The sequence below is a fragment of the Hymenobacter endophyticus genome, from assembly GCF_032464715.1.
Taxonomy (GTDB): Bacteria; Bacteroidota; Bacteroidia; order Cytophagales; family Hymenobacteraceae; genus Hymenobacter; species Hymenobacter endophyticus.
Window position 1 is genome coordinate 1 of sequence record NZ_JAWDJT010000001.1, and the last position, 115,343, is coordinate 115,343.

The 115,343-nt window shown below is 59.6% G+C and carries 96 protein-coding genes, 1 tRNA gene and 1 pseudogene (1 of these 98 running past the window's edge); 52 read left to right on the forward strand and 46 right to left on the reverse strand.

Features of this window, described 5'->3' with window-relative positions; all coding sequences use genetic code 11:
- The 7 genes and pseudogenes from ROI90_RS00005 to ROI90_RS00035 form a co-directional block, all read left to right on the forward strand.
- A pseudogene (locus tag ROI90_RS00005) lies at positions 1 to 103 on the forward strand (IS5/IS1182 family transposase); the annotation flags it as partial.
- Positions 104 to 405: 302 nt separating this feature from the next.
- Positions 406 to 1,266 (forward strand): SDR family oxidoreductase, encoded by an 861-nt coding sequence (locus tag ROI90_RS00010; RefSeq protein WP_315996284.1) that lies wholly within the window; start codon positions 406 to 408, stop codon positions 1,264 to 1,266.
- A 145-nt stretch (positions 1,267 to 1,411) separates the two neighbouring features.
- Positions 1,412 to 1,786 (forward strand): VOC family protein, encoded by a 375-nt coding sequence (locus ROI90_RS00015; protein ID WP_315996285.1) that lies wholly within the window; start codon positions 1,412 to 1,414, stop codon positions 1,784 to 1,786.
- A gap of 54 nt (positions 1,787 to 1,840) precedes the next feature.
- On the forward strand, positions 1,841 to 2,320 hold the full coding sequence (locus ROI90_RS00020; RefSeq protein WP_315996286.1) for a cupin domain-containing protein: 480 nt from the start codon (positions 1,841 to 1,843) through the stop codon (positions 2,318 to 2,320).
- 229 nt (positions 2,321 to 2,549) lie between these two features.
- Complete coding sequence (locus tag ROI90_RS00025; RefSeq protein WP_315996287.1) at positions 2,550 to 4,217, forward strand: sensor histidine kinase; 1,668 nt, start codon at positions 2,550 to 2,552, stop codon at positions 4,215 to 4,217.
- 57 nt (positions 4,218 to 4,274) lie between these two features.
- Positions 4,275 to 4,868 (forward strand): DUF433 domain-containing protein, encoded by a 594-nt coding sequence (locus ROI90_RS00030; RefSeq protein ID WP_315996288.1) that lies wholly within the window; start codon positions 4,275 to 4,277, stop codon positions 4,866 to 4,868.
- Positions 4,869 to 4,940: 72 nt separating this feature from the next.
- The gene (locus tag ROI90_RS00035; RefSeq protein WP_315996289.1) at positions 4,941 to 6,923 is read left to right on the forward strand and encodes an AAA domain-containing protein; all 1,983 of its coding nucleotides are present in this window, start codon (positions 4,941 to 4,943) and stop codon (positions 6,921 to 6,923) included.
- Between the two features lie 128 nt (positions 6,924 to 7,051).
- Here ROI90_RS00035 and ROI90_RS00040 read toward each other — a convergent pair whose 3' ends face one another.
- Complete coding sequence (locus ROI90_RS00040) at positions 7,052 to 7,690, reverse strand: hypothetical protein (protein ID WP_315996290.1); 639 nt, start codon at positions 7,688 to 7,690, stop codon at positions 7,052 to 7,054.
- 165 nt (positions 7,691 to 7,855) lie between these two features.
- Positions 7,856 to 9,316: an ArnT family glycosyltransferase gene (locus ROI90_RS00045; protein WP_315996291.1), complete on the reverse strand. Its 1,461-nt coding sequence runs from the start codon at positions 9,314 to 9,316 to the stop codon at positions 7,856 to 7,858.
- Between the two features lie 370 nt (positions 9,317 to 9,686).
- On the opposite strand from ROI90_RS00045, the gene ROI90_RS00050 reads away from it, so the two are divergent.
- A complete protein-coding gene (locus tag ROI90_RS00050; protein ID WP_315996292.1) occupies positions 9,687 to 10,202 on the forward strand; it encodes an FKBP-type peptidyl-prolyl cis-trans isomerase in 516 nt (171 codons plus the stop codon).
- A gap of 166 nt (positions 10,203 to 10,368) precedes the next feature.
- Here ROI90_RS00050 and ROI90_RS00055 read toward each other — a convergent pair whose 3' ends face one another.
- The 3 genes from ROI90_RS00055 to ROI90_RS00065 form a co-directional block, all read right to left on the reverse strand.
- The gene (locus ROI90_RS00055; RefSeq protein WP_315996293.1) at positions 10,369 to 11,430 is read right to left on the reverse strand and encodes an aldo/keto reductase; all 1,062 of its coding nucleotides are present in this window, start codon (positions 11,428 to 11,430) and stop codon (positions 10,369 to 10,371) included.
- Positions 11,431 to 11,555: 125 nt separating this feature from the next.
- Positions 11,556 to 12,467 carry a helix-turn-helix domain-containing protein gene (locus ROI90_RS00060; RefSeq protein WP_315996294.1) on the reverse strand — a complete coding sequence of 304 codons (912 nt, stop codon included), beginning with the start codon at positions 12,465 to 12,467 and terminating at the stop codon, positions 11,556 to 11,558.
- Positions 12,468 to 12,661: 194 nt separating this feature from the next.
- Entirely contained in the window at positions 12,662 to 13,657 is a 996-nt protein-coding gene (locus tag ROI90_RS00065) for an aldo/keto reductase (protein WP_315996295.1), read from the reverse strand.
- Positions 13,658 to 13,844: 187 nt separating this feature from the next.
- Between ROI90_RS00065 and ROI90_RS00070 the strand changes: the two genes are divergently transcribed.
- From ROI90_RS00070 to ROI90_RS00080, 3 genes are all read left to right on the forward strand, one after another.
- Entirely contained in the window at positions 13,845 to 14,279 is a 435-nt protein-coding gene (locus ROI90_RS00070; RefSeq protein ID WP_315996296.1) for a lipocalin-like domain-containing protein, read from the forward strand.
- Between the two features lie 66 nt (positions 14,280 to 14,345).
- Positions 14,346 to 14,909 carry a hypothetical protein gene (locus tag ROI90_RS00075; protein ID WP_315996297.1) on the forward strand — a complete coding sequence of 188 codons (564 nt, stop codon included), beginning with the start codon at positions 14,346 to 14,348 and terminating at the stop codon, positions 14,907 to 14,909.
- Between the two features lie 124 nt (positions 14,910 to 15,033).
- Positions 15,034 to 15,390, forward strand: coding sequence for a hypothetical protein (locus tag ROI90_RS00080; RefSeq protein WP_315996298.1), 357 nt, complete (start codon positions 15,034 to 15,036; stop codon positions 15,388 to 15,390).
- A 5-nt stretch (positions 15,391 to 15,395) separates the two neighbouring features.
- On the opposite strand, the gene ROI90_RS00085 is transcribed toward ROI90_RS00080, so the two are convergent.
- The gene (locus tag ROI90_RS00085) at positions 15,396 to 15,995 is read right to left on the reverse strand and encodes an acyl carrier protein phosphodiesterase (protein WP_315996299.1); all 600 of its coding nucleotides are present in this window, start codon (positions 15,993 to 15,995) and stop codon (positions 15,396 to 15,398) included.
- Between the two features lie 151 nt (positions 15,996 to 16,146).
- Between ROI90_RS00085 and ROI90_RS00090 the strand changes: the two genes are divergently transcribed.
- The 3 genes from ROI90_RS00090 (at position 16,147) to leuS (ending at position 20,549) form a co-directional block, all read left to right on the forward strand.
- Positions 16,147 to 16,659 (forward strand): pyridoxamine 5'-phosphate oxidase family protein, encoded by a 513-nt coding sequence (locus tag ROI90_RS00090; RefSeq protein WP_315996300.1) that lies wholly within the window; start codon positions 16,147 to 16,149, stop codon positions 16,657 to 16,659.
- Between the two features lie 236 nt (positions 16,660 to 16,895).
- On the forward strand, positions 16,896 to 17,576 hold the full coding sequence (locus ROI90_RS00095; protein ID WP_315996301.1) for a spheroidene monooxygenase: 681 nt from the start codon (positions 16,896 to 16,898) through the stop codon (positions 17,574 to 17,576).
- A gap of 195 nt (positions 17,577 to 17,771) precedes the next feature.
- Positions 17,772 to 20,549 carry a leucine--tRNA ligase gene (gene leuS, locus ROI90_RS00100; RefSeq protein ID WP_315996302.1) on the forward strand — a complete coding sequence of 926 codons (2,778 nt, stop codon included), beginning with the start codon at positions 17,772 to 17,774 and terminating at the stop codon, positions 20,547 to 20,549.
- Positions 20,550 to 20,670: 121 nt separating this feature from the next.
- Here leuS and ROI90_RS00105 read toward each other — a convergent pair whose 3' ends face one another.
- The 3 genes from ROI90_RS00105 to ROI90_RS00115 all read right to left on the reverse strand — a co-directional run bounded on the left by ROI90_RS00105 (position 20,671) and on the right by ROI90_RS00115 (position 22,883).
- Positions 20,671 to 21,408, reverse strand: coding sequence for an SDR family oxidoreductase (locus ROI90_RS00105; protein WP_315996303.1), 738 nt, complete (start codon positions 21,406 to 21,408; stop codon positions 20,671 to 20,673).
- A gap of 77 nt (positions 21,409 to 21,485) precedes the next feature.
- Positions 21,486 to 22,376, reverse strand: a complete 891-nt coding sequence (locus tag ROI90_RS00110) for an AraC family transcriptional regulator (protein ID WP_315996304.1) — start codon at positions 22,374 to 22,376, stop codon at positions 21,486 to 21,488.
- A 147-nt stretch (positions 22,377 to 22,523) separates the two neighbouring features.
- The gene (locus tag ROI90_RS00115; protein WP_315996305.1) at positions 22,524 to 22,883 is read right to left on the reverse strand and encodes an MmcQ/YjbR family DNA-binding protein; all 360 of its coding nucleotides are present in this window, start codon (positions 22,881 to 22,883) and stop codon (positions 22,524 to 22,526) included.
- Positions 22,884 to 22,986: 103 nt separating this feature from the next.
- Between ROI90_RS00115 and ROI90_RS00120 the strand changes: the two genes are divergently transcribed.
- Positions 22,987 to 23,658 (forward strand): LEA type 2 family protein, encoded by a 672-nt coding sequence (locus tag ROI90_RS00120; protein WP_315996306.1) that lies wholly within the window; start codon positions 22,987 to 22,989, stop codon positions 23,656 to 23,658.
- 75 nt (positions 23,659 to 23,733) lie between these two features.
- Here ROI90_RS00120 and ROI90_RS00125 read toward each other — a convergent pair whose 3' ends face one another.
- A complete protein-coding gene (locus ROI90_RS00125) occupies positions 23,734 to 23,907 on the reverse strand; it encodes a DUF6728 family protein (RefSeq protein WP_315996307.1) in 174 nt (57 codons plus the stop codon).
- Positions 23,908 to 24,050: 143 nt separating this feature from the next.
- Here ROI90_RS00125 and ROI90_RS00130 point away from each other — a divergent pair, with 143 nt between their 5' ends.
- Positions 24,051 to 24,515: a nuclear transport factor 2 family protein gene (locus tag ROI90_RS00130; RefSeq protein ID WP_315996308.1), complete on the forward strand. Its 465-nt coding sequence runs from the start codon at positions 24,051 to 24,053 to the stop codon at positions 24,513 to 24,515.
- Positions 24,516 to 24,675: 160 nt separating this feature from the next.
- Here the strand turns inward: ROI90_RS00130 and ROI90_RS00135 are convergent, their stop codons facing one another.
- The 5 genes from ROI90_RS00135 to ispG form a co-directional block, all read right to left on the reverse strand.
- The gene (locus tag ROI90_RS00135) at positions 24,676 to 25,341 is read right to left on the reverse strand and encodes a Rossmann-fold NAD(P)-binding domain-containing protein (RefSeq protein WP_315996309.1); all 666 of its coding nucleotides are present in this window, start codon (positions 25,339 to 25,341) and stop codon (positions 24,676 to 24,678) included.
- A 32-nt stretch (positions 25,342 to 25,373) separates the two neighbouring features.
- Positions 25,374 to 25,889, reverse strand: a complete 516-nt coding sequence (locus ROI90_RS00140; RefSeq protein WP_315996310.1) for a hypothetical protein — start codon at positions 25,887 to 25,889, stop codon at positions 25,374 to 25,376.
- A gap of 45 nt (positions 25,890 to 25,934) precedes the next feature.
- Positions 25,935 to 26,267, reverse strand: a complete 333-nt coding sequence (locus ROI90_RS00145; RefSeq protein ID WP_315996311.1) for a hypothetical protein — start codon at positions 26,265 to 26,267, stop codon at positions 25,935 to 25,937.
- Positions 26,268 to 26,679: 412 nt separating this feature from the next.
- Positions 26,680 to 26,979 carry a hypothetical protein gene (locus ROI90_RS00150; protein ID WP_315996312.1) on the reverse strand — a complete coding sequence of 100 codons (300 nt, stop codon included), beginning with the start codon at positions 26,977 to 26,979 and terminating at the stop codon, positions 26,680 to 26,682.
- Positions 26,980 to 27,054: 75 nt separating this feature from the next.
- Complete coding sequence (gene ispG / locus ROI90_RS00155) at positions 27,055 to 29,187, reverse strand: (E)-4-hydroxy-3-methylbut-2-enyl-diphosphate synthase (protein ID WP_315996313.1); 2,133 nt, start codon at positions 29,185 to 29,187, stop codon at positions 27,055 to 27,057.
- Between the two features lie 145 nt (positions 29,188 to 29,332).
- On the opposite strand from ispG, the gene ROI90_RS00160 reads away from it, so the two are divergent.
- The gene (locus ROI90_RS00160; protein ID WP_315996314.1) at positions 29,333 to 29,821 is read left to right on the forward strand and encodes a TlpA disulfide reductase family protein; all 489 of its coding nucleotides are present in this window, start codon (positions 29,333 to 29,335) and stop codon (positions 29,819 to 29,821) included.
- A 140-nt stretch (positions 29,822 to 29,961) separates the two neighbouring features.
- Positions 29,962 to 30,588 (forward strand): thioredoxin family protein, encoded by a 627-nt coding sequence (locus ROI90_RS00165; protein ID WP_315996315.1) that lies wholly within the window; start codon positions 29,962 to 29,964, stop codon positions 30,586 to 30,588.
- Between the two features lie 79 nt (positions 30,589 to 30,667).
- On the opposite strand, the gene ROI90_RS00170 is transcribed toward ROI90_RS00165, so the two are convergent.
- Together ROI90_RS00170 and ROI90_RS00175 are read right to left on the reverse strand one after the other, a co-directional pair.
- The gene (locus ROI90_RS00170; protein ID WP_315996316.1) at positions 30,668 to 31,321 is read right to left on the reverse strand and encodes a Rossmann-fold NAD(P)-binding domain-containing protein; all 654 of its coding nucleotides are present in this window, start codon (positions 31,319 to 31,321) and stop codon (positions 30,668 to 30,670) included.
- Positions 31,322 to 31,497: 176 nt separating this feature from the next.
- A complete protein-coding gene (locus ROI90_RS00175) occupies positions 31,498 to 32,472 on the reverse strand; it encodes an NAD(P)H-quinone oxidoreductase (RefSeq protein WP_315996317.1) in 975 nt (324 codons plus the stop codon).
- A gap of 115 nt (positions 32,473 to 32,587) precedes the next feature.
- On the opposite strand from ROI90_RS00175, the gene ROI90_RS00180 reads away from it, so the two are divergent.
- The 6 genes from ROI90_RS00180 (at position 32,588) to ROI90_RS00205 (ending at position 38,049) form a co-directional block, all read left to right on the forward strand.
- Positions 32,588 to 33,088 (forward strand): hypothetical protein, encoded by a 501-nt coding sequence (locus tag ROI90_RS00180; protein ID WP_315996318.1) that lies wholly within the window; start codon positions 32,588 to 32,590, stop codon positions 33,086 to 33,088.
- A 118-nt stretch (positions 33,089 to 33,206) separates the two neighbouring features.
- Positions 33,207 to 33,569 carry a hypothetical protein gene (locus ROI90_RS00185; protein WP_315996319.1) on the forward strand — a complete coding sequence of 121 codons (363 nt, stop codon included), beginning with the start codon at positions 33,207 to 33,209 and terminating at the stop codon, positions 33,567 to 33,569.
- 129 nt (positions 33,570 to 33,698) lie between these two features.
- Positions 33,699 to 34,262 carry a hypothetical protein gene (locus ROI90_RS00190; RefSeq protein WP_315996320.1) on the forward strand — a complete coding sequence of 188 codons (564 nt, stop codon included), beginning with the start codon at positions 33,699 to 33,701 and terminating at the stop codon, positions 34,260 to 34,262.
- 148 nt (positions 34,263 to 34,410) lie between these two features.
- A complete protein-coding gene (locus tag ROI90_RS00195) occupies positions 34,411 to 36,450 on the forward strand; it encodes a sensor histidine kinase (protein WP_315996321.1) in 2,040 nt (679 codons plus the stop codon).
- A 144-nt stretch (positions 36,451 to 36,594) separates the two neighbouring features.
- Positions 36,595 to 37,557 (forward strand): helix-turn-helix transcriptional regulator, encoded by a 963-nt coding sequence (locus ROI90_RS00200; protein WP_315996322.1) that lies wholly within the window; start codon positions 36,595 to 36,597, stop codon positions 37,555 to 37,557.
- Positions 37,558 to 37,656: 99 nt separating this feature from the next.
- Entirely contained in the window at positions 37,657 to 38,049 is a 393-nt protein-coding gene (locus ROI90_RS00205; protein ID WP_315996323.1) for a RidA family protein, read from the forward strand.
- A gap of 126 nt (positions 38,050 to 38,175) precedes the next feature.
- Here ROI90_RS00205 and ROI90_RS00210 read toward each other — a convergent pair whose 3' ends face one another.
- Positions 38,176 to 39,213 (reverse strand): LacI family DNA-binding transcriptional regulator, encoded by a 1,038-nt coding sequence (locus tag ROI90_RS00210; RefSeq protein WP_315996324.1) that lies wholly within the window; start codon positions 39,211 to 39,213, stop codon positions 38,176 to 38,178.
- A 443-nt stretch (positions 39,214 to 39,656) separates the two neighbouring features.
- Here ROI90_RS00210 and ROI90_RS00215 point away from each other — a divergent pair, with 443 nt between their 5' ends.
- Together ROI90_RS00215 and ROI90_RS00220 are read left to right on the forward strand one after the other, a co-directional pair.
- Positions 39,657 to 41,756, forward strand: coding sequence for an alpha-L-arabinofuranosidase C-terminal domain-containing protein (locus ROI90_RS00215; protein ID WP_315996325.1), 2,100 nt, complete (start codon positions 39,657 to 39,659; stop codon positions 41,754 to 41,756).
- A gap of 15 nt (positions 41,757 to 41,771) precedes the next feature.
- Entirely contained in the window at positions 41,772 to 42,746 is a 975-nt protein-coding gene (locus ROI90_RS00220) for a glycoside hydrolase family 43 protein (protein WP_315996326.1), read from the forward strand.
- Between the two features lie 111 nt (positions 42,747 to 42,857).
- Here the strand turns inward: ROI90_RS00220 and ROI90_RS00225 are convergent, their stop codons facing one another.
- A complete protein-coding gene (locus ROI90_RS00225) occupies positions 42,858 to 43,727 on the reverse strand; it encodes an RICIN domain-containing protein (protein ID WP_315996327.1) in 870 nt (289 codons plus the stop codon).
- A gap of 285 nt (positions 43,728 to 44,012) precedes the next feature.
- On the opposite strand from ROI90_RS00225, the gene ROI90_RS00230 reads away from it, so the two are divergent.
- From ROI90_RS00230 to ROI90_RS00245, 4 genes are all read left to right on the forward strand, one after another.
- A complete protein-coding gene (locus ROI90_RS00230; RefSeq protein ID WP_315996328.1) occupies positions 44,013 to 44,996 on the forward strand; it encodes an arabinan endo-1,5-alpha-L-arabinosidase in 984 nt (327 codons plus the stop codon).
- A gap of 204 nt (positions 44,997 to 45,200) precedes the next feature.
- Entirely contained in the window at positions 45,201 to 47,261 is a 2,061-nt protein-coding gene (gene tkt, locus ROI90_RS00235) for a transketolase (RefSeq protein ID WP_315996329.1), read from the forward strand.
- Between the two features lie 189 nt (positions 47,262 to 47,450).
- Positions 47,451 to 48,590, forward strand: coding sequence for a transaldolase (tal, locus tag ROI90_RS00240; RefSeq protein ID WP_315996330.1), 1,140 nt, complete (start codon positions 47,451 to 47,453; stop codon positions 48,588 to 48,590).
- A gap of 349 nt (positions 48,591 to 48,939) precedes the next feature.
- Entirely contained in the window at positions 48,940 to 49,590 is a 651-nt protein-coding gene (locus tag ROI90_RS00245; protein ID WP_315996331.1) for an HAD family hydrolase, read from the forward strand.
- A gap of 161 nt (positions 49,591 to 49,751) precedes the next feature.
- On the opposite strand, the gene ROI90_RS00250 is transcribed toward ROI90_RS00245, so the two are convergent.
- The 12 genes from ROI90_RS00250 to ROI90_RS00305 all read right to left on the reverse strand — a co-directional run bounded on the left by ROI90_RS00250 (position 49,752) and on the right by ROI90_RS00305 (position 72,078).
- The gene (locus ROI90_RS00250; protein WP_315996332.1) at positions 49,752 to 51,803 is read right to left on the reverse strand and encodes a glycoside hydrolase family 127 protein; all 2,052 of its coding nucleotides are present in this window, start codon (positions 51,801 to 51,803) and stop codon (positions 49,752 to 49,754) included.
- A gap of 33 nt (positions 51,804 to 51,836) precedes the next feature.
- Positions 51,837 to 52,820, reverse strand: a complete 984-nt coding sequence (locus tag ROI90_RS00255; protein ID WP_315996333.1) for a glycoside hydrolase family 43 protein — start codon at positions 52,818 to 52,820, stop codon at positions 51,837 to 51,839.
- Between the two features lie 92 nt (positions 52,821 to 52,912).
- On the reverse strand, positions 52,913 to 54,664 hold the full coding sequence (locus ROI90_RS00260) for an RICIN domain-containing protein (RefSeq protein WP_315996334.1): 1,752 nt from the start codon (positions 54,662 to 54,664) through the stop codon (positions 52,913 to 52,915).
- Between the two features lie 180 nt (positions 54,665 to 54,844).
- Positions 54,845 to 56,545, reverse strand: a complete 1,701-nt coding sequence (locus tag ROI90_RS00265) for a sodium:solute symporter family transporter (protein ID WP_315996335.1) — start codon at positions 56,543 to 56,545, stop codon at positions 54,845 to 54,847.
- Between the two features lie 310 nt (positions 56,546 to 56,855).
- Positions 56,856 to 58,346, reverse strand: coding sequence for an L-arabinose isomerase (gene araA / locus ROI90_RS00270; RefSeq protein WP_315996336.1), 1,491 nt, complete (start codon positions 58,344 to 58,346; stop codon positions 56,856 to 56,858).
- A 141-nt stretch (positions 58,347 to 58,487) separates the two neighbouring features.
- Positions 58,488 to 59,189 (reverse strand): L-ribulose-5-phosphate 4-epimerase, encoded by a 702-nt coding sequence (locus ROI90_RS00275; protein WP_315996337.1) that lies wholly within the window; start codon positions 59,187 to 59,189, stop codon positions 58,488 to 58,490.
- Positions 59,186 to 60,886 carry a ribulokinase gene (locus tag ROI90_RS00280; protein ID WP_315996338.1) on the reverse strand — a complete coding sequence of 567 codons (1,701 nt, stop codon included), beginning with the start codon at positions 60,884 to 60,886 and terminating at the stop codon, positions 59,186 to 59,188. The genes ROI90_RS00275 and ROI90_RS00280 overlap by 4 nt, the downstream gene beginning before the upstream one ends.
- 94 nt (positions 60,887 to 60,980) lie before the next feature.
- Complete coding sequence (locus ROI90_RS00285) at positions 60,981 to 62,177, reverse strand: aldose epimerase family protein (protein ID WP_315996339.1); 1,197 nt, start codon at positions 62,175 to 62,177, stop codon at positions 60,981 to 60,983.
- A 475-nt stretch (positions 62,178 to 62,652) separates the two neighbouring features.
- Positions 62,653 to 64,143 (reverse strand): arabinan endo-1,5-alpha-L-arabinosidase, encoded by a 1,491-nt coding sequence (locus ROI90_RS00290; protein WP_315996340.1) that lies wholly within the window; start codon positions 64,141 to 64,143, stop codon positions 62,653 to 62,655.
- A 97-nt stretch (positions 64,144 to 64,240) separates the two neighbouring features.
- Positions 64,241 to 65,731, reverse strand: coding sequence for a RagB/SusD family nutrient uptake outer membrane protein (locus ROI90_RS00295; protein WP_315996341.1), 1,491 nt, complete (start codon positions 65,729 to 65,731; stop codon positions 64,241 to 64,243).
- 33 nt (positions 65,732 to 65,764) lie between these two features.
- Complete coding sequence (locus tag ROI90_RS00300; RefSeq protein ID WP_315996342.1) at positions 65,765 to 68,875, reverse strand: SusC/RagA family TonB-linked outer membrane protein; 3,111 nt, start codon at positions 68,873 to 68,875, stop codon at positions 65,765 to 65,767.
- Between the two features lie 1,013 nt (positions 68,876 to 69,888).
- A complete protein-coding gene (locus tag ROI90_RS00305; RefSeq protein ID WP_315996343.1) occupies positions 69,889 to 72,078 on the reverse strand; it encodes a glutamine synthetase III family protein in 2,190 nt (729 codons plus the stop codon).
- A gap of 421 nt (positions 72,079 to 72,499) precedes the next feature.
- Between ROI90_RS00305 and ROI90_RS00310 the strand changes: the two genes are divergently transcribed.
- On the forward strand, positions 72,500 to 74,356 hold the full coding sequence (locus ROI90_RS00310; protein WP_315996344.1) for an LTA synthase family protein: 1,857 nt from the start codon (positions 72,500 to 72,502) through the stop codon (positions 74,354 to 74,356).
- A 216-nt stretch (positions 74,357 to 74,572) separates the two neighbouring features.
- The gene (mtaB, locus tag ROI90_RS00315) at positions 74,573 to 75,919 is read left to right on the forward strand and encodes a tRNA (N(6)-L-threonylcarbamoyladenosine(37)-C(2))-methylthiotransferase MtaB (protein ID WP_315996345.1); all 1,347 of its coding nucleotides are present in this window, start codon (positions 74,573 to 74,575) and stop codon (positions 75,917 to 75,919) included.
- A gap of 106 nt (positions 75,920 to 76,025) precedes the next feature.
- Here mtaB and ROI90_RS00320 read toward each other — a convergent pair whose 3' ends face one another.
- The 3 genes from ROI90_RS00320 to ROI90_RS00330 form a co-directional block, all read right to left on the reverse strand.
- A complete protein-coding gene (locus ROI90_RS00320; protein ID WP_315996346.1) occupies positions 76,026 to 76,730 on the reverse strand; it encodes a hypothetical protein in 705 nt (234 codons plus the stop codon).
- Positions 76,731 to 77,297: 567 nt separating this feature from the next.
- Positions 77,298 to 77,741, reverse strand: coding sequence for a hypothetical protein (locus ROI90_RS00325; protein ID WP_315996347.1), 444 nt, complete (start codon positions 77,739 to 77,741; stop codon positions 77,298 to 77,300).
- 90 nt (positions 77,742 to 77,831) lie between these two features.
- Positions 77,832 to 79,070, reverse strand: a complete 1,239-nt coding sequence (locus tag ROI90_RS00330; RefSeq protein ID WP_315996348.1) for an ABC transporter permease — start codon at positions 79,068 to 79,070, stop codon at positions 77,832 to 77,834.
- Positions 79,071 to 79,313: 243 nt separating this feature from the next.
- Here ROI90_RS00330 and ROI90_RS00335 point away from each other — a divergent pair, with 243 nt between their 5' ends.
- Entirely contained in the window at positions 79,314 to 80,591 is a 1,278-nt protein-coding gene (locus ROI90_RS00335) for an asparagine synthetase B (protein ID WP_315996349.1), read from the forward strand.
- Positions 80,592 to 80,729: 138 nt separating this feature from the next.
- Positions 80,730 to 82,580: a glycoside hydrolase family 2 protein gene (locus ROI90_RS00340; RefSeq protein WP_315996350.1), complete on the forward strand. Its 1,851-nt coding sequence runs from the start codon at positions 80,730 to 80,732 to the stop codon at positions 82,578 to 82,580.
- Between the two features lie 5 nt (positions 82,581 to 82,585).
- On the opposite strand, the gene ROI90_RS00345 is transcribed toward ROI90_RS00340, so the two are convergent.
- The 4 genes from ROI90_RS00345 to lpxK all read right to left on the reverse strand — a co-directional run bounded on the left by ROI90_RS00345 (position 82,586) and on the right by lpxK (position 86,984).
- Complete coding sequence (locus ROI90_RS00345) at positions 82,586 to 83,068, reverse strand: hypothetical protein (RefSeq protein ID WP_315996351.1); 483 nt, start codon at positions 83,066 to 83,068, stop codon at positions 82,586 to 82,588.
- Positions 83,069 to 83,164: 96 nt separating this feature from the next.
- Positions 83,165 to 83,761, reverse strand: coding sequence for a tRNA-(ms[2]io[6]A)-hydroxylase (gene miaE, locus ROI90_RS00350; protein ID WP_315996352.1), 597 nt, complete (start codon positions 83,759 to 83,761; stop codon positions 83,165 to 83,167).
- Positions 83,762 to 83,866: 105 nt separating this feature from the next.
- The gene (locus ROI90_RS00355) at positions 83,867 to 85,927 is read right to left on the reverse strand and encodes a putative porin (RefSeq protein WP_315996353.1); all 2,061 of its coding nucleotides are present in this window, start codon (positions 85,925 to 85,927) and stop codon (positions 83,867 to 83,869) included.
- Positions 85,920 to 86,984 carry a tetraacyldisaccharide 4'-kinase gene (gene lpxK / locus ROI90_RS00360; RefSeq protein WP_315996354.1) on the reverse strand — a complete coding sequence of 355 codons (1,065 nt, stop codon included), beginning with the start codon at positions 86,982 to 86,984 and terminating at the stop codon, positions 85,920 to 85,922. Before lpxK ends, ROI90_RS00355 begins: the two co-directional genes overlap by 8 nt.
- A 165-nt stretch (positions 86,985 to 87,149) precedes the next feature.
- On the opposite strand from lpxK, the gene ROI90_RS00365 reads away from it, so the two are divergent.
- From ROI90_RS00365 to groL, 12 genes are all read left to right on the forward strand, one after another.
- The gene (locus ROI90_RS00365) at positions 87,150 to 87,827 is read left to right on the forward strand and encodes a uracil-DNA glycosylase family protein (RefSeq protein ID WP_315996355.1); all 678 of its coding nucleotides are present in this window, start codon (positions 87,150 to 87,152) and stop codon (positions 87,825 to 87,827) included.
- A gap of 168 nt (positions 87,828 to 87,995) precedes the next feature.
- On the forward strand, positions 87,996 to 89,096 hold the full coding sequence (locus tag ROI90_RS00370) for a Nif3-like dinuclear metal center hexameric protein (RefSeq protein WP_315996356.1): 1,101 nt from the start codon (positions 87,996 to 87,998) through the stop codon (positions 89,094 to 89,096).
- On the forward strand, positions 89,086 to 89,838 hold the full coding sequence (locus ROI90_RS00375; protein WP_315996357.1) for a zinc ribbon domain-containing protein: 753 nt from the start codon (positions 89,086 to 89,088) through the stop codon (positions 89,836 to 89,838). The genes ROI90_RS00370 and ROI90_RS00375 overlap by 11 nt, the downstream gene beginning before the upstream one ends.
- Before the next feature lie 60 nt (positions 89,839 to 89,898).
- On the forward strand, positions 89,899 to 91,386 hold the full coding sequence (locus tag ROI90_RS00380) for a tetratricopeptide repeat protein (protein ID WP_315996358.1): 1,488 nt from the start codon (positions 89,899 to 89,901) through the stop codon (positions 91,384 to 91,386).
- A 58-nt stretch (positions 91,387 to 91,444) separates the two neighbouring features.
- Positions 91,445 to 92,719 (forward strand): aminodeoxychorismate synthase component I, encoded by a 1,275-nt coding sequence (pabB, locus tag ROI90_RS00385; RefSeq protein ID WP_315996359.1) that lies wholly within the window; start codon positions 91,445 to 91,447, stop codon positions 92,717 to 92,719.
- Between the two features lie 319 nt (positions 92,720 to 93,038).
- Positions 93,039 to 94,499: a tRNA (N6-isopentenyl adenosine(37)-C2)-methylthiotransferase MiaB gene (miaB, locus tag ROI90_RS00390; protein WP_315996360.1), complete on the forward strand. Its 1,461-nt coding sequence runs from the start codon at positions 93,039 to 93,041 to the stop codon at positions 94,497 to 94,499.
- A 452-nt stretch (positions 94,500 to 94,951) separates the two neighbouring features.
- Positions 94,952 to 96,274: a sigma-54 interaction domain-containing protein gene (locus ROI90_RS00395; protein ID WP_315996361.1), complete on the forward strand. Its 1,323-nt coding sequence runs from the start codon at positions 94,952 to 94,954 to the stop codon at positions 96,272 to 96,274.
- Complete coding sequence (locus ROI90_RS00400) at positions 96,255 to 96,788, forward strand: LptE family protein (protein ID WP_315996362.1); 534 nt, start codon at positions 96,255 to 96,257, stop codon at positions 96,786 to 96,788. Before ROI90_RS00395 ends, ROI90_RS00400 begins: the two co-directional genes overlap by 20 nt.
- 146 nt (positions 96,789 to 96,934) lie before the next feature.
- On the forward strand, positions 96,935 to 98,278 hold the full coding sequence (locus ROI90_RS00405) for a hypothetical protein (RefSeq protein WP_315996363.1): 1,344 nt from the start codon (positions 96,935 to 96,937) through the stop codon (positions 98,276 to 98,278).
- Complete coding sequence (gene secG, locus ROI90_RS00410) at positions 98,279 to 98,686, forward strand: preprotein translocase subunit SecG (RefSeq protein ID WP_315996364.1); 408 nt, start codon at positions 98,279 to 98,281, stop codon at positions 98,684 to 98,686.
- A 292-nt stretch (positions 98,687 to 98,978) separates the two neighbouring features.
- Positions 98,979 to 99,269, forward strand: a complete 291-nt coding sequence (gene groES / locus ROI90_RS00415; RefSeq protein ID WP_315996365.1) for a co-chaperone GroES — start codon at positions 98,979 to 98,981, stop codon at positions 99,267 to 99,269.
- Between the two features lie 48 nt (positions 99,270 to 99,317).
- Positions 99,318 to 100,958, forward strand: coding sequence for a chaperonin GroEL (groL, locus tag ROI90_RS00420; protein ID WP_315996366.1), 1,641 nt, complete (start codon positions 99,318 to 99,320; stop codon positions 100,956 to 100,958).
- Positions 100,959 to 101,474: 516 nt separating this feature from the next.
- Here the strand turns inward: groL and ROI90_RS00425 are convergent.
- Positions 101,475 to 102,899: a peptide MFS transporter gene (locus ROI90_RS00425; RefSeq protein ID WP_315996367.1), complete on the reverse strand. Its 1,425-nt coding sequence runs from the start codon at positions 102,897 to 102,899 to the stop codon at positions 101,475 to 101,477.
- A gap of 265 nt (positions 102,900 to 103,164) precedes the next feature.
- Here ROI90_RS00425 and pckA point away from each other — a divergent pair, with 265 nt between their 5' ends.
- Positions 103,165 to 104,778 (forward strand): phosphoenolpyruvate carboxykinase (ATP), encoded by a 1,614-nt coding sequence (gene pckA, locus ROI90_RS00430; RefSeq protein WP_315996368.1) that lies wholly within the window; start codon positions 103,165 to 103,167, stop codon positions 104,776 to 104,778.
- Between the two features lie 76 nt (positions 104,779 to 104,854).
- Here pckA and ROI90_RS00435 read toward each other — a convergent pair whose 3' ends face one another.
- Complete coding sequence (locus tag ROI90_RS00435; protein WP_315996369.1) at positions 104,855 to 105,232, reverse strand: hypothetical protein; 378 nt, start codon at positions 105,230 to 105,232, stop codon at positions 104,855 to 104,857.
- Positions 105,233 to 105,314: 82 nt separating this feature from the next.
- Between ROI90_RS00435 and ROI90_RS00440 the strand changes: the two genes are divergently transcribed.
- Entirely contained in the window at positions 105,315 to 106,097 is a 783-nt protein-coding gene (locus ROI90_RS00440; RefSeq protein WP_315996370.1) for a S1/P1 nuclease, read from the forward strand.
- A 91-nt stretch (positions 106,098 to 106,188) separates the two neighbouring features.
- Here the strand turns inward: ROI90_RS00440 and ROI90_RS00445 are convergent, their stop codons facing one another.
- Positions 106,189 to 107,259: an SDR family oxidoreductase gene (locus tag ROI90_RS00445; protein WP_315996371.1), complete on the reverse strand. Its 1,071-nt coding sequence runs from the start codon at positions 107,257 to 107,259 to the stop codon at positions 106,189 to 106,191.
- 113 nt (positions 107,260 to 107,372) lie between these two features.
- Here ROI90_RS00445 and ROI90_RS00450 point away from each other — a divergent pair, with 113 nt between their 5' ends.
- Together ROI90_RS00450 and ROI90_RS00455 are read left to right on the forward strand one after the other, a co-directional pair.
- Entirely contained in the window at positions 107,373 to 108,083 is a 711-nt protein-coding gene (locus tag ROI90_RS00450; protein ID WP_315996372.1) for a 16S rRNA (uracil(1498)-N(3))-methyltransferase, read from the forward strand.
- 55 nt (positions 108,084 to 108,138) lie between these two features.
- Complete coding sequence (locus tag ROI90_RS00455) at positions 108,139 to 108,804, forward strand: DUF4159 domain-containing protein (RefSeq protein WP_315996722.1); 666 nt, start codon at positions 108,139 to 108,141, stop codon at positions 108,802 to 108,804.
- 271 nt (positions 108,805 to 109,075) lie between these two features.
- Here ROI90_RS00455 and ROI90_RS00460 read toward each other — a convergent pair whose 3' ends face one another.
- From ROI90_RS00460 to ROI90_RS00480, 5 genes are all read right to left on the reverse strand, one after another.
- Positions 109,076 to 109,606: a hypothetical protein gene (locus ROI90_RS00460; protein WP_315996373.1), complete on the reverse strand. Its 531-nt coding sequence runs from the start codon at positions 109,604 to 109,606 to the stop codon at positions 109,076 to 109,078.
- Between the two features lie 121 nt (positions 109,607 to 109,727).
- Complete coding sequence (locus ROI90_RS00465) at positions 109,728 to 110,297, reverse strand: 1-acyl-sn-glycerol-3-phosphate acyltransferase (RefSeq protein ID WP_315996374.1); 570 nt, start codon at positions 110,295 to 110,297, stop codon at positions 109,728 to 109,730.
- A gap of 79 nt (positions 110,298 to 110,376) precedes the next feature.
- Positions 110,377 to 111,219: a patatin-like phospholipase family protein gene (locus ROI90_RS00470; RefSeq protein WP_315996375.1), complete on the reverse strand. Its 843-nt coding sequence runs from the start codon at positions 111,217 to 111,219 to the stop codon at positions 110,377 to 110,379.
- Between the two features lie 80 nt (positions 111,220 to 111,299).
- Complete coding sequence (locus ROI90_RS00475) at positions 111,300 to 112,142, reverse strand: MBL fold metallo-hydrolase (RefSeq protein WP_315996376.1); 843 nt, start codon at positions 112,140 to 112,142, stop codon at positions 111,300 to 111,302.
- A 150-nt stretch (positions 112,143 to 112,292) separates the two neighbouring features.
- Positions 112,293 to 113,240, reverse strand: a complete 948-nt coding sequence (locus ROI90_RS00480) for an acetyl-CoA carboxylase carboxyltransferase subunit alpha (protein WP_315996723.1) — start codon at positions 113,238 to 113,240, stop codon at positions 112,293 to 112,295.
- Positions 113,241 to 113,496: 256 nt separating this feature from the next.
- Between ROI90_RS00480 and ROI90_RS00485 the strand changes: the two genes are divergently transcribed.
- Both ROI90_RS00485 and ROI90_RS00490 read left to right on the forward strand, forming a co-directional pair.
- Positions 113,497 to 113,570, forward strand: a tRNA-Asp gene (locus tag ROI90_RS00485).
- A 197-nt stretch (positions 113,571 to 113,767) separates the two neighbouring features.
- Positions 113,768 to 115,343: the 5' portion of a DUF6377 domain-containing protein gene (locus ROI90_RS00490; RefSeq protein ID WP_315996377.1), read on the forward strand. Its footprint extends 50 nt past the window's final position; 1,576 of the gene's 1,626 nt are visible here — the first part of the coding sequence; it begins with the start codon at positions 113,768 to 113,770; its stop codon lies beyond the right edge, outside the window.

Genomic DNA, 115,343 nt, shown 5'->3' on the forward strand with positions numbered 1-115,343 from the left:
CAAGCAGTTTCGCCGCGTGGCCACGCGCTATGACAAGTTGGATGCCCATTTTCTGGCCTTTGTTCATCTTGCCGCAACCGTACTCTGGCTGCGTGACTGTTAACACTTCCTAGTTCCCCTCCTCAGATGAGGAGGGGTTAGGGGTGGTTGACAATCGTTGAATAGTAACTAACTCTCGTTTCTAGTCTTTCAACCACCCCTAACCCCTCCTCATTTGAGGAAGGGAACTAGTATTTAGCCCCCTTTCCGCCTTTTTGCCCAACCTTCCCGCCTTTTGGCTCTGGATACGGAGAAGACAGCTGGCCACCTTTGTACTATCAGCTGTCCACTGCAACCGGCAGTAGCTGATGCTGACAAGTTCATGGCGGCGCAACCCGCTTTTCTTCTCCCCCTTTTCCTTCTGGTATGATTCTGATAACCGGCGCTACCGGCCACATTGGCGCGGCCGTACTCGACCAACTACTGAAAATAACCGACCCCGGCGAGGTGGCCGGTTTGGTGCGCGACGAAGCCAAAGCCGCCCACCTGAAAGCGCAGGGCGTGCAGCTCCGGGTGGGCGACTACCGTGACCCGGCCTCCCTGGAACGGGCCATGCAGGGCGTGCGCAAGGTGCTGCTGGTTTCCGGCGGGGCCGATGAAGATGGCCTGCAGCAGCACTATAACGTGGTGGACGCCGCCAAAAAGGCCGGTGTAGCGTGCCTGGCCTACACCGGCCGGGCCCTGCAAAACCCCGCCACGCTAGCCAATGAGTTGATGGTGCGCCACTTCCAGACGGAGGAATACATCCGGGCCAGCGGCGTGCCCTACATCCTGTTCCGCAACATTCTGTACATGGATACGCTGCCGCAGTTTGTGGGCCCGCAGGTGTTTGAGCGGGGCATTCAGCTGCCGGCCGGGCAGGGACGCGTGGCGTTTGCGCTCCGCCAGGAAATGGGCGAGGCCATTGCCAACGTGCTGGCCGACAGCCGCTGCGACAACCGCATCTTCACCTTCACCGGAGCCGCTACCTATTCCTTCGCCGACGTGGCCACTGCCCTGAGCGAACTGTCGGCCCGGCCCGTGGTCTACACGCCCATCGAGCAGCCAGCCTTTGCCGCACGGCTACACGCCCAGAGCCTGCCTGAAGCAGTAATCCAGCGTATCAGCGGCTTCCTTACCGACATCAAAAACGGGCAGGAAGCAACCGTCAGCACTGATTTGGCAGATGCTTTGGGCCGCACACCTGCTTCGCTGCAGGAAGGACTACCGACCATTTTCAAGCTGTAAAGAGTCAGCACCCAGGTAAGAAAGCCCGGCCAGCCTGTCGGGCTTTTTTGCGTTTGATGGGCAGCTCAAATGGCCGAGAAGCACCATATTGCCTCCCGATAGTCCAGGCGCTGTTCTGCGGCTGCCCTAACCTCTACCAGAAACTATGCCCTCACCTATCCGCTCCCTCCGGCCGTTTATTGGAGCCAAAGACTTTGCGGTTTCGCGCCGCTTCTACAGCGCCTTTGGCTTCACCGAGACGGTTTTGTCGCCGGCCATGTCGTTGTTTACGCTGGAAGGCGTGAGCTTTTACCTGCAGGACTACTACGCGGCAGAATGGGTAGATAATACCATGCTGTTTCTGGAAGTGGCAGATGTGGAGCTGTTCTGGCAGCACCTGACGGCCCTGGACTTGCCCGCCCATTTCCCCGGGGTACGAGTACTGCCCATCCGGCACGAGGGCTGGGGCAAGGAAGGCTTCGTGCATGACCCCGCCGGCGTGCTCTGGCACATCGGCGAGTTCAACAAAAGCGAAGAATAACTCCACGCCAGCAGCGCAAGCAATTTCCCTCCTTCCAGCCTGCTCCACCCATCCATGACTGCCCAAGACATCATCCGTGACCTGCAGCTACTGCCCCACCCCGAGGGCGGCTACTACCGGGAAACCTACCGCTCCGCCCACACCCTAACCACCGCCGAGGGCCAGTCCCGCAGCGTCAGCACGGCCATCTACTACCTGCTCGAAAACGAGGACAAGTCCCACTTCCACCGCATCCAATCTGATGAGCTGTGGTTTTTCCACCAGGGGCAGGCGCTGGAAATCATCCTGCTCACGCCCGACCAGCCCACCCGCCTCACCCTCGGCCCCGACTTCGCCGCTGGCGAGTTACCCCAGGCTGTTATTCCGGCGGGCGTGTGGTTTGCGGCCCAGGTCAAGCACCGCCCCGGCTACGGCCTCGTCAGCTGCACTGTGGCCCCCGGCTTCGATTTCGCCGATTTTGAGCTGGCCGAACGGGCCGCGCTGCTACGGGAGTTTCCGCAGGCAGCGGAGGTAGTGGAGCGGTTTACGCGGTAACTTTAGGAAATTGTTCCCCCTCGCTAACCGGTGCAACGATAAGTCGCTGATACAAGCATCTATCTTTACCCGAGGGCCGAACAAACCACGTAAGCAAGGCCTCGGTAGCGGAGGCAGGCCATGACAGCCGTTTTACTTCTACTTTTAACGTTTTCTATCCTTTGCTTCCCCCGCTTCGGGCGTGCTATTCACCATAGCGGCCGACTCCTTCCACCCGCTGCCCTTCCTCATGCTTCCGCTCGCCGCCGCCGCTATTGCTCCCCCCGATACCATCCTGCGGGACCTACTTGCCGTGTCGCTGACTGGCATCATTTTCTACACTCCTCTGTACGACCCGGCTGGCTCAGGCGACATCGTTGATTTTACCTTCGAGTATCTTAATCCGGTGGCCCAGCGCATGATGTCGATGCCGGAGGTGCCCACCGTAACGCATAACCAGCAGTGGCCCCATAGCATTGCCCACGGCACTTTCCAGTTTCACGTGGATGCCTTTGTCTCGGGTGAGCCCCGCGAATACAACATCAATTATCAGGCCGACGGTTACGATAACTACTACCGGTTGGCGGCCCGCCGCTCGGGCGCGGGCTTGCTGGTCAGCTTCACCGATACGGCCGACCAGCCTCGCTCACCCGTTGAAATTGCCCTTCGTCAGGCCCAGACGGCCGAAAAAACGGCCCGCGCCGATGCCGAAGCCCAGCGGCAACGCCTGCATGAGGTACTGATGCAGCTGCCGGCCCACGTAGCCGTACACGAAGGCCCCGCCCAACGCTTTACCCTGGTAAACCCGGCCTATCAGGCCCTGGCTCCCGGCCGCACCTTACTGGGCCTGCCTATCCGCGAGGCCTGGCCCGAGCTCATTACCCAAGGTATTCTGGATGTGCTTGATCAGGTCTACCAAACCGGGGAGCCTTATATCGGAACTGAAGTCCCGGTGCGAGTAGATTTCACCCGCACCGGCCACCTGGAACAAGTCTACTACAACTTTGTATTTGTGGCCCTGCGCGACGCGGAAGGCCAGATAAACGGAATGCTCAACTTTTCCTATGATGTAAGTGAGCAGGTGCTGGCCCGTCAGCAGGTTGAGCGCCTCAACCAGGAGCTGGAAGCCCGCGTGCAGGAACGCACCGAGCAGCTCCAGGCCAGCAATGCGGAACTGAATACCAGCAATACCCAGCTCACCCGCACCAACATTGACCTGGACAACTTCATCTATACGGCCTCGCACGACCTAAAATCGCCCATCAGTAACCTGGAAGGATTGCTCCAACTACTGCAAAATGAGTTGCCCGTTCCCGTGGTTCAGAGCGAGTACGTTGGGTCAACCCTTACCCGCATGACTGATGCCGTGGAGCGCTTTAAACGCACTATTGAGCACCTCACGGAAGTATCCAAGCTCCAGAAAGAGCACGCTCCGGCCGCCGCCGCCGTGAATCTGGGTACCCTTATCCAGGAAGTATGCCTGGATATGGCCCCACTCATACGCGAATCCGACGCGGATATTGTTGTTGCAATAGCCGATGTTCCGTTCGTCGTGTTTGCCGAGAAAAACATGCGTTCCGTGCTGTTCAACCTGCTCAGCAATGCCCTCAAGTATCGTCATCCGGCCCGGCGGCCCCGTGCAGAAATAAAAGCGTACACGCGCGCTGAGCAGATTGTTCTGGAAGTGCAGGACAACGGCCTGGGGCTGGAGAAGGACCAACTGCCCAAGCTTTTCGGTATGTTTCAGCGCCTGCACGACCATGTTGAGGGTACTGGCATTGGCCTGTACATGGTAAAGCGCATGGTCGAGAATGGGGGTGGCCGCATCGAAGTGCGCAGCCAGCCTGGCATGGGCACCACTTTCTCCGTTTACCTACCCCATCCAGCCGGTATTTTATTGCCAGTTGTGCATCCCTAACTTTCTGGGAGAGTTTCCGCAGGCGGCGGAAGTGGTGGAGCAGTTTACGCAGGTCTAATGAAATACTACAAACGACATTGGCAGGAAACTACTGGAGATGCACTCACTGGTAGTTGGGGATTCTCCTGGTTCTACTTCGAAACCGATGACCAATCATGGGTCACTAGGCAACTCCAACTCTTTGAAAATGGCCAAGTATTGAAATATGATACGGAATACGTGGAGGATAAATTGGGAGGACTCTCCGAAGCACCTCTTGACGATAGTTTTGCTCCCTATGAAATCACAAGAGAAGAATTTGAACGGGCATGGAGTTCTTCGGATTACAAGCAATTTCCTGAAATAGTTATTACCGAAAACGTACTGTGGGGCCAGCCAAGATTAGAAGGCAGGAGATTAGCAGTTGGCGACATTGTGAGTCAAGTAGATATAAATTCGACCATCTACGAAGCTTTACAGGACTATGAAATCACGCTGCAACAGGCCAGACAAGCCTTATATTACTGTCGAACCCTGCAATGCATTAAGGACAAGCCTATAAAATTCTGCCATAACTGCACACTACGGGTTCAGCAAGAAGGTGAGGCTGACGGCGAAGAACAGGACAACTGGAAAAGAGCAGACAGACTATTCAAGGAGTATTTTTCATAGTTTCCTCCCGACCTTTGGCCACCTTTTCCCTGTTTTCGTTGTTACCAACGATTCGCACAAGAACCCCCAACGTTGGCTGAACAACCTACCTATACCGACCCGTACGCACTGGAAAAAGAGCTGCGCAAGGTGCAGGCCCTCATGAAGCTTGAGCAGCAGGAGGACCTCGAACAATTCAAAATCAAGAGCGCCCAGGCCACCATTGCCGAGCGCCAAAAGCGGGGCCTCACCTGGTACCCGGTCAAGATTACCTCGGAGGATATTGGCTTCGGCGGCAAGCTGGTGCTGGAGTTGGAACGGCCCGTGGGCGCGGGCGGGCTGCACCTGTTTCAGGTGGGCAAAAACGCCGCGCTGTTCGGCAATATTCCCGGCCGCTCGGGCTCCGACCGTCCTACCCTTTCGGGCGTGATTACCAGCGTAAAGCGCAATAAAATCCTGCTGGCCACCACCAAGGAGGATCTGCCCGACTGGGTGGAGGAAGGCAAGCTGGGCGTGGACCTGACCTTCGACGAGGTGAGCTACCGCGAAATGGAGTACGCCCTGGGCAAGGTGATGGGCGCTTTCGGCACCCGTCTGGCCGAGTTGCGCGACGTGCTGCTGGGGGCCAAACCGGCCCGCTACAAGCCCGAGTCGGAAGCCACGCTCTACTACCCCTCGCCCCTGAACGAAAGCCAGTTGGCGGCCGTGCGCCACGTGCTGGCGGCCCAGGATGTGGCCATCATCCACGGCCCGCCCGGCACCGGCAAAACCACCACGCTGGTGCAGGCTATTCTGGAAACCATTCGGCGGGAGCGGCGGGTGCTGGTGTGCGCCCCCAGCAACACGGCCGTGGATCTGCTCACCGAAAAGCTGGCCGAGCGGGGCGTAAACGTCATTCGGATGGGCAACCCTTCCCGGGTTTCCGACCTGCTGTTGCAGCACACGCTGGACGCGCAGATTATGGCCCACAAAAGCTACGCCGAGCTGCGCAGCATGCGCCAGACGGCCGAGCAGTACCGGGAGCAGGCCGGCAAATTCAAGAAGCACTTCGGCTGGGAAGAGCGGGAACAGCGCCGCCAGCTCAAGCAGCAGGCCCACGACTTGCTCCAGGAGTCGGACCAGCTGGAGCGCTATATTACGGAGGACCTGCTGGAGCAGGTGCAGGTGATTACCTGCACGCTGGTGGGCGCCAGCAACCGCGCCATCCGTCACCTCACCTACGAAACCGTGTTCATTGATGAGGCAGCCCAGGCCCTGGAGCCGGGCTGCTGGATTCCCATCAGCAAGGCCAACCGCGTGGTGCTGGCCGGCGACCATCAGCAGCTGCCGCCCACCGTGAAAAGCGAGAAGGCCGCTGCCCAGGGTCTGCGCGAAACGCTGTTTGAGAAGTGCATTAAGCGTCAGCCCGACACGGCCCGCATGCTGGAGGTGCAGTACCGCATGCACGAGCAGATTATGGAGTTCAGCTCGGAGCAGTTCTACGAGGGCCGCCTGCAAGCCGCGCCCACCGTGGCCCACGCCGACCTGCCCGCCTACGACCTGCGCTTCGCCCCGGATATGGCCGTAGAGTTTCTGGATACGGCCGGCTTCGGCTTCCAGGAAATCACCATTGAGGAAAGCCGCTCCACCGCCAACCCCGAGGAGGCCGACCTGCTGCTGAAACGCCTGGCCCAGCTGCTGGAGCCCTACGACCAGGCCGACCACACCGACGACCTGCTTACCATCGGCGTTATTGCCCCCTACCGCGCCCAAATCAACTACCTCAAGGATGCGGTGGAGGACAACGACGAACTGGTGGGCCTGCTGGAGCACCGTATGCTCAGCATCGGCACCGTCGATTCGTTTCAGGGCCAGGAGCGGGATATTATTGCTATCAGCCTTACCCGCAGTAACCCCCAGGGCGAAATCGGCTTCCTCTCGGATGTGCGCCGCATGAACGTAGGCATGACCCGGGCCCGCCGCAAGCTCCTGCTCGTGGGCGACTCCAGCACCCTGGGCGGGCACCCGTTCTACAAAGCCTTCCTGGATTACGTGGAAAGCATCGGGGCCTACCGCACGGCCTGGGAGCTGCAGTAAGCCTTCTTTAGCTCTGGAAAGCGCACGAAAATTTAAGTCCGGTGCCCGCCCCTTCAAAAGGAGGCACAGGCACCGGACTTTTTACGGTGTAGCTAGCTGCTTCTGAGGGTTGTCTGACACCGCTAAAGCTACCGGAACATGGCGTAGCGCAGCGCTTTTAGCACGTTCTGGGCGTGCTCGGCCAACCGTTGGGCTTCGGTCTGAGTTGGTGGCTTAACGGGAGTGGGCGCAACAGCAGGCGCAGCCGGGGTGGGTTTGGAACCGGGTAGCCAGGCCGCGTAGAGCGTTTCCACGGGCGTACTCGCCGGCAGCTGGGCCAACGCAGGATCAGACTTTGACAGGGTACCCACCATAGCCAGCTGGCGGGTCATTTCCTGTTTCATGGTGGTGGTACGCTGGTAAAAGTCCGTGAGGGTAAGGTACGCCACCCCCGGCTCGAAACGCGCCCGGAGCGTGAAGTGCACCAGGTTAAACGGCGGCTGCTGCTCCAGGGCTTCGGGCGGTGTAATGCCGGCCACAAACACCGCCTGCTCGCCAGGCTTGAACATGGTAATAGTACCCAGCGTCACGGTTTCGCCGGGCGCGGCGGGCTCCCGGGGCTGTATGGATGCAACCGGGCCAGAAGCGGTGTAGGTGTAGTCAGTAAAGGCAAAGTTGCGAAAGAAGGTGTTGTACAGCGCGTTTCGCAGCTGCTCAACGGAGGCACCCGGCACTTGCACCGTGTCGTGGTATGCCACGCGCTGGGTGGCCGGCGAAACGGGCAGCATAAAGGGCTTGCCTGGGGATGCACTGGCTTTGGGCCTGGCACGCTGTGCCAGTACCCCAGCGGGCCACATGCTTAACCCGAGCAGCACCGTTCCTATCACCTGCATTTTCCTGATCCGGCACATATAGCGTATACTATTCATACATAGCTGGCGGCGGCTTTCGGCCTACTTACGCTGCTGTAGCTCCACGGTAATACAGGCGTTGTCCTGCACCAGCACCGACGTGACGAACCGCTCGGCTATGGCCGCTTTGTCCCGGTCGCCGCAGAGCATTACCACATCCCCCGCTTGTAGCTCATTCAGCTGGTTGCCCAGCTTGGTGGTTACCGTGTGCTTGTACTCCCGGTGTGCGGCCAGCGCGTAATAAAACATGGAGGGGTTGTACGTCTCGCCCGAAAACATGGTGTAGGTAGTAGCCATGGGCAGCTGCGTGGCGGTGGCCTGGGTCTGGAAACCGAAGGACAGCGTCGGGTCGCCGTGCCGCCAGCCATAGATGCCCATGTTCTTGCGCAGGGTGTGCAGGAAGGGCTGGGTTACAGTAGCCAGCAGAAGCACCAGGCCCAGCAAAGCGGCAGGCCAGACCCCGCGCTGCCCATCCGGCGAGTGTGGGCTCTGCTGAGTTAGCCGGCCCAAGCTGGTACCCACCAGCAAAGACGCCAGCGGATAAACGGGCATATCGTACCAGGCCAGCTTGGTGCTGGCGGTGCTGATGATCAGCAAGTGCACCACCACCACCAAGCCCACCAGCACTGCAAAGCGGCTCTGCACGCGCCCGGCCGGATAGCGCCACAGTAGCACCAAGCTGAAGGGAAACACCAATAGCCAGGGCATGAATTTCTCCTCGTACATGGCCTCCAGAAACCAGTTCCAGGGGTGCTGATGCTCATTTAGTACCCCCAGCATTCTGCCGCCCAGCTCGTTGTCGTACACGGCCTGCAGATAGCCCGGATTGTACTGCTCCCGGGCCAGATAATAGCCTCCTACTACCAGCACCGTGGCCAGCGCGCCCACATATACCTCCGGGCGGCGCAGCAGCCACAGCAGCTTTTTCTGGCTGAGGGCGTAGAGCACAAAAGCCGGCCCCCAAAATAGCCCCGCTACCCCTTTAGTCAGCGCTGCCACAATCAGGGCCCCGGTTACCCACACGAAATACACCCGTTTCTGCTCCTCCAGATACCGAAAAAAGGCTAGCGCGGCCACCGTCAGGCACAAAGTCAGCAGCGTATCATAGTCGCCAGTACGGGCCCGATGGTGCTCGTTGTAGCCAATAGCGGTAATGAGGATCAGTACTGCGGCGGCGGCTCCCAATAACGTGTGCAGATGACGATACCCGAACCGGTACACAACCCCAGCCGTGGCCACGGAGGCCAGCATGGTAGGCAGCCGGAAGGCCGTTTCTGAGTAGCCAAACAGGCGCAGGGAAAGCACTTCCAGCCAGATGATGAACGGCGGCTTGGTATTCCACATATCCGGCGCCCCCCCGAAGTAGGTTACCAGCCAGTTGCCGTTGTGCTCCATTTCGGCGGCATTCACGGCCAGGCGGCCCTCATCCCATACCAGAATTGGGTACGAGCCGATCTGGTGCACCAGAAACAGATACACCAGCGGCAGCAGGGCAACCCCCACGGCGTAAGGCAACCATCGTAGCCTGGGGGGGTGGCGCTCCGCAGCATCGGGCCTGACGCTGCTGCTGGTAGGGGGTTGCTGTACTGCTGTGCTCATATTACCTCACGCTCAAATACTGGCCGGCCCGGGGAAAACTCCGCTTCTGGGCCACTATTGCGCTCAAATATCCGGTAACTGCGTGTGTCGTCCAAGCCTTGCCCAGCAGGTGGCGCCGACTTTAACGGCGGCCACACAATTCCGGCATCCGTAAACACTCTCCTACTTGAAAGAGTATGCTACCACGGAGCGGCCGGAATTACGGGCCATTTCCGTAACTAGCCGTCCAATTCATTTCCCAACCCAGCCCGGACCAGCTGCGTCCATCCCGTGTATGAGCCAAATCAGCGAAAACAAAGTCGTTACCATCACCTACGATCTGAGCGTAACGGACGAAAACCAAGAGAAAGTCCTTGTGGAATCGGCGGAGGAAGATGCGCCGATGGTGTTTCTGTATGGCATGAGCGGCCTGCCCGACGAGTTTGAGCGCCAGCTCAGCGGCAAGCAAGCCGGCGACTCGTTCACCTTCTCCCTCACCCCCGAGCAAGCCTACGGCGACTACGACGCGCAAGCGGTAGTAGAAATTCCGAAAAACGTGTTTGAAATCGACGGCCAGATTGACGAGGAAATGCTGCAAGTCGGCAACTTCCTGCCCATGGCCGATAACCAGGGCCACCACATGCAGGGCAAAGTGGTTGAAATTGGCGACTCGGCCGTAAAAATGGACTTCAACCACCCCTTGGCCGGCATGGTGATGCACTTTGACGGTAAAGTAGCCGACGTGCGCGACGCCACCCGCGAGGAGCTCGACCACGGCCACGTGCACGGGGAAGGCGGCCACCACCACTAAGCCAACACAGCGCTTCAACAAAAACCCGCAGCCTGCACAGGCTGCGGGTTTTTGTTTTCAGAAGGCAGTTGAAAGCCCAGAAAGACCGTCATTCCGAGCGGAGCCGAGGAATGACAGCCGGTAGTACACCGTCAATGCAATAAGCCGTTCTGATTACGACCCGGCCTTACTGCCAGCCCTGCACCGACGTTCCGCCAAAAATACCTTTGCGGATGGCTGGGGTGAAGATACCGTAGGGAAAAATCGGCGTGGGGGCGCTGGCTGCGTTGAGCTGCTGCAGGTGCGCGGGCGTCAGGTGCAGGTTGAGGGTGGCGAGGTTGTCCTGCAGCTGGGTGAGTTTACTGGCCCCCAGGATAACGGAGCCGATGCCGGGTTGGGCCAGCACCCAGGCCAGTGCCACTTGGGCGGCGGGTCGGTGTAGCTCCCGGGCTACTTCCTGCACTACCGCCAGCACCCGCCAGTTGTGCTCCGTGAATTTGCTATCCTGAAACGGGTTGGGGCCGCTTAGTCGGCCTTCGCCGCTGGCTTTGGCCTCGGAGCCACTTGCGCGCTGATATTTACCAGCCAGAAAGCCCGCCGCCAGCGGGCTCCAGGGCGTGATGCCCAGCCCGCACTCCCGGGCGGCGGGCACGTGCTCGTGCTCGATGCTGCGCTCTACCAAGGAGTATTCCAGCTGCAAAGCAATGGGGCCCGGAATGCTGTGGGCAGTGGCCAGCGTAGCGGCTTTAGCGGCGTACCAGGCCGGAATATCGGAGAAGGCGAAGTAGCGGATCTTGCCTGCCCGCACCAGGTCGCCGAGGGTCTGAAGCACCTCTTCCACGGGCGTCACCATATCCCAGACGTGCAGCCAGTACAGGTCCACGTAGTCGGTTTGGAGGCGGCGCAAAGAGGCTTCGAGGGCCTGATGGATGTTTTTGCGGCCGTTGCCGCCCCCGTGGGGGTTGCCCGGCTGCCCGCTATGAAACCCCGATTTGGTAGCTAGCACCAGCTGGTCGCGCAGCTTGGCCTCGGCCACGTAGCGGCCCACCAGCTCCTCGCTCCGGCCCTTGGCGTACACATTGGCCGTATCGATAAAATTGCCGCCGGCTTCTATGTAGCCCCGAAAAATGGCTTCCGATTCTTCATCCGATGAGCCCCAGCGCGGGGTACCGAACGTCATAGTGCCCAAGGCCAGCGGGCTTACCACCAATCCAGAGCGGCCCAAGGTGCGAAAATCAGTCAATTGCATAGCAAGGAAGTTGAAAGTGAAGCCAGTGGCGCAGCAGTAGCGCGAACTTTGCAGTTCGCGTCCCCGCGCCGTTCGGACGGTTCTATCGGCGCGGGGGCGCGAACTGCAAAGTTCGCGCTACTACCTTACTGCACCGACAGGCGAAAAGCGGCCGGGGTAAAGCCGGTTTTGCTCTTGAACAGGCGGGTGAAATACTGCGGATACTCAAAGCCCAGCTGGTAGGCCGTTTCGTTGATCGAGAGCGAAGTGCCGAGCAGCAGCAGCTTGGCTTTCTCAATGAGGGCCTGGTGGATGTGCTGCTGAGTGTTCTGGCCGGTGAGGGTGCGTAGCATGTCGCTGAGGTAGGCAGGCGACACGTGCAGGGCATCGGCGAAGTGCTGCACAGTGGGCAGCGGCTGCTCCTTTTCCTGGCGGAAGTACCCCTGCAACAACTCTTCAAAGCGGGTAAGCAGGTCGTGCTCGGCGGTACGGCGCGTCAGGAACTGGCGGTGGTAGAAACGGTTGGCGTAGCTCAGCAGCACGTCGAGCTGGGCCACCAGCACATCCTGGCTGAAGGTATCAATAGGCTGCTCGTGCTCCGCCCGGATGGTGTGCACCAGTCCTTCCAGCAGCTGCTCCTCACGGGCCGAGAGGTGCAGGGCCTCATGTACCTGGTAGGAAAAAAAGCCGTAGCCGCCAATTTTCCGGCCCAGTGGGTATTTGTGCAGCAAATCGGGGTGGAACACCAGCATCCAGCCGCTCAACTCCGATACGTCGATGGACTCGTTGTTTTCGCAGAGCTGCCCCGGTGCGTAAAACGCCAGCACGCCCTCATTGAAGTCGTAGGCCCGGTGGCCGTACTGAATCCGGCCCTGCAGGTTTTTCTTCAGCGCAATAATATACAGCTGCCGCAAGGCTGGCCCCACCACCGGTGGGTGGCGGTGCTGCGCCAGGTCGATAACCGTGAGCAACGGGTGCACCGGGGCCGGAAACCCAAAGTGTTCGGTAAAGTCGCTCACCGAGGCAAGCAGGCGGAAAGGTGGGGCGGCTGGTTTCATTACATCAGAACAAGGAAAGGACAAGATAGGCCGGCTGGTGCGGTAAAGCGCCGGTCCGGCGGCTGCAAGCCGTCGGGCCGGTTGCCGTATGCTGCCACCCGAACGAGGACGTAACAACGTCAGCACGCGTCGACCGGCCCGACGGCTTCCAGCCGCCGGACCGGGGCCTCACGGCGCGGTTAGGTATTCAGACCCTAAAAGCCTTCCGGGTACGCTGCGCCTACGGCGCTGCCCACGGGCACAACGGCGTCCAGCTCGGCCAGCTCCTGGGGGCTGAGGGTAAGGTGGGCGGCGGCCACGTTTTGCTCCAGGTACTTGCGGCGCTTGGTGCCCGGAATAGCCACCACGCCCTGCGCCAGCACCCAGGCCAGCGCCAGCTGCGCCGACGTGACACCTTTGGCGGCGGCCAGGGTTTCGAGCTTCTGCACCAGCTCCAGGTTTTTGTAGAAGTTCTCGCCCTGGAAGCGCGGGAAAATCCGGCGCGAGTCGTTGGCCTCGAAGTCATCGGGGCTTTTGATGTCGCCCGACAGAAAGCCCCGGCCCAGCGGCGAGTAGGCCACAAAGCCAATGCCCAGCTCCCGCGCCGCCCGCAAGGCCCCGGTTTCCTCCACACCCCTGTCAAACAGCGAATATTCGGTTTGTAGGGCCGTAATGGGGTGCACGGCGTGGGCCCGGCGCAACGCTTCGGCCGGCGTTTCCGATACGCCCAAGTAGCGCACTTTGCCTTCCTCCACAAAGCGGCTCATCTCCCCAATACTGTCCTCGATGGGCACCTGCGGGTCCTGGCGGTGTAGGTAGTAGAGGTCCACATACTCGGTGCGGAGGTTGCGCAGGGAGCGTTCCAGGCACTTGCGGGCGTAGGCCGGGTGGCCGTTGAGCTGGCCGGTGAAGGTGCCGCTGTCGTCCACTTCAAAGCCGAATTTGGTGGCCAGAATAACCTCCCGGCGGCGGCCGGCAATGGCCCGACCCACCAGTTGCTCGTTGAGCAAGGGACCATACAGGTCGGCAGTGTCCAGTAGGTTCACGCCCAGCTCCAGGGCGCGGTGCAGGGTGGCCAGCCTTTCCTGCTCGTCGGCCTCGCCGTACACGCTCATGCCGCCTACGCCGCTGGTCATGCCCATGCAGCCCAGGCCTTCTACCGGAACTTCCAGGCCCTGGCTGCCCAGGGATACTCGTTTGAGGTTGCTCATCGTAACGAAGGGTTAAAAGGATGACGTATTTTCCGTTACAAAGGTCCTCCCCGCCGCTCCACCGTAGCTACACAAACCCACGCATCTGCAATACAAACCGCAGCCCGGCGGGCTGGAAGCACGCTGCAAAAACGCCTATATTTCCTGGACTTTCGCCTTTCTTTGCTGCCGCATTCTTCCTCCTGCTATGGCCCTTTCTACTCCGCTTATTCGCCCGGCTACCTGCGCCATTTTCCTGTCTGTAAGTACGCTTATGGGTTGCAAGAAGGAAAAGACGGAACCCGCAACCCTACCCGGTCGCTGGCAGTTGGTGCTTGAGCACAGCATTAACACCGACGCCAGCACCGGCCAGGCCCTCGTCGAGCAGCACCAGCCCGGCACCGCTGGTGACTACCTGGAAATATCGGCCAGCACTTTCCAGGAGTACCGGGGCAATCAGCTCTACTTCACGGCCCCGTATACCTACACCAACTCTACTATCAGCATGCAAGGCACCACCCCCCGCACCGATTTGTCGCGGGAAGTGCGGGAGCTGACCAGCCAGAAGCTGGTGCTGCACTACCAGCTTCCGGCTGTTGTCAACAATCAGAAAGTCACGATTGAAGCCACGTATTCGCGGTAGAGGACATGCTTTATGGGTAGATTACTCATTTATGCCCACTTGCTAATGAAGCTGTTTCTACTACTTATGAGTTTGTTTCTGACAGGTTGCCGGGATGCTTCAGAACAGCCTGTATCAGCTCCTGATTTACCTCAACCAAGCTTGCGACCACGCAGGAAGCATCCACTGTATACGCCCGATACAGCCGCTATTCTTTCCAATAAGAATTTGATCCGCCTTCTATCAGCAGTACTGCGTGACAGTCTGGTGGAATATGAAAAGGCCAGTGCCATTCCGCCCGTTATTCTCGCCTTCCTGCACCAAAACGACAGCCTGTATAATCAGCCATTTGCTTTGGCAGATTATGGTCAGCGCTATAGTGCTGGCTGTCTTGTTGAAAAAGATTTACCCAGGCGGCAGTTACGGTATTTAGGGGTAGGCCAGCGTACTGTTGTGCTTACTTACAACGTAGGTGGTGTTGGAGTATACACCCGGGTACTGCTGTTTGAAATCAAACAAAACAGCGTTGTAGATTTTTGGACTGACTACTTAGGAAACCAGGCAGCCGATAAGCAAGGTATCATCGCACAATTGCTCCGAACTAAGGATGCAGAATGGCGACAGTACAGCAAGAGCCGGCTGGCGCTTTAAGCAGAAATCTGCTGCACTACAAACTCCCAGCTATTGTCAACAACCAACAGAGCACCATTGACGCCACGTATTCGCGGTAGGCTTTTGCGTGACCAGTAGTGGATTTATCACTCTGAACTATTGCATGGAAGAGTCTTTCAGCAAGGAATTTTGCGAGTTTCTAGAATACCATCTAACCAACACTTTTGCGCACAATCCAGACGCTCGGATTAAAGGATTGTGGTGCGATGGAGTACTGCCACCGGTTATAGACAGCCACCTCACTAAAAAACACGTCAACGACACCCGGCGCATTGTCACAACCGCTTTTATTGGCTATTACGAAACCCAGCGTTATGGCCTGTCTATCCTGCTGGGCCGCTACTCGTTACGCAGATACAGCCGGGGCCATTCCTTACAGGATTGCGTGCCCGATGAAACAGCTTCGGACTGGTACACTCTGGATATAGATAACCGGCGGCTGGAAATACGCCTGCTATAAAACCGCTACCGAATTTCATCCACTGCCGCCCGCAACTCCGGCCAGAACTCCGCAAAATCTGCCTCATACGCCGGTAGTTCCTTCAGAAACGCAGCGGCTCCGGTAGCTAGCACCCCAGCGGCGGGTACGCGGCGGCTCAGGCCCAGCAGGGCCCGGTGCAGGCCTTCGGGGTGAGCGTAGCCGGTTAGCCAGTCGTGCTGACGCATGTAGTGCAGCATTTCCTGCAGCCGCTCCGGCAACTCGTGGCGACGCTGGTGCAGTAGCTGGTACATACGCTGCGCAAACTCGGGTAGCGGCTCCTGGGGGTGGTAGCGGGCAAAGTCGCGGGCCAACAGGTGGTCGAAGCCCACATCCGACACTACCCCGGCCCACTTGCCGAGGCCAGCCGCTCGGAGGCGGGCGGTAGTACGGCGTACTATGGAATGCTCATCGGTAAACGAATCAATGAAGCGGTGCAGCCGGATGCCACGCTGCACCGACTCAGGGTAGGCCAGCAGGCCGGCGCGGCCCCGCACGGCCTCGGCCGCGAAGTTGCCGACTACCACATCGGCGTAATCGGAGTCGGTAGGAGAACCGGAGAGTAGCAGGTGGGCCAGGAAGTTCATCAGGGGGCGGAAGGTCGGCAAAATGCGGGCAATGCGGGGCCGAAGCTCAACCCCACACCCTACACAACCGTATTTGAAGCAAGTTGGCCCGGCTACTTCGTGTTTGCCGACGCCGCGTTTCCCCGATTCTTTTCTACTCATCCCTACCCTCATGGCTGACCAAACGCCCGTAACCAACGACCTCGCCAAGCTGATCGATAAAATCAAGGATGTGCGCATTGCCATGCTCACCACCTCCGACGAGGAGCATCACCTGCGCAGCCGCCCCATGGGCACCATCAAGCCCGATACCAGCGGCAGCCTCTACTTTTTCACGGATAAGGATTCGGCCAAAGTATACGAGGTGAAGAAAGATCAGCAGGTAAACCTGGCCTATTCCAACACCGACGACAGCATCTACGTGTCAGTGTCGGGCTCGGCCAAAGCCTACCGTGACCAGAATAAAATCAACGAGCTATGGAGTGAGCCCATGCGCGCCTGGTTCCCGAAAGGCAAAGAGGACGAAAGCATCTACATCCTCGAAGTAAGCATTGAAAAAGGCGAATACTGGGAGTCGCCGGGCAACATCATCACGCAGGCCTACGCCTACGTACGCGCCCTGGCCACCGGCGAGCGGACCAAGACCGACGACGTAAACTCCCACGCTAAAGTAGAAGTGAAGTAAGTTTGTCTTGCTGAACCCGCAAAAAGGGCCGGAAGCAGTTCCGGCCCTTTTTTGTTGTTTTGACGTTACACTAAGGCTAAAAAGCTAGTTCCCCTCCTCAGCTGAGGAGGGGTTAGGGGTGGTTGATACTCATTGAACATCCGCTCAAATTAGTCCTAGTAATCGTTCTGACAACATCACCCCCCCCTAGCCCCTCCTCAGCTGAGGAGGGGAACTAGCATTCTAGCTTCGCCCCTTTGCTCACCACCCTCTCCATCCTGACCCTCCTCCCCGACCAGCGGCGCTGGGCGTTTGCGCAGATGGGCACCGCCCAGCGGCCCTTGCAGCGCGTGCCGGGCCTGCGGTTTCAGAAGCTGCTGGGCAGCGGCGCGGGTGGTTTCGGGGCGCTGCCCAACCTGCGGCGCTACGGGTTTATGGCCGTGTGGGAATCAGAAGAGGCAGCCCAGGAATTTTTCAGCCGCCACCCGCTGTGGCAGCAGTACCGGCAGCGCACCTCCGAAATCTGGACGGCCCGGCTGGCCCCGCTTAAGTCGCACGGACTGTGGGACGGGGTGAATCCATTTGACTACGAAACCGAGGCCGGTACGCCAGACGGGCCGATGATGGTGCTTACCCGGGCCTCCATCCGCTGGCAGAAAACGCCCCGGTTCTGGCGCTATGTGGCCCCGGTAAGCGCTACCGTGGCCGATGCCCCCGGCGTGCGGGCCGCCATTGGGCTGGGCGAGCTACCGGTGGTGCGCCAAGCCACTATAAGCCTCTGGGAGTCGCAGCAGGCCATGCAGGACTACGCCTACCGCAGCGAGAAACACAAGGAAGTCATCCGGCTGACGCGCCAGGAAAACTGGTACGGCGAGGAGCTGTTTGCCCGGTTTCGGGTGCTGAGTACGGAAGGCACCTGGGACGGCCGGACGATATAAGTGGCAGCATTAGGGCGAACTTTGTAGTGCGCGTTTCCATGCCGTTATAACCGCCCAAACGGCGTGGGGCCGCCGAGACGCGCGCTACAAAGTTTGCCCTGCTGTCCGCCTATCGGCGTTAAACGAATAATGCGGCATTTTCCCGGCAATTCCGCGTAATTTCGCCCGTTCCGATTAACCGTACCCCGACTGCCCATGCCCGGCTACCAACCCCAGGATATTGAGAAGAAGTGGCAAGCCCACTGGAAAGAGCACAATACCTTCAAGGCTGAAAATCAGTCCGAAAAGCCCAAGTACTACGTGCTGGACATGTTCCCGTACCCCAGCGGGGCGGGCCTGCACGTAGGGCACCCGCTGGGCTACATTGCCTCCGATATTGTGGCCCGCTACAAGCGCCTGCAGGGCTACAACGTGCTGCATCCCATGGGTTTCGACTCGTTTGGCCTGCCCGGCGAGCAGTACGCCATCCAGACCGGGCAGCACCCGGCCCTGACCACGGAGCAGAACATCAGCACCTACATCAAGCAGCTTTCTTCCCTGGGCTTCAGCTACGATTGGAGCCGGGAAGTGCGCACCTCCGACCCCGCCTATTACAAGTGGACGCAGTGGATTTTCCTGAAGCTGTTCAACTCCTGGTACAACCTCGACACCAACCAGGCCGAGCCGCTCAAAACCCTGCTGGAGAAATTCGAACAGAACGGCAGCGAAGGAATCCGTGCGGCTGGCGACGAGGAGGAGCGCCACGCCTTCACGGCGGGCCAGTGGAAGATGTTCACGGAGAAGCAGAAGCTGCAGGCCGTGCACCCCTACCGCCTTGGCTACCAGCAGGATACCTACGTGAACTGGTGCCCCGGCCTGGGCACGGTGTTGTCGAATGACGAGGTAAAAGACGGCCTCTCGGAGCGGGGCGGCTTCCCCGTGGAGCGCCGCCTGATGCCCCAGTGGAACCTGCGCATCACTGCCTACGCCGACCGCCTGCTGCAGGGCCTCGATACCATCGACTGGCCCGACGCGGTGAAGGAAATGCAGCGCAACTGGATTGGCAAGAGCATCGGGGCCGAGGTAACCTTCGCCGTGCAGGGCCACGAGCAGGCGCAGATTAAGGTCTACACCACGCGGGTTGACACCATTTATGGCGCCACCTTCCTGGTGCTGGCGCCCGAGCATGAGCTGGTGAAGGAGCTGACCACGCCCGGGCAGCAGCAGGCCGTGCAGGACTATGTAGACGCCACCAAACGCCGCTCGGAGCGCGACCGGATGGCCGATACCAAAACCGTATCGGGCGCTTTTACCGGGGCATACGCCCTCAACCCGTTCACCCAGGAGCCCATCCAGATTTGGATTGCCGATTACGTGCTGGCCGGTTACGGCACCGGCGCCGTGATGGCCGTGCCCTCCGGTGACCAGCGCGACTACGTGTTTGCCAAGCATTTCAACCTGCCCATCACGCAGGTAGTAGACCAGCAGCAGATTGACGAGCAGGCCGACCCCACCAAGGAAGGCCTCTACCTGCACGGCCTCATCCAGGGTCAGAACTACAAGCAGGCCACCCAAACGCTGATTCAGGAGCTGGAGCAGCGCGGCATCGGCAAGGGCAAAACCAACTTCCGCATCCGCGACGCCATCTTCGGCCGCCAGCGGTACTGGGGTGAGCCCATCCCGATTTACTACAAGGACGGCGTGGCCTACGGTGTAGCTGAAGCCGACCTGCCCCTGGTGCTGCCGGAAATCGACGAGTACAAGCCCACCGAAACCGGCGAGCCGCCCCTGGGCCGCGCCAAAGACTGGAAGTACAAGGGCCAGTACGAGTATGAGCTGAGCACCATGCCCGGCTGGGCCGGCTCCAGCTGGTACTACCTCCGCTACATGGACCCGCACAACGCCGAGCGTTTTGTGGGCCAGGAAGCCGAGCAGTACTGGCAGAATGTAGATTTATATCTCGGTGGCGCAGAGCATGCTACGGGCCACCTGCTCTACTCCCGCTTCTGGCACCTGTTCCTGAAAGACCTGGGCTTGGTAACGGCCAATGAGCCTTTCCAGAAGCTCATCAACCAGGGCATGATTCTGGGCCGCTCGAACTTCGTGTACCGCATCAACGGCACCAACACGTTCGTAACGGCGGGCAAGAAAGCCGACCACCAAACCACCTCGCTGCACGTGGATGTGAACATTGTGGAGAATGATGTGCTCGACGTAGAAGCCTTCCGGAACTGGCGCGAGGAATACGCCAACGCCGAGTTCATCCTGGAAGACAACGGCACCTACATGGTGGGTGTGGAAGTCGAGAAGATGTCGAAGTCGAAGTACAACGTGGTGAACCCCGACACGCTCATTGAAAAGTTCGGGGCAGATGCGCTGCGTTTGTACGAAATGTTCCTGGGGCCACTGGAGCAGTTCAAGCCTTGGAACACCAACGGCATGAGCGGCGTGGCCGGCTTCCTCAAGAAGCTCTGGCGCCTCTACCACCCCCAGGACGGCGACTTCGCCGTAACCGACGAGGCTGCCAAACCCGCCGAGCTGAAGGCCCTGCACAAGGCCATCCGCAAGGTGGAGGAGGACATTGAGAAGTTCTCGTTCAACACCACCGTCAGCGCCCTGATGATTACGGTGAACGAGCTAACGGCCCTGGATACGCACAAACGCGCTATTCTGGAGCCGCTGGTAGTGCTGTTGTCGCCGTACGCCCCGCACCTCTCGGAGGAGTTGTGGCAGAAGCTTGGCCACGCGCCCGGCTCCATCAGCCAGGCCGCTTACCCCGAGTTCCGGGAGGAGTACCTGGTGGAAGACACCGTGAACTACCCCGTGGCCATCAACGGCAAGGTGCGCGAGCAGCTACAGTTTCCGGCCACCGCCACCGCCCCGGAAATCGAAGCCGCCGTGCGCGCCACCGATATTCTGGCCCGCTTCGCCGAAGGCAAGGAAGCCAAGAAGGTGATTGTGGTGCCCGGCCGCATGGTGAACATCGTGGTGTGAGTTTAAGCTGCTAGCTATTAGCTGCTGGCTGTTAGCGAAAAGGCCCGCCGGATGCATCCGGCGGGCCTTTTTTATTACTTATTTCTCACAAGCGGCGCTTGTACAGTATGGCGCGTTGGGTTTACCAGGGGCTGATGCCGGTTTCCGGGGCGTTATCGTCGCTGAAGAACTGGCTGGTGGGGCCGTCGGGGCCCAGCAGGGCGGCTTTCACCACGCGGGCGGCGGCATCGTGCACCGAGCCGGGGCCGCTGTGGTGGTTGAAGTCGGTGGCGGTGTAGCCGGGGTCCACGGCGTTTACCTTAAAAGGCGTGTCGCGCAGCTCGTAGGCCAGCATGATGGTGTAGGCGTTCAGGGCGGCTTTGGAAGGCTGGTAGGCGGCCCCTTTCACCGGGTAATACTTCCAGGATGGGTCGTTGTGCAGCGTAAGGGAGCCCAGGCCGGAAGTGACGTTCACAATGCGGGGCGCGGCGGAGGCCCGCAGCAAGTCGATAAATGCCTGCGTTACCTCAATCACGCCGAACACGTTGGTGTCAAACACCTCCCGGATGGTGCTGAGGCTGGTGCCCAGCGGGGGCTGCGACATGCTGCCCAGAATGCCGGCGTTGTTGATGAGCACGTCCAGCACCGATGTTTTCTGGCCCAGGGCCTGGCGGGCGGCGGCAATGGAGGCGCTGTCGGTTACGTCAATCTGCAGGGGCTCCACATGGGGCAGGCCCTCGGCGCGCAGCTGCTCGGCGGCCTCCTGGCCCTTGTGCAGGTCGCGGCTGCCCAGGTACACGTAGTAGCCGTTTTGCAGCAGCTGGCGGGCGGTTTCAAAGCCTATGCTTTTGTTGGCGCCGGTAATAAGTGCGGTTTTCATGGTCGAGAATATGCCGGTGAATGAATGGCACAAAACTACCGGCCCCCATTCGCGCCGCTGGCACCTATTCCGCGGTATTACTGGTACATTTTCCGGATGGTGGTGCGGTAGTCGGCCGGCGTTACGCCGGTTTCGCGCTTGAAAAATCGGTTGAAGTACGAAGCATCGGCAAATCCCAGGTCGAAGGCAATTTCCTTGAGCGAGTGGTGGGAATAAAATAGCAGGCGTCGGGCTTCCAGCACCAGCCGCTCGTGAATGTGCTTAATAGCCGATTTGCCGCTCTGCGCCTTCACTACCTCGCTCAGGTGGCCCGCCGATATGTTCAGCAAAGCCGCATACGCGCCCACCTCGTGCAGTTCCCGGTAGTTTTCCTCGATTCTGGCCTGGTACGTTTTCAGCAGAAACCGGTCAACGGAATCCTCACTGGCCGCAAACTGCGCGGTGTACAGGCGACTCAGGTAGGTCAGCAGCACGGCCAGATGGGCGCTGAGCATGCGATGCTGCCACTCGCCGGGGCTGGCATACTCGACTTCCATCTTACGCAAGGTTTCCTCCACGAAGGCTGCGTCCGCCGGATTCAGCCGCAATTCGTGCCCGTTGTGGGGGTTCTGGATGAGTGGCAGCTCCGTCAGGGCTGCGTTTTGCTGCAGGGCCAGAAACTCGGGGGTGAACGAGAAGTGCGTACCCCAGAACGGCGAGGGGTCCTCCTTCACCAGCACCTGCTCGGGCGTGCTGAAGTAAAAGGTGTTGGCCGCGTGCTCGTAAGGAATCGTATCAACCCAGTGCCGCCCCACGTTGTGCTTCACGAACACCAGCAGGTAAAAGTTCTTGCGGTGCGGTTTCAGCAAATCCGGTTCATATACAATTCCACCCTCCGAGCTGGTGATGGAAAAGAAGCTGTTGCCGGGCCGGGCCTCCCGCTCAAACAGATGAACGGGAACCGACGGCGCACTCTGGAGTGTGTACATAATCCAAAATTACCGTTTTCGGAACACAGCCTCATAGCTGACCCCTGCACCACACCACTTAAGAGGTGGTGAAACCGGTGCTGCCAACAGTTCAGCGTAGTTGCGTCGAAAAGTTGGCAACCTGCCTGCTCTGCTCGCAGGAAGCCACTACTGCTCCGCTTCGGCCAGTTCCTCGCGCAGCTTTTTGGGTAAGGAGGCACGCACCAGGTCGTAGGAGTGGTCGATCAGCTCCCGTAGCTGCCGCCCCGGCACGCCGGTACCAATGAGCACCGTGTTCCAGTGCTTTTTGTTCATGTGGTAGCCGGGCAGCACGTAGTCGTGGGCTTCACGCAATTCCTGGGCACGCTCCGGGTCGCACTTGAGGTTGATGCTGCCAAACGTATCAATATCGGTGAGGGCAAACACCTTTCCGGCCACCTTGAATACCAGCGTACTGGGGCCAAAGGGCGTTTCTTCAGTTACGCCCGATTTCAGCAGGCAATAGTCGCGAAAATCTTCAATGTTCATACTGGCAACAACATTTTGGCTAATCCAAGCTCAACAGTAACTCCTACTGCTGGAACAGGTATAGGCAAGTAACTATTCTTTCTTTTCTTTTTTCCTGTTTTGTATGGGTCACCTGCTTCACACTCCTAAACACCGAATTTCTTTTGCCCTGCTAGGCCTGCTCTTAATCCTGGGCTTCAGCCGCTGCGGTATCTCGGAGCAAGTGCAGCAAGCCAAAGCATTCAAAAACGCGCAAATTCGACTGGCCTCCGTGCAGCAAGCTACGGTAGCTGGCATCGACGTGACGCAAATCCGGCAGCCCAGCGACCTGAGCGCCGTGGATAAGGCCCGTTTGGCCGCCGCCTACGCCACCGGCAACCTGCCCTTGCGCATGCTGGTGAACCTGGAAATTCGCAACCCCAATGACGAAACTGCTGCTCTCAACGAGCTGGACTACATTGCCCTCATCGACGGCAAGCAGGTAGCCACCGGCCGCTCCACCCAGCGCATAGAGGTAGCGCCAAACAGCACCACTATTGCCCCGGTCACCCTAGAAAGCAACTTGCGCGAAGCCGCCGGTGAACGGTCGGGAGAAGCGCTGGCTGATTTGGTGCTGGGCCTGGCCGACCAGGACCGGCAGCCGCTACGCCTGACAATGCGCGTGCGGCCTACCTTCACCACCAGCAACGGCCGCCGCATTACCCCGGCCGGCTACGTGGATATAGACAAGGAGTTTACGGCCAGCCAGGTGCTGGATGCCATTGACCGGCGCGACTCAGTGAAAACCCGCCCTTAGCACCGCATCAACGAAGCAGAAACGGCCCCGAAACTGGTTAAAATCAGTTCCGAGGCCGTTTTGTTGGGCACAAGCTTAGCGCAGAAACCAGCGGTAGAGCAGTACCACCAAGGCAACCAGAAACATGGCCATGCTCAGCTTATTGATAAAGTGCATGGTGCGCAGGTTAAAGTTAGTATGGCGCGCGGGGTCGTTTTTGCGGAAGAAATAGCCGAGGGCCGGACCGAAGTTGAACAGGTCTTTACGCATGATGCAAAATGGCTTGAGGATACGTAAAAGTAACACCAACGGGGGCAGAATGATTTACTCGCAACGCTATTTACCTTAGCCTTGCAATCCTGACTTCCGGCCTTTTCCCCTTGCGCTCCTGTCCACTCGCCCTCCCAATTTCTATGTTTAAGCCTTATCCTCTCCTGGCCGTCGTGCTACTGTCGGCATCGGCCGCCCAAGCCCAAACGCCCGCCGCCGAAACAGCCGCCGTGCAGCAAACCATCCGCACCTTTTTCGAGGGTATGCGCAAGGGCGACAGTACGCTGGTGCGCTCCACCCTGGCACCCGGGGCGGTGTTTCACGTTATTGCTGTCCGCCCTGGGCAACCGACACGGCTGTTGCCAGAAAGCCCGACTGCCTTTGTAAAAGCGGTGGGCACCCCGCACAAAGAGGTCTGGGATGAGCGCATCGCCTTTGAAAAAGTGCTTATTGATGCTAACCTGGCCAGCGTCTGGACGCCCTATGAGTTTTACCTGGGCAGCACTTTCAGCCACTGCGGCTACAACTCGTTTCAGCTGGTGAAATTGGCCGAGGGCTGGCGCATCGCCCACGTCATCGACACGCGGCGTAAGGAGAAGTGTAAGTAAGAATCGTGTTCCTGTTTCGTCGTTGAACGGCCGGAACCGCGCCACCCAAGCCACGTCAGAACTGTATAGAGACGCGACACTTCGCGTCGCGTCATTGAACGGCTAGAACCGCGCCCAATATCACAATATCAGCAACGACGAGACGCAAAATATTGCGTCTCTACCTCTTTGCCGCCGCCACAATGTCCGGTACTTCCAGCACCGGCTTCGGGTAGCTGTGCTGAGCTACGTGCAGCATGGCCTGACCCAGCTCCGTTAAGGTAGAAGCAAACTTGGGTGCCACGCCCCGCAGCACCGGGTACAGCCACCCGAAATACTTGTAGTACGACAGCACGTGCCGCTGGCCGGGAGTAGCGCGCAGGAAGCCCGGCCGGAACATATATGCCTGCCGGAAACCCAGCCCCAGCAGGTCGTTTTCGGTTTGCCCCTTCACCCGCGCCCACATCTGCCGGCTTTGCAGTGTGCCATCCGTACCCGCCCCCGACACGTAGCAGAACGTAAGGTCGGGCCCGTTGTGGGCCAGCAGGGTTTGGGCGAAGTGCAAGGTCAGGTCGTGGGTGAGGCGGCGGTACTCCGGCTCCTGCATCCCCACCGACGACACGCCCAGGCAGAAAAAGCAGGCGTTATAGCCCCGGAGCTGGCCCTGAATGGGCGCGAGGTTCTGAAAATCCTCGTGCAGCAGCTCCTGCAGCTTGGGGTGCTGGTGCCCGCTGGGCCGGCGGCTGATGCTGAGCACCTGCTCCACCTCGGGGTTGCGCAGGCATTCCAGCAGCACCCCTTCCCCCACCATACCGGTCGTGCCGGTGAGTATCACGCGTAGTTTCATGCTGGGGAGGACGGATGAGCGGCGCGGATGTTTTAGGCCTCGTCGGGATTCTGATAGCCGGTAAAGTTCGCGCCCATGTAGGCGGCGGCATCATAGGCATCCAGTGGGTAGTCCTGCACGAATTGGGTATTCCAGAAAAACTGTTCCAGCGAGCAATTGAGCTTGATAAAGAACTTGCGCGGGTCTTCGGCTTCCTCCTCCCAGAAGTAGTCGTGAAACAGGTAGCCTACCTGCGAGTCCCGGATATCCAGCGCCACCGGGTCGCCGGTAGAGCCGCTGCCCAGCAGTAGCAGCCCGGCATACAGAGCCCGCTGAAAATCGTCTGCCCAGTCCAGTTTCTTCTTCAGGGTATTCACTTGGTCAAGCTGCACCTCCCCGATTGCCACATCAATATCGAAAGAAAACTCCGCCAACAGCTGCTGTACCTCCGCCGAAACACCCCACTGCTTCATTAGCTCAGCATTTTCGGGGCGCAACGGTTCCCAGTGTTTCTGGGCGTTGATTCCTGCCGCTTCCAGCGCGGCCTGTAGTTTTTGGATATCTGTCATGGCAATTAAATAGCAGCTATGGATGCGTGAGCGGCATGGATGTTTTTAGCTGTCAGGAAATAGCTGGTTCATTTGCTGAAACCCAATTCCGCAAACATTAGCATCAACCTCATCAAAACCTTCTACATCGGTAATATCTACTCCTCCCTGGGCAACAATTTCACCGGTCATTGGCGAAACAGCTTTCAGCTCTAAGGCCGCTAATCCTTTCCAGTCGAGTGCCTCCAAGTGCGCCCGAAAAAAGGATTGAAAGCTGGCATAATAGGCGGCCGTTGGCTTCAAAGTACCACCTATTACTCCCATTGAAACATCTACCACTTTTGCCTCGATAGTTCCGAGAAGAGTTGAGCCAGCGAACAGTTGAATTTGACACGTCATTGTACTGGCAGGAAAGTATATTTCAGACAATCTATCGTCATGGGAGCCAGATGGTCGATGGACAGATTGACGGTGAATCCAGAGGTACCACATACAACTGGCCGCTTTCTACACTGAAACTCATCTACTCGAAAGCTCAAGCTTTTGCGCTTCTCCTTCCGAAGTACAGTATCTATTGTGGCCTGTATTTCTTGCAGTTCCTGCACACTACTGTGTGCAATTCCAGAAACTGTAAGTTTCCCCCACGACGTATTTACACTCTCGGATTTACGCCAGATAATTATTTCTAAACGGCAACGCGAGGCATCGAACGTGAACCTATCCACAACAGCATCATGCATAGACCCAGGCCATTCGGAAGTAGTAAGGCTATTCATCCGGCGCAGTTGTGGTTATACACGTGGTTTGTAATTCAATCACCTTCTGCCAGCAAGCCGCAATGAGCTTGCACTGCAAATTGAAGAAGTGCCGCAAACGCAGCCCGCGTGCCTGGGCTCACGGCCGCCGCTGGCAACCGATGCAGCTGCTGTTGCTTGCGGATAACCAACTCGTTACCCCAGCGGAATTTACCGTAGTAATCAAGCCATGGTTCTATAATTCCAGCTACTTGTAATTCAACAAACACCTCGTATTCGATACCCCCAATACGCTCAAGCGTTAGGCCTTTGCTCGAAAGATTCTGGCTGTCGGAAACCAAGTAGAAATCCAGCATAGATATGCTTAGTTAGCAAAAAGCGGGATTGAACCCTGCAGCCCAATCCCGTTTTCATCAGATTACTTCCTCATGCTACCCCGCTACCGGCTCTTCCAATAGCACGGGCTCAATCCAGCGGCCGTCTTCGCGCATGAGTTCGATGAGTTCGTTCACGGCGCGTTCTTCGGGCACGGATTTCTTGATGACTTCCTGGCCGCGGTAGAGGGCAATTTTGCCTTTGCCCACGCCCACGTAGCCGTAGTCAGCGTCGGCCATTTCGCCGGGGCCGTTCACGATGCAGCCCATGATGCCGATTTTTACGCCTTTCAGGTGGTCGGTACGCTTACGAATCATGGCAGTGGTTTCTTGCAAGTCGAACAGGGTACGGCCGCAGCTGGGGCAGCTGATGTACTCGGTTTTGCTCATGCGCGTGCGGGCCGCCTGCAGAATACCGAAGCTGAGCTGGTTGAGCTGATCCAACGTAGTCAGCCACTCCTCTTTCGGGCGCTCGGGCAGCAGCTCAGTGCTCAGCACCACCCCGTCGCCGAGGCCGTCGAGGAGCAAGCCGCCCACGTCGGTGGCGGCGTAGAGCTGGGTTTGCTCGGGCGTGAGCTCGGGGTACTGGCGGTTGATGATGACCGGGTTGGGCACACCGTTGTTCAGCAGCTCGAAAAACGCCCGGCGGATTTCGGGCATGGCGTGGGCGTTATCGGTATAGAGGATGATAACGGCCGTGGTGTCCTCGCGCAGCTGAGCCAGCATAGGCGGCGTGAGCGAAGCCAGGTCCTGGAATACGAAGTTCAGCTCCGGGTGACGGGGGCCGGCGGTGGCGTACTCGGCCTGGGTGAGTACGGGGTAATGGTCGGGGCGCTGACCGGCGTCGAGCCAGGCGGTGTAGTCCAGCACCTCCTTGAGGCCGTTAGGCAGCATGAACGGCACCGGGCGCTGACTGCTGTAGATGTAGTCGGCGCCCAGGTCGTTCATCTGAAACTTGTCCAGGAAGGCCGAATACAAATGGCCCACGGCGCGCAAATCGGCATATTCCACCGACGACAGGCGCGACAGATCCACCAGTACCCGGGGTACGTTCTGCCCACCCAGGTTCAGCACCTCCCGCGTTACGCGGCGGTGGTACTGGAAGGGGTCGATGGGGATATTAGTTGTTAGTTGTTGGTTGCCAGTTGTTAGTTCGTTCTGCTGACTGTCTTCTCTACTGACAACTGAAGGGGTAGTTGCTAGTTGTTGGTTGCTAGTTATTAGTTCGTTCGGAGCATCCTCTTCACTGACAACTGACAACTGATAACTGGCAACTGAAGGAATTGGCTTGGCCTCCTGGGCCCGATTAGTATACCGGTCAATCAGCGCCTTAGCCACGGGGGCTTCGGCTTCGGGGGCTTCAGTGAGGCTCACGCGCACGGTGTCGCCGAGGCCGTCTTCCAGCAGCGTGCCGATGCCCACGGCCGACTTGATGCGGCCGTCCTCGGCTTCGCCGGCTTCCGTCACGCCCAGGTGCAGGGGGTAGGGCTGCAGGCCTTCGGCGTCAAGCTTCTGCACCAGCAGGCGGTAGGCCTGCACCATTACCTGGGTGTTGCTGGCCTTCATGCTCAGCACCACGTTGTAATAGTTTTCCTCCTCGCAGAGGCGTAGGAACTCCAGCGCCGACTCTACCATACCCAGCGGCGTGTCGCCGTAGCGGCTCAGAATTCGGTCGGACAGAGAACCGTGGTTGGTGCCGATGCGCATGGCGGTGCCGTACTGCTTGCAGATTTGCACCAGCGGCCGGAACCGCTCCCGAATACGGTCTACCTCAGCGGCGTAGCTGCTGTCGGTGTACTCAATAACGTCGAACTTCTTTTTGTCGGCGTAGTTGCCGGGGTTCACGCGCACTTTCTCCACAATGCGGGCGGCCAGCTCGGCGGCGTTGGGCGTGAAGTGGATGTCGGCAATGAGCGGCACGGTGCAGCCGCGCTTGCGCAACTCCTTCTTGATTTCGAGCAGGTTTTGGGCCTCCTTCACGCTGGGGGCCGTGATGCGCACGTACTCGCAGCCGGCCTCCACCATGCGCAGCGTCTGCTCCACCGAGCCCATGGTGTCCATGGTGTCCACGGTGGTCATGCTCTGCACCCGGATGGGGTTGAGCCCGCCCATGGGCAGGTCGCCGATGGTGACTTCCCGGCTGAGGCGGCGCTTGTATTCGGTGAGGCTGGGGCAATACGTCTTATTCATAAACCCGGTTGGGAAGCGTTTTTTCTCAAGGAAGTACAAAGGTACGGAAGGTTTGTGCTCCGCGGTTGAACAGAACGATACGCGTACTTCGCAACTTCCGGGCGGCTTTCACTGTCTATGCTGCAACTACCTCCCCCGTTTACCCATGAACCGATTGAAACTCATTGCCCTGCTGACCGGGCTGCTGCTCACCGGCGCCGCCCAAGCCCAACAGGTACAAGTAATTAAGCTACCCGAGCTGCAGAAGCGCCTCTCCCGCCCCTCCGATACCACCTACGTAGTGAATTTCTGGGCTACCTGGTGCGGCCCCTGCGTGAAGGAGCTGCCCCACTTCGATAAGCTCACGACCACCTATAAAAACCAGAAGGTGAAGGTGCTGCTGGTGAGCATGGACTACGCCTCCCAGCTGGATAAAAAGGTCAAGCCCTTCGTGACGAAAAACGCGCTGAAGTCGGAAGTAGTGCTGCTCAACGAAACCGACCCCAACCTGTATCTGGCCAAGATTGACCCCAAGTGGACCGGCTCTTTGCCCTTCACGCTGCTGCTCAATAATGCCCGCCACAAGCGCCAGACCTTCGAGCAGGAATTCACGCCCGAAGAGCTGCAAAAACAGCTGCAGGCGTTCATGCAGTAAGCCACTCGCGTGTCATCCTGAGCGAAGCGAAGGACCTTATCAAATCGGAGTTAATGTTGAACAATGCATTCCACTATGATAAGATCCTTCGCTCCGCTCAGGATGACGGCCATTTCAAACCCCTACCCCTCTTCAATCCCATGAAAAAGCTCCTTCCCTTGCTGGCCGCCTGCCTGGTGCTGGCCCTCAGCAGCTTCGTATTCCTGCGGCCCACGGCCGAGGCTGGCTACCAAGTGGGCGACAAAGCCGCCGACTTCAAGCTCAAAAATGTGGACGGTAAGCTGATGTCCCTGGCTGATAACAAGGCCGCCAAGGGTTACATCGTGGTATTTACCTGCAACACCTGCCCCTTTGCCCAGGACTACGAGCAGCGCGTTATTGATCTGAACACCAAGTACGCCTCCCAGGGCTACCCGGTAGTAGCCATCAACCCCAACGACGCGGCCACCGTGCCCGGCGACTCCTTTGCCGAGATGCAGAAGCGGGCTAAGGAGAAGAAATACGCCTTCCCCTACCTGCACGACGAAACCCAGCAGGTGGCCCGCCAGTTTGGCGCTACCCGTACGCCCCACCTCTACGTGCTTACGCGCCAGGGCAACAGCTTCGTGGTGAGCTACATCGGGGCCATTGATGACAACTCAGAGGACGCCAAGCTGGTAAAAACCAAGTACCTGGAAAATGCCATGGCCGATATTATGGTCGGTAAGCCTGCTGCGGTCAGCTCTACCAAAGCCATTGGCTGCACCATTAAGTGGAAGAAAGCCTGAGGCTCTTTTTGAGTATTATCACCATACAAAAAGCCGGCTGCTACAGCCGGCTTTTTGTATGGTGACGGGTAGCTGAAACCTACTTTCCGGCGCGGGTGAATACGCCTTCCAGGGTATCTGTTTGTACGCCGGGCGTTTCATCGAGGGCGGCATTAATCATGGCTTGGGCCACCGTACGGCCGTGAATGGGGCGGTAGTGGTGGAGCATGGGCAGGGCGCCGGCAGCCGTAGCCAGCAATACCCCCAGCTTCTCACCCAGGCGGGGCTCCTGCCGGCTGCCAGCCAAGATACCGGGCTGCAGAATCCGGATACGCTGGAAAGGCAGCCGCTTAGCGTCGCGCTCCAGCTCGCCCTTCATGCGGCTGTAAAACACCAGGGCGTCGGGGTCGGCGTTGGCAGAGGAAACCAGCACGTAGGTGTGTACACCGTTTTCGGCGGCGGCTTTGGCGGCGTCTAGTTGGTAGGTATAATCAACGCGGTGCTGGGCGCGCTGGCTGCCTGCCTGCCGCAGGGTAGTACCCAGGGATGAAAACAGCACGTCGCCCCGGAGCAGATGGCCCCAGTCGCGGGGGTGGTCGAAGTCGACTACGTGTTCTTCCAGCTTGGCATTCTGGTAGCCGGTGGGGCGACGGGTAAACACTTTCAAGTGCGTAAACCGGTCGTCGAGCAGCAACTGGCCCAGGAGGTAGTTGCCTACCAGGCCGGTAGAGCCCACAAGGAGAGCAGTATTCATAAAGCGAAGGTGTTGGGGAAAGCAAGCAGAACAGGGTCGGCCGAAAAGTTTGGCCGCTGCGCCTACTCATCTGCCTGCCCTGTATAACTCATTTCAGTTTCTTTCGTTGGCAAACCCGCCTTTTTGCGCCTAAAAAAGGCTCTGGCGAAGCTGAGCACTGACCCAGTAGGTCACCGCTAATCCATCACCAGCACCAGCTTGCCAATGTGGGCGCTGCTTTCCAGGAGTTGATGCGCTTGCTGGGCCTGGGCCAGCGGCAGGGTGGCGTGCAGCACCGGGCGCACGGCTCCGCTGGCTAGCAGGGGCCATACGTGCTGCTCTACTGCCTGGGCCAGGGCCGCTTTAAACTCGGCGGAGCGGGGCCGGAGGGTGCTGCCCGTAATGGTCAGGCGGCGGCTCATCAGGTCCAGGGCATTGAAGCTGGCGGCGGCCCCCTGCATGGCATTGATAAATACCAACCGCCCATCGGGGCGAAGCAAGCGCAGGTTTTTGGCCGTGTACTCGCCGCCCACCATATCCAGTATCACATCTACCCCGCCGCTTGCTTGCAGTACGGCTTCAAAGTCGGCTTCCCGGTAGTTGATAACTGGCTCAGCTCCCAGAGCCTGCAGGGCGGCAGCCTTTTCGGCAGAGCCCACGGTGGTGGCCACGGGGCTACCCAGGGCCCGGGCCAGCTGCACGGCCAGCACCCCAATGCCGCTGCTACCGCCGTGCACCAGCAGCCGCTCACCGGGCAGTAGCTGCCCCCGCTGAAACACGTTGTGCCACACGGTAAAGGCCGTTTCGGGTAGACTGGCGGCCTCGGGCATGGTTAGGCCGGGCGGCACAGGCAGGCAGTGGCGGGCATCCACGGCCACGTACTGAGCGTAGCCGCCCTGAGCCAATAGCGCGCACACCTGGTTTCCGGGTTGCCAGCGGCTTACACTGCTGCCGCACTGCACCACCGTACCGGCCACCTCCAGGCCCGGAATCAGGCCGGCCACGTCGCCGCTGCCCTGGTATTTGCCCTGGCGCAGCAGCACATCGGGGCGGTTGATACCGGCGGCGGCCACTCGAATCAGGATTTCGTGGGCGGCCGGCTCGGGTGGGGCTACTTCTTGCAGCTCCAGCACCTCAGGGCCACCGGGCTGGCGAATGATAATGGCGTGCATCAAAAAAACTAAAAGGGGGCGGTAACACGGTTGAGCTATTCCCGTAAATAGGCTACTTCTTACGAGTGCGCCACCCGCGAGGATACCACTTTGCTCAGGCGCCTCCCGCTAGGTTATGAAATCCCTCCCGCGTCTACCTGAATTTTTGCGCGCTGCCGGCCAGCTAACGGGCCTGGCGGCCTGGCAAACCGGCCGCTTGTTTCGGCGGGCTACCCGCGCGGCCCTGGAGGCGGTGCAGGAGGTGCTACGCGCTGAAGTGGAGAAGGGAAACCTGCAGCAGGTCCGCGAGTTTTTGGCCGGCAAAGCTCTGCCTGCGGTGCGGGCCCTGCTGCTAGAGCGCATGGCTACCCGCTTGCTGGTACGCCTGGGCTTGCGTGGGGCGCTGGCCAGCAACGTGGTGGGTTGGGTGCTGCCCTTCGTGGTGGAGCAGCTGCTGAAGGTGGCCCAGAAATCGGGGGTATTTGATAAAGTGCGGGACCATACTACCGTGCAAGAGGCGCTACGCCGCCTGGAGGAGCTCAAGCAAGTTGCCTGGAAACGACTGTCCCCCGACCACGGCACCGGGGCAGAGCTGCTGCCGGATGGCACACCCCTGCCCCCGCAGCTTTCGGCCTAAAAGGGCCTTAAACCCGCAGTTTTGGCAAATAATTCCCATTTTACTTTTTAGTTTTTTTCTTCGTTTTGAAGCTTTTTCACGCAATCCGTCGGCTAAATGGCACCCGTACATGAGCCCGATGAAACAACACCCTGAGCTGCCGGCTGGAGAAAAATCATCTTTTCCGCCGGCCCGAACTGCCCTGCGTGATTTGTACCGCACAGTTCGGCACTTGCCCTCCACTGACCCATATGCCCCCGCCCGCTTGGCTCGCATTGCCGACCAAGCCGAGTACTTTCTGCAAGCCTGGCCCCTACACGAGTGGCCGGCCGCCCTACATTCCAGCCAAGCGCTGCCAGCCCGCCAAGTGCTGCTGGCCTGGGTAAACACTGCCAAGCGCGAAATCAGCCAATTGGGAGTTACGCCCACCGTCACCTGGACCTACACTTCCTGGCACCGTGTTTCTACGCTGTTGCTGGCGGCCCTGGTACATTTTGCGTAGACAGCGTCTTTCTTTAACTTTCACTGCCCGGCCCGCCAGTCCGGGCAGTGCTTTTTCTGGCCCTTGGGTGCGGCATCCTGCCCGGCCTGGTTCACGTACTGCCACCACACCCTCCTTCGGAACCTGCTGATGTATGCCCCCCGCCCCGATGCCCGTGCCCTGGCCCAGCAGCGCCGGGAGGCCGAGTATGCCCGCATGGAGCACATGGCCCACAAAGCCCGCTGGGTTAACTGGGCGGCCGTAGTTTTTTGCTTGGTTGTGAGCCTGGACTGGGCCCTGCCCATGCAGCAGTTTCCGGGCGAGCCGGTGCTGGAAAAACGGCTGGTATCCGTAGGCTCCTACCTTTCCAACCCGCAGATGGCCTACCAAATCCGGACGCCGCACACGCGGTTCAAGCTGCGCACCAGCCAAGCCTACCGCATTCAGGAGGCTACCCACCTAACGGTGTGGCGGACGCCCTTGCTGCGGGTAGTGCAGCTGATAAAGGCTCCGGGCGTAGCGGCTGGGCGGGAGCCGTTCGTGCCCTACCGGGGCAGCATTTATAACTCCCTGACGGTGCTTTTCCCGGTGGCCCTGCTGCTCACGGCCGGGGTGGGCCTGCTGCTTCCTTTCGAGCCCGAAACCCGCCTGAATACCGCCATTGTAAGCGGCCTGCTCTGGCTCGTGACGCTGGCCGTCATGGTTCTGTTTTAGCCCCTCCTACCTAGCCCACCCCCAGGTACTGCCGAGTAAAGCCGACCCGTTGTGCGCCTTCGGTTCCGGCCTCTGCTATATTCTGGCCACCCCGCACCAGCTGAGCAGTTCAAAGTGGCTATCTTGGCTGCCGCTACCAGCTCCTCCTATGCCTTCCCTCCCCGCCGCCGATGCTCTGTTCGAGGCTTTTTTCGACCTCTCCCTCACTGGTGGCATCCTTTGCCGCCCGCTGTTGCATACCACGGGTGAGGTAGTGGATTTTGCCTTCGAGCGCCTCAATCCGGTAGCTCAGCGTCTGCTCAAATTACCGGCCCAACCCACCCGCACACTCCGGCAGCATTTTCCTGAGGAGCAAGCTGCCCAACTTCTGGCCTTTCTGCAAGAAGCCTATCAGAGCCCCGAGGCCCGGGAACTAGCACCCATCCAGCTACCCACGGGCACACTGCCTTTTTCTCTTCTGGTTGCCCGGCGGGTTGGGGAGCACCTAGTAGTGAGCTGGGCCGATGCAGCACCTGGGAGCCAATCCGAGCCTACATTGCCAGAGTATGCCCGGCAACCGCCGCCTGCGCTTGCCAGCCCCCACCCCCTGCCTGGGCCGGCGGGGCAACTGCCTCAGCTCAGCCACCTATTAGAGCAGGTGCCCGCTGCCATTGCCACCCTCAGTGGCCCCGACCACCGCTACACCTTCGCCAGCGCCGGGTATCACCGGCTGGTGGGCCAGCCAACCCTGCTTGGCCGGACGGTGGCGGAGGCTTTGCCGGAGCTTATGGAGCAAGGGCTGACCCACTTGCTGGACCAGGTACGGGCCAGCGGGGAGCCGTATGCGGGACAGGAAAAACGGGTGCTGCTGCGTAACCCAGTTACCAGCGCTCTGCAGCCGCACTACCTGAACTTCATGTACCAGCCGCTGCGGGAAACGCCGGGCCAAACGCCGGACATCCTGGTGTTTGTGGTGGATGTAACTGAGCAGGTAGAGGCCCGACAGCGGGTAGAGCAGCTCAACCAGGAGCTGGAAACCCGGGTGCGGGAGCGCACCCAGCAGCTGGCCGAGCAACAGCACCTGCTGCGCCAGATTCTGCGGCACGTACCGGCCGCCATTGCCACGCTGGGCGGCCCGGAGCACCGCTATACGTTCTTCAATGAGCCTTACCACCACCTCTCGACCGGCCGCGCCTCCCTGGGCGAAACAGTGGCGGAAGTGTTTCCGGAGGTAGTAGAACAGGGCTTTACTGCTCTGCTGGACCAAGTATACACCACCGGGGAGGCATTCATTGGCACCGATGCCTCCATGCAGCTTTTCACTACCGCGTCCGGGCACCCCGAGCAGCGCTACATTGATTTTATCTACCAACCCTTGTTTGATGACCAAGGGCGCACCCAAGGCATTTTGGCCTTTATTCTGGATGTAACCGATAAGGTATGGGCCCTCCAGCAGGTGCAGCACCTCAACCAGGAGCTGCAGGCTACCAACAAGGAGCTCAATATCTCCAATACTCGCCTCTCGCGCACCAATGCCGACTTGGACACCTTCGTGTACACGGCCTCCCACGACCTCAAAGCCCCCATTGCCAATATCGAGGGCCTGCTGGAAACGCTGCGCGAATACCTCCCGGCTCCGAACCCGGAGCCTATGGTACCGCGCCTGCTGGATATGATGCAGAGTGCGGTAGCCCGCTTTCAGCAGACGGTGGGGCACCTCACCGACGTGTCGCGGCTGCAGCACAGCCAGACTCAGCCGGCCGAGGCCGTGTTCCTGGCTACGGTGGTGGAAGATGTGCTGCTGGACCTCGCTCCTCTAGTGAAAGCCACCAACGCCCAGCTGGTACTCAGCCTCTCCGAGTGCCCTTTGGTATACTTCTCCGCCAAAGACCTGCGCAGCATTCTGTACAACCTGCTCAGCAATGCCCTCAAGTACCATCACCCCCAGAAGCAACCAGTGGTGCAGCTACGCGCCTACTGCTCCGACACCCAGATTTTTCTGGAAGTTGAGGACAATGGCCTGGGACTCAATGAGCAGCAGCAGGCCAAGCTCTTTACCCTGTTTCATCGGTTGCACAACCACGTTGAGGGTTCGGGGGTGGGCTTGTTTATGATCAAGCGCATTGTTGAAAATGCCGGTGGCAGCATCACCGTGCATAGTCAGCCGGAGCTGGGCTCCACTTTTCTGGTTGCCCTCCCGCGCATCTGATACCGTTTCTGCTACCCCTTTCCCGAATAGCGCCACGGTAGCTTCTGAGTGTAGCAGGGAAATGGGCTGGTAGCTGCTGCCTGATTGGTTTGCGAGCCGGTACACTGCTTTGAGAACTTACGCCTACCCCACTCTACCCCGGCAATGAATCGGTTTGACCGTGTTACCGCTATTCTTGTTCAGTTGCAGGCCAAGCGCAAAGTAAGCGGGGCTGCCCTGGCCGAGCAATTCGGCGTGAGTTTGCGCACCATTTACCGCGACCTGCGCACGCTGGAAGAAGCTGGGGTTCCGCTGCTGGGGGAGCCGGGTATTGGTTACTCCTTGGCCGAGGGGTACCGGCTGCCGCCTGTTATGTTTACCCGGGAAGAAGCCACGGCGCTGCTCACGGCCGAAAAGCTGGCCGCCCGCCTCACCGACGCGCCTACGGCTCAGCTCAGCAGCGCGGCCATGGACAAGGTGCGGGCGGTGCTGCGCCGCCCCGACCGTGACCACCTTGATTCGCTGGCTCCGCATATTCAGGTACTCGGCCCCCGTGACCAGCCGGGCCGGCTCCCGGCTTATCAGCAGCTGGTAGCGGCCATTGCCATGCACCGGGTGGTGCGCCTGCGCTACCAGGCCGCCGAAAATCAAGCTGCCACTGCCCGCGACATTGAGCCCATCAGCCTGTACCTGAGCCGGCAGTGGCACGTGGTGGCGTATTGTCGGCTGCGTCAGACTATTCGCAACTTCCGCCTAGACCGCATACAGGATCTGGAGCTGCGCCCCGAGGCCTTCGTGGTGCGCCCCAACGTGTTGCAGCAGCACTGGGCTGCGGAGGCCAGTCGGCGGCCGCGCGAACGGGTGGTGCTGCGCTTTCAGCCGCTTAATCTGCTGCCCGCCCTGGTTCAACACCTGCACGATACCAAGTACCAGTACGGCTGGGCCCATGAGCAGCGCCTGCCGGACGGGCAGCTTGAAATAACCCTCTATATCGGGGAGCTGCCTTATCTGGCTACCTGGCTGCTACCCTTTGCCGGGGCCCTGACCATTGTGGAGCCGGCAGCATTGGTCGCCCCACTACGCGCGCTGGCCCAGCGGGCTCACGACTTTTTTTGCCTACCTGAATAAATTTTACGGGCCTGAAACATGCTGACATAGGGCTGTCAGTGGGGGGGTGAACCTTTGTAGCATCAAGTGAGGGACATTTGATACTATAACGCCCACAACATGGAAAAGCGCACCGTAGACCCCTGGCAATGGGGCCAGTACACCAATTCAGTACAAGCCGTTGAAATCAAGCAGCCCGCCGGCACCCTCTACTGCTCCGGACAAGTAGCGCTGGATGCGGCGGGGCAGCCCAGCACGGCCGATATGCGCAGCCAGCTGCAACAAACCATTCAAAATCTGGAGCAGCTCATCAGCGAAGCCGGATATGAGTGCCAGGGAATTGTGCGGCTGAACGTGTACACCACATCCGTGGCCGATTTTTTTGCTACCTGCATGGATATCTACGCACCCTGGCTGGCCAAGCACGGTATCAGGCAAGCCACCACCCTACTGGAGGTGCAGGGCCTATTTGCTACCTTAACCGTAGAGCTGGAGGCCACCGTTGTGAAATAAGCACGGTGGTTCCCAGCTGAGAAAGGGCCCGGCAGATTGTTGCCGGGCCCTTTCTCAGGTGTGCAAAATAGATACGCTCTTTCTGGGAAAACCTGTTTAACAGAACTTCCCGCCCAAGCGAGTGTCTTATCTCTTTTTAGTGCGAGTAGTAACCGGCTCCGCTACTTGCCCCAGGGAAGACTCCCGCACCAGCAGCTCGGGCCGCAGCACAATCTGCCGGGCCGCAAAGGTGCTGCCCTCGGCCTCAATCAGCTCCAGCAGCAGGCGCACCGTAGCCTGGCCCATTTCTTCGCAGCGCTGATCAACGGTGGTAATGGTCGGCTTGGTGATGGTAGTGAAAGCCTCATTACTGAACCCGGAAATAGCCACATCATCGGGCACTCTGAATCCCAGGCGCTCCGCTTCCTGCATAGCCCCCAGGGCGCAGTAGTCGCCCGCCGAGAATACCGCGTCGGGCGGGTTGGGTGAGGTCAGCCAGGCATTCATGGCCGCCGCGCCCTCCGGCTGCGTCATGTCAGTGTAAGTAATCAGCTCTTCCTCCACGGGCAAGCCCGCTTCCCGGAGGGCCTCCACGTAGCCCCGGCACCGGTTTTTGTAAATGCTCAGGTGTTGGGGGCCCGCCAGATGGGCAATGCGGCGGCAGCCCTGGGCCAGCAAGTGACGGGTGGAAAGTAGCGCCCCTTCCTGGTCATCGAGTACCACCGCGTGCACATCCTCGCCCTCCATGCTCCGGTCGAAGAATACCAGCGGCAGCCCCCGGTTCTGCACCTTCTCCAGGTGCGTAAACTGGGTAGTCGTGCGCGCCAACGACACCATGATACCGGCAACCTGCGCACTGAGCAGGGCCTCCACATTCTGCCGCTCCTGGGCCACATCCTCGTGCGACTGGCAGATAATGACGTTGTACCCGGCTTTGCGGGCGGCCGTTTCAATGCCATGCACCACCGAGGGGAAAAACCGCCCTTCAATGTAGGGCACAATAATGCCCAGCAGCTTGCTTTTGCCCTTGCGCAATGCCGAAGCGAGCCGGTTGGGCTGGTAATTGTACTTTTTGGCCAGCTTCAGCACTTTCGACTTCATTTCCGGCCCGATGCTGTAATGGTCGCTCAGAGCACGGGAAATGGTGGTCATGGACACGCCCAGTTCCCGGGCCAGATCGGCCATGGAAACGGGTGTATTGACAATAGGCGGAGTTTCTGACTTCTTACGAGGAGACATGCGAAAAGCGCTACACAATGCTTTGTGTAAAGATAAGGTTAACCCGAAATACCCAATATGCTTCTGTGGGGAGCAAACAAACGCCAGGGAATAGGCTGTATGAGGCAGGCGCTAACTTGAAAGTGCATACTGGTGAATAGAAAGATATAGCCTTCGTAACCCGGCTAAGACCTTTTTAATGGGTTTGGGTCAGTAAAATACGGGGAATATTTTTGATACAACAGATACGGCCGGGCTTCTGATGGCAGTAAAGCGCCGGTGGAAGAACAAATAGTTATCCTCAACACAATCGTTTGTGCAAATAAGTTATTAATATTGGCACTACCAATGTTTGCCTAATTGCCGGGGCCCTGGTTCTGGCTTGTGCTTCGTCTGTTTTCCTCCATCCCATGCTACAATTCCTGCCCACCCGCACTTTTCCCTTTGCCGCCGGCCTCGGCCTGAGTGGCTCCTTACTAACCGGCCTGCCGGCCCTGGCCCAAACGGTGCCCGCCACGCTCACCGTGCAGGTGAACAAGCCCGGGGCACCCATTGCCAAAACCATGTACGGCCTGTTTTTCGAAGATATCAACTTCGCCGCCGATGGTGGGCTGTACCCCGAGCTGGTCAAGAACAAGTCGTTTGAGCTGGATGAGCACCTGCTGGGCTGGCGCGGCATCCGGGGGGCAGCAGCTCTGTCGACCTACACCGTTTCCAGTCAGCAGCCCATCAGCGCCACCAACAACCATTTCCTGCGCATGACGGCCGCCACGGCCAGCCCCGATGCCGGCTTCATCAACGAAGGCTTCCGGGGCATGGGCGTGAAGCAGGGCGGCGAGTACACGTTTTCGGTGTATCTGCGCAAGGGCGCGGGCGGCGTGAGCGGCCTGAACGTGACGCTGGAGGAAGGCGGCCCCGGGGCTGGGCCTGAAGCCGGGCCCTCGGGCAAAACCCTGGCCCAGACCCGCATTACCGGCCTCACTACCGAGTGGAAGAAATACAGCGTGGTACTGAAATCGGCGGGCACGGCCGAGAAGGCGCGCCTGAAGCTGACGCTGGAAGGCGCCGGCACCCTGGATTTGGACGTAGTTTCTCTCTTCCCCAAAGACACCTACAAAAACCGGGAAAACGGCCTGCGCACCGATCTGGTGCAATTGCTCAAGGACATGAACCCCGGCTTTCTGCGCTTTCCCGGCGGCTGCATCGTGGAGGGCCGCAACCTCACCGAGCGGTACCAGTGGAAGGAAACCATTGGCGACGTAGCCTCCCGGGTGCCCTTGGTGAACCGCTGGAACATGGAGTTCAAGCACCGCTCCACGCCCGACTATTACCAGTCGTTCGGGCTGGGCTTCTATGAGTATTTCCAGCTTTCCGAAGACATCGGGGCCGAGCCGGTGCCGATTCTGAACGTGGGTATGGCCTGCCAGTTCAACTCGGCGGAAATGGCCCCGATTGGCGGCACCGCCGCGGCCGGCCCCAACGCCGGCTCGCCCCACAACCACGCGGATGACGACCCCACCCTGGAAACCTTCATTCAGGACGCGCTGGACTTGATTGAGTTTGCCAACGGCCCGGCCAGCAGCCCCTGGGGCGCCAAGCGCGTAGCCATGGGCCACGCTGCGCCGTTCAACCTCAAGTACATCGGCATCGGTAACGAGCAGTGGGGCCCCCAGTATCTGGAGCGCTACGAGCCGTTCATGAAGGCGGTGAAAGCAAAGTACCCCAGCATGAACATCGTATCCAGCGCCGGGCCGAGCCCCGATGGGGAGCTGTTCGATAAAGCCACCCAGCGCCTGCGGGAGCTGAAGGCCGAGGTGATTGATGAGCACTACTACGCCAAGCCCGAGTGGTTCCGCCAGAACGTGGGCCGCTACGACAACTACCCCACCACCGGCACCAAAATCTTCGCCGGCGAGTACGCGGCCCAGAGCGTGGCCATCGGCAGCCCCGATAACAAGAACAGCTGGGACTGCGCCATTTCGGAGGCGGCCTTTATGACCGGGCTGGAGCGCAACGCCGACAAGGTGATTATGGCCTCCTACGCCCCGCTGTTCGCCCACGTGGACGCCTGGCAGTGGACGCCGGACATGATCTGGTTCGACAACCTGAAGGCCTACGGCACGCCCAACTACTACGTGCAGAAGATGTACTCCACCAACCCCGGAACCACCATGCTGCCCGTGCAGCGTGCCGCCGGAGCCAAAAACGGCCAGGACAACCTGTTCAGCAGTGCCACCGCCGACGATAAAACCGGCGAAATCATTGTGAAGCTGGTAAACTACTCGCCCCAGGCCCGGCCCGTGACCATTGCCCTGCAGGGCGTGAAGAAGCTGGGCAAAGCCGGCCGCGCCACCATCCTGGCCAGCGCCGACCTGAACGCCGTGAACAGCCTGGAGCAGCCTATGAACGTGGCCCCCAAGGAAGAGCCCTTCAAGGTTTCCTCCCCCAACGTTACCTACACCCTGGCCCCGAACTCCTTTACGGTGCTGCGGATTCCCGGCAAACGCTAAGCGGCAGATAGAACTATGAAAAACGCTCCGCTTATTGGGTGGTTGGCTGGTTTGCTGCTGACTGCTCCCACGCTGGTACTGGGCCAGGCGGCTCCGGTACCAGTGGCCGGCAACCCCATTATCAAAGACAAGTACACCGCCGACCCCGCTGCTTTGGTGCACAAGGGCACCGTGTACCTCTATGCGGGCCACGATGAGGCTCCTGCCCCCGAGCAGCGCTACGTGATGCACGAATGGCTCTGCTACTCTTCTCAGGACATGGTGCATTGGAAAGAGCACCCCTCGCCCCTGAATGTGAAGGCCTTTGCCTGGGCCAAGGATGATGCCTGGGCCTCACAGGTAATTGAGCGGGGCGGCAAGTTTTACTGGTACGCGGCCGTGGAGCACGGCTCCATTCCGGGCAAAAGCATTGGTGTGGCCGTGTCGGACAGCCCTACGGGACCGTTCAAGGACGCCCGCGGCTCGGCCCTGATTACCAACAACATGACCGAAAGCAAAATCAGCTGGGACGATATTGACCCCACGGTTATTGTTGATGATAAAGGCCAAGCCTACCTGTACTGGGGTAACACCAACTGCTACTGGGCCAAGTTGAAACCGAACATGACGGAACTGGACGGCCCCATCAATAAGGTGACGACTCTTCCCAACTTCACGGAGGCGCCTTGGGTGCACAAGCGCAACGGCTGGTACTACCTCAGCTACGCCTACCAGTTCCCGGAGAAGCTGGCCTACGCCATGAGCCGCAGCCCGGAAGGCCCCTGGGAGTTTAAAGGCCTGCTGAACGAAGTGGCCGGCAACTCCAATACCAACCACCAAGCCATTATTGAGTTCAAGGGTAAATCGTACTTCATCTACCACAACGGCAGCATCCCCACCGATGGCGGCAGCTTCCGCCGCTCCGTCTGCATTGATTATCTCATGTACAATAAAGACGGCACCATCAAGCGGGTGCAAATGACCACGGAAGGCGTGCAGGCGGCCAAATAGCGGCCGGAAGTTCTGCCGCTCCCACGCGGTCCAATGCTTTATCAACCCATAAAAAAGGCGGCGGCTCCTAGGAGCCGCCGCCTTTTTTGTGGGTGCTAGAGTGGCCGTAGCTTATTGCTGCACCACGCGGGTTTGCTGCACGAAGCCATCCTGCACCAGGCGAATGGTGTAGAGGCCGGCGGCCAGAGGAGCATTGCTCAGGCTGATGGGGTTACCACCCACTACCAGGTTGGCGCTCTGGCTGTGCACGCGGCGACCCATGCCGTCGAGAATTTCCACGGAGGCCGTACCTCGGCGCTTGGCCTCTACCCGCAGGGTGAGACGCTGGCTGGCTCCGGCCGGGTTTGGATAGGCCTGAATCCAGATGGCTTCATCGGCACTGTTTTTAGCTGACAGAACCGTGCGGGAAAGCGTCCACCGCTGGGCCGGCTCAAAGCCGTTGTCGTCAAACAGGTTTACAGGGGCACCCGGGGCGGCGCTGGCGAAACCAACTTCCAGCACCTGCGAAACGCCGGCCGCATTAGCCGAATTTTTCAGCGTGAACTTGTAGCGGCCATTGTTATTCGGGTCGGTGATAATCCAGCGCTGGGCATCGTCGTTGGTGGTTACCAGCACGTTCTGCTCAATGCGGGTATTCACAGCTTTGCTCAGCCCCACCGGCTGCAGGTACATGGTGGTGCCGCGGTGACGCAGTTTGTAGGAGCCATCAGTTTGCAGCTCAAAAATAAAACGCTGCGCATCGAGGCCATTATCACCCCATTGGCCTACGGTGGCCCCGGCGGCCGAGGAGTTCAGGTTCACATCCAGGCACAGCGGCGTACCGGCGGGCACACCAAAGGCTTCAGCCGAGGCATCAGCCACCACGCCGTAATGCGTCAGCTTATACACGCCACCGTTGACAATGGCGGCCGTTTGGGCCTGAGCAGTCAGGCCCAGCAAAGTGCCGGCGGTTAAGACGGCCAGAAGTACAGGTTTTTTCATGGGAATTGAGGGTTGTATAAAAGTGGAAAAACTCGAACCGCTGACTTGTTGGTTCTACCCGTTTCAGGTAAGCAGGAACCAACGGCACCAACTAATTCAGGAGTAAGAGTAAAATTTATTTCGCTTAACACAAACGATTGTGTTAACTTTATTTTATCAACTGCCTTCCTGCACTGCTCAGGTCTATTATGAACCGTGGGCCCGCCTGCTCAGTACGGCCCTTTGTTCCCCGCTTTTGGTGACCATCCACTCACTTACTTCTCTTCCTCCTTCCACTCGCCACACATGAGATACTGCTTCTTGCTCCTGCTACTTACCTGGCGGGCCATTGCGGGCTTGGCCCAGCCGGTGCCCGCCCGTATTCCGGCCCACGACCCGGTGATGGCCCGGCAGAATGGCAGCTACTATATGTTCTGCACCGGCAACGGCATTGCAGTATGGTCGTCGAAGGACCGCAAGAGCTGGAAGCCGGAGCCGCCCGTATTTGCCACTGCGCCGGCCTGGGCCACGCAGGCTGTTCCGGGCTTCAAAGGTCATATCTGGGCCCCTGATATTTCCTTCCATAATGGCCAGTATGCGCTGTTTTACTCGGTTTCAGCCTTCGGTAAAAACACCTCAGCCATTGGGCTGGCCACCAACAAAACCCTCGACCCTGCTTCCAAGGACTTCCGCTGGGTTGACCACGGCCGGGTGCTGCAGTCGGTGCCGGGGCGGGATATGTGGAACGCCATCGACCCCAACCTGATCCGCGACGAAGCCGGCCGGCCCTGGCTGTCGTTCGGCTCGTTCTGGGAGGGCATCAAGCTGGTGCAGCTCCGGCCCGACCTTACCGGTCCGGCCCAGCCGGAGCAGTGGCGCACCCTGGCCCGCCGCCCCCGCACTCCCCAACTCAACGACTCTTTACCCGGTGACGGCGCGATTGAAGCTCCGTTTATCTTTCGCAAAAACGGCTACTACTACCTGTTTACCTCGTTTGACTACTGTTGCCGGGGCCCGCAGAGCACCTACAAAATCATGGTGGGCCGCGCCAAAAACGTAGCCGGCCCCTACCTCGACCAGGCCGGCAAGCCACTGGCGCAGGGCGGCGGCACTCAGCTACTGGCTGGTGACCAGAACTGGTTTGGCCTCGGTCACAACTCGGTATACACGTTCGATAATGCCGACTACCTGGTATTTCACGGCTACGATGCCGCCGACAAGGGCCGGCCTAAGCTGCGCATCGAGCCTCTCACTTGGGATGCAGCCGGCTGGCCGGTGGTACAACCCTAGCCATATTCAGCTGACTATTGGCACAATCGTTTGTGCTAGACGTGCTATTCACGCTTCATGTATGGTTTTAGTTACCCGGTAGCTACCGGTACCGATTACGGTATCGTTACCGGTCTTTTTTCTACTGAATAACCGCTTTTTGAGCGGTTTACGGGTTGCTAACCGTCGTAAATTCGCTCAAGTCTCCCATCATTTTTCTTCGCCGTGACCAACACTCCAACCTCACCCGCCGACCTCGCCCAACAAAGCGTTAATACCATCCGCCTGCTGTCGGTGGATATGGTGCAGGCCGCCAACTCCGGCCACCCCGGCCTGCCCCTGGGCGCGGCCCCCATGGCCTACGTGCTGTTTTCCCGCGTGCTGCGCTTCAACCCCCAGGACCCCAAGTGGCCCAACCGGGACCGGTTTGTGCTGTCGGCGGGCCACGGCTCGGCCCTGCTCTACAGCCTGCTGCACCTGTACGGCTACGATTTGTCGCTGGAGGACCTGAAGGCATTCCGGCAGCTGCACTCCCGCACGCCCGGCCACCCCGAGTCGAACATGACGCCGGGCGTGGAGGTGACGACGGGGCCGCTGGGCCAGGGCTTCGCCAACGGCGTAGGCATGGCCATGGCCGAAGCCCACTTGGCCGCCGTGTACAACCGGCCCGGCCACGCACTCCAGGACCACTTCACCTACGCCATTGTGAGCGACGGGGACCTGATGGAAGGCGTGGCCGCCGAGGCCGCCTCTTTGGCCGGTCACCTCAAGCTGGGCAAGCTCATCTACCTCTACGACGACAACGACATCTGCCTCGACGGGCCCACCAACCTCTCCTACACCGAGGATGCGCTGGCCCGCTTTGAGGCCTACGGCTGGCACACCCAGCGCGTGACCGACGGCAACGACCTCAACGCCATTGAGGCCGCCCTGAAAGCCGCCCAGCAGGAAACCGAGCGGCCCTCCCTGATTTCCGTGAAAACGATTATCGGCTACGGTAGCCCCCAGGAAGGAACCAGCAAAGTCCACGGCTCCCCGCTCGGCCCCGACAATATGAAAAAAGCCAAGGAGTTCTTTGGCTTCGACCCCGAGGCCACGTTTGTGGTGCCCGAGGAAGTGCGTGCCCACTTGGCCGAAGCGGGCCAGCGCGGCGCGGAATTGCAGGCGCAATGGGAGCAGCAGACGGAGACGTACCAGCAGGAGTTTGCAGCCGAGTGGGAATTGTTCCGGGCTTCGTTTGCGGGGGAATTACCCGCAAACTGGGACGCCGCCCTGCCCGTTTTCACCGCCGCCGATGGCGCGCTGGCCACCCGCCAGGCTTCCGGCAAAGCTCTGAACGCCTTGAAAAAAAGCGTGCCCTACCTGTTCGGCGGCTCGGCTGATCTGGCCAGCTCCAATGAAATGCCCACCAGCGGCGCCGTCAGTTTCCAGCCGGGCAGCTACGAGCACAGCAACGTGTGGTTTGGGGTGCGGGAACACGCCATGGGCGGGGCCATGAACGGCATGGCCCACCACGGCGGCGTGCGGCCCTACGGCGGCACCTTCCTCACCTTCTCCGACTACATGCGCGGGGCCATCCGCCTCACCGCTCTGGCCGAATCCAGCGCCACTTTCGTGTTTACGCACGACAGCATCGGGCTGGGCGAGGACGGCCCCACCCACCAGCCGGTGGAGCAGGTAGCGGCCCTGCGCACCATTCCCAACATCATCGTGCTGCGCCCCGCCGACGCCAACGAAACCGTGGAAGCCTGGCGGGTGGCCCTCACCAAGCCCAAGAGCCCGGTGGTGCTCATCCTCTCCCGCCAGAAGCTGCCGGTGCTCGACCAGAGCCAGTTCAACTCGGCCCGGGAGGGCGTAGCCAAAGGGGCGTACATCCTGCGCGAAGCCGAGGGCGGCCAGCCGGAGCTGCTGCTGCTGGCTACCGGCTCGGAAGTTTCGCTGGCGCTGCAGGCCCAGGAGGCCTTGCAGCAGCAGGGCGTAGCGGCCCGGGTGGTGAGCATGCCCAGCTGGGAGCTGTTTGAGCAGCAGCCCAAGGCCTACCAGCAGCAGGTGCTGCCGCCCGCCGTGCGTAAGCGCGTGGCCATTGAGGCCGGCTCACCCCTGGGCTGGCACAAGTACGCCACCGACGAAGGCACCGTCATTGCCATGAACCGCTTTGGCGAATCGGGCCCCGGCGAGGCGGTGCTGGAGCTGTTCGGCTTCTCGGTGGAGAATGTGGTGAAGCAGGCCCAGTGGGTGCTGGCTGGCCAACCCGAGGAAACGGAACCCAAGGAAATTCTGTCGTAAGTAGTTGCCGCACGTCATCATCAATACTGTGTCATCCTGAGCTTGCGAAGAATCTTACCACGGTAAGCTGTGTAGACAAACGTCAGCACGCGAGATTCCTCGGCTCCGCTCGGAATGACGTGCAGGAGTAAAAAGTGCTTTGCAAGCTTTAGGATGACAGACGATTCACCAAACCATACCACTCACCATATGAACCCATTAGTTGCCATTCACGGCTTCGGTCAGAGCATCTGGCTGGATTACATTCGCCGCAACATTCTGCAAAACGGGGAACTCCAGCGCCTGCTCACGGAAGATGGCGTGCGGGGCGTTACGTCCAACCCGGCCATCTTCGAGAAGGCTATTGCCGGCTCCGACGACTACGCCGACGATATCCACCGCTTTGCCCAGGAAGGGTTGTCGGCCGAGGATATTTACGCTCAGCTGGCCGTGGCCGATGTGCAGGCCGCCTGCGACCTGCTCCGCCCCCTCTACGACCACCCCGAAAACGGCGGCGACGGGTACGTAAGCCTGGAAGTGTCGCCCAACCTGATTCACGACACCGAGGGTACGGTGACCGAGGGCCTGCACTTCTGGAAAGAGGTGAACCGCCCCAACGTGATGATCAAAGTGCCCGCCACCCGGGCCGGCCTGCCCGCCATCCGCCAGCTGATTGCGGCCGGTGTGAATGTAAACGTGACGCTGATATTCAGCGTGGAGCGCTACCGCTTGGTGGCGGAAGCCTACCTGGCCGGTCTGGAAGACCGAGTGCAGGCCGGCGGCTCGGTGCAGCGGCTGGATTCAGTAGCCAGCTTCTTCCTCTCGCGCATCGATGTGCTCATTGATCCGCAGCTGGAAAAACTGGCCGCCGCGGGTGGTGAGCAGGGCCAGCTGGCCGAAAGCCTAGTGGGCCAGGTGGCCATTGCCAGCGCCAAACAGGCCTACACGGTGTACCAGGAGCTGTTTGCCGGGCCGCGCTGGGAGGCGTTGCGGGCGCAGGGTGCCCAGCCCCAGCGCCTGCTCTGGGCCAGCACCGGCAACAAGAACCCCAAGTACGACAACCTGAAATACGTGGAGGCCCTCATCGGCCCCAACACGGTGAACACCATTCCGGTCGAAACCCTCGACTTATACCGCACCGGCGGCCAGCCCGCCAACCGCCTCGCCGAGCCGGTGGCCGTGGACGTACTGGGCAGCCTGCCCCAACTCGGCCTTGACCTGGAAGCGCTGACCGACCAGTTGGAGCAGGAAGGCGAGCAGAAATTCACCGAGCCCTTCGGCAAGCTGCTGGCCGTGCTGGAACAAAAACGCCAGGAAGCCCTGGCCAAAAGTCCGGCCGCTTCTCACTAGGCTGTGTAGACATTCGCATTGAAAGAACGTCATTCCGAGCTTGCCGAGGAATCTCGCGTGCTGACGTTGCAGTAGTAGTCTAACGTCAGCACGCGGGATTTCTCGGCAAGCTCGGAATGACGTTCTCTTTAGCGCATTTTGTCAACTGCCCATACGCTCTGACCTAAAACTCCAACGGGGAGCCGGCATCCGGCTCCCCGCTTTGTTTACCCGCTACCTTTACCACAGCGGCCACCCTAACGCTACTTTGGCAGGTCAGCTGAAAGCCGGTCGGGCAGTAGCGCGAACTTTGTAGTTCGCGCTACTGCTCGCCTGACGCCAACTGGCCCAATCACTTACTTACACCTGCATGAAAGCCTTTATTTTCGACCTCAACGGCACCATGATTCACGACATGGACTACCACACCCAGGCCTGGCAGCAGCTAATGAATGAGGACCTGGGTGGGCAGTTCACGCGTGAGCAGGTGAAGCCCCAGATGTACGGTAAAAACCAGGAAGTACTGGTGCGCATGTTCGGCCCCGACCGGTTTACGGAGGAGGAAATGACCCGTCTGGCCGTGGAGAAGGAGAAACGCTACCAGGAGGCGTACCGCCCGCACCTGCGGCTGCTGCCGGGGCTGCCGGAGTTTCTGGCGCGGGCCCACCAGCGGGGCATTCCCATGGCCATTGGCTCGGCGGCCATTCCGTTCAACATTGATTTCGTGCTCGATACGCTGGATATCCGCCATTACTTCGCGGCCATCGTCTCGGCCGACGACGTGACCATCAGCAAGCCCCACCCCGAAACCTTCCTGAAAGCCGCCGCCCAGCTCGGTGTAACTCCTGCCGACTGCCTCGTGTTCGAGGACGTGCCCAAAGGGGCCGAGGCGGCCCTGAATGCCGGCATGCCCGCCGTTATCCTCACCACCACGCACGAGCCGGCGGAATTCGCCCACCTGCCCAACATCCGCCACTTCTCCCCCGACTACACCGACGCGTTTGTGCAGGGATTGGTATAGAAATGGATAGTAGCACGGCATAGCTTACTGACGACAGCCGTTCCGGTCCGGCGGCTGCCAGCCGTCGGGCCGGTTGCCGCGTGCTGATGTTACTGCGTTATTGGCCATATGAACCGAACGACAACCGGCCCGACGGCTGGCAGCCGCCGGACCGGAACGGCCTACTTCCCTACTGTCGCCTCTTTTGGCTGGCGGGAAATTAGCTCTACGTCGGTGAGTTGCTGGGGAAACCAGACGGTCATTTCGCCCTTGCCGCGGTTGGCCCAGGCGTAATAGGGAATGGCCGTGAGGGTCTGGCGGGTGGTGCTGATGCTGGTGTTGGCGGCGTCCAGCTGCACGGCGGGTACGGTGGCTTGCAGTTGCATAATACCGTTGAGCAATTCGGGCTGGTAGAGGGTGGTGAAGGCGGTGGCAGCGGGCACGATGAGGTTGCCGGCGCGGCCGTTGTTGTCGGTCCACTCGGCGCAGTACACAATTGGGCCGCGTTGCAGGGCCACTTTACCTAAGTCGTCCTGCACCTTCGGGTTGGCTACTACCTGGCGCACTTCCATGGGCAGCTTCACTTCCACCACGTCGTTTTTGCGCCACTTGCGGGCCAGTACGGCGTAGCCGTTGCGGGTGGTGTAGGCCGTGGGCTTGCCGTTGATGGTAATGCTGATTTTCTCGGCCGAAGGCGTGGCGAAGCGGTACAAATCGGAGGGCATGGCCTCGTTGCGGGCCCAGCCGGGCAGGCGCACCAGCAGGTTGAACTCAGTGGTGGCGGCGGGACTGAGGGTGAACTTCAGGTCGCCCTGCCAGGGGTAGTTGTGTTGCTGGGTGATGCGCACGGGCTGGTTGTTCACCTTCAAGTCAGTAGTGCCGCTGATGAACAGGTTGGCGTACACGTCGCGGCCCTTCTGGGCGTACACGTAGCCGGGCAAAGAGGGCATCAGGCGGGCTAGGTTGGTGGGGCAGCAGGAACAGTCGAACCAGCCGGCGCGCTGGGGCTCGGTTTGCGGGAAGCTGGCGCTGTTGCGGACCTGCATGGCATTACTGTAAAAAAACGACTTGCCATCCAGCCCTACCCCCGAAATGAGGCCGTTGTAGAGCACTTTCTCCAGGATATCCACGTACCTGGACTCGCCGTGGAGCTGGAACATGCGCTGGTTCCAGTAGATGTTGGCTACCGAGGCGCAGGTTTCGTTGTAGGCCGTGGTGTTGGGCAGCTCGTAGTTGGCCCCGAACCTTTCGCCGCCGGGCACCGCGCCAGTGCCGCCCGTCACGTAGAGCTTTTTCGCCACCATGTTCTGCCAGATGGAGTCCACGGCGGCCAGCAGCTTTTGGTCGCCGGTGAGGGCGGCCACGTCGGCCATGGCGGAGTACAGGTATTCGGCGCGCACGGCGTGGCCCTCGGCCTTCTTCTGGTCAATGACGGGCTTGTGGTCCTGCCAGTAGGAGCCGTTGCGCCAGGCATCGGGGCTCTTTGGGTCGTAGCCCGCGTACCGGCCGCGCTGATCGAGGAAGAACCGGGCGGTGCTCAGGTACTCGGGCTTGCCGGTTACGCGGTAGAGCTTCACCAGGCCCATTTCTACAATTTCGTGGCCCGGGGCCACGGCCCGCTTGCCCGGCCCGAAGGTGGCGCACACCAAATCGGCGTTTTTGAGGGCAATATTCAGCAGATTTTTCTTACCGGTGGCCTCATAGTGGGCTACGGCGGCTTCGTAGAGGTGGCCCGAGTTGTAGAGCTCATGGCTCAGCTCCCGCTCCTTCACCCACCGCTCCGGCCCGGCCCAGTCGTGCGGGTGGGCTGGGTCGATGGTGCGGGCCGTGTACAAGTAGCCGTCGGGCTCCTGGGCAGCGGCTACTTTTTTGATCAGCGCGTCCATGTACTCGTCCAGCTTTTCATCGGGATAGAGCCGGAGCGAGTACGACGCTCCTTCTATGGTCTTATAGATATCGGTATCATCGAAGGGAAAAATGGTGGCAAACTTCCCCTGCCGGGCCGCCGCCATTTCAAAGTTCTTCACCCGATTCGTGGCCTCACAGCGCTGAAACGAGGCCGGAATGGTCACGTCGGTATTGGTTTTGAGTCGGGGCAGCCAGAAGTTGTCCGCCAGCTGCACCTGCGTGAAGGAAACCGCCTGAATTGGGTAGTCGGAGCGCTTGGTGGTTTGCGCCAGGGCCGGCGTACTGAGCAGGCCCAGCAGGGCCAGGGAAGAAAGGATGCGGTTCATAGGGAGCGGATAAAGGAATCTGAAAAGGCCAGCCTACTGCGCCGGACTTACGCCCAGGGTGGTCATGTTCACGGTTTGCAGGGTGCTGTCGGCGTTGTAGGTGAGGTAGTCCACGCACACGGAGCGGCGGTAGCTGCCGCCGCCGGGCAGGCTGCCGTTGTGGTACACGAAGTAGTCGCGGCCCTTGAAGCTGATAATGGCCTGGTGGCTGGTGTTGGAGTTGGTCGGGAAGTCGGTGAGCAGTCCTTTGGGCTGCCAGGGGCCATCGGGGCGGCGGCTCATGGCGTAGGAAATCCGCTCGGGGAAGCCGGAGGCGTAGCTCAGGTAGTACCACTTGCCGCGCTTGTGCACCCAGGGTGCCTCCGTGAAATCGGGCAGACTCACGGTCTGGATGGGGCCGTCCAGCTCCGTCATATTGGGCTTGAGCCGGGCGTAGTAGCAGGCCGTGTTGCCCCAGTACAGCCAGGCCTGCCCCGCGTCATCAATAATAACGGTGGGGTCGATGTCATCGAAAAAGCTGCTGACAGCCGTAGTCATGGCGTTGGTGATGAGGGCCGAGCCCCGGGCGTCTCGGAAGGGGCCAGTGGGGCTGTCGGCCACGGCCACGCCAATGGCTTTGCCCGGCACCGTGCGGTGGTCGGCGGTAATGTACCAGTAGAACTTACCGCCACGCTCCACCACCTGCGAAGCCCAGGCATCGGCCCGCGCCCAGGCAAAGGCCTGCACGTTCAGGGGCGAGGGGTGCTCCTGCCAGGTCACCATATCGGCCGAGGAGTAGCACAGCCACTCGTTCATCACGTACTGGTTCTGGCCCACGGCGGCCTCGTCGCGGCCGGCGTACACGTACACCCGGCCGTTGTGAACCAACGCGGCGGGGTCGGCCGAGAATTTATTGGTGATGATGGGGTTGCGGAACACCGGGGCCGGCGGGACCACAAATGGGTCGGCTTCTTCCTTCTCCTGGCACGCGGCCAGACTCAGCAGCGCGGCGGTCAGCAGAAATTGCGGATACTTCATGACGGAAAACATAGGGGTAAGAGGACCAGCCAGCCCGAATCCGAATAACTGCGGCTCCGCAGCAGCTGGCAGTCTGTGTTATTTGACACGCATCATTGCACCACCACTTTCTGCGTAGTTGTCCCCTGCCCTCCGCTCACTTGCAGCAGATACAGGCCAGCCGTCACCTCGGCCTTTACCGGCACCGTGCTCTGGCCCGCGCTGCGGTAGCTGAACACCGGCCGGCCCTGCATATCGGTAAGAGTGACGGTAACCGGCCCGGCAGCCAGCCCGGCATCCAGCAGCACCGTGAAGCGGCCCCGCTCACTCGGGTTGGGGTACACGCTGAACTGCGCGGCCGGAGCCACTGCCGTCGAGGCCAGCACGCGGGCGGCTGTGGCGGGCGCAATGGCCCATTTCTGACAGTTGTTGCCCAGGTAATCATACAGAGCCAGCTGCACGCCGGCGGTGGCGGAGCAGGCCGGCACTTCCACCACGCGGTTGCCGTTCACCGAAGCCAGCACGTAGGTTCCGCCACTGGCCCGCTCAATCTTGAAGCGCTGGTTGGCCGCGCCGCTGTACGGGTACAGGTTGAGTTTCGCGCCGTTGCTGGGGCTGTTGCCGGCCACATCAGCAGCCAGCCCGGCCCCTACCGTGGAGGTAATTTTATACTCGCCGTTGCCCACGGGCGTGAGGTTCCATTGCTGACAGTTGAGGCCGGCGGGGGTGCCCTGGGCAATGATCTGGCCCTGGGCCCCGGTGCAGCCCCAGGCATCCCACACCTTGCCGGTGCTCTGGTTGGTGAGGGTGTAGCGGCCGGCGGCCACCCAGTCGCGGGTGATGAAGGGCCAGGCGGCGGCGTCCCAGCCCAGGTTGCCCACGCTCAGGCGGGCCCGGCCGTTCTGGCTGCTGTCGTAGTAATGGTGGGTGAGGTAGTTGGCCCCGCCTTCCTGAAACAGTCCCACGTGGCCCGGGCCCACGTAGCTGCCGCTGGTGGCAATGAGGGTGGTGCCGCCGTTTTTGTTGAGGTCGACGCCGTTTTTATCCACGTAGGGCCCGGTGATGCTGGTGGAGCGGCCCACCTGAATGTAGTAGGTGCTGCTGGCCCCTTTGCAGCAGGCGCCCTTGTTGATGAACAGGTAGTAATAGCCGCCGTTGCGCACGATGTAGGGTGCCTCGCTCCCACTGTTGTTGCGCGTCACGTTGTCGGCGGCCACGTTGCCGGCCAGCCAATAGAAGCTGGTACCGGAACGTTTGCCGGTGCTGCCGTCCAGCTTAATCAGCCCGATGCCTTTGAAAAACGAGCCGTAGCTCATCCACAGCCCGCCGCTGGCATCGGCGGTAATGGCAGCATCAATGGCGTTGATGGCACTGCCGGAGCCGCTGGATACCACCTCGCCCTGGTCTACCCACTGGTAGTTGGGACTGGCCGGGTCCAGCGTGACGTTGGTAGCCAGCCCGATGGTGGATACATTGGAGCCGAAGGTGGAAACCGAGTAGTAGAGGTAGAACTTGCCGTTGCGGTACACGCACTCCGGGGCCCAGAAGTCGCCGGAAAAGCCGGGCACTTTGCTCTTGATCCAGGCGGGGTATTGGGCGCTGGTGAACACCGGCCGGCTGCCCGCCTGCCACGTCACCAGATCGGTGGAGTACATGCCATAAATACCGGTGCCGGTAGTGAAAATCCAGTATTTACCGCCGTCCTTCACAATGCTGGAAGGGTCGTGGCAATTGTCGTTGCCCTGCAACGCTTGGGCCGGCAGGCTAAGCCCGGTCAGCAGAATCAGCAGGAAAGCCAGCAGGCGGAAGGCATGAGGGCGGCTTCGTTGTGGGCCGGCCGGGGCGGCGGTAGAAGTGGTGTTCATGGTTGTGGGAATTGGGTTGGGGAAACATCAGAACGAGTACTGCGGGAAGCCAAACGGGGGCGCGAATCCGATTCACGCCCCCGTTTTGGTGGAACTGGCCGGCCCCCGAAAGCGGCCGGCGGCAAGCTGGTTTTCAACAGCTCAGAAGGAAGAAACAACGGCCCGAAAGCCGGCCAGCAGCTACCAGAACTTCACGTACAAAGCCGTGAGCAGCAGCATGGTCACCACAATCAGCGACATGGTTTGGGTGCTCACCCGGAACATACCGGCGTCCAGGTGAATGGCACGGGGGTTCACCACCGGCCCGGCCAAGCTCACGCCCACCATCAGCACCATGGTAATGGCAAACGACCAGCCCATGCAAATCAGGAAGGGAATTTCGTACACGCCCTGGCCATTGGGGAAGGCCGTGTAGAGCAGGGTTTCGGGGCCCAGCACCGCCGGGGCGTAGTTGTTGAAGAACACCGACAAGGCAAAGCCGGCTAGAATACCCACAATACCGGCCGTGGCCGTGGTGCGCTTCCAGAACATGCCCAGCAGGAATACCGCCAGAATACCGGGTGAGATGAAGCCGGTGTACTTCTGAATAAACTGGAAGCCACCCTCACCGCCGATGCCCAGCAGATCTTTCCACGTCATGGCCACGCTCAGCACCACGGCCGCCAGAATGGTTAGGCGGCCCACCCACACCTGCTTCTGCTCGGTAGCGTCCTTGTTCAGGTAGCGCTTGTAGATGTCGAGGGTGAAGATGGTGGAAATGGAGTTCACCTTGCCCGCCAAGGAGGCCACAATGGCCGCCGTGAGGGCCGCCATGCTCAGGCCCTTCAGGCCGTTGGGCAAAAAGGTAAGGATGGCCGAGTAGGCGTTATCGGAGTTGAACGCGCCGGTGGAGGACATTTCGGCCTGCAACGAGCCGTTCCGGTAGAGAACGTAGGCGGCAATCCCGGGCAGCATCACAATCACCGGCATCATGAGCTTCAGAATCCCGGCGAACAGGATGCCGGTGCGGGCCGTGTGCAAATCAGCCCCGAGGGCGCGCTGGGTAATGTACTGGTTGCAGCCCCAATAGTTCAGGTTCACAATCCACTGGCCGGCGAAGTACATGGCAATGCCGGGCAGGGCCAGGTACTTGTCGATTTCCACCTGGGGCGTGGCCGCCGTGGGCTTGTCGAAAATCATCTTGAAGTGGTCGGGGGCCTTTTCCATGAGGGCGTTGAAGCCGGAGAAAGCGCCGCCGCCCAGGCCAAACTTGGTGCTCACCAGCGAGAGGGCAATGTACGTCGTCACCAGACCGCCCACCACCAGCACCACCACCTGCACCACATCAGTGTAGCCTACCACCTTCATGCCGCCCAGCGAAATCAAGAGCGAAAACAGGGCCAGCAGCACGATGATGACGTGAAAACTGTCGCCGCCCACCAGGTTGCTCAGGGCCAGCGCCCCGAGGTAGAGAATGGACGTCAGATTCACCAGCACGTACAGGAACAGCCAGAAGATGCTCATAATCAGGCTGAGCGTGGAGTTGTAGCGCTGCTCCAGAAACTGCGGCATCGTGAAGATTTTGTTCTTCAGGTACACCGGCATAAAGAACACCGCCACAATGATGAGCACCACGGCCGCCACCCACTCGTAGGCCGCCACGGCCACGCCCACCTTAAACCCGCTCCCACTCATGCCAATGAACTGCTCGGCCGAGATGTTAGAGGCAATCATACTCGCCCCGATGGCCCACCATGTGAGCGAGCCTTCGGCCAGAAAGTAGTCTTTGGTGCTTTGCTCGGCTTTCTGCTTGCTTTTATAGATGTAGAACCCGTAGGCCGAAACCCCGATCAGGTACACAAAAAAGACAATCAGGTCAAGCGTAGTCAGGTTATTACGCATGGAAGTTGGTGGGAAGGCAGGCGGTTGTAGTGTGGGAATAGGGAATATTCTGGTGGCTCCGGAACGTCATTCCGAGCGCAGCGGAGCGGAGTCGAGAAAGCTCGCGTGCTGATGTTGTTGGCAAACGAATGTCATGCTGAGCCTGCCGAAGCATCTCTACCGCTTCGTTCGGACGATTCACTAGCCCAGGGTTTAAACCCTGGGCTATGGAGCAGTTACGGCTGGTTACCTCGGCAACATCAGCACGCGAGATGCTTCGGCTGCGCTCAGCATGACGTTCTGGTTGTGACGTTCTGGTTAGCGGGGCGGCTTAGCGCTGGCTGAAGGCCACGTCGTTGTAGCGCAGCTCGTTTTTGAAGGTGCGCAGCTTAGTTTCGTCGTCGATGATGAGGTACTCGATACCGGCCATTTCGGCGAAGTCTTCGAGGTACTCGGCGGTTAGGTTCTGGCTGTAGCCGGTGTGGTGGGCACCGCCGGCGTGAATCCAGGCGGCAACGCCGGTTTTCAGGTCGGGCTTTACTTTCCAGAGCACGCGGGCCACGGGCAGCTTGGGCAGGTCCTGCTCGGGGGCTACGGCTTCCACCTCATTCACAATCAGCCGGAACCGGTGGCCCAAGTCCACGATGGTGGCGTTGAGGGCGGGGCCGGCGGGGCAGTTGAACACCAGGCGGGCCGGGTCGGCCTTGCCGCCGATGCCTAGCGGGTGTACTTCTACCTTCACTTTGCCTTCCGAAATGGTGGGGCAGATTTCCAGCATGTGGGAGCCGAGCACCAACTCGTTACCGGGCTGGAAGTGGTAGGTGTAGTCTTCCATGAAGGAGTTGCCGCCGGGCAGGCCCGCGCCCATCACCTTCATGGCGCGCACCAGGGCAGCCGTTTTCCAGTCGCCTTCCCCGCCGAAGCCGTAGCCCTCGGCCATCAGGCGCTGAGTGGCAATGCCGGGCAGCTGCACCATGCCGTGCAGGTCCTCGAAGGTATCGGTGAAGCCGATGGCCTTCTTCTCCTGCAGAAACCGGCGCATACCGGCCTCGATGCGGGCCGCGTCGCGCAGTCCTTCGCGCTGGCTGCCGCCGTCCCGCAGCGAGTCGCCCAGCTCGTATTCCTGCTCGTAGGTAGCCAGCAGCGCGTTTACCTGCTCCTCGGTTACCTCGTTAATCACCGTCACTAGGTCGCCGATGCCGTAGGTGTTCACCTCGTAGCCAAACTTCAGCTCGGCCTCCACCTTGTCACCCTCGGTTACGGCCACGTAGCGCATGTTGTCGCCGAAGCGGACGATGCGGCCACCCTGCCAGTCGGCCCAGGCGCAGGCCGCGCGGGCCCAGATGCTGAGGCGCTCCTGCGCGTCGGCGCTCTGCCAGTGGCCCACCACCACCTTGCGCTTCACCCGCATGCGGGACGTGATGAAGCCAAACTCCCGGTCGCCGTGCGCCGATTGGTTGGTGTTCATGAAATCCATATCGATATCCGACCACGGAATATCCCGGTTGAACTGGGTGTGCAGGTGGGCCAGGGGCTTTTGCAGGATTTTCAGGCCGTTGATCCACATTTTGGCCGGCGAGAAGGTGTGCATCCAGGCAATCAGCCCCACGCAGTTGGGGGTGGTATTGGCTTCCTGGATCAGCTTATATATCTCAGCCGGACCCGTCAGTACGGGCTTGTACACCACTTTAATGGGCAGCGCGGAGCCGAGGGCCTTCGCAATCTGCTGGGAGTGCCGGGCTACTTCTTCAAGAGTTTCAGGACCGTAGAGGTGCTGGCTGCCAGTGATGAACCAGGCTTCGTAGTGGGAGATGTCGATCATGCGTGAAAAGAGTCGGTTTCAGCGTAACACAAACGATAATGTTTGCAGTGCAGCAGTCCGGCGGGGTGGTAAGCGTTGAAGGATGTTTTCGGAGAGAAAAATGGCGCGGCAGCCCGTTGCAGCAGTCCACCGCAGCCGGTACTAGCTTTGGCCGTAGTAAGAGTGCGCGCCGTGTTTCCGCTCGTAGTGCTTCTGAATGAGGGCTTCTTTCAGGCGTGGCACGTCGGGGCGCAGGGTGCAGCTGAGGTAGGCCATGCGGGCCACTTCTTCCAGCACGGCACTGTGGTACACGGCTTTTTCCACGGTTTTGCCCCAGGTGAAGGGCGCGTGGTTGCTGAGCAGCACCATTTCCACCTCCTCGGGCGAGAGGCCGCGCCGCTGAAACTCGTTGATGATCTGCCAGCCGGTTTGGTGCTCATAGTCGCCGGCAATCATGGCGTCATCCATGGGCGGGGCGCAGGGAATGTCCACCGTGAGGTGGTCGGCGTGGGTGGTGCCCAGAATCGGAATGTCCAGCTGGGCCTGGGCCCAGGCCGTGGCGTAGGTGCTGTGCGTGTGCACAATACCCCCGATATGCTCCCAATGGCTGTACAGTACGGCGTGGGTTTTGGTGTCCGAAGATGGCCGCTTGCTGCCTTCCACCACGGTGTTGGCGAAGTCCAGCACCACAATATCCTCAGCCTTGAGGGTGGCGTAGGGCACACCGCTGGGCTTGATGGCAAACACTTGCCGCTCCCGGTCTACCACTGAGGCGTTGCCGAAGGTAAAGAGCACCAGCCCTAGGGCCGGCAGCTGCATATTGGCCTCGTAACAAGCCTGTTTCAGTTCCTGGTACTGGCTCATGCGTGCTGGGCGGTTTCGGTTTCAGCTACTTCGCTGGTCATAGCCGGCGTGTTCTGCTCCACAAACTGCCCGAAGGCTTGGTACTGCTCGTAACGGCGCTGGTAGTCGGCCACGCGGGCCGGGTTGGGGGTGTAGGTTTCGGCGAAACCGTTGCCCATAGCCTTTTGGGCCGTTACCACATCCGGGTGAATGCCAGCGGCCACGGCCGCGTACATGGCCGAACCCAGAGCCGGGGCCTGGTCCGACTCCGCCACTTTAATGGGGCGGTTGAGCACGTCGGCCAGGGTCTGCATCATAAAGCCCGACTTCTTAGCCACGCCACCCAGCCCGATTACCTGCTTGATCGGAATACCCTCCTGTTCGAAGCGTTCCACAATTTGCTTGGAGCCGTAGCAGATGGACTCTACCAACGCCCGGAAAATCTGGGGGGCGGAGGTGCCCATGGTCAGGTTCATCAGGGCACCTTTCAGGGCCTGATTGGCATCGGGCGTGCGGCGGCCGTTCACCCAGTCCAGGGCCAGCACCTGCGAGTCGTCAGGATTAACGGCAGCGGCGGCTTTGTTCAGCTCGGCCATCATCTTGTCGCTCAGCTCTTCGCGCAGGGCTTCCTGCTGCTCCAGGCTCAAGGTAACCGACTGCGGCAACAAGGTGCGTAGCGGCCACTCAATTACGCCCCGGAACCAGGCCAGCAAGTCACCCACGGCCGACTGGCCGGCTTCCAGCCCCAGCATGCCGGGAATCACGGAGCCATCTACCTGCCCGCAAATGCCAGGCACCAGCTTGTCGCCTACTTCGTGCATGGGAGCCACCACAATGTCGCAGGTGCTCGTACCCATTACTTTCACCATTGAGTAGGCCTCAATTTCGCCCGCCACGGCCCCGGCGTGGGCATCAAACGAGCCTACGGCCACCACCGTGTTAGTGGTCAGGCCCAGGCGCTGAGCCCACTCCTCGGAGAGGTGGCCGGCTACTTCGTCGGCAGTGTATGTTTGCTCAAACAGCCGCTCGCGCAGGCCGCCCAGCTTGGGCTCCAACAAGGTCAAAAACTCTTCAGAAGGCAGGCCACCCCAGCTTTCGTGCCACATGGCTTTGTGACCGGCTGCGCAGCGGCTGCGCTTGAACGTGCTTAGCTCGCCGCCGGTCAGCAACAGCGTCAGCCAGTCACAGTGCTCCATCCAGGAGTAAGCGGCTTGGGCCACAGCCTCGTCCTCGCGCACCACATGGGCAATTTTGGCCCAGAACCACTCGGAGGAGTAGATGCCGCCCTCAAATTGGGTGAAATCCTCGCCGCCCCAGGTCTTGGCCAAGTGGTTTATTTCGGCGGCTTCGGGCAGGGCCGTATGGTCTTTCCAAAGCACAAACATGGCGTTCGGGTTGTCCTCGAAGCCGGGCTTGAGGGCCAGGGCCACGCCGTGCTCGTCCACGGGGCCGGGCGTGGAGCCGGTGGTATCCACGGCCAGGCCCACAATCTGCTCGGCGGGCACCTTCTGGGCCACTCGGCGTACGGTAGCTTCCAGCCCTTCCATGTGGTCGAGGGGGTGCTGGCGGAACTGGTTTTTGGTGGCGTTACAGTAGCGCTGCTCTTTCCAGCGGGCGTAGGGGTGCACGGCCTGCGCTACCTCCTGGCCGGTCTGGGCATTCACCAGCACGGCACGCACAGAGTCGGAGCCGTAGTCGATGCCAATAACGTATTTCATCAAGGGTGGATTTGAGAAGTTGTGAGGTTGTGAAATCGTGTTTTTGTGAAGATGCAGGCCTTAGGTTCGGCTTTTCACAAATTCACAACTTCACCTATTGGCGCACGCCGAACTTGTAAGTGGTCGTGGATTTCAACGTCTGGCCGGGCTTCAGAATCGTACTCGGGAACTTGGGCTGGTTGGGCGAGTCGGGGAAGTGCTGGGTTTCCATGCAGAAGCCCGCGTGCTTGCCGTAAGTCTGGCCGTTGGCGCCTTTCAGGGTGCCATCAAGGAAGTTGCCGGTGTAGAACTGAAGGCCCGGCTCGGTGGTGGTTACTTCCATCGTGCGGCCCGTGGTGGGCTCGTACACGGTAGCGGCGGCGTGCAGACCGGTGGTCGAATTCAGCAGCCAGTTGTGGTCGTAGCCGCCGGGTACCTGCGCAATTCGCTCGCCAATGGCGTGGGGCGTAGTGAAGTCAAAGGGCGTGCCTTTCACCGGGCGCAGCTCCCCGGTCGGAATCAGGCCGGCATCCACTACGTTGTAGCGGTCGGCGGCAATGGTTACTTCGTGGCCTAGCACATCTTTGCCCCCGCTCAGATTGAAGTAGGCGTGGTTGGTGAGGTTAACGGGCGTGGCCTTGTCGGTAGTGGCGGAGTAGTCAATTTTTAGAGCATCGTCGGCCGTAAGGGTGTACACCACCGTCACGTTGAGGTTGCCGGGGTACCCCTCCTCCCCGTCCTTGCTCAGGTAGGTCAGCTTCAGAGTCTGGCCCTCGGCCGAAGTTCCGGGCTCAGCCTGCCATACCACCTTGTCAAAGCCCTTTTTGCCGCCGTGCAGGGTGTTTTCGCCGTTATTTTTGGCCAGGGCGTACTCCTTACCGTCCAGGGTGAACTTGCCCTTGGCAATGCGGTTGCCATAGCGCCCAATCAAGGCCCCGAAGTACGGGCCTGACTTCAGAAACTCCGGGCTTTGGTAGCCGCTTACGTTGGCAAAGCCTAGCACCACCTCGCCTGGCTTACCTGTTTTATCGGGTACCTGCAGGCTGGTAATCGTGCCGCCGTAGTTGGTGATGCTCACCTTCAGGCCGTGGGCATTGGTAAGCGTGTAGAGCTGCACTTCGGTACCATCGGTGGTTTTGCCGAAGGAAGTAGTGGCCGGCGCCGCAACGGTGCCGGTGGCGGTAGTTTGGGCAGAGTCGGTCATGGAAGAAGAGGAGTTGCCGGTAGCCTGCTTGGCGGGCTGGTTCTGGTTGCAGGCGCTGAGCAACAAACCCGCAGCTAGGCTACTGGCAATACAACTGGAAATTTTCATCGGGAGGAACGAAAATGGTGGAGTTTTCACAGGATTAGCAGTAGTAATGAGTCAATAGTACATGCTACTACTGCATAAAGGCTTTTAATCCGTCAGGCTGATGGATATGCGCCCTTCCGAGACGGGAAATACGCGCTTTTATTTCACTTACACAATCGTTTGTGTAGAAACATTGTGTTGCTGCTGCTAAAAGAGACTGTGCTTTTTAATCCAGACAACTAATATATTCCTCACAAATACCTTTTAATCAGCAATTTGCATCTAAAATAAAACTTCGCCTGTTCCTGTTAAGCGCTAAGTTTACTTGTGTACTCCCACTCTGTTTTGAACCGTCGTTCATACCAATAAAAAGCCTCCTTCTCTCTTACCCGAAGGTTAGAGGAGAAGGAGGCTTTACCTAGCAGCAAACTGTGGCTATTTATTGCTTCCGTGGGTAACTAGGCAGCACCTGGGCGCTATCTAGGTGATGAAGCACTTACTTTTTCTTGCCCCACACGGCTATTCCAGCATTATCAAGGCCACTGAAAATAATAGTCGACTTCTTGTTTTCCCAGTCGCGGCCCTTCTGCACGAACACCTTGGCCGAGGTGCCAGTAGCCCAGCGCAGCTCCAGGTAAGGCGCGGCGTAAGTCCAGGTGTTGCTGGCGTTGCCGTTGAATGTGCCGTTAGCGGCCAACTGTAGCGGAACCGATGTCTGGAAATCAGGCGTATTCTGCTCTACTTCGTAGCCCGGTACTACCCGGTAATTTAGCGTAATCTGCTCCCAGTCGCCAGCCAAGTCGGTGGCGGCTACCTGGGAATTGTCCTCACCGGCGTACCGCTCCGGCGACACCACTGGCCAGCCCGAGGGAGTCCAGAAGATCTTGCGCACGTGCAGGTTCATAAAGTAGGGGTCGATGCCTGGGCGGCCCTGGTGCGCCATGTAGTACTGGCCGTTATCCTGGAACACGCCGCAGTGGGCCGTGCCCTGCCAGCCGCTGTGGCCGGCAAACTGGTACGGGGCCAGAATCATGGGGCCGTGGTCCTGGGCAATATTAATATCCTGGCCGTTGAAGTCCAGGAAAGGGCCATCGGGCGAGTCGGCGCGGCCCACGCGCACGTTATACTTGGTCAGCAGCCAGTCGTAGGAAATGAACAGATAATACTTGCGCTGCTCGGCGTTATAGATGATTTCAGGAGCCTCAATGTTGCCGTTGATGCGGTTGCCGGTATAGCCCCGCTCCGCCACGCGGCGGCCCTTGTCGCCGGTCGTTTCGGCAAAGCCGGTAGCCGGGTTCAGCTTGAGCATGTAAATGCCGTTGAAGGCCGAGCCGTAGTACATGCGGTGCTGCCCCTGCGGATCCACCAGAATGGTGGGGTCAATGGCATTAGTCATGGGCGTGGTAGTGTTACGGGAGCTCACCACTACCCCTTTTTCGGTCCAGGGGCCGGTGGGTGAGCTGGAGGTAGCCAGGCCAATCACGCTCAGCTTGAATACGTTGGAAGCCAGGGAGTAATACAGGCGGTACTCGCTGCCCACCTTCACCACGTAGGGCGCCCACAGCAGCTTGTTGGGTGTGCCCCCGTTCTGGCGAATAAAGTCGGCCCCCATGGCGGGCAGGCCGTTGAATACCCAGCCTACGAAATCCCACTTAATCAGGTCTTTGGAGCGGCGCACCTGCAACCCCGACGTCAGCGTAGCGTCCGAAATACCATACCCCACATCGGTGCTGTAACAGTAGTAGTAGTCATCGGCCTTGATGATGGCTGGGTCGTGTACGTTGTAAGGTCCCCAAAGCGAGGCGCTGCTCAACGGAGCCACGTTGGCGTAGGTATCCGAGATGGAGTTGATATCGAACCCCGTCCCCGGCGTATCAGGGTCGGTGGGTTTGAACTCCGGCACGTCGTCTTTCTGGCACGCGCTCAGCAGCACACCCAGGCCCAGCAGCAGGCCCCGAAATGGCGAAAGGAAGGCTATTTTTTTCATGAGGAGGAAATATAAGAACAGGCAACGGGCAGTAAATGGCAACAGCCGTTCAGGCCAAAAAGGTTGAACGGCTGCGCCGAAAAGTACCGGCCGGCGGTTAGTAGCCGGGGTTCTGCCGCAGGTTGCGGTCAATGTCGATATCGGTTTGCGGAATGGGCAGCAGCTTGTTGCGCGGAGCCACGAAGTTGTTGAAATCCGCGTCGCGGGCACGCAGTTCGGCCAGGCCGGCCGCCGAGTCAAACAGACCGTAGCGGGCCAGGTCGCTCCAGCGCATGCCCTCCCCCGACAGCTCGGTAATTCGCTCGTGGCGGAGCTGGGTGCGCATGGTTTCGCGGGTAAAGCCACTGGTAGCAATGGGCGTGAGGCCCACCCGGGCCCGCACCTGGTTTACCAGCACCGCCGCCGCTGCGGGCTGATTCTGCTCATTAAGAGCTTCAGCTTGCATCAACAGCACATCGGCGTAGCGAATCAGGCGAATATTGATGCCCGAGAAGAAATTTTCGGTACCCTTCGTGCGGTCATTCTGGTACTTGCGCCAGAAGATACGGCTGGGGTCAGCGAAGGGGCGGCCGTAGTAGCCGCCGGTACCGGCCGCGCTGAACATGGTAGCGTCGCGGCGGGGGTCTACGCCCCCGGTGGTGGTCCGGTCACTGAACTCAGCAAACAGCCAGGGCCGAATTTCCACATCGGTGAAGCCGATGCCGGGAGGGCCAAAGAACTGGGCCCGCTCATTGCCCTCCGAAGCCCCCGGGAAGTCCTGGCCGAACACCTGGTTCGCCCCCGAAAACTGCACCTCGTAGATGGATTCGCTGTTGTTCTCGTTATTTTCCGTGAAGTTGTCCGCGTAGTTCGGCACCAGGGAATACTGGTTGGAACTGATAACCTCGGCAAACTGGGTAGAGGCTTCCGCCCATTTCTGCTGCTGTAGGTAGGCTTTGCCCATGAGGGCTGCCGCCGCGCCCCGGGTAGCCCGGCCCTTGTTGGCGGCATCGTAAGTTAGCGGCAGGTCGGCCTTGGCAATGGCTAGGTCGGCAATAACCTGGGCGTAGGCTTCGGCCTGCGTTACCTGGGGCACGCGGGTGTTGGCATCGGCCAGGGTGGTTACCAGCGGAATATTACCGAACAGCAGAGCCAGATCATAGTACGCCAAGGAGCGCATGAACAGGGCCTCGGCCAGAATCCGCTTTTTCAGCGCCTCGTTCATGGTGATGCCGGGCACGTTGGTGAGCACCTGATTGCAGCGGAAAATCATCCGGTACATGTCGTTCCAGAAGAAGGCCGAGCGGCCATCGGTGGTGCTGGCCTGGCGGAAAACCAGGTACTGGTTCAGGCCGGGGTCGGGGGTGCGGGTGAACGACTCGTCGGTGCGGCCGGTGGTGGCAAAGTGCCAGTAGAGGCTGTACGTGGAGAAAATCTGCTGGCCCGAGTATACAGCCGTCATGGCGCGTACGGCGTCGCTCTCGGTTTTCCAGAACAGCTCCTTGTTCGGTTGATTAGGATCTACCTGGTCCAGCAAATCTTTGTCGCAGCCGGTGCTCAGGGTGAGCAGGCCCAGCAGGGCCAGAGTGGAAAGTGAATATCGTTTCATGGGAAGTAAGGCAGAAGAAGGAAAGAAAACGGCCTAGAAATTCACCTGCAGGCCGCCCGTGAACGTGCGCACGTTGGGGTAAGTACCGTCATCTACGCCCCGGCCAAACACACCCAAACCGGGTGTTTCGGGGTCGAAACCGGTGTATTTGGTAAGGGTGAAGATGTTGCGGCCCGTTACGTAGAGCCGCACGCTACCCAGGCCTTCGAGCCGGCCGGTGAGCGAAGTGGGCAGGGTGTAGCCCAGCTGCACGTTTTTGAGGCGCAGGTAGCTGCCATCCTCCACCCAGCGGGTGCTGGCCCGCTCGAAGTTCTTCACCGCTTCGGCCCCGCCCCCGTACACCAGGCGCGGCGTGGTATTTGAGCCGTTTTCGGCCGTCCAGGGCTGCAGGTCGCGGCGGAAGTTGCCGCCCCCATCCAGCACATCCAGGGAGGCGCGGGTGGAGTTGAGCACGTCGTTGCCGGTTACGCCCTGCCAGAACATACTCAGGTCAAAACCCTTGTAGGCAGCCGTCAGGTTCAGGCCAAACTGCAGCGTGGGAAACGGGTTGCCGGTAAACTTCCGGTCCCCGTTGAAGGTGATCTGGCCGTCACCGTCCACATCCTCGTACTTCACGTCGCCGGGGCGGGCCAGGGGCTGGATAACGCGGCCGTCGGCGGAGCGGTAGTTGCGTATTTCATCCTCACTCTGGAAGATACCCACCATCTGCATCAGGTACAGCCGGCTTACGGGCTGCCCCACGGAAGTGCGCGTGACGTTCAGGGCACCGGGAATATTGGGCTGCAGTTCCGAGAGCTTCAGCACCTTGTTACGAACGGTAGCCAGCGTTAGGTCGGCTCCGTAGGTGAAGGCATTCCGGTTTTCGTGGTAGCCCAAAGCAACTTCCAGGCCTTTGTTTTGAATCTCACCCAAATTGGTGAAGGGCTGCAGGAAACCGGCCGTACCCACGTAGCCCGGCAGTGGTGGGCTCACCAGCGCATCCTTGGTAGTCGAGATGTAGTAGTCGGCCGCCAGCGTCAGGCGGTTATCCAACAGGCCCAGATCGAAGCCAAAGTTGGTCGTGTAGCGGGATTCCCACCGGATGTCTTTGCTTTCCAGTCCCAGTTGAATACCTCCGTTCACAATTACCTGCCCTGTGCCCAGCGGGTAGTTCACGTTCTGGTTGATAACGGGCTGGTAGAGGTAAGACCCCGGCAGCAAATCATTGCCGTTTACCCCGTAGCTGGCCCGCAGCTTGAGGTTATTTACGGCCGGCAGCGCATCCCGGAAAAAGTCTTCCTCACTCACGCGCCACCCCACCGAGGCCGCCCCGAAGTTGCCGTAGTTGCGGCTCCGGTCAAAGCGAGAGGAACCGTCGCGCCGGAAACTACCGGTGAGCAGGTAACGGCCCTTGTAGTCGTAGTTGGCCTGCGTGAAGTAGGAGCGCTTGGTATAGGTATCGATACCGCCCCCTACCAGAGGGGGCAATGAGGCATTGGTTCCCCCAATCTGGGTGTTGGTACCCGAGCCCAGCACGAAGTAGTACTGCGGCTGTGAGAAATAGCCATTGGCGCGGGCCGTGGCGTTGTTGCCCGTGGCCTTCTGCTCTGAGTAGCCAACGATGGCGTTGAGGTTATGGTCGCCGAACTGCTTATTGAAGGCCAGCGTGTTCTCAATGATGGTAGCTATCTGGGTTCCCCGGTTCTCGAACAGGTAGCTAGTATTGGTCGTGTCCGACTCGCCCAGGCGGATAAAGCCGTTGCGGCGGGCGTCCTTGTCGTTGTAGTCGTGCACTTCCAGGCCCACGTTGAGCCGGTAGGCGAGGAAGTCGAATATGGAATACTCCGCATTCACGCTTCCCTGCAGGCGGTTATTCTTCTGGGTCCGGTTCAGGATTTCCTGAGCCCCGATAGGGTTTACCGAGTAGTTGAACAGATTAGCGCTGCCATAACCGTAGCCCCCAAAGTTGCGGGGGTTATACACCGGAATGCCCGGCAGTTCGGTCAACACATCCACGAAGGGCACGTTGTTGAGCAGGGTAGTCTGGATGCGGGTAAGCAATGCACTCTGCCCTACTTTAAGCTTGCCGCGCGTCAGGCCTGAGTTTAGCCGTACGCTGTAGCGCTCAAACTTGGGCCCCTTCACGATACCCTGCTGGTTGAAGTAACCGCCCGAAATCAGGAAGTTACTGGAGCTTTTGCCGCTGTTACTGCCACCCGAGAAGCTCAGGTTGTAATCCTCCACCCGGCCGGTGCGGAAAAATTCATCCTGCCAGTTGGTATCAATGGCATCGGAGTAGGCCGGTGTACCTTTCACGGCGCCCGGCATCTGCACGGCCGGGTTCAGGCCGGCGTTGCGGTAGGCTACCACGGCGCGGTCGGCCCACTCGCTGTGGTTGGTGAGGTTGTACTGGCGGTAGATGCTTTCCACCCCCCGGTAGCCGTTGAAGCTGATTTTCGGTTCCCCAGCCTGCCCTCGCTTGGTGGTGATAAGAATTACACCGTTGGCCCCACGCGAGCCATACACGGCCGTCGAAGAAGCATCTTTCAGAATGGTGGTCGACTCTATATCGTTGGGATTCAGGTCACGGATGTTATCCGTCCACAGGCCGTCAATAACGTACAGCGGATTGCTGCCCGAACCCACCGTACCCACACCCCGAATGAGCACATTAGGTACGGCCCCGGGGTTGCCGGCGCTTTCCACCTGCACGCCGGCCACGCGGCCCTGCAGGCCCTGCACCAGCGTGGGCACTGGCGTTTTGGCCGCTTCCTTTACATCCAAGCTGCTCACGGCACTGGTCAGGTTCTGGCGGTCCTGGGCCAGGTAGCCCACCACCACTACTTCCGACAGCACCCGGTCGTCCGGCACCAGGGAAATACTGAGACTGGTGCGCCCACTAACTGGTATTTCCTGGGTGGTATAGCCCACAAAGGACAGCAGCAACACCGCATTTTCGGGGGCTGTGAGCGTAAACCGGCCCTCGGCATCCGTTTGCACGCCGGTAGTAGTGCCTTTTACAATTACATTGACCCCGGGCAGGCCGTTACCCTTCTCATCCAGAATGCGGCCGGTAATTGTAATGTCGGCCTGGGTAGCGTTTGTGGTAACAACAGGGAGCGAGGGCACCGTGGGAGCAGAGGCCAAAGCAGCATGAAGGGGCATGCTGCAGAGAAGAGCCGGAAGAGTTAGCCGGCGCAATCCGGGTACTGGCTGTATCATACGTGTGGAATGTGGGAATTGGTGAGGGTTGCACAATCGTTTGTGTTATATAAACAACACAAACGATTGTGTTTTTAAGTTAATTGGTATACTCTAAGTGCCTATCCGGCATAGAAATCCGGACGGAACACCTACTGGGAAGAAGTAATACCGATCAAAGGGGCGGGTAAGGTTGTTATTTTTAAGGAAAGTAACAAGTCACTCACCATAAAAAATAAATCAGAGGAGGGTAACATGAGTAGCAAGTCAAGCAGAGTGCTACCAAGTAAACAACCAACTACGACCCTCACCTGCTACCTCGAAAACCATTCACTAGCGCAATATTTAACGTTCTTATTGCCAAGCACTTATTCAAAATTTGAATACACTACTGCTTGCTTGCATAAAACAACCATACCCCTATTCGCTGTGCCCGGATAGTAAGCTACGGCTAGCACTTTCATCTAAACACACAATCGATTATGCATATACCTGTTCAACTACAAAGGAGCGCCAGCAAGTCAGATCGTATGCGAGGGTGTTTAGGTATTTGCGAAAAATATCATGCTTCCACATGCGGAGACTAGGTAGGGCATGACGTTCCTCGCAAATACCCCAAAGCATCCCTGCTCCTACCATCTCCACCCTAACAGCTTTGCAGATAGCACACAGGGCCAGCAGTTGCCCGCCCGCGGCCAGTTGCCAGGGCTACTCACAACGCCAACCGAACAGAACCCGCCTGCGGGCAACCGGCCTATTGGCTTACTGGCCAGGGCGCCGTCGGGCTAACAGATTCGCGGTATTACTTATGCAACTCTGGTAGACGGTTTGTACGAGCGCACGGTCATCTGAGCATGTGTGGATGAGCGCGGACACGCAGGGCACAAAAAAAAGCCGCCCCACCCGGAACGGCTTTTTCTGAAATCGTGGCGCGGAGAAAATTCCCACCCAACTCCGGCCCGATTCTGACTCTGGACTTAGTGCCGGAACAACAGTTCGCGGTACTTTACCAGGGGCCAGTCCTCATCGGCCACCATTAGCTCCAGCTTATCCACGGAGCGGCGAATGGTGTCGAAATGTGCTTTTACGGTGTCGCAGTAGGCCACAGCCCGCTCGCGCATGTCGTCAATCTTGTTGGCCACTTTGCGGGCTTTCACCATCTCATCTACCTGGGTTTTGATGGTGGTAATGTGCCGCGAAATAGCTTTAATGGTATCCAGGGTTACTTGCGTGTTCTCGTCGTCGAGGCCCAACTCGCGCAGCCCGCGTACGTTGGTTACGAGCTTGGTTTGGTAAGCAACTGCCGTGGGAATGATATGGTTCACGGCCAAGTCCCCCATCACGCGGCTCTCAATCTGGATTTTCTTCATGTAGTCCTCCAGCAGAATCTCGTGGCGGGCGTGCAGCTCCACGTGCGAGAAAATGTTGTGGCGCTGGTACAGCGAAGCGGCGTCTTCCGTCACCATAGCATCCAGCGACTGGGGCGTGGTGGGGATGTTGCTCAGGCCACGGGCGGCGGCTTCATCCTTCCACTCGTCGGAGTAACCGTTGCCTTCGAAGCGGATGGCTTTCGAGCTGATAACGTACTCGCGCAGCACTTCCACAATGGCTACTTCCTTCTTCTTGCCTTCGCCGATGAGCTTGTCAACGGAGGTTTTGAAGTCGATGAGTTGCTCGGCCACAATGGCGTTGAGCGTGGTCATGGCCGAGGAGCAGTTGGCCGAGGAGCCTACCGCGCGGAACTCGAACTTGTTGCCGGTGAAGGCAAAGGGCGAGGTGCGGTTCCGGTCGGTGTTGTCGAGCAGAATGGCCGGAATCTTATCGATACCGAGCTTCAGGTAGATGTTGTCGCCTTTGTCGAGGGGCACTTTGGCGGTGCGCTCCAACTCATCCAGCACCGAGTCCAGCATGGAACCCACAAACACCGACATGATGGCCGGCGGGGCTTCATTGGCGCCCAGACGGTGGTCGTTGCTGGCCGAGGCAATGCTGGCGCGCAGCAAGTCGGCGTAGCGGTGCACGGCCTTGATGGTGGTAATGAAGAAGGTCAGGAACTGCAGATTTTCCTTCGGACGACGACCGGGAGCCAGCAGGTTTACGCCGGTATCGGTGCTCATGGCCCAGTTGTTATGCTTGCCCGAGCCGTTGACACCCGCAAAGGGCTTCTCGTGCAGCAGCACCTTGAAGTTGTGCTTGTCGGCCACGCGCTCCATGATGTCCATGAGCAGCTGGTTGTGGTCGACGGCCAGGTTGGCGTCCTCGAAGGTGGGGGCGCACTCAAACTGGTGGGGCGCTACCTCATTGTGGCGGGTGCGCAACGGAATGCCCAGCTTATTGGCTTCTTCCTCGTATTCCAGCATGTAGGCGTGCACCCGGGCCGGAATCGAGCCAAAGTAGTGGTCATCGAGCTGCTGACCTTTAGCCGGCGCGTGCCCGAACAGAGTACGGCCAGTCATTACCAGGTCGGGACGGGCATTGTAGAGGGCGCGGTCAACCAGGAAGTACTCCTGCTCGATGCCAAGCGTGGTGTGCACGCGCTGCACGTCCTTGTCGAAATACTGGCACACATCCACAGCGGCCTTTTCCAGGGTGGCCAACGACTTCAGCAGGGGAGCTTTGTAGTCGAGGGCTTCGCCGGTGTACGCAACGAAGATGGTAGGAATGCACAAGGTTTTGGCCCCGGCAGTTTCGAGAATAAACGCCGGTGAGGTGGGGTCCCAGGCAGTGTAGCCGCGGGCCTCGAAGGTGTTGCGAATACCGCCGTTCGGGAATGAGGACGCATCGGGCTCCTGCTGCACCAGCGCCGAGCCTTTAAAGTTCTCAATTGGCCGACCGTCGGAGTTCAGGTCGAAAAAGGAGTCGTGTTTTTCGGCGGTAGCGCCGGTGAGGGGCTGAAACCAGTGGGTATAGTGCGTAGCGCCCTTGGCCATAGCCCAGGTTTTCATGGCCGAAGCCACAGCATCGGCCACGCTGCGCTCTACTGGCGAGCCTTGCTTGATAGCAGCTTGAAGCTTCTTGAAGTATTCGCCGGGCATGGTGGCCCGCATGGCATCGAGGTTGAACACGTTCTTGCCGAACGTTTCGGAGCGACGCTCACCAGCGACGGTGACGGCCAACGGCTGGCGCTGGTCAACTAGTTCGAGAGCTTTGAAGCGAAGAATTGCCATGCTAGAGTTAGGCGTGAGAGATAATCAAGGGTTACTGCCTCAAAGGTACACGCAGGAAACAGGCTTTTGCAATAACCCCTCACTTTTTTTAGCTGTTTTTTCAATTAGCCTCCTGTTTTTATCTTCTACCCTGCTCTTTCTAGTAGCTGTTTCAGAAAAAACAGCCACTAATTGCTTATTCCTACCCTGAATCGAGAGGGCACCCGCCGGCCGCTATGCAGATAGTAGGCTCAGTAGGGAGTTAGGCAGCTAGGCTTCGACCATGCTACTTGGAGTATGGAGTCAGGGCTTGATTTGAGATTCGGTTCCTTGATCAGCAACTATGAGCGTGCTCGGCACGGCCTGGTTGACGTGGGTGCGGGCAGTAGCATTAGCAGCGTTGCCATACTCTCCGTGAAATGGCAACGCCTACCTTTGCAGGGTGAAAAACCGCTTCGCGTTTCAGCCCCGCTACTTCATTTTTTGGCTGGCGTACTTTGTGGCGGCTAAGGCCGTCTTCCTGCTATATCATGTAGCACACACCCGTACCCTGCCCGTTGGTACTGTAGGTCGGTTGTTTGGCTACGGCCTCCGGCTGGATGCCTCGGCGGCAGCATATCTGTGCGTGGTACCATTTCTGGTGTTTACCGTGGGCAGCCTGTTGGGGAAACGGTTTCCGCTGGAGCGGCTGCTGCGCTTCTTCACGGCCGTGGCGGGCGTTGTGCTGGCCGCCCTGACTACCGCCGACCTGGAGCTGTACCGGGCCTGGGGCTTCCGGCTCGATGCCACGCCCCTGCAATACCTGAGTACGCCCCAGGAAGCCGCTGCCTCGGCGGGCAGCGCGCCGGTGGCGTTGCTGCTGGGGTTGTTTGCGGGGCTGCTGGCCCTGGGTTGGTTCTTCTATAAAGGAATTGTAGGCCGCCTGCCCGAGCTGCCGGCAGGTTTTGGACGGGGCCGGGCGGCTTTGGCGGGGCTATTGTATCTGCTGCTGTTAGCAGTGCCGTTGCGGGGTGGCCTACAGCAGATTCCGGTAAACCAGAGCGACGTGTACTTTTCCAGCGTGCCGTTTGCCAACCACGCTGCCGTAAACGTGCCCTGGAATGTGGTGAATTCCTTGTTTCTGCAGAACGCGGGCCCCAGCCCCTACCAGTTCATGCCCGATTCGGCGGCTCAGCGGTTGGTACGGCCCCTCTACCAGCCCACCTCAGATTCTACTGCCCTGCTGCGCACCCCGCGGCCCAATGTGCTGTTCATCATTCTGGAAAGCTTCACGGGCAAGCTGGTAGGGCACTTGGGCGGGGAAATGGGTGTAACGCCCACTCTGGACAGCCTAGCCCGCACAGGTATAGCCTTCCAAAACCTGTATGCCGCCGGCGACCGGAGCCAGAAGGGACTGGTGGCATTGCTCTCGGGCTACCCTAATCAACCGGCTACCTCCATCATTAAGTACCCGCGCAAAACCGAGCGGCTGCCCCACTTGGCCCAGGTACTGCGCGGACAGGGCTACAGCACAGCCTACTACCACGGCGGCGAACTGGCCTTTGCCAACATGAAAAGCTACCTCGTGACGGCCGGCTACGAGAAGCTAACGGAACGCGCCGATTTTGCGCGCCAGGATCAGAACTCCAAATGGGGGGCCCACGACCACGTGCTGTTTCAGCGGATGCTGCGGGAGCTGCCCCGGCAGCGGCCCCCGTTCTTCGTGACGGCCTTTACCCTCAGCTCCCACGAGCCCTTCGATGTGCCCATGCCTACCCGCTTTCCGGGCACCGATGAGGCCAGCCGCTTCCGCAACTCCGTGTACTACACCGACCACGTACTGGGCCGGTTTCTTACTGAGGCCCGCCAACAACCCTGGTGGCAGAACACGCTGGTAGTGCTGGTGGCTGACCACGGCCACCCCCAGCCCGGCGACTCGCCCAACCACGCCCCGGCCAAGTTCCGGGTGCCGCTGCTGCTGACCGGCGGGGCGCTACGCCCGGCGGCCCAGGGCCGCCAAATCACCACCATCGGCAGCCAGACCGACGTGGCCGCCACCCTGCTGCGCCAGCTGCAACTACCCGCCACCAACTTCCGCTGGAGCCGCGACCTGCTGGCCCCCGCCCCGGCCGCCTGGCCCGGCGGCGCGGCGTTTTACTGCTTCACCGATGGATTTGGCGTGGTGACGCCGGCCGGCACCGTAACCTATGATAACGTGGCCCGGCAGGTAATTGAGCGGGACTCCGCCGTACCTGACCAACAGCTCCGCTTCGGGCAGGCGTACGAGCAGTTGTCGTTTGCCGATTTTCTGCGGAAGTAAGCGGAAGGGAAATAATGCGCCGGTTCGAGTAGTGCAGCTGAGCACTCAGGGTTCGGGGGCTGCTCACTAGATTTCCTTGCTTAGCGCCACTATAGATGCATCGGCACAACCTGCAAGAAGCGGCCTGACAGAAACCAATCAATTGTTCAACGGGTTGTAGACCAGCTTCGCATACCGGAAACCTGCAGCTTCTGCCGTATCTTTGCCGCCTTGTTTATGGAAATGGAAACCAGAAAAGTTGCCTTTTACACCTTGGGCTGCAAGCTCAACTTCTCCGAAACGTCGGCCATCGGCCGGCAGTTTGAGGAACACGGCTTCGTAAAAGCCGCCTTCGAGGACGCGGCTGATATCTACGTTATCAACACCTGCTCGGTGACGGACCACGCCGACCGCAAGTGCCGGAAGGTGGTGAAAGAGGCCCTCAAGCATAACCCCGAGGCTTTCGTGGCCATTGTGGGCTGCTATGCCCAGCTCAAGCCCCAGGAAATTGCCGAAATTCCCGGCGTGCACGCCGTGTTGGGTGCGGCCGAGAAGTTTCAGCTGGTAGAAACCCTGGCGGGCTTTCAGAAGCCGGCGGCGGGTCAGCCCGGACGGGTATTCGCCTCCCCTATTTCCGAGGCCACCGAGTTTCACGCGGCCCACAGCTACGGCGACCGGACGCGCACCTTCCTGAAGGTGCAGGACGGCTGCGACTACTCCTGCTCGTTCTGCACTATTCCGCTGGCGCGCGGGGCCAGCCGCTCGGGTTCGGTGCAGAGCGTGGTGGAGCGCGTGCAGAAGCTGGCGGCAACTGGCGTGAAGGAAATTGTGCTGACGGGCGTCAACCTCGGCGACTTCGGGTTGCAGGGCCCCGAGCGGGAACGACAGGAGAACTTCTTCGACCTTGTGCGGGCCTTGGATGAGGTGGACGGCATCGAGCGGTTCCGCATCAGCAGCTGTGAGCCTAACTTGCTCTCCGACGAAATTATCCGGTTTGTGGCCCGTTCCAAGCGGTTTATGCCCCATTTCCACATTCCGCTGCAGTCGGGCTCCAACAAGATTTTGGGGCTGATGCGCCGCCGCTACCGCCGGGAGCTGTACGTGGAGCGGGTGCGTCTTATCAAGGAAGTAATGCCCCACGCCTGCATTGGCGTGGACGTGATTGTAGGCTTCCCCGGCGAAACGGAGGCTGATTTTCTGGAAACCTACCAGTTCCTGAACGACCTGGACGTGAGCTACCTGCACGTATTCCCGTACTCGGAGCGCGAAAACACGCTGGCCCCCACGCTGCCCGGCCGCGTGCAGGACCGCCACCGCCACGAGCGCACCACCCAGCTTCGCAGCCTATCCGAAAAGAAAAAGCGCCATTTCTATGAGCAGCACACGGGCCTGGAAACGGCCGTACTCTTCGAGGACGATGTGACCAACGGCCAGATGGAAGGCTTCACGCCCAACTATATTCGGGTGGTGGCTAAATATGACCCATTGCTGGTGGGCGAGTTGAAACGCCTGCGCCTCACCGCCGTGAACCCGCAGAGCCTGATGGAAGCCGAAGAAGTGGGCATAGAAGTATTTCAGCACTGATAGTAGTCCAACCCCATAACCGCCCCAAAGAAAAAACACCCTTGACGCCAATCGGCATCAAGGGTGTTTTTTTGGTGAGCACGCAAGAGCTCCCGGCTTGCGGCAACTACATCATCTTGCGCTGCATCAGATCCATCATCTGCTGCATCAGGCGCTGCTGATCCTGCAGGTGCTGGTTGCGCATTTCAGCCAAGGCCAGTTGGTGGGCCATTTGCTGGGTGTACAGGGCCGTCTGCCAGGCTCCCGCATCGGAAGCAACCGGGGCCGCCGCAACGGCGGGGGCAACTCCTGCCGGTGCGGCGGGCGGCAGCGCTACAACGGGTTCGGGAGTAGCGGGGGCCACGGGAGTTACGGGCTCGGGGGCTGGGGCAGTTGGGGGCTCAGCTGGAACAGGAGTGGCAGGAACTGGAGCAGGAGCTAGAGCAGACTCTGCAACCGGCAGTGCAGCTGCTTCAGCAGGTGTAACTTCTGCGGGCACAATAGGAGCAGCGGAAAACTCAGCAGCTGTACGCGCTGGCTTTGCCACCAGTTTTTCTGCTTTCGGAACTTCGTTGGAAATTATCAGCATAGGACCGGAGCCCTGCAATAACCAATCTTTTGATACATTTGGATAAACTTCGAACACCTTGCAGATAAGGTCAAATCCTGGTTTATTGCGCTCCTCTACTAAATGCTGGATAACTGTTGCTGTCTTGTCCAGGGACATAGCAAAAGCATTTTTTGATATACCCAAATGGTTTATTAGCTGCGTGAATCGCTGGCCTACTGACGTGTTTTCCATTTTACTCATTTGTTTATCTTTCACAAACATATGAATAATACACGTAAACGTCCTCCACCTGCTTATCACTCTGCTAACAACCAGTAGAGGCTGCTCCTCTACCTGCGAAACCGGCTGGCGGTAGGGGGAGTATTTTGCCAGCTTTCTGTGGCCATACAATGGTATTACCAGCTCAAGCAAAGGCCGGCGTGTAAGAGGTTGCTGTGGCAGCATGGAAAGCTATAGAGATGAGTACTCTTTGCATCGGATGATAAGTTGAACGCTAACCGGCAAGGCGGCGTGGACGACAACCTGCGAAGAATAGCACCTCTGCATTCCCTGCGCACACCGTTCACTACTTTGCTACACTTTACGCTGCCCGCTGACCGGGTCAATTCGCCCGCAGCTACCAGCCGAGCGCGTTCTGCAAGTGCAGGCAGGGTACTTCTGGTGGTATCTGGTAAATTAACTGACGCTAACCAGTGCATGAGGTTTTTCTCGCTGCTTGCTGTTCGCGCACCTCGGCACGACTTCGAGGCTTATTCCATACAATCTAATTTGTCGCTAGCCTCCCTCCTGCCCGCTTCGCAAACAGAGAGAGATGCTGCTGCTCAATGGCTATAATCGGGCCGCTTGGTTTGCTTGGTCAAGTTCAGATTGTTGCCACGCTTCGAACGCCTGGGTCAGGGCATCATCTGGTTCGGGCAAGCGCACTTCCCGGCCAAACCACAGGTACACTTCCTGCTGAAGCAGGCCAAGCCGCTGCCCGGGCGTAGTTGCTTTAGGCAGTCGGTAGAGCAGCGTGCGGGCCAGCTCCGGGTACAGTGGAGAAGCCGGAGCGTCCGGCCCCAGCCCGGCTAGGTCGTGGCGCACCAGCAACTGGTGCAGCGAATCGAAACGAGGGCCGAAGGCGCGGCGGGCCGTGCCCAGATCGGGAAGCTGGGCGTGCAGGAGTTGGCGGCGCTGGTGCGCCAAAAGCTCCCGGCGCAGGTGGTTTTCGTCGGCACGGTTGCGCTGCCGGCGTGAAACCAGCGCCAGCAGCAACCCTAATCCAGGAATCATATGGTCAACTGCTAAACGTCAAAAACCGCCCCTCTGTCAGTGGCGCGAACGTCCTGACCGGCGAATTATCTGCTTATCTACCCGTGGGTTCTACTCAAACCGCAACGACTCGATGGGGTCGAGGCCGGCGGCTTTGCTGGCGGGGTAGTAGCCCGAGGCCAGGCCCACGGTTACGCAAATTACCAGGCCAATCAGCATCCAGAGCCAGGGCACCACGAAGCCGCCGCTACCCACCAGCAACGACACGCCGTTACCCATGCCCACGCCCAGCAGAATACCCAGCGTGCCGCCCATCAGGCAAATCACAATGGCCTCGATGAGAAACTGCTGACGGATTTGCACGGATGTAGCGCCCAGCGCCTTCCGGATGCCGATTTCCCGGGTGCGCTCCGTCACCGACACCATCATGATGTTCATAAGGGCAATACTGGCGCCCAGCAGCGTGATGAAACCGACCAGGAAGCCCCCCATCTTGAGGTTGCCCGACAACGAATCCAGCTTGCCAGCCAGGGAGTCGGAGCGCTCCAGCTCGAAGCTGTCTTCCTGGCCCAGCTGGTCGTGGCGCACGGCGCGCATTACGCGGGTGGCCTCGCCGGTGAGGTAGGTGAGCTGCACGGGGTCGAGGGTGGCCGTTTTTACATCATACGTGAGGGCGCGCTGCCGGGGCAGCTGGTTGCCGGTTTCCAGCGGAATCAGCAGCATCCGGTCGGCCCCGCTGCCGCCCATGCTGCTGCCACTTTTCTCCAACTCCCCAATCACCAGGAAGCGGCGGCCCAGCATATACACGTATTTTTCGAGCGGACTCTGGCTCGGGAACAGCTTCTCCTTGAGCTCGGCCCCCACAATTACTACGTTGGCGCCGTTATCCAGCTCGGCGGGCGAGAACGTGCGGCCCCCGCTCAGGTTGTAGTTCTGAATCATGAGGTAGTTTTCGTCGCCGGCTACCACGCGCATGTTGGGGTTGGTTTTGATGCCGTTGGCCTTTACCTCCACGGCCCCCGCAATCTGGGCCGAGACGCCCACTTTGCCCTCCTCACCAATCTGGTTTTTATACTGCCGGGCCTGCAGGTACGTGAGGGCCGGGTAGGTTTTGTCCTGCACCCCGCCCCGCCGCACCCGGTTGGAGTAGCCCTTCGCTTTGATTTCGAAGGAGTTGGCTCCCAGGCTGGCAAACGTGGAGTTCAGCGAGGCCTTCATGGCATCAATGGCCGTAAGGATTCCTACCAGCGACATAATGCCGATACTCACAATCAGGGCCGTTAGCACGGTGCGCAGCAGGTTGCTGTGAATGGAACGAAACGCCTCTTTGATGTTTTCCAGTAAGTGCATAGCGGGGGTAGTCGACGCGGCGGTGGACGAAACCTGCCGGAACGGGTGCAAACCCGCGTGCGGGCGCGCCGCCCTGGGTGGCCGGTCCGGCAAGGTAGCGGGTTTTCCACGAAACTACCACCCGGATTTGCTACCTTGAATCACGGATTCCGCCGGATTTCTTAAATCCCCCGGATTCCCGTAACCCGGCCTCTTTTACGGCGGCCTCGCCCCCCTCCTTCGCCTTCCAGCCTATTTTTACGCATGATTTTTCCTCGCCTTCTTACGCTGCTGCTGGTGCTGGCCGCCGGCCTGGCCCGGCCCCTGGCGGGTTGGGCCAACCACATCCTCATCCCGATGGATAACACCCAGAAGGAGCACCTGAAAGCCTACGGCGCGGCCTATTGGCTGCTGGGCAAACAGGTAGAGGTGGATTGGCTGCTCAACTACCGGGGCGGGGCCTTTGCCTGCGACGTGGTGGCGGGGGCCGAAAACGAGCTGGCGGTGCGAGGCGTCAGCTACCAGGTGATTTCCGAGGCCCAGTACACCGGCATCCTCTCCGAAATAGCCGACCCCAACGCCAACATGGACGTGATGAAGCTGGAGAAGGTGCCCAAAATTGCGGTGTACACGCCCAAGGGCAAGCAGCCCTGGGACGATGCCGTGACCATGGTGCTGGCCTACGCCGAAATTCCCTACACCCAGATTTACGACGACGAAGTGCTGCGCGGCGACCTGCCCAAGTACGACTGGCTGCACCTGCACCACGAGGACTTCACGGGCCAGTACGGAAAGTTCTACGCCAATTACCGCAGCCGCCCCTGGTACCAGCAGCAGCAGCGCGACGCTGAAGCCGCCGCCAAGCGCAACGGCTTTGCCAAAGTCAGCCAGATGAAGGGGGCCGTGACGGTGAAAATGCAGGAATTCATTGCCGGCGGAGGCTTTTTGTTTGCCATGTGCTCGGCCACCGACTCCTACGATATTGCCCTGGCCGGCTTGGGCCTGGATATGGTGGAGAGCATGTACGACGGCGACCCGGCCGACCAGCAGGCCCAAGCCAAGCTCAACTTCAACCGCACGCTGGCCTTCCAGAACTTCCAGCTGCGCATGAACCCCTACGAGTACGAGTACAGCAACATCGACATGGATCCGCGCGAACGGGGCGTGTACGAAGACAACGACTTTTTCCAGCTGTTCAACTTCTCGGCCAAGTACGACCCCGTGCCCACCATGCTCACCCAGAACCACGAGCGCACCGTGAAGGGCTTCATGGGCCAGACTACGGCCTTCCGCAAGCCCCTGATCAAGCCCGATGTGGTGGTGATGGGCGAAAACAAGGCCTCCGGCGAAGTGCGCTACATGCACGGAACCCTGGGCAAAGGCACCTGGACGTTTTACGGCGGCCACGACCCCGAGGACTACCAGCACATGGTGGAGGAAGAGCCCACCGACCTGGCCCTGCACCCCAACTCCCCCGGCTACCGCCTGATTCTCAACAACATTCTGTTTCCAGCGGCCAAAAAGAAGAAGCAGAAAACCTAAGCCCGGCGCCGGTACGCACGTTGCCGGCCCGTCCCTGGCCCTGCACAAATCCTGTGCGGGGCCGGGGTTTTTATTGTCGGCCGAGCATCCGTAAAGGTCTGGGGTACGTTGTTTATAGTGTACCTCCGCCTTATAGCTATGTCTGCTCCCACCAGTTCCAACTACGGTTTCTCCACCAACCAGCATGATATCCGGACGGCCAACCCTTTGCCCCGGGCCGTACTGCGCACCAATAACTACCTGCTGCTGGACGGGGAATGGAATTTTGCCCTGGACACGGAGGATGTGGGCCTACGCGACCTGTGGTACCTTTCGCATACTTACCATAGCCAAGCCAGCTGGCCAGGCTCGGTAGAGGCGCACCTGCAGTTGGCCCAGCCCGATGCACCAAGCTGGCGTGATAAGGTAGTAGTATGGTACGAGCGGCAGTTTGCCCTGCCCGAACGGGCCGAAGACGATACCCACTCTCTGTTCCAGCTCACTTTCGGGGCTTGCGGCTACGAAACCCGAGTATGGCTCAACGGCTTTCAGCTCTCCACTATTGAGGGCGAGGACGTGCACTACGGGGAGTACACCTCCTTCTCCTTTGAGTTGCGCGAGGAGCACCTGCGGCCCGTCAACCGCCTCACCGTGCGTATTGTGGATACCATGGATGCCGAAACGCCCCGGGGCAAGCAGGAGTCGCACGTGTACAAGCGGGGCGGCATCTGGTACCAGACCTACACCGGCGCCGTGCGTAGCGTGTGGCTGGAAATGGTGGAGCGTAACCGTCTCCGTTCCCGGGTGGGCGTCGACAGCGTGATTGAAGACCGAATGGTGCGCTTCAACCTCACCACCCGCATCCATAACCCCGGCGCTTATACCATTCGCCTCCAGGTATTTGACCCTACTGCCACCGACGGCCAGCCCCTGGCCACCGCCGACTTTCCCTTGCGCCTGGAGGTTGGGCAGCGTCAGCAGCGCGTGGTTATGGAACTGGCCGGGGCGCGCCTTTGGGCCCCAGGTGCTCCTAATTTGTACCGGCTGGTAGCTCAGCTGCTTGATGAAGAAGGCTACTCTGCCCAAATCGAGACGCACTTCGGGCTGCGCAAAATAGAATCCAGGGGCACCTATGTATACCTCAACAACAAGCCCACGTACCTGGATGGCATTCTGTATCAGCCGGGTACGGCCACGTATGAGGAAATGCACCGCCACATGCACGCCATGCAGGCCCTGGGCTGCAACCTGGTGCGCGTGCACATTGCCGGCGTCGACCCGCGCATTTACAACCTGGCCGATGAGTTGGGCTTAATGTTGTGGGTGGAAGTACCCAGCCCGCACTCCAGCACGCCCCGCAGCCGGGAAAACCACCGCGCCGAGTTGCTCCGGATGCTGGCCCTGATTGAGTCGCACCCCTCCGTGGTTATCTGGAGCCTGTACAATGAGGACTGGGGCGCCCAGGATATTGCTACCAACTCCGAAACCCGCCGCTACATTGTGGAGATGTACCACTATTTGCACATCAACTACCCCCAGTTTTTGGTGGTGGATAACGACGGGTGGCAGCATATTTCCCAGGAAGGGCGCCTGAAATCCGATTTACTGACGGCTCACATCTACACCCCAGAGGTGGCCCGCTGGGCTGAGGTGCTGGACCACATGGTGCAGGGCGACTTAAATAACGTGGCCGTACTGCCCCTGGTAATTGGTGACCCGTTCTTTTATGGTCGCCAGAAGCCCTTGGTTGTTAGTGAGTGGGGCGGCTTTGGCTTTGCTGACTACGGTGGGCCGCAGAGCGCCGGGGAGCGTGCCGACCGAATCCGCCAGTTCAAGCAGGAGTTGCGCAAGCGCCCCATAGCCGGTGATGTGTACACCCAAGCTACCAACATTGAGGATGAGCGCAACGGATTACTGGACCCACACACTGGTGAGCTTTCGGTGCCTGCTGGCTTACTCGCCTCCCACGCGCCACAGCCCAACACCTCGGCACCTGAGACTACCGTCTAGCCTACCTACTTTGGCAAGCGAATGATCTTTTGCACTGTAGCGGGCAGGTCTGCTGTTTTTTCCGGATCAATGGGCAGGGTGATGTCCAGCAGTACGGGCTGGCCTTTGGCATTGCCGTATACTATCAGCTGATAAGCCATGCCGCCAGCCTCCGTAGGATAGCTCAGGCGGACTCCCTGCGCCGGCGGCCCATCCAGAATAACGCACTCGAAGGGTTGCTTCTCGGTGCCCTTGTGCTTTTTCTCCGCCTGCTTGATAAACTGCGCCGGGTATGTTTTCATGAGGCTGAAATCCAGGTACATCCAGGTTAGCTGGTAATTACCGCAGGCCATTTGGTACTTGGATTCGGAAGTGCAGCCGCTTTCCAGAGGCAATTCAACCCCGCAAAAATTCAGCGTGACCGGAGCCACCTCGGCCGGGGCCTGGGCCCAGCAGGTGCCGAATGCGCTGAGCCAGAAGGCAACAAGTAGTAGTACAGGTAGTTTCATAGATAGTGGAAATGGGCAGCAACGACCAAACTATGAAATTGCGCGGACATACCGCTTAACATCTACAAAACACTATGTTAATCTTGCCCTCTTATGTTAGTGCATTCGGTCGTCCCGCACGGGTAGATTAGTCACAATTTCTCCTTCAATCTTGAGTAGCTCCTGCAGGCGCTTATCTACCTCCTCAGGGCTGCAGTACTCCTTGGCCAAATCCACGTAGCTTACAAAGTGGCCGGCTTCTGAGGCCATCAGCTCGTAGTAAAACTGACTGAGCTCGGGGTCTGGAATATGCTTCCACAACAGCTTGAATCTTTCACAGCTACGGGCCTCTATCAGAGCGCTTACCAGCAGCTGATCCATGAGCTGCCGCTCCCGGGCCCCGCCCTTGCGCACATGGCTCATGAGCTGTACCACGTACTCGTCGCGGCGGGGGCGGCCCAGCTCGTGGCCTCGCTTGCGCAGCTCCTGCAATACCCGCGCAAAATGCTCCCACTCCTCGGCTACCAGGGCCGTAAGCTCCTCCACCAAGCGGGTTTTTTCCGGGTATTTCACAATCAGAGAAATACCGGTGCTGGCCGCCTTCTGCTCGCAATAAGCATGGTCTACCAGAATATCCTCGATGTTTTTGCTGGCAATATCCACCCACCGGGGGTCGGTGTTGAGCTTCAGCTTCAGAATGGTTTTCTCTTTCATGGAAGCAAGGGTGAAGTGGTGAAGGGTAAAGTTGTGAAGTAGTGTGGAACAACTAGTATTTCGCCTCACGCTGCTTCACAACTTCACCCTTCACAATTTCACAAATTAGTTAAAGAACTGCCAGCGGATGCCGAACTGGAAGCGCCGGGGCAGGGCCGCGTAGTAGGGCGTGGCAAAGTAGCCCGACTGGGGTAGAAACTGGTTGATGTAGGCCATCTTCAGGAAAATGCCCACCGTGCGAATATCCGCGCTCAGAAAAGCATCCACCACGGGCGTGTTGCGCAGCGTGAAGTGGTCCTGCACGTAAAACTGCTGGGTGCTGGGGCTATAGTCGTAGGCTTTCCAGCGCGACTGGAAGTACGTTTGCAGCCCTAACTGGCCCAGCAAGGCTTTCTTGAACAGGTAGCCCTGGTAATACACCCGCGACTCACCCACTAAGGCCGGAATCCGCAGGCCGGGGTTGTCCTCGTCCGCGCCTACGGTATAGGTAGCCTGGTTATCGGCCACAAATTTGCCCCAGGTGAGGCGGTAGCGGGCCATTATCGTGGTCAGCTGCCGGGCTGAGCTCAGCTGCTGGGGGGAGCCGAACTGCCCGTTGGCGGCGTTGGCCGTATAGTATACTAGGTTCTGGATGTTGGCCACGGTGCCCATGGCCTCCAGGTAGTGAATGCCGAGTTGCCGGGCCGCCCGCACGCGCACCTGCTGTACCTGCGTGTTCTCGAAGGGGTCGGTGCTTTCCTGGGTGTGGTCCCAGCTGTAGTGGTTGCCCTCGAAGCGCAGCTGCGTGAGTGTAGGCGAGTAGCTGGTCAGCAACACCTCCCCGCTGAGCGGCCCCAGCCGAGCGTTGCCGCGCAGCCAGTATTCCGTGCTGCCCAGCTCTGAGAATTTGGCCGTGGGGCGCACCTCCCCCGAGGTTTCAACGGCGAACTGCCGGTACTGGAACGAGGCCGCGCCGCCCACGAACAGTTGGGTGGTATCCACGGGTTGCAGGCGCTTGAGGGCCGGCTGCGCGGGCTGGTCGGAGCGGCTCCAGGTTTCCAGGCCCGCGTTGCGCAGGCGGGCGTACAGGCGGTACTCCACGGCGCGGGTATTGCCCATGAACCCCGCCGTATTTTCCAGCTGCCGGAACTCGGCCCGGTCGTCCGTCAGCACGGTGCTGCGCCGGATGAGGGGGTAGAAGTTTGCTACGCCGTTGACGCTCACCGGGGCCTCATCAATGTACTTGTTGAATTGGCGGCGGTAGTCGATAACGTGGTAGGCCGTGAGGCCCCGGCCCAGCAGGCGGTAGGTATGGGCCAGCCGCAGCTCGTCCCGGTCCTCATAATTAGTGGCCTTGGTGAGGTTAACTACTTCCTCTTGATAATCAAATAGCTGCGGGAGAATAACATTTCCTTCCTCATCGAAGTCAGTAGGAGCATTAGGGTTGTTTGTTACTCGTTGGGGCTGGATACCGCCCTGCTCCACGGCGCGGTGACGGGCCGTGTTGATGTTGGCCATGGCGTGGTAGCGGCCCTCGGGCGAGTCGTAGCGCACGAAGAACAGGAAATTACTGTGCTCTACCTGCCCGGTTTTGGTGTTGGTAACCGCCACTGCCTTGTTAGCCCCGAACCGCTCGTAGGCGAAACCAGCGTTGAAGTGCTTTTTGAGGCTGCGGGCGTACGAAAGCTCAAAGATCTGCTCGTAGGGGTTGCCCTGGTGAAAGCGGAAGAAGGTATAGGGCGAGCGGGTATCGTAATACGGAATGTCGGCACCGTTGCGGGCGTATTTATCGAACACGTTGCGCCCAAGCCGTACGCCCAGCTCCAGGTTAGGCTCCCAAAGCAAGCGGCGCGAGGCCGTCCCGAAGTTGCCCAGATCCTGCTGAAACGTGGTATCGTGGGCCCAGTAGCGCTGCTGGGGCAGGCGCGTGAGGGTGGTGTCAATAACCTGGCCCAGGGTATCCTCGCGCAGCAAATCCCGCTCCTTCAGGATAAAGGTGGTGTGCGCCCCGTAGCGCACTTTCGTGGAGTCATCCAGCACCTGGGCCTGGCTTAGGCCGGGCAGCAGGCCTGCGCCCAGCAGCGCGGCGGCGGGCCATACCCGGCGCAGGCGGCAGCGCACCGGCCAGCCAACGGATAAAGAAAGCGGCGCAGCAGAAGGCAACGAAGTCAGCAGGGAATCAGACAACAGCGTGGGGCGGAAAGTAGGGAGTAAGCAGGGCCGCCAGCCGGACCGCACCATCGGCCAGGAAGCGCACTTCAATTGGGATGTAAAATACGGGCAATTTAGCCACACTTGCAGCCAAAGCGGGCTCCAGCAGGCGGGCGGCATCTTTCTGGGTGGTCAGAACGCACTGGCCCGGCCGTAATTGCGCGGCCAGCCGACTGATTTCCTCCGCGGAGAAGGCATGGTGGTCGGTAAACCGGGCGTGGTGCTGAATTAGGTAGCCGGCCCCCATCAAATATTGCCGCAGGGGCTCGGGCTGGGCAATGCCGGTCAGCAGCAGCACCTCCGGCCCCGGCTGCCCCGTGGCGCTGGTACCCGGCACCGGCACCGGAGCGCCGTAGTCGTAGCAGGAAAACAGCACCGGCACCTCGGGCCGGGTGTAGCGCCGCACGCGCCGGGTAATCTGCGCCTGTTCCTGCGGGCTCAGCTGGGGCGGGCATTTGGTGATGACCACCGCATCGGCCCGGGCAGCCCCGGCGCGGCTTTCCCGCAAGCGGCCGGCGGGCAGCACAAAGTCTTCATAAAATGGCCGCTGATGCTCCGTGAGCAGGATATTGAAGGCGGGCTGCACGCGGCGGTGCTGGTAGGCATCATCCAGCACCACAGCCGTTAGGGCGGGTTGCTCCCGCAGCAGCTGCCGGATGCCGGCCACCCGGTTTTCGCTCACGGCCACTGCCACCTGCCCCCGGAAGTGCTGAAACTGCTGCAAGGGCTCGTCGCCGATGGTCAGGGCCGTGTCGGTGGGCCGGGCGAGGCGGTAACCCCGGGTGCGGCGGCCGTAGCCCCGGCTCAGCAAAGCCGGCCGCTGCCCCTGCGCCAGCAGCCACTGCACCAGCCAGGCTACGTGGGGCGTTTTGCCGGTACCGCCTACCCGCAGGTTCCCCACGCTCAGCACCGGCACCTCGGCAAACGCCACACTCTGCTTCAAACCTTTATCGTACAACCAGTTACGACCGGCCATTACGGCCGCGTACAGCCAGCTCAGCGGCAGCAGCAGATAGGAGTACCAACGGGGCATAAGTAGGCAGCGGCGTAACGGAGGCGCAAAAGTAGCGGGTTCGGCGTGGGTGATGCGCAGGAAAGCATATTTTTTGGAGCCTACTGCCCTACCTGCTGTACCACCGCTGGAGCCGCTTTTCCGCGCGCGGCTGCGTATGCCTCCTTTTCCACCCTTGCACGTGCCATGTCCTTTGCCAACCGCCTGCTTCGCTTTTTGACTGAATTCCCGTTACCGCCGGCCCTGCCCGAGGGCGTGGAGGCGTTCAGCCCCTACCAGGAGCCGGGGCCGCGGGAGCTGCTTACGCAGTTTGCCCAGCGGTACTACACCGGCGAGCAGCCCCGCATAGCGCTGCTGGGCATCAACCCCGGCCGCCTGGGCAACGGCCGCACCGGCGTGGCCTTCACCGACCCGGCGGCGCTGGCGGCCTGGGGCATCCCCAACGATTTGCCCCGCCGTCGGGAGCCCTCCAGCGAGTTTGTGCAGGCCGTGGTAGGGGCGCTGGGCGGACCAGCGGCGTTTTATCAGCGGTTTTTCCTGGGCTCCCTCTACCCGCTGGTGCTGCTGAAAGACGGCCGCAACTATAATTTCTACGACTCCCCGGCCGTCACGGAGGCGCTGTGGCCCGGCATCCGGGAGGCCGTGCGGCGGCAGGTGACGGAGGTGGGGCTGGCCCGGCACGCGGCCGTGTGCCTGGGCCGCCGCAACGGACTATACTTCCAGCGCCTGAACGAGGAACTACAGCTCTTCGACCAGCTCCACATTCTCGACCATCCACGGTTCCTGATGCAGTACAAGCGCAAAGATTTAGCTGAAAACGTGGCCCGCTACGTGGAGGTGCTGCAACAGGTGGGGGGAATGTGAAAATGGGGCCTGATGTGAAAAATGTGGCCCACCCTGACAGACACTACTGCTCCACAAATAGCTGATGTTGCCCCACTAAGGTCCATATCATTCGAAGCCACGCGGCCCGTTCTGTTCATATTTCTCACATTTGCCACATTCCACACATTCCCCACATTTCTACTACCCATGCCCAAGCTACTTGACCTGATGCGCGTGCTGGAGCAGGCCGCTCCCCTGTCCTACCAGGAAAGCTACGACAACGCCGGCCTGCAGTGCGGCGACCCGCAGATGGAAGTGCGCGGCGTGCTCATTGCCCTCGACTGCACCCCGGCCGTGGTGGAAGAGGCCCGGCGGCGGGGCTGCAACGTGGTAGTGGCCCATCACCCGCTCATCTTCAAACCCCTCAAACGCCTCACCGGGGCCAACGAGGTGGAGCAGACCCTCCTGCTGGCCATTCGCCACGATATAGCCCTGTACGCCGCCCACACCAACCTCGATAACGTAGCGCACGGCGTAAACCGCAAGCTGGCCGATAAGCTGGGCCTGCGGAACCTGCGCATCCTCGACCCCAAGCCCGGCCTGCTGGCCAAGCTTATCACCTACGTGCCCGCCACCCACACCGAGGCCGTGCTGGCGGCGCTGTACGCCGCCGGAGCCGGCCAGATCGGGCAGTATTCCGGGTGCAGCTTCCGCTCCGAGGGCACGTTTACCTTCACGCCCGGCCCCGGGGCCAAGCCCTTCAGCGGGCAGCCCGGCCAGCCCCACACCGGTCCCGAGGACCGCGTGGAGGTGCTGCTGCCCTTGCATCTGGAACAGGCGGCCTTGCGGGCGCTGCGCCAGGCTCATCCCTACGAGGAAGTGGCCTACGAGCTAATCAAGCTGGAAAACACCCACCAGGAAGTGGGTTCCGGCGTGGTGGGCGAGCTGCCCGAGCCCCTCGCCCCCGCCGAATTCCGGCAGCGGCTGCGCGCGGCCCTGGGCGTGCCCGTGGTCAAGCACACGGAGTTTGAGCAGCCCATCAAAACCGTGGCCCTGTGCGGGGGCGCGGGCAGCTTCCTGATTGGTAAAGCCCGCGCCGCCGGGGCCCAGGCCTACGTAACCGGCGACCTGAAATACCACGAATATTTCCTATCCGAAGGCCGTTTGATGCTCTGCGACGTAGGCCACTTTGAGAGCGAGCAGTTCACCGGCGAAATCTTCCGGGATTTGCTTATGGGCAACTTTGGAAGTACTTTTGCGCTCTTCATTGCAGAGACCCTCACCAACCCTGTCCGTTATGATTTCTAATCCGTCCGCGGAAACCCCCGTTGCCAGTAAGCTCGAAGCTCTCCTGAACCTGCAGCGCATCGACTCGCAGCTCGACGAAATCCGGCGTGTGCGTGGCGACTTGCCCGAAGAAGTGCAGGACCTGGAGGACGAAATTGCGGGCTACGAGGTACGTGTCAGCAAGTTCGACGAGGAAATTTCCGGCCTCAACGACCAGATCAAGCAGCGCAAGCAGAACGGCAAGGACGCCGACGGCCTGATTAAGCGCTACGAAGACCAGCAAACCAACGTCCGCAACAACCGCGAGTACGAGGCCATTGCCAAGGAAATTGAGTTGCAGAAGCTGGAAATTCAGATTTCCGAGAAGAAGATCAAAGAAGCTCAGTACCAGATTGAGCTGAAAAACAACGAAATCAGCGGCACCAAGCAGCGCCTCGAAGAGCGGAAGAAAGACCTCGACAACAAGAAGTCGGAGCTGGAAACCATCGTAGGGGAAAGCGAGTCGGATGAGAAGAAGCTCATGGACGAGCGCGCCGAAGCCGTGAAGCCCGTGGAAGACCGTCTGCTGATGGCCTACACCCGCATCCGGGGCAACGTGCGCAACGGCCTGGCTGTGGTAACGGTAAAGCGCGACGCCTGCGGCGGCTGCTTCAACACCGTACCGCCCCAGCGCCAGGCCGATATCATCGCCCACAAGAAAATCATCGTGTGTGAGCACTGCGGCCGCGTACTGGCCGATGTGGAAGCCCGCATCGTTGCCTAGGTTGTACTGATGCCAATAGAGAAGAACGGCCTTTTATCGGGGCCGTTCTTTTTTTGTCCGATGGTTTTTCTCCCGAGCATTCACGGTGGGTTTCGCAGGAGGGTGCAGTGGCTGTTCCGGCTGTTGCTGCTGGTAGCTGCGCGCCCCGCTGCTTTGCACGGTGAGGCGCTGGCCCTCACCCCCGCTCAGGCCAAAGCCTACGCCGAGGTGCTGAACCTGCGGCCGGCCCGCGCCCATCTTACCGGCACCGATGCGGGTGCATTGCTGGTGCAGGACTGCCTGAGCATCACGGAGCTGCTGGTCAGCCAGGATGCTGGCCGCTACGAGGCCACGGTAGCCGCCCAGGATGCCCGCCTGAAGCTGCTGGAACAGCAGCCGGCCGGCCCGTTGCAGGCGTACACCGCCGCCGAAATCAGGCTGCACCAGGCGGCGGCGCAGGTGGTATTTGGCCACGAGGTGCAGGGAGCCTGGAGTTTGCGCCAGAGCTACCTGGCCATGCAGCAGGCGGTGCGCCGCTACCCGCAGTTTCTGCCGGCCCGCAAAACGCTGGGCATGCTGCAATTCTTCATCGGGTCGTTGCCGGAGTCGTACCGCTGGTTTCTGAAGCTGCTGGGGCTGCCGGGCTCCGTGGAGGCGGGCCTGCACAACCTGCACCTGGCCGCCACGCAGCCCCACGACTTTCAGCTGGAGTCGCGCCTGATTCTGGCCCTGCTGGAGGAAACCTACTACAAGAAGCCCGAGGCGGCCCTGACCCTGATGCAGACGCTGCAACGCCAGCAGCCCCAGAACCTGCTGCTGAGCTACCTGCTCATGAGTCAGCTCAAAAAGCAGCACCGCACCGATGCCGCCCTGGCCGCCTACCGCGCCCGCCCCACCGGCCCCGACTACCTGCCGCTGCCCTACCTGCACCACATGGCCGCCGATTTGCTGCTCTACCAGGGCCAGTACGCGGCCTCCCAGCGCGAAAACCTGCAGTTTTTGCAGCAGTACCAGGGTCAGCATTACCGCAAGGATGCCTACTTCAAGCTCTATCTGGCCGCCTGGCTGAGCGGGGCGGCGCCGGCCGCCGGGCAATACCGCCGCCGCATTGGCAGCGGGGGCCGCACGGTGCTGGAAGAGGATACCTACGCCCAACGCTTTCTGGAGGATAAGCAGCCCCTCAACGCCCAGCTCACCCGCGCCCGCCTCCAGATTGACGGGGGCTACTACCGGGAAGCATTGACTACCCTCGATGCGTTTCAGACCACGGCCGCCACGCCCCTGCGCGACCGGCTGGAGGAGCCCTACCGCCGCGCCCGGGCCCTGCACCTGCTGGGCCGCCCCGATTCGGCCCGGCCGTTGTATGCCCGCACTATTGCCCTGGCAGGCAGCGCGCCCTACTACTTCGCCCCGCAGTCGGCCCTGCAGCTCGGGTATTTGTACCAGTTGGACGGGCAGAAAGCCACCGCCCGCGCGTACTTTCAGAAAGCGTTGAGCTACTCCCGCCACGAGTACAAGAACAGCACCGATACCAAGGCCAAGCTGGCGCTGAAGGAGTTAGGCGAGTAAGCGCCTTACCGCCGGTTTCCGGCCCGGGGCCGCGTACCTTTGCCTCGTATCTGCCGCCATGCTTACTGTTCCCCTTTCCGAGTTACCCGCCGATTTTCGGGCCCGCGCCCTGCGTTGGGCCGCGCAGTTTCCGCATTGCGCCTATTTCGAACCGAACGGCTTACAATACCCAAACGGCCCTTTCGACCACCTGCTGGGTGTAGCCACTGATGTGCCTGACGCGCCCCGTACTTTGGAGGAGCTGCGCCAGTGGCTGGCCCACTCCGCTTCGGCGGCCCCGTGCTTTGGCTTTCTGAGCTACGAGGTCAAGAACGAAATCGAAGACCTGCACAGCCACAACGCCTCCGGCCTTGGCTGGCCGCAGCTGCACTTTTTCCGGCCCCAAACCTGGCTGCGCTGGCAAACCGACGCGGTAGAAATCCACGGCCAAACTGAACTGGTTCTGGCGGCCATTCTGGCAACGGAAATACCGGCTACCACACCTTTACAGGTACCGGCCCTCACGCCTCGTATGCCCAAGGCCGATTACCTGACAGCCGTGGAAGCCGTGCGGGAGGATATCCTGAACGGGGAGGTATACGAGCTGAATCTGTGCCAGGAATTTTACGTCGACGGCGTCAGCCGGGACCCCGTAGACGTGTTTCTGCGGCTGAACGAGGCCTCGCCGGCTCCGTTTGCCGGCTTCGTGCGTTACCATCACCATTTTTTGCTGTGCGCGTCGCCGGAACGGTTTCTGGCCCACCGCACCCCGGTTATCGTTTCCCAGCCCATCAAGGGCACCATTCGGCGCGGGGCTACGCCCGCCGAGGATGAGCAACAACGGGCCACGCTGCTGCACGACGAAAAGGAGCGGGCCGAAAACCTGATGATTGCGGACCTGGTGCGCAATGATCTGGCCCGCGTGGCCCGCACCGGCACCGTGCAGGTACCCGAACTGTTCGGCCTCTACCCTTTCCGCCACGTCTGGCAGATGATTTCAACGGTTACCGCCCAGCTGCGGCCGGAGGTGGATCTGGTGGACGTGCTGCGGGCTACTTTCCCGATGGGCTCCATGACCGGCGCGCCCAAAATTCGGGCTATGCAGCTCATTGAGCACTATGAGCGCACCCGCCGGGGCCTGTACAGCGGCAGCATCGGCTACGTGTGGCCCAACGGCGACTTCGAGTTCAACGTGGTCATCCGCAGCCTGCAATACCGCCAGGATACCGGCTACCTCAGCTTCCAGGTCGGCTCAGCCATCACCTACGACTCGGTGCCGGAGCGCGAGTACGAGGAGTGCCTGCTCAAGGCCCGCGCCATACTGGAAGTGCTGGGGGCTGCGGTGAAGGAATAAACTGTCATTGCGAGCAGAGCGAAGCACCCGAAGGACAGCGCAGCTAATCCTTCCTGCTTACCAAGCCAAACCCTGAAGCCGTAGGAAGCCCCCCCCCGACGTTTAGTAGTGGCGTTAATAACTTTTGAGCAGGTCAACGTTTCGCGCGCCGAATAGGAAGGATTAGCTGCGCTGTCCTTCGGGTGCTTCGCTCTGCTCGCAATGACCACTCACCATTTCACCACTTCACCGTTCTGCCATTCTGTCATTTTCAGACGAAAAGGCCTACCTTTGCCGTTCTCTGAATTGTGAAGCTGCTGCCTGCTGAAGGCCTTTTCCCATGTCGCAACCGCTCCTGACCCTCGATTTTCTCGATACACCTACCCTGCCCACGGCCGCCGTGGATGCCGCTACCCACGCCCACGAGCCTTCGGGCCAGGTGCGCGTGCAGGCCGCTACCCGCACGGGCAAAAGCCGCAAGCTCTACATCGAAAGCTACGGCTGCCAGATGAACTTCTCCGACTCGGAAATCGTATCGAGCATCCTGTTTGAGCAGGGCTTTGACACGACGGACCAGCTGGAAGGCGCCGACCTAGTGCTGCTCAACACCTGCTCCATCCGCGAAAAGGCTGAGCAGACGGTGCGCATGCGCCTGTCGCAGATCAACAGCCACAAGAAGCGCAACCCCGGCCTGCTGGTGGGCGTGCTGGGCTGCATGGCGGAGCGCCTGAAAAGCAAGTTTCTGGAGGAAGAAAAGCTGGTGGACCTGGTGGTGGGCCCCGACGCCTACCGCGACCTGCCCCAGCTGATTCAGCAGGTAGATGGCGGCCAGAAGGCCGTAAACGTGCTGCTGAGCCGGGAGGAAACCTACGCCGACATCACGCCGGTACGCCTGAACAGCAACGGCATCACGGCCTTCATCAGCATCATGCGGGGCTGCGACAATATGTGCTCCTTCTGCGTGGTTCCCTTCACCCGGGGCCGGGAGCGAAGCCGCGACGCCCACAGCATCGTGCAGGAAGCCCGCGACCTGGTAGCCGCTGGCTACAAGGAGGTTACCCTGCTGGGCCAGAACGTAGACAGCTACAAGTGGGCCTCGGAAGATGGCACCGAAGCAGTGAACTTTGCCCAGCTACTGGAGCGGGTGGCTCTGGTGAACCCGCTGCTGCGGGTGCGCTTCTCCACTTCCCATCCCAAGGACATCACCGACGAGGTGCTGCACACGATGGCCAGCTACGACAACATCTGCAAGTACATTCACCTGCCCGCCCAGAGCGGCAACTCCCGGGTATTGGCCTTGATGAACCGTACCTACGACCGGCCCTGGTATGAGGAGCGGGTGCGCGCCATCCGCCGCATTATGGGCGAGGACTGCGCCATCAGCACCGATATGATTGCTGGTTTCTGCTCCGAAACCGAGGAGGAACACCAGGATACCCTGAGCCTCATCGACTTCGTGCAGTATGATATGGGCTACAACTTCTTCTACTCCGAGCGTCCCGGCACCCTGGCCGCCCGCAAGCTGGCCGATGATATTCCGCTGGAGGTGAAAAAGCGCCGCCTGCAGGAAGTCATTGACCGTCAGCAGCTACATGCCCGGGCCCGTTACGCCCGCATGGTGGGTCGCGTGCATCAGGTGTTGGTAGAAGGCCGCTCTAAACGCTCGGAGGAGCAGCTCAGTGGCCGCAACAGCCAGAACCAAGTGGTCATCTTCCCCCGTGGCACCGCCCAGAAAGGCGACTACGTTAACGTGCTGGTTACCAGCACCACCGGCGCCGCGCTGATTGGAGAAATTGTATAGTTATTTGTCATTCCGCATGCACAAAGAAAGACCTTGTTAGGCTTGAACAATACTCGCCCGTTAATTCAAGGAACTTCTTTATGCATTCAAGATGAAAGCAAACAGCCACTGAAGAGAAGCAGTTAAATCCATTTTAAACGGACTATGACCTCTATACAGCCCGAAATTGGCCTATTAATTTGGCAATTGATTCAGTTACTCTTATTAATGGGCGGCGGATTTGTTGCTTTTCTGGTTATCCGATTACTATGGCGAATGAATTTTCCAAAGAAATAGAGCGCACTCAACGAAAGCACAGCTTCTGCATTCCTTTTGCGCTAAACATTGCGTCCCCTGCGGGAACCGGCAGCTGAACGGCCTAGCCGTGAAAAAGCCCTTTCCCCGTTCAGAATAGCAGTGTACAATATTCCGCCCGCCATTTCGTCTTTCCCACGAAAAACCACCAACCCGATTTGACACCTTCCGAAATACAATCAATCAAACAGCGCTTTGGCATCATCGGGAATGCGCCCACGCTGAACTACGCTATTCAGGTGGCGGCGCAGGTGGCCCCGACGGACATGACGGTGCTGATTACGGGCGAGAGTGGTTCCGGTAAGGAGTCGTTTTCCAAGATTATTCATGCCCTCTCGCCCCGCAAGCACGGGCAGTTCATTGCCATCAACTGCGGGGCTATTCCCGAGGGCACCATCGACTCGGAACTGTTTGGGCACGAGAAAGGCTCGTTTACGGGAGCCCAAGAAGCCCGCAAGGGCTACTTCGAGGTCACCAACGGCGGCACCATCTTCCTGGATGAAATCGGGGAAATGCCCCTGGGCACCCAGGCCCGTTTGCTGCGCGTGCTGGAAAACGGCGAGTTTATTCGCGTCGGCTCCAGCAAGGTGCAGAAGACCGATGTGCGCGTGGTGGCCGCTACCAACGTGAATCTGCTGGATGCCGTGCGCGAAGGCCGCTTCCGCGAAGACCTATATTACCGTCTCAACACGGTACCCATTACGGTTCCACCGCTGCGTGAACGAGGCGATGATATCTATCTACTGTTCAGAAAGTTTGCCACCGACTTTTCTGACCGTTACCGGGTGAAGCCCATCAGCCTCACCAGTGATGCCGTGCAGGAACTGCAGCGCTTCCGCTTCCCCGGCAACATCCGCCAGCTCAAAAACGTGGCCGAGCAGATATCGGTACTGGAAACCGACCGGGAAATCGACTCCCGCGGCCTGCGCCGCTACCTGCCCCAGGAGCAAACCTCCCAGTTGCCTATGCTGGTCAGTGCTGCCGGCGGGGCCACCGACGGAGCCGGCAACGCCTACTCCGAGCGGGACCTGCTCTACAAGGTGCTGTTTGACATGCGCCGCGACATGACCGACCTCAAAAAGCTGGTACTGGACCTGGCTGGCGGGCAGCGCCCCCACGAGGCCCAGGAGCTGCTGCGTCAGAACAGCCACCTATTCAGCAACGTGCAGGTGTCGCCCTACGACGGCCCGGCCGCCCGCCCGCTGCGCTCCGACGCAGGCTCCTCAGATTTTATCCTGAACCCGCGCGACCTGGCCGTGGAGGACGCCACCGACTACGAGGACGAAGACGTGCAGCGCGTGGAGGACATTTCGCACGAAACGGAGGAGGAAACCCTGAGCCTGGAGGCCAAGGAGAAGGAAATGATTATCAAAGCCCTGAAAAAGCACAACAACAAGCGCAAATACGCCGCGCATGATTTGGGCATTTCCGAGCGCACCTTATACCGCAAGCTCAAGCAATATGATCTGGAACAAGCGTAACTGGGCTTTCGGGCTGTGTTTATTATTGCTGCTGCCTCTGCTCAGTGGCTGCGGCATCTACTCCTTCAGCGGCACCAACATCGACCCTACGGTCAAGACCATCTCCATTGCCACCTTCGCCAACAACGCCAACAACGGCCCCTCGTTTCTGTCGCCGCGGTTTACGGAGGATTTCAAGGATTATTTTCAGCGCAATACCTCGCTGAAACTGGTACCCCGGGACGGTGATTTACAGTTTGAGGGGCAGATTATTGCCTACGACTTCGCGCCGGCGGCTATTCAGCAAACCAACGGCCAGGACCAGGCCGGGGCCAACCAGCTCACCATTCAGGTGCGGGTGAAATTCACCAATACCAAGGACCCTAAGCAGGACTTCGAGCAGACGCTGCAAACTACCCGGCCCTTTCCCGCCAGCCAAGACATTACCAGTATTAATAACGACCCCACGGCCCTACGGGAGCTGTTCCGTAACCTCATTACCGATGCTTTCAACAAATCAGTAGCCAACTGGTAGCCTGAGCACTGCCCAGGTTTAATGCCTAAATTGGCGTATTGTTGCGGCCCTGCCCCCATTTTCGGTGGTTCTGGCTTCCTTCCTCTTTTCGCCCCGCAGCTGCCTTATCCCCTTGTGAATGAGTGCACTGCCCTAGTCTTTACCGAATGACCCGCGCGTCGCTCTTGCACATTCTGGACCATGTTAATGGAATTTCGGACGTCGAAATCCGGGAGCTGGAGCAGTTGGCGGCTGCTTTTCCGTACTGCCAAACGGCGCATGTGCTGCTAGCTAAAGCCGCCCACGACCGGGGCAGCATGCTGGCGGGCCAGCGCCTACGCCGGGCCGCTACCTACGCCGCCGACCGGGACCTGCTGCGGCAGTTACTGGAGTCAACGGCCACGGTTGCCCCGCTCACTGCTGAGCAACCCGTTGCGCCCCCCGTAGCACCTGAGCCGGCTCTGTCTGCTCCAGTTGATGAGGTGCCCGCTCCGAACCAAGACCCAACGGACGTTCTCGAAATACTCCCAGCCGATTCGGAAGTGGAGGCTTCGGCACTTGCGCCGGCAACAACGGAAGGGCTTCAACCGGCGGCAGAAGCAACGGAAGCCCTATTTTTAGTTGCGCTACCTTCTGAACCTGCCACCCCCGAAATTACGCCGGAGGTAGCTGTACATACTTTCCTGCTTCCGGAGCTAACCGCTACCACGCCAGAACCTGCTTCTTCAGAGCCGGAAAGTGAGTTGCCAGCAGCAGCCGAAGCTGAGAGTGCGCCCCTGGAAGCCGAAGATACCAGTGCATCTTCTCCTGTAGTGGAGTTGCCCGATGCGACGGCAGAAGATGCAGTGGCCAGCCCCAGTGCTGCGCCTGATGATCAGCTGCCGGCCGTAGCGCCACCCATTCGGCCGCCGGCTGATGCGGGCATTTCCCGCTTCGAGTTTGGCTTGAGCCGGCCCGAGCTGCCGGCTCCCACTGCCTACCAGCTGCCCGGGCTTGAGGAAGAAGAGGACGAGTTGCCCACGCTGAGCACCTTGCCTGCCCCTCCGGTGCCCATGGTAACAGCCCCCTTCCGCGCCGATGCCGACTTGGGCTATGCACTGGGAGCCGGCAGCCGCTTGGGCTACGACTTGCAGGCCCATGACGGCTACACGCTGGACTTGCCCCTGGATGCTTTTTTCGAGCCCGACGCCCTGCTGCTGGCCCATTTGAAAGCGCATAAACCGAAGCCGGCAGCCTCCTCCTTCGATTTGATTAACCGTTTCCTGAAGGCGCAGCCGCGCATTAAAACTCCCACGGGTGTGCCTCTGCCCGCCGATGAACAACCTGATCTGTCTGTGCGCAGCATCAACACGGCCCCGGCAATAGCTTCTGAAAGTCTGGCCAAAATCATGGTGCGCCAGGGCAAAAAGGATAAGGCCATTGAAATATATGAGCGCCTGATGGAACGCCAGCCCGAAAAAAAGGCGTATTTTGCCGAGCAAATCCAACAACTGCAACAACCTTCGGAGTAGATGTACTACGTTCTTATTGCCCTGATTCTTCTTGTGTGCTTCCTGCTGGCCGTAGTGGTGCTGGCGCAAAACCCTAAAGGCGGCGGAATTTCCAGCCAGTTTGGTGCCGGCGGCGCCGCCCAGCTCATGGGCGTTAAACGCACCGGCGACCTGCTTGAAAAACTGACCTGGGGCTTCGCCATCGGGCTGATGATTTTGAGCCTGGGCACCCACGTCATTGAAGAAGTCCCCGCTAACGGTCCGGTGCGTAGCATCAACCAGCAGAAAGCCCTGGAATCCCGCCCGGCCCCCACGCCCGGCGCTCCGGTACCTGCTGCCCCTGGCGCTACGGCTCCCAGCGCGGCCCCAACTACTGCACCGGCTGCAGCCCCCGCACAACCAACTCCGGCTCCGGCTACTGGCAACTAATTCAACTGGCTTGCTACCCATTCTTAACCGGTGGTTCCTTTTCCAAGGAGTCACCGGTTTTTGTTTGAGCTCATAGCTCAGCCGGATTATGCACGAACTTCTGCAGTTTGGGGGCGTACAGGGACGGGCCTGCCGACTATTTTCCCTGCCAAGTCTGCCACCCGTTTGCGGGTAGTAGCTGCCAAAGCTCCCGCGGGCGTTCATTCTGTCAGGTTTTGCGGGGCTGGCACAGGAAGTGTAGCAGGCCAGGCACCACTCGTTTTAAGTAAACCTTTCAACCAAAACGTACAATATGTCGCTTAGCATCAAACCGCTGGCTGACCGCGTAATTATCGCGCCTGCCGCCGCCGAGGAAAAAACCAAATCGGGCATCATCATCCCCGACACGGCCAAAGAAAAGCCCCAGCGTGGCGAAGTAGTAGCCGTAGGTGAAGGCAAAGTGGCCGATAATGGCACTACCCTCAAGCCCCAGGTAAGCGTGGGCGACCAGGTGCTCTACGGCAAGTACGCCGGCACCGAAATCACCATTGATGGTCAGGACTACCTCATCATGAAGGAGTCGGACATTTTTGCCGTACTGTAAGGGCTTCTTTCTCTCATTCCTCTCTGATTCCAAACATCCGAATAACTGATGGCTAAGAACATCCAATTCGATACCGAAGGCCGCGACAAACTGAAGCGTGGCGTTGATAAACTGGCTAACGCTGTGAAGGTAACCCTGGGCCCCAAAGGCCGCAACGTGGTTATCGACAAGAAATTCGGTGCCCCCAGCATCACCAAAGACGGTGTAACGGTGGCCAAGGAAATTGAGCTGAGCGACCCAGTGGAAAACATGGGTGCCCAGCTGGTGAAGGAAGTAGCCAGCAAAACCGCCGACCAGGCCGGTGACGGCACCACCACGGCTACCGTACTGGCCCAGGCCATCTATGCGGCCGGCTCCAAGAACGTAGCTGCCGGTGCCAACCCCATGGATCTGAAGCGCGGCATCGACAAGGCGGTGGTAGCCGTGGTTGCCAACCTGAAAGCCCAGTCCAAGAAAATCGAAAACTCCTCGGAAATTGCCCAGGTAGGCGCAATTTCGGCCAACAACGACATGGAAATCGGCAAAATGATTGCCGACGCCATGGACAAGGTTGGTAAAGAAGGCGTGATTACCGTGGAAGAAGCCCGTGGTACCGAAACCGAAGTAAAAACGGTGGAAGGCATGCAGTTCGACCGTGGCTACCTCTCCCCCTACTTCGTGACCAACCCGGAGAAGATGGAGGCCGAGTTCGACAACCCTTACATCCTCATCTACGACAAGAAGGTGAGCACCATGAAGGAGTTGCTGCCCGTGCTGGAGCAGGTTGTTCAGACCGGCAAGCCCCTGGTTATCATCTCGGAAGATGTGGACGGCGAAGCCCTGGCCACGCTGGTAGTAAACAAGCTGCGCGGCTCCCTCAAAATTGCCGCCGTAAAGGCTCCCGGCTTCGGCGACCGTCGCAAGGCCATGCTGGAAGACATTGCCGTGCTGACCGGCGGAACGGTTATTTCGGAGGAGCGCGGCTACAAGCTGGATTCGGCTACGCTGGAGTATCTCGGTCAGGCTGAGAAAGTTATCATCGACAAAGACAACACGACCATCGTGAATGGCCGTGGCGACAAAGACGGTATTACCGGCCGCGTAAACGAAATCAAGTCGCAAATCGGCACCACTACTTCCGACTACGACAAGGAGAAACTGCAGGAGCGTCTGGCCAAGCTGTCGGGCGGGGTGGCTATCCTCTACATCGGTGCTTCCACGGAGGTAGAGATGAAGGAGAAGAAGGACCGCGTAGATGATGCCCTGCACGCTACCCGCGCCGCCGTTGAGGAAGGCGTGGTACCCGGCGGTGGCGTGGCCTTGGTGCGCGCCCTGGACGCGCTGGAAGCTGTTGACACCCTGAACGGCGACGAGCGCACCGGCGTGAACATCATCCGCACGGCCATCGAAGCTCCCCTGCGCACCATCGTAGCCAACGCCGGTGGCGAAGGCTCGGTAGTGGTACAGAAGGTGCGCGAAGGTTCCGGCGACTACGGCTACAACGCCCGCGAGGACCGCTACGAAAACCTGATGGCCGCTGGCATCCTCGACCCCACCAAAGTAACGCGTCTGGCCCTGGAAAATGCCGCTTCGATTGCCGGCCTGCTCCTGACCACCGAGTGCGTGATTTCGGATGAGCCCGAAGATGACAAAGGTGGTGCCGGTGCCGGCGCTGCTGGTGGCATGGGCGGCATGGGTGGCATGATGTAATCATCGACCATCAGCTGCTGGCTTTTAGCCGTTAGCGTATTGAAAAGCCCCGCTGGACTTTGGTCCGGCGGGGCTTTTTCTTTTGCTGAGCAACTGGCCGTTTATTTTTTGCGGATGAGTTGGTTGCTGAATCCGATAAGGCCCAGCAAAAGGACTCCAATACCAGCAGTGACCCATTTGGCAGCCGTGTGTGTAGTTGTGGCAGAGGTTGCGGCGCGTTACCACCGAAAAGCACGGATTATAGTGTGTTTCGTATTGCATACTGATCTGCACGCTAACAATTCTGAGGCCGTCTTACAGCAGCAATAGGCTAATGACAACCACCAGCCACGTGTGCATTCTATCAGACATACGAGCAAAAACCTGGGAAACGAAACAAGCAGACCAACATGCAGCGGGCAGGCAGACCGCAGGCCTCATGCACATAGAAAACCCCGGCGAACCAATGTCCGCCGGGGCTTTTTGCAATGTGTACAGGAATCTGTGTGAGACGAAAAATCCGTCTGAGTTCGTGATTTAGCCGCGGCCGTGCATCATATAAAACAGCTTCTTGGCAATGGCAATCAGGATAAGGCCGGCCAGAATAACAAAGGCGGCAATCAGTCCAAACACCTTCAGTGCGCCCAGCTCCTCAACGTAAGAGGCAATGTAACCACCCGCAATCTGGGCCACGAAGGGTGCTAGGAACCACACGCCCATGAGCATGGAGGTAAGCGTGGGCGGCGACAGGCGCGACACCATCGACAGGCCAACCGGCGAGAGGCACAGCTCACCAATGGTATGGAAGAAATACGTGGCCAGCAGCCACAGAATGCTGGCTTTCACCGTCTGGTCAGCCACGTCGCCGCCACGCTCCAGCACGGCACCTACCATGAACAGGAAACCCACACCCAGCAGCACCATACCCAATCCCATTTTTACGGGAATGCTCAGGTCTTTACCCTTGCGGCTGAGGTTGATCCAGAGGGCCGCTACTGGTGCGCCCAGCAGTACAATGAAGCCCGCGTTTACCGACTGGAACCAGGAGGTAGGAATCAGGAAACCCAGCACCTCCCGGTTGATGTACTTATCAGTATACAGCGTGAGAGAGGAACCCGCCTGCTCAAAACCGGCCCAGAAAAACACCACGAATAGCGTGATAATGAAGATAACGGCCATGCGGTCGGTTTCTTCCTTGGTAAGTGGCGCCTTGGCAACCGTCTTATCCTCACCCCGTCCTTCGGGATACATACCCACGTCGCCGAGGTAGCGCTTACCCAGCAGGTTGAAGCCCAACTGGCCCAGTAGCATCCCGATGCCAGCCGCCAGGAAGCCGTAGCGGAAGCCGTAGCTGGCTACCTGCTCCACGCCATCAACCATTGTTTTGGTAGCAAACAAATCCTCGGCCAGGTAGCCGCACACCAGCGGGGCCAGGAAAGCGCCCGTGTTGATGCCCATGTAGAAGATGGTAAACGCGGCATCGCGCCGGGGGTCGCCCTGCTGGTAGAGTTTGCCTACAATCGTCGAAATATTGGGTTTGAAGAAACCGTTACCAGTTATCAGCAGCAGCAAGCCCACCACCGTAGGCCAGGGTAGCCCGAAGAAGGCCGCCTCCCGCGACAGTTCCGGCTGCATAAACAGGAAGAACTGCCCAATGGCCATCGTAATCCCGCCGATGAGAATGGCCCGGCGCTGCCCGATGTACTTATCGGCCAGCCAGCCCCCCAGAATAGGAGTCAGGTACACAAACCCAGTAAAGTACCCGTAAATCAGCGAGGCGCTGGCCGCTGGAATACCCAGGCCGCCCTGCAGGGCTGTTTTCGACAGGTAGAGCATGAGCAGGCCCCGCATGCCGTAGTAGCTGAACCGCTCCCACATCTCGGTGAAGAACAGCAGATAAAGCCCGGGCGGATGACCTTGCTGGGTATTGGATTGCTCCTGAACAACGGAGGTTGTTTGCATGAAAAACAGAAAAGTGAAGTGAACAAAACCCCGCAGCTGCAACAACAGGGCAGGTTGGTAAAGCTACAAAAGTTTCTCAACCCAATCGAAAGGCCCTTTGTAAAGCCTTGGCCAACTGACAAACGTTCGTAATTTGAAAGAAACAGGAGCGAAAATTCGCTCTTTTTTCCTGACTCACCGTAGAGGGCTCGGGTTTTTGTCTATTTTTGTTCTCGAATTCCCCCATTTTCCCACCCAACCCCCAACCCGTTTTCGGCCCTTTTTTATGATGGATTCCGCCGCCAACGCTCGCCTTGCACCCTTGGGCATTTCCCACACTGCTCAGGTGCACCTCAACCTCACCCCCGCCGAGCTGGTAGAGCACGCCCTGCGCCGGGGCGAAGGCACCCTCACCGACACTGGTGCCCTGATGGCGGATACCGGCCAGTTTACCGGCCGCTCCCCCAAAGACCGGTTTGTAGTGAAAGATGCTGATACCACTGAGTCAGTGTGGTGGGGCGACATCAACATTCCCTTCGACGCCGACAAGTTCGACCAGCTGCACCAGAAGATGGTAAAGTATCTGGAAGACAAGGAACTGTACGTGCGTGACGCCTACGCTGGGGCCAACCCCGACTACGAGTTGAAGCTGCGCGTAGTGAACGAGCTGGCCTGGCACAACCTGTTCTGCTACAATATGTTCCTGCGCCCCGCCGAAGGAACTGATACTAGCTGGACGCCCGATTTCAGCATTATTTGCGCCCCCGGCTTTGAGGCCGACCCGGCCGTGGATGGTACCCGCCAGAAAAACTTCGCCATCCTGAACTTCTCCAAGAAGATGATTCTGATTGGGGGCACGGGCTACGCTGGTGAGATGAAGAAGGGCATTTTTGGGGTGTTGAATTACTTGCTGCCCCACAAGCATGATACTCTGAGCATGCACTGCTCGGCCAACGTAGGCAAGGATGGCGACACGGCCATCTTCTTCGGCCTCTCGGGCACGGGCAAAACCACCCTCTCCGCCGACCCCAACCGCGGCCTGATTGGAGACGATGAGCACGGCTGGACCCCCGACGCGGGCATCTTCAACTTTGAAGGCGGCTGTTACGCCAAGGTGATTGACCTGAGCGCCGAAAAGGAGCCCGAAATCTGGAATGCCATCAAGTTTGGCTCCATCGTGGAAAATACGCGCTTCGTGCCCGGCACCCACACGGTAGACTACGCCAACAAATCGGTGACGGAGAATACCCGCACGGCCTACCCCATCCACTACATTCCGAACGCCATTGAGCCCTCCGTGGCCGGTGCTCCTAAGAACATCTTCTTCCTGACAGCTGATGCCTTCGGGGTGTTGCCTCCCATCAGCAAGCTGGATAAGTGCCACGCCATGTACCACTTCATGAGTGGCTACACCGCTAAGGTGGCCGGCACGGAAATGGGCGTTACCGAGCCCCAGACCACTTTCTCGGCCTGCTTCGGTCAGGTATTCCTGCCTTTGCACCCCACCAAGTACGCCGAGATGCTGGGCCAGAAAATGGAGGAAAACGACGTAAATGTATGGCTGGTGAACACCGGCTGGACGGGCGGTTCCTACGGCGTGGGCTCGCGCATGAAGCTGAGCTACACCCGGGCCATGATTACGGCCGCCCTCAACGGGGAGCTGGATAACGTAGAGTTCCACAAGCACCCGGTGTTTGGTGTAGAAGTGCCCGCCTCAGTACCCGGCGTACCCACCGAAATTCTGGACCCGCGCAACACCTGGGCCGATAAAGAAGCCTACGACCGCACGGCCGCTGAATTGGCCGAGAAATTCGTTGCCAACTTCCAGCGGTATGCCGACTACGCCAATGAGGATATTCTCGCTGGTGCGCCGAAAGTAGCCGTAGCGGCAGGCGTGTAACGCGCTGCCCTTGTACTTTCAGGCCTGTAAAAGCCCCGCCAGTTGCAGCTCGCGGGGCTTTTCGTTTGAGTTTGGGTTAGGTAGAGCTGGTTTGCAGCCGTTTTCTAGCGGCTTGTTTGTCCATAGTGCCTTTAATAAGCACACCCGCTCCGAACAACAGAACCCCCAGGTATATCACGTAGCTTCCACCCAGAAACAGCAGGCTTAGCAAGGTAAGGGCCATGCCACCTGCCAGAAACACGGCTCCTACCGTTACTAGCATTTGTGAGGTTTTCAGCTGTTTCCGGGCGTCTTCTGTAGCCAAAAGCCGCTGCATTTTCAGGTACTTCAGGGCTAGCTGCTCGGCTTGCTCGGGGGGCGCACCTTCTTCCAGCAGCATAGGCAGCACCTCCTGAGGACGACCAGTAGTGTAGAGATGCAGGGCGCGGCCCTGCGCGTATTTTTCTCGGTACATGATAACCAAATGGATACAGTGGAGTGGCTGTAAAACTAGTAAGTTTGTCATCTCACTTCACTTCTTTCTCTCTATTACCTGTATGCGTAAGCGCTTGTTGCCGCTGCTGTTGGCCCTGCTGTCACCCCTAAGCCTGTGGGCCTGGGGTGCAGAAGGGCACCGCGCCGTTGGAAAAATTGCTGAAAATCACCTCTCCCGCAGCGCCCGGCGTGAGGTAAAAAAGCTGCTGGGTACTGAAACCCTCACGCTGGTGAGCACCTGGCCGGATGAAATTCGCTACTACCCGGAGTTCAAGGACACGGCCCCCTGGCATTACGTAAACACGCCCTCCGGCCTTGCCCACGATGCCTACGTGCAGGCCGTCAAAACTCAGACCAACGCCAATGCTTACTCGGCGTTGGAAGCGCAGCTGCGCATCCTCGGTGACGAGAACAAGCCTACTGCCGAGCGGGCGGCAGCCCTAAAATTTGTGGTGCACTTGGTGGGCGACATTCACCAGCCCATGCACACCGGTCACGCCGAAGATAAGGGCGGCAACGACATCAAGCTGAAGTACCGGGGCAAAGACACCAACCTGCACAGCCTCTGGGACAGTGGTTTGATTGACTACCAAGGCCTCAGCTACACCGAAATGGCCTGCCAGTACGACCGAAAGCTGGGCCGCCGCCAGATCAACCAGATGCAGGCCGCCGCGCCCGAGCAGTGGCTTTGGGAATCGTATAGCGCCAGCGAGAAGCTGTACCAGGAAACGCCTTCCGGGACCGATGTCGACTACAAGTACTACCCCGCTCACGCCGAGCTGATGAAGCAGCGCATGGTGGAAGCCGGTGTCCGGCTGGCTGGCCTGCTGAACGACGTACTGTGACCACGCATTTTTGGCGCTAATTCGCGCAAAAGCGCCCCGCTACCTCTTGGTAGCGGGGCGCTTGTAGTTTCAGAGGGCTGGTAATAGGTTCTCAGTTGTCGTGGAAAGCCGCAGCCTTGATTTCCTCCTGCTCCTCGTGGCTGCTGCGGGGCTTACTCTTGTTCCCCAGCCAAGCAGCCAAGGCTACGCCCGCCCCTAGCAGCAGAGCGGTGCGCAAGCCGGAGCTGCCCGCCGTAATGGCCTCGGTGTAGTAGCTGGTTTCGCGGGTGTGGCCCGGGTAGTTGCCCCGCTCTTCCAAAGCGCCCATGGGCTTGTCGAGGGCGTTCTGGTGCAGGGGGCGAGGTGCGTAGTCGGCCTTCTCCTGCTTGGAAAACGCCTTTTCCATGAATTTATCCAGCAGCGCGGGCGTCCAGTGCTCCATGCTGATGAAAGCCTTGCCCCCGCCGCCGACCACCACGGCCCGCTCCGGTGTGACGCAGCAGTGCAGAATGGCTCGCGCCACGGTTTCGGGGGCGTAGGCTGGGGGGGCGTGCTTGGCTTCGCGCTCCATGTAGTTTTTAGCGTGCACCGGGTAAGGCGTATCAATGGCCGAGGGCTGAATAAGCGTAACGGCTACCGGAGCCCCCTCCATTTCCAGCTCCATCCGCAGCCCATCGGTAAAGCCTTTCACCGCGTGCTTGCTGGCCGAGTAAATTGACTGCAGAATAGCGGTAATGTCTGAGAGAATACTGCCGACGTTGATGATGGCACCGCCTTGCTGCTTGAGGTGCTTGGCAGCTTCCAGGGAGCCATTTACCAGGCCCCAAAAATTTACTTCGAACAACTGCCGCATATCCTCCACCGGAATTTCCTCCAGCTTGCCGTAAATGGAAACGCCTGCGTTGTTGATCCAGGTATCAAAACGGCCGAATTTGCTAATAGCCTCCCGGGCCAGACGCTGCACCTCCTCGGGCTTGCTTACATCTGTGCGTACGTAAATAGCCGTGCCACCCGCCTGGGTAATTTCTTCCGTGAGTTGCTGCAGGGCATCTTCGCTGCGGGCGGCCAGCACCAGCTTGGCCCCTTTGGCGGCGGCCATCCGGGCCGTTACCAGCCCGATGCCGGACGAAGCGCCCGTAATTACAATAACCTGATCTTTGAGTTTTTTTAGGGTAGTAGCCATGGATGTCGGGTACAGAGGATGAGTAGGTGAGGCCGCTGACAGGGCCGCTTTGCTGTACGCGCTGTGCCGGTGGTAGTTACCCTGGAGCGGGGCAATTCTTCTACCTTTACCGCATGCCGCACACTTTTTACGCTCCCGACCTCACTGCCGCCACCGCCACCTACACCCTGCCCGAAGACGAAAGCAAGCACGCCGTGCGGGTATTGCGCTTGGGCCAGGGCGACACCGTGGAGCTGGTAAACGGGCGGGGCGGAGTATTTTCGGCCGAGGTAGCTGATGCCAACCCCAAGCGGTGCCAGCTCCGGGTGGTGCAGGCGCAACTGATACCGCCCCGCTCCTACCAGATTCACTTAGCGGTGGCCCCCACCAAAAACCTGGACCGCATGGAGTGGCTGGTAGAGAAGGCCACCGAAGTGGGCGTGGATACCATTACGTTTCTGCGCTGCGCCCGCTCTGAGCGGCGAGAGCTGAAGCTGGACCGGCTGGAGAAAATTGCCATCAGCGCCCTGAAGCAGTCGGGCCAGGCGTGGCTGCCGCAGCTCACCGAACTAATGGATTTCAACCGCTTCTTACCAACCGTGGCTCCAGAAACCACTTTTATTGCCCATTTGGAAGAAGGAGAACGAACTGCGCTGGCCCGCGTAGCGGCTGACGGGGAGGTATGCTGCATCCTGATTGGGCCCGAGGGCGACTTTACTCCCCAGGAAATAGAGGCGGCTTTTACTTTGGGCATCCGGCCGGTAACGCTGGGCGCTTCCCGCCTGCGCACCGAAACGGCCGCGCTGGCGGCCGTGCACACGGTGCACGTAGTGCGGGAAATCTGAGATATTGAACGTCTTTCCCTTGCCTAGCCTTTTTCGTGTAGTTCCTGGATCTATGATGAAGAAACTGCTCCTATTTTTTGTTTTGCTGCTGCCCTTGCTGGCAGCTACCTTCCCGGCGGCTCCCAGCTTCCGCATTGCCAAGCTGCACTACGGCGGCGGGGGCGACTGGTACGCCAACAAAACCAGTCTACCCAACCTGATCCGCTACTGTAACCAGGCTCTGCGCACCAACATCGACCCCGAAGAGGCCACCGTGGAACTGGATTCGCCGGAGCTGCTCACCTACCCCTTCGTGCACATGACCGGCCACGGCAACGTCACTTTCACCGACGCCGAAGCCCGTAACCTGCGCCGCTACCTTATGGGCGGCGGTTTTCTGCACATTGATGATAACTACGGCCTCGACAAATTCATCCGGCCCGAAATGAAAAAGGTATTTCCGGAACTGGATTTTGTGGAGCTACCGTTTACGCACCCCATCTACCACCAGAAGTTTCAGTTTCCGCAGGGCCTGCCCAAAGTGCATGAGCACGATGGCAAGCGCCCTCAGGGTTTCGGACTGCTGTACAAAGGGCGGCTGGTGTGCTTCTACAGTTTTGAGTGCGACCTGGGCAACGGCTGGGAAGACGTGGGCACCTACCCCGAGGATACCCCGGCCACCCACGAGGCGGCCCTGAAAATGGGCGCCAACCTGGTCACCTATGCCCTTACGCAGGACTAGCACTAGGGCAGGAAAAACTACCGCGCCTTCGCTTACCGGCTAACTGAGCGGTGTGCTACAACTCCCTCAGCAACGAAACCATGGTAGGCGGGGAAAGCCGAATTAGTACGTTTTATTCTTCCAAGAAGGCTTGCTCTCTTTGAATTTTGTGCGCGTTACGGCTACCGGGCAACAGAAGCTTACCTCATTTTCGGGCCCGTTGATGTATACTGAGTGGCAGAGTGAATAGCCTTGATACGCTTTGGGGGACGTCTTTTCCTTGCCAGGCTACCTAAAAACGGCGTTGCAGAATCTCGCTCAGCACAAAAGCGGCGCGCACATCGGCGGGGTTTCGCAGCATGTCGGCTACGGTGCGGCGGGTTTCCGGGGGGTGAGTTGGCCGCGGCTGCCGGCTCCAATAGTCCTCTTGGCCGTGCCGGGTATTGGTGCGGGGCAGCGAGGATGCCAGCCGGGCTTCGCGGCGGGGTGCTTCCAGGGAGCGAGCTGTAGTGGGCCGCTCCAGGGAGCGAGCGGCCGTTTCGGTGCGCTCCATGCTGTGGGCCGGCGGCGTAATTTCTTGGGGTAACGGCCGGCCGGCCGGAGTAACCGGAATGGGGGTTGACGGCGGAGCCGACCGGTTCTGGGACTGCATCTGCTTGAGGAGCTCTTCAAAACTGCTGACTGGCAACGGGGGCACCTTTCCAGTGGTACCAGCCCGTTCGCGCCGCTCCTGTTGCGTGGTCGCACGCGCTTTTTGCACCATGCGCCAGATGAAAACACCCAGGCCAATCAACAGCCAGACCAGAGTTTGCAGTTTTTCCATGAGGCGGCCGCACGCGGAAATACAGCGTGGGGCAGGCAATATACAGAGGCGGCGGAAAAACAGCTGGTCAGACGGTTGCATTCCGCCGCCTCTGTTAGGCTCCTTACGAGTGTCCCACTGCTTAGAGCACGCCCTTTTCCGGGAAGCGGCCCTGCTTGGTGCGGTAGAAGGCCTTAATTTCCTCCAAGTCCTTCTCGTAGTCGCCGGTGGGCCAGAAGGCGGGGCCAACGCCAGCTTCCTTGTTCTTGTAATCGAGGTAGCCGAGCAGAATAGGCACGCCGGCACCCAGGGCCGCGTGGTAGAAGCCCTTGCGCCACTTGGGCTGGTACTTACGGGTGCCTTCGGGGGTGATGAGAATCACCAACTCATCTCGCTCATTGAAGAGCTGCACCATGCCATCCACGAGGCTGTTGTTCTTGCTCCGGTCAACGGCCAGGCCGCCCAGGCTCCGCACCAGGGCGCCCAGCACCGGAATGGTGGTCCATTCCTTCTTGATGGTCAGTTTCACATCTACATCCATCAGAAAGAAGGCAGCCCGCGCAAACATAAAATCCCAGTTGCTGGTGTGCGGGGCGGCAATCATCATGCTCTTTTTGATGTTTGGCGGCACCTGCGGACCCAATTTCCAGCCCGTCAGCCAGAACCAGAATTTGGAAAAAAGATACCAGAAGGTAGATGTCTTGCGGGCCATAAATCAGAAAAGCAGTAGCGGGTGGGAGTAATGAGGTGCTACCGTATCCCAAAGCTAGAGAAATGCGGCGGAAGCCATTCTATCCGTCCGCTAATAACGCCCGCAACTCCTGAGCGCGGCTTAGCGTGTACTGGTAGCCAATAGCAAACAGCTCGGGGCCGCGGCGGAAGCTCATGGTGCGGTACTGCTGCAGCGCCGGCGGCTCCAGCAGCAGGTGGCACAACTGTCGGCTTTGCACGGTGTTGCCCCCGATGGCCAGGTTGAACGTGCGCTCCACCAGGGCCCGGAAGTTACTAACCTGAGCCGCTGGGTTGGGCGGGTTGCAGTGTACACCCACAATGCGCCGCGCCGGCTGCAGCGGATCAATCAGCGCTTCCACGGGCAAATTGTTGAGCAAGCCCCCATCTACCAGTTGCCGCCCCTGGTACTCCACCGGCCGGTACAGGATGGGCACGGCGGCCGAAGCCATCAGCGGCGGTAGCAGGGGGCCGCTGGAAAACCGAACGGAAGTGCCCGCCAGTAAATCCGTAGCTACCAGCGTTAGGGGCAGCTGGAGCTGCTCAAAAGTGCAGCCTGCCCCCAAGTGTTGCTCCAGCAATGCCCCTACTGCATCCATCCGCAACAGGCCGTAACTACTCAGCGCCACGCGGGTAATCCGGATAATGGACAGCTCCTGCAACAGCCGCAGCACCTCCCGCGGTGGCATACCCGCCGCGTACAGGGCCGCCACAATCCCCCCCGATGAGACGCCCGCCAACTGGGCCACGGGCAGTTGCAACTCATCCAGTGCGGCCAGCACGCCGAGGTGCGCAATACCCCGGGCTCCCCCGCCAGATAAAGCCAGGGCCAGTTGAGTGGATGCTGGCGGGTGGCTGCTGGGGGAAGACTGGCCGGGAAAGGTAGCGGAAAGAGGTGTCTGCATTACGAGACTCGCGGGGCTATGATAGACTAAGTATCAGCAACGAAGAACCAGCAACGCCACGCCGATAATCAAAACGCGCTCTACAATTCACTCAACCGGAAACGCTCGGCTACCCGAATGCCTTTGTCAGTGTTCTGCACCGTAATACACTCCGTTTGGGCATCGTGCTCCAGCACCAGCACCCAGTTTTCGGCGGCGGCCCGCTGCAACAGGCGCTCTTTTTCCTGCATCGTCACCAAGGGGCGCATATCGTAGCCCATCACATACGGCAGCGGGACGTGGGCAGCACTCGGAATCAGGTCGGTCACGAAAGCCAGCGTCCGGCCCTTGTACGGCAGCACGGGCAGCATCATTTTCTCGGTGTGGCCATCCACCAGCACTATTTCCTGAAAACCCGGCAGACCGGTCGGCGCGCCCCCATCCACAAACTGCAAGTGGCCGCTTTCCTGAATAGGCCGGATATTTTCCTGCAAGAAGCTGGCCTTTTCGCGCGGGTTGGGCGTAGTGGCCCAGTCCCAATGAGCTTGGTTGCTCCAGTAAGTGGCACTAGGAAAGGCGAGCTGTAACTTGTTGTCGGGCGTCCGCACCACGGCCCCACCCACGTGGTCGAAGTGCAAATGCGTCAGAAATACGTCGGTGACATCTGCGGAGGTAAAACCGCGTTGCCGCAACGAATTTTCCAGCGTATCGGCACCGTGCAGGTAAAAGTGGCCCCGAAACTTCTCGTCCTGCTTGCTGCCAATGCCCGTGTCCACCAGCGTGAGCCGGTTGCCATCCTCTACCAGCAGGCAGCGCAAAGCCCAGGTACACATATTGTTGTCGTCGGCGGGCACCAGCTTCTGCCACATGCTTTTGGGCACCACGCCAAACATGGCACCACCATCCAGTTTAAACAGGCCGGTATCGAGGGTATGAACGGTCATAACGAAGGGGTGAGATTGAGACGGTAAAGGAATAAAAAAATGTCATCCTGAGCGGAGCGAAGGACCTTTTCACATTGCAACGAGTCGTTCAGCTGTGAAAAGGTCCTTCGCTCCGCTCAGGATGACACGGAGTCGTTTGGTCGCTTGCTGTTATTCCAGCACCACGCCCATGTTCGAAAACTTGTCGATGCGCTGGCTGATGCGCTCCTCGTGAGGAAGGGCTTCCAGTTCGTCCAGGGTATCGAGAATGGTCTTTTTGAGGGTTTCAATCATGGCGGCCGCGTCGGTGTGGGCTCCACCCAGCGGCTCTTTCACGATGCCATCCACGAGCTTATTGCCCAGCATATCAGCCGCCGTGAGCTTCATGGCCTCCGCTGCCTGCTCCTTATAATCCCAGCTGCGCCACAAAATAGTAGAGCAGTTTTCCGGCGAAATTACCGAGTACCAGGTGTTCTCCAGCATCAGCACCCGGTCGCCGATGGCAATGCCCAGGGCCCCGCCCGAGGCGCCTTCCCCAATCACAATGCAGATAACTGGTACCTTGAGCAGGAACATTTCCTTGAGGTTGCGGGCAATGGCCTCGCCCTGCCCCCGCTCCTCGGCCTCCAGACCCGGAAATGCGCCGGGCGTGTCAATCAGCGTGATAATGGGCTTACCAAACTTCTCGGCCAGCTTCATCAGGCGTAGGGCCTTGCGGTAGCCTTCGGGGTTGGGCATACCGAAGTTGCGAAATTGCCGCTGCTTGGTATTGCGGCCCTTTTGCTGACCAATGAACATCACTGAGCGGCCGTTTATTTCACCAAAACCACCTACCATGGCCTTGTCGTCGCCCACCGTCCGGTCGCCGTGCAGCTCAATGAACTTCTCACTCATGCCCTCAATATAGTCGAGGGTGTAGGGCCGGTCGGGGTGGCGCGAGAGTTGCACGCGCTGCCAGCGGGTGAGGTTCTGGTAGGTTTCCTTTTTAAGGGCTTTGATTTTGGCTTCGAGGGCCGTTACCGCGTCCGATACGTCTACTTGGCTGTCGAGGGCCAGTTGTTGCATTTCGCGGAGTTTGCCTTCGAGAGCGGCAATTGGTTGTTCGAAATCGAGGAGCATTGCCACGGCAGGAGGTGGTTGAGAGGGTGCGAGGGGTAGGCTTGAGAAGAAAGCAAAGGTAAGCGAAGGGCCGGATACAGCACACTGCCCACCCCGCCCGATTTTTTCATAAAATTTTCTCCCTGACTGCCAGCACAAAACAATCCGGTCGGCTTCTTTTTTTCATCTTTTTCAGGTGCATAGTTGCATAGTCCAAACCAGCCTTCTACTTTTGCACCACTTCAACACAACGCCGTAAGCGGGTAGCGAGGTAAACGGTTCGGTAGTTCAGTTGGTTAGAATGCCGCCCTGTCACGGCGGAGGTCGCGGGTTCGAGTCCCGTCCGGACCGCAAAAAGCCCCAGTATCCTCGGATGCTGGGGCTTTTTCGGCTTTACAACTCTAGGCTGCTGCGGGGGCAGCTGCGCTGTTGAGCTGGTAATTGGTTTAGCAGCTTTGAATTGGAAATCCTGGGCAAGTGTGCTTCTGCTGCCGCACGAATTGCTAGTTTTGGTATTCCTGCCGCGGGCCGACACGCATCTTTAAGTGGTGAAATTCTTTCTGTTTATCTGTTTCTTCCTGCTAAGCGCCGGCCCCATCCTGGCCGGAGCGGGCACGAGTGAGCAGCTGCTGAAAGATTTACAGACGGCACTAGCCAGCAAGCAGGACTACGATGCCCAGCGCTGGAACCGCATTTCGGTGCTCACCGACGCGTTTATTTCCAGCAAGCGTAACGACGAGGCCAAGTTTGATTTGGGCCTGCGCATTTACGAGGAGTACAAGGCCTTCAAGTATGATTCGGCATTTGTATACAGCCAGAAAATCACGCGCATAGCCCGGCAGCTGAATAGCCCCGAGAAAACGGAAGTAGCCAAGCTGAAGCTGGCTTTTATCCTGCTGTCCTCGGGTATGTTCAAGGAAACGTTTGATGAGCTGAACAGCATCCGGCCCAGCTACCTGAGCCAGGCCGACAAGCTGGACTTCTATTTCCTGCAAGCCCGCGCCTACAGTGACCTGGGCAATTTCAATCAGGACCAGGCATACCGGCCGGCCTACAACACAAAAGCGCTGGCCTACGCCGATACGGCCCTCCGGTTCAGTCAACCCGGCTCCTACGAGCAGTTGGCCGTGCAGCAGTTTAAGGCGGTGAAGAGCGGCAACCTGCCGGAAGGAGTGGCTTTGTACCAACGCATCCGGCGGCTGCCCCAGCTCTCGGTGCACCAGTTGGCCGTGAGTGCCAGCACCACGGCCTACATCTACTCCCAGCTCAGGCAGGAGGATAAGGCCTTTGAACTACTGCTGGTATCCGCCATTGCCGATGTGCAGTCGGCTACCAAGGAAACGGTGGCCATTTTTCAGCTCTCCGACTACTGTTACCGGCGCGGCGACCTGGAAAACGCCTACGCCTTTATTAAAGAAGCGCGGGAGCAGGCGGCCTTTTACAAGGCCCGGCAGCGGCAGATTGAAATCAGCCACATTTCCTCCGTCATTGAGGGACAGAAGATTACCATCATCGAGAATCAGCGCAAGTCGTTGAAGGTGTACGCCGTGGCCGTAACGCTGCTGGCTTTGTTTGTAGTAGGCTTTATCGTCATTATTTTCAAGCAGTTGCGCAAGCTGCAAAAGGCCGGCCGGCTGATTTCCATCACCAACCAGGAACTGCAGGCGCGCAACGAGGACCTGCGCCGGCTGAACACGGGTCTGAACGAGGCCAACAAGATCAAGGAGGAGTACATTGGCTACTACTTCCACAACAACTCCCAGCTGATTGACCGGCTGGAGGCGCTGAAGAAGGCCCTGGATACCCAGCTTAGCAGCAAACAGTACGGGGCCGTGCAGAAATTGGTGAATGGCATCCAGATAAAGCAGCAACGCCAGGAGCTGTTCAAGGGATTCGACTCGGTATTTCTGCGGCTGTTCCCGCAGTTTATCACCCAGTTCAACGCCTTGTTCCGGCCTGAAGACCAGTTTATCCTGCCCGAAGACCAATTGCTGACAACGGAGTTGCGCATTTTCGCCCTGATTCGGCTGGGTATTCAGGACAGTGAGCAGATCAGCCGGATGCTGGGCTACTCCATCAACACCATTTACACCTACAAAACGCGGGTGAAGAACCGCTCCATCG

Coding starts and splice junctions, on each gene's coding strand:
- ROI90_RS00335 (WP_315996349.1), top strand. CDS start 79,314: ATGATTTTTCCTCGCCTTCTTACGCTGCTGCTGGTGCTGGCCGCCGGC.
- araA (WP_315996336.1), bottom strand. CDS start 58,346: ATGATCGACATCTCCCACTACGAAGCCTGGTTCATCACTGGCAGCCAG.
- ROI90_RS00400 (WP_315996362.1), top strand. CDS start 96,255: ATGATCTGGAACAAGCGTAACTGGGCTTTCGGGCTGTGTTTATTATTG.
- ROI90_RS00110 (WP_315996304.1), bottom strand. CDS start 22,376: ATGTACACACTCCAGAGTGCGCCGTCGGTTCCCGTTCATCTGTTTGAG.
- ROI90_RS00220 (WP_315996326.1), top strand. CDS start 41,772: ATGAAAAACGCTCCGCTTATTGGGTGGTTGGCTGGTTTGCTGCTGACT.
- ROI90_RS00170 (WP_315996316.1), bottom strand. CDS start 31,321: ATGAATACTGCTCTCCTTGTGGGCTCTACCGGCCTGGTAGGCAACTAC.
- ROI90_RS00305 (WP_315996343.1), bottom strand. CDS start 72,078: ATGGCAATTCTTCGCTTCAAAGCTCTCGAACTAGTTGACCAGCGCCAG.
- ROI90_RS00080 (WP_315996298.1), top strand. CDS start 15,034: ATGGAAGAGTCTTTCAGCAAGGAATTTTGCGAGTTTCTAGAATACCAT.
- ROI90_RS00125 (WP_315996307.1), bottom strand. CDS start 23,907: ATGCGTAAAGACCTGTTCAACTTCGGTCCGGCCCTCGGCTATTTCTTC.
- ROI90_RS00210 (WP_315996324.1), bottom strand. CDS start 39,213: ATGGCCGATCTGGCCCGGGAACTGGGCGTGTCCATGACCACCATTTCC.
- ROI90_RS00115 (WP_315996305.1), bottom strand. CDS start 22,883: ATGAACATTGAAGATTTTCGCGACTATTGCCTGCTGAAATCGGGCGTA.
- ispG (WP_315996313.1), bottom strand. CDS start 29,187: ATGAATAAGACGTATTGCCCCAGCCTCACCGAATACAAGCGCCGCCTC.
- ROI90_RS00425 (WP_315996367.1), bottom strand. CDS start 102,899: ATGCAAACAACCTCCGTTGTTCAGGAGCAATCCAATACCCAGCAAGGT.
- ROI90_RS00295 (WP_315996341.1), bottom strand. CDS start 65,731: ATGAAACGATATTCACTTTCCACTCTGGCCCTGCTGGGCCTGCTCACC.
- ROI90_RS00345 (WP_315996351.1), bottom strand. CDS start 83,068: ATGAAACTACCTGTACTACTACTTGTTGCCTTCTGGCTCAGCGCATTC.
- ROI90_RS00055 (WP_315996293.1), bottom strand. CDS start 11,430: ATGCAATTGACTGATTTTCGCACCTTGGGCCGCTCTGGATTGGTGGTA.
- ROI90_RS00375 (WP_315996357.1), top strand. CDS start 89,086: ATGATTTCTAATCCGTCCGCGGAAACCCCCGTTGCCAGTAAGCTCGAA.
- secG (WP_315996364.1), top strand. CDS start 98,279: ATGTACTACGTTCTTATTGCCCTGATTCTTCTTGTGTGCTTCCTGCTG.
- ROI90_RS00015 (WP_315996285.1), top strand. CDS start 1,412: ATGCCCTCACCTATCCGCTCCCTCCGGCCGTTTATTGGAGCCAAAGAC.
- ROI90_RS00075 (WP_315996297.1), top strand. CDS start 14,346: ATGAGTTTGTTTCTGACAGGTTGCCGGGATGCTTCAGAACAGCCTGTA.
- ROI90_RS00085 (WP_315996299.1), bottom strand. CDS start 15,995: ATGAACTTCCTGGCCCACCTGCTACTCTCCGGTTCTCCTACCGACTCC.
- ROI90_RS00275 (WP_315996337.1), bottom strand. CDS start 59,189: ATGAGCCAGTACCAGGAACTGAAACAGGCTTGTTACGAGGCCAATATG.
- ROI90_RS00135 (WP_315996309.1), bottom strand. CDS start 25,341: ATGAAACTACGCGTGATACTCACCGGCACGACCGGTATGGTGGGGGAA.
- ROI90_RS00245 (WP_315996331.1), top strand. CDS start 48,940: ATGAAAGCCTTTATTTTCGACCTCAACGGCACCATGATTCACGACATG.
- ROI90_RS00020 (WP_315996286.1), top strand. CDS start 1,841: ATGACTGCCCAAGACATCATCCGTGACCTGCAGCTACTGCCCCACCCC.
- ROI90_RS00185 (WP_315996319.1), top strand. CDS start 33,207: ATGAAACAACACCCTGAGCTGCCGGCTGGAGAAAAATCATCTTTTCCG.
- ROI90_RS00145 (WP_315996311.1), bottom strand. CDS start 26,267: ATGACGTGTCAAATTCAACTGTTCGCTGGCTCAACTCTTCTCGGAACT.
- ROI90_RS00340 (WP_315996350.1), top strand. CDS start 80,730: ATGTCTGCTCCCACCAGTTCCAACTACGGTTTCTCCACCAACCAGCAT.
- ROI90_RS00435 (WP_315996369.1), bottom strand. CDS start 105,232: ATGTACCGAGAAAAATACGCGCAGGGCCGCGCCCTGCATCTCTACACT.
- ROI90_RS00030 (WP_315996288.1), top strand. CDS start 4,275: ATGAAATACTACAAACGACATTGGCAGGAAACTACTGGAGATGCACTC.
- ROI90_RS00330 (WP_315996348.1), bottom strand. CDS start 79,070: ATGCACTTACTGGAAAACATCAAAGAGGCGTTTCGTTCCATTCACAGC.
- ROI90_RS00090 (WP_315996300.1), top strand. CDS start 16,147: ATGGCTGACCAAACGCCCGTAACCAACGACCTCGCCAAGCTGATCGAT.
- ROI90_RS00440 (WP_315996370.1), top strand. CDS start 105,315: ATGCGTAAGCGCTTGTTGCCGCTGCTGTTGGCCCTGCTGTCACCCCTA.
- ROI90_RS00470 (WP_315996375.1), bottom strand. CDS start 111,219: ATGCAGACACCTCTTTCCGCTACCTTTCCCGGCCAGTCTTCCCCCAGC.
- ROI90_RS00260 (WP_315996334.1), bottom strand. CDS start 54,664: ATGAACACCACTTCTACCGCCGCCCCGGCCGGCCCACAACGAAGCCGC.
- ROI90_RS00195 (WP_315996321.1), top strand. CDS start 34,411: ATGCCTTCCCTCCCCGCCGCCGATGCTCTGTTCGAGGCTTTTTTCGAC.
- ROI90_RS00460 (WP_315996373.1), bottom strand. CDS start 109,606: ATGGAAAAACTGCAAACTCTGGTCTGGCTGTTGATTGGCCTGGGTGTT.
- mtaB (WP_315996345.1), top strand. CDS start 74,573: ATGGAAATGGAAACCAGAAAAGTTGCCTTTTACACCTTGGGCTGCAAG.
- ROI90_RS00285 (WP_315996339.1), bottom strand. CDS start 62,177: ATGAAAATTTCCAGTTGTATTGCCAGTAGCCTAGCTGCGGGTTTGTTG.
- ROI90_RS00180 (WP_315996318.1), top strand. CDS start 32,588: ATGAAATCCCTCCCGCGTCTACCTGAATTTTTGCGCGCTGCCGGCCAG.
- ROI90_RS00265 (WP_315996335.1), bottom strand. CDS start 56,545: ATGCGTAATAACCTGACTACGCTTGACCTGATTGTCTTTTTTGTGTAC.
- ROI90_RS00025 (WP_315996287.1), top strand. CDS start 2,550: ATGCTTCCGCTCGCCGCCGCCGCTATTGCTCCCCCCGATACCATCCTG.
- ROI90_RS00455 (WP_315996722.1), top strand. CDS start 108,139: ATGAAGAAACTGCTCCTATTTTTTGTTTTGCTGCTGCCCTTGCTGGCA.
- ROI90_RS00205 (WP_315996323.1), top strand. CDS start 37,657: ATGGAAAAGCGCACCGTAGACCCCTGGCAATGGGGCCAGTACACCAAT.
- ROI90_RS00320 (WP_315996346.1), bottom strand. CDS start 76,730: ATGTTTGTGAAAGATAAACAAATGAGTAAAATGGAAAACACGTCAGTA.
- ROI90_RS00070 (WP_315996296.1), top strand. CDS start 13,845: ATGGCCCTTTCTACTCCGCTTATTCGCCCGGCTACCTGCGCCATTTTC.
- ROI90_RS00465 (WP_315996374.1), bottom strand. CDS start 110,297: ATGGCCCGCAAGACATCTACCTTCTGGTATCTTTTTTCCAAATTCTGG.
- ROI90_RS00105 (WP_315996303.1), bottom strand. CDS start 21,408: ATGAAAACCGCACTTATTACCGGCGCCAACAAAAGCATAGGCTTTGAA.
- ROI90_RS00405 (WP_315996363.1), top strand. CDS start 96,935: ATGACCCGCGCGTCGCTCTTGCACATTCTGGACCATGTTAATGGAATT.
- ROI90_RS00040 (WP_315996290.1), bottom strand. CDS start 7,690: ATGCTGCCCGTTTCGCCGGCCACCCAGCGCGTGGCATACCACGACACG.
- ROI90_RS00150 (WP_315996312.1), bottom strand. CDS start 26,979: ATGCTGGATTTCTACTTGGTTTCCGACAGCCAGAATCTTTCGAGCAAA.
- ROI90_RS00255 (WP_315996333.1), bottom strand. CDS start 52,820: ATGAAGTATCCGCAATTTCTGCTGACCGCCGCGCTGCTGAGTCTGGCC.
- ROI90_RS00445 (WP_315996371.1), bottom strand. CDS start 107,259: ATGGCTACTACCCTAAAAAAACTCAAAGATCAGGTTATTGTAATTACG.
- ROI90_RS00050 (WP_315996292.1), top strand. CDS start 9,687: ATGAGCCAAATCAGCGAAAACAAAGTCGTTACCATCACCTACGATCTG.
- ROI90_RS00215 (WP_315996325.1), top strand. CDS start 39,657: ATGCTACAATTCCTGCCCACCCGCACTTTTCCCTTTGCCGCCGGCCTC.
- ROI90_RS00130 (WP_315996308.1), top strand. CDS start 24,051: ATGTTTAAGCCTTATCCTCTCCTGGCCGTCGTGCTACTGTCGGCATCG.
- ROI90_RS00475 (WP_315996376.1), bottom strand. CDS start 112,142: ATGACCGTTCATACCCTCGATACCGGCCTGTTTAAACTGGATGGTGGT.
- ROI90_RS00165 (WP_315996315.1), top strand. CDS start 29,962: ATGAAAAAGCTCCTTCCCTTGCTGGCCGCCTGCCTGGTGCTGGCCCTC.
- ROI90_RS00300 (WP_315996342.1), bottom strand. CDS start 68,875: ATGCCCCTTCATGCTGCTTTGGCCTCTGCTCCCACGGTGCCCTCGCTC.
- ROI90_RS00140 (WP_315996310.1), bottom strand. CDS start 25,889: ATGACAGATATCCAAAAACTACAGGCCGCGCTGGAAGCGGCAGGAATC.
- pabB (WP_315996359.1), top strand. CDS start 91,445: ATGCTTACTGTTCCCCTTTCCGAGTTACCCGCCGATTTTCGGGCCCGC.
- leuS (WP_315996302.1), top strand. CDS start 17,772: ATGCCCGGCTACCAACCCCAGGATATTGAGAAGAAGTGGCAAGCCCAC.
- ROI90_RS00480 (WP_315996723.1), bottom strand. CDS start 113,240: ATGCTCCTCGATTTCGAACAACCAATTGCCGCTCTCGAAGGCAAACTC.
- ROI90_RS00010 (WP_315996284.1), top strand. CDS start 406: ATGATTCTGATAACCGGCGCTACCGGCCACATTGGCGCGGCCGTACTC.
- miaB (WP_315996360.1), top strand. CDS start 93,039: ATGTCGCAACCGCTCCTGACCCTCGATTTTCTCGATACACCTACCCTG.
- ROI90_RS00325 (WP_315996347.1), bottom strand. CDS start 77,741: ATGATTCCTGGATTAGGGTTGCTGCTGGCGCTGGTTTCACGCCGGCAG.
- ROI90_RS00280 (WP_315996338.1), bottom strand. CDS start 60,886: ATGAAATACGTTATTGGCATCGACTACGGCTCCGACTCTGTGCGTGCC.
- tal (WP_315996330.1), top strand. CDS start 47,451: ATGAACCCATTAGTTGCCATTCACGGCTTCGGTCAGAGCATCTGGCTG.
- ROI90_RS00290 (WP_315996340.1), bottom strand. CDS start 64,143: ATGAAAAAAATAGCCTTCCTTTCGCCATTTCGGGGCCTGCTGCTGGGC.
- ROI90_RS00175 (WP_315996317.1), bottom strand. CDS start 32,472: ATGCACGCCATTATCATTCGCCAGCCCGGTGGCCCTGAGGTGCTGGAG.
- ROI90_RS00230 (WP_315996328.1), top strand. CDS start 44,013: ATGAGATACTGCTTCTTGCTCCTGCTACTTACCTGGCGGGCCATTGCG.
- ROI90_RS00060 (WP_315996294.1), bottom strand. CDS start 12,467: ATGAAACCAGCCGCCCCACCTTTCCGCCTGCTTGCCTCGGTGAGCGAC.
- miaE (WP_315996352.1), bottom strand. CDS start 83,761: ATGAAAGAGAAAACCATTCTGAAGCTGAAGCTCAACACCGACCCCCGG.
- ROI90_RS00450 (WP_315996372.1), top strand. CDS start 107,373: ATGCCGCACACTTTTTACGCTCCCGACCTCACTGCCGCCACCGCCACC.
- ROI90_RS00200 (WP_315996322.1), top strand. CDS start 36,595: ATGAATCGGTTTGACCGTGTTACCGCTATTCTTGTTCAGTTGCAGGCC.
- ROI90_RS00065 (WP_315996295.1), bottom strand. CDS start 13,657: ATGAGCAACCTCAAACGAGTATCCCTGGGCAGCCAGGGCCTGGAAGTT.
- ROI90_RS00370 (WP_315996356.1), top strand. CDS start 87,996: ATGCCCAAGCTACTTGACCTGATGCGCGTGCTGGAGCAGGCCGCTCCC.
- groES (WP_315996365.1), top strand. CDS start 98,979: ATGTCGCTTAGCATCAAACCGCTGGCTGACCGCGTAATTATCGCGCCT.
- ROI90_RS00190 (WP_315996320.1), top strand. CDS start 33,699: ATGTATGCCCCCCGCCCCGATGCCCGTGCCCTGGCCCAGCAGCGCCGG.
- ROI90_RS00160 (WP_315996314.1), top strand. CDS start 29,333: ATGAACCGATTGAAACTCATTGCCCTGCTGACCGGGCTGCTGCTCACC.
- groL (WP_315996366.1), top strand. CDS start 99,318: ATGGCTAAGAACATCCAATTCGATACCGAAGGCCGCGACAAACTGAAG.
- ROI90_RS00365 (WP_315996355.1), top strand. CDS start 87,150: ATGTCCTTTGCCAACCGCCTGCTTCGCTTTTTGACTGAATTCCCGTTA.
- ROI90_RS00225 (WP_315996327.1), bottom strand. CDS start 43,727: ATGAAAAAACCTGTACTTCTGGCCGTCTTAACCGCCGGCACTTTGCTG.
- ROI90_RS00250 (WP_315996332.1), bottom strand. CDS start 51,803: ATGAACCGCATCCTTTCTTCCCTGGCCCTGCTGGGCCTGCTCAGTACG.
- ROI90_RS00380 (WP_315996358.1), top strand. CDS start 89,899: ATGGTTTTTCTCCCGAGCATTCACGGTGGGTTTCGCAGGAGGGTGCAG.
- pckA (WP_315996368.1), top strand. CDS start 103,165: ATGATGGATTCCGCCGCCAACGCTCGCCTTGCACCCTTGGGCATTTCC.
- lpxK (WP_315996354.1), bottom strand. CDS start 86,984: ATGCCCCGTTGGTACTCCTATCTGCTGCTGCCGCTGAGCTGGCTGTAC.
- ROI90_RS00120 (WP_315996306.1), top strand. CDS start 22,987: ATGGGTCACCTGCTTCACACTCCTAAACACCGAATTTCTTTTGCCCTG.